General features: G+C 50.8%; 105 protein-coding genes, 1 pseudogene and 1 other annotated feature (2 of these 107 cut by a window edge). Of the genes and pseudogenes, 39 read left to right on the plus strand and 67 right to left on the minus strand.

Going from position 1 to position 115,343, the window contains the following annotated elements; translation table 11 throughout:
* Positions 1 to 1,002: the 5' end (the start) of an intestinal colonization autotransporter adhesin MisL gene (gene misL, locus OGX99_RS05710; protein ID WP_286542933.1), read on the minus strand. It extends 1,812 nt beyond the left edge of the window; 1,002 of the gene's 2,814 nt are visible here — the first part of the coding sequence; its start codon is at positions 1,000 to 1,002; its stop codon lies off the left edge, out of view.
* A 74-nt stretch (positions 1,003 to 1,076) separates the two neighbouring features.
* The gene (locus tag OGX99_RS05715; protein ID WP_151217063.1) at positions 1,077 to 1,694 is read right to left on the minus strand and encodes a helix-turn-helix transcriptional regulator; all 618 of its coding nucleotides are present in this window, start codon (positions 1,692 to 1,694) and stop codon (positions 1,077 to 1,079) included.
* 574 nt (positions 1,695 to 2,268) lie between these two features.
* On the opposite strand from OGX99_RS05715, the gene OGX99_RS05720 reads away from it, so the two are divergent.
* The 3 genes from OGX99_RS05720 to OGX99_RS05730 all read left to right on the plus strand — a co-directional run bounded on the left by OGX99_RS05720 (position 2,269) and on the right by OGX99_RS05730 (position 5,342).
* Positions 2,269 to 3,042 carry a winged helix-turn-helix domain-containing protein gene (locus OGX99_RS05720; protein WP_151224017.1) on the plus strand — a complete coding sequence of 258 codons (774 nt, stop codon included), beginning with the start codon at positions 2,269 to 2,271 and terminating at the stop codon, positions 3,040 to 3,042.
* The gene (locus tag OGX99_RS05725) at positions 3,039 to 3,503 is read left to right on the plus strand and encodes a YqeJ family protein (protein ID WP_151217068.1); all 465 of its coding nucleotides are present in this window, start codon (positions 3,039 to 3,041) and stop codon (positions 3,501 to 3,503) included. The genes OGX99_RS05720 and OGX99_RS05725 overlap by 4 nt, the downstream gene beginning before the upstream one ends.
* Positions 3,504 to 3,845: 342 nt before the next feature.
* Positions 3,846 to 5,342: a C69 family dipeptidase gene (locus OGX99_RS05730; RefSeq protein WP_187253895.1), complete on the plus strand. Its 1,497-nt coding sequence runs from the start codon at positions 3,846 to 3,848 to the stop codon at positions 5,340 to 5,342.
* Between the two features lie 61 nt (positions 5,343 to 5,403).
* Here the strand turns inward: OGX99_RS05730 and OGX99_RS05735 are convergent, their stop codons facing one another.
* The gene (locus tag OGX99_RS05735) at positions 5,404 to 6,066 is read right to left on the minus strand and encodes a LuxR C-terminal-related transcriptional regulator (protein ID WP_286542936.1); all 663 of its coding nucleotides are present in this window, start codon (positions 6,064 to 6,066) and stop codon (positions 5,404 to 5,406) included.
* Between the two features lie 482 nt (positions 6,067 to 6,548).
* Here OGX99_RS05735 and OGX99_RS05740 point away from each other — a divergent pair, with 482 nt between their 5' ends.
* Genes OGX99_RS05740 through OGX99_RS05755 form a run of 4 tightly spaced genes read left to right on the plus strand, consistent with a single transcriptional unit; the run spans position 6,549 to position 11,311 of the window.
* Entirely contained in the window at positions 6,549 to 7,127 is a 579-nt protein-coding gene (locus OGX99_RS05740) for a fimbrial protein (protein WP_286542938.1), read from the plus strand.
* A gap of 53 nt (positions 7,128 to 7,180) precedes the next feature.
* A complete protein-coding gene (locus tag OGX99_RS05745) occupies positions 7,181 to 7,885 on the plus strand; it encodes a fimbrial biogenesis chaperone (RefSeq protein ID WP_187253898.1) in 705 nt (234 codons plus the stop codon).
* Between the two features lie 25 nt (positions 7,886 to 7,910).
* Positions 7,911 to 10,373 carry a fimbria/pilus outer membrane usher protein gene (locus OGX99_RS05750; protein WP_210904088.1) on the plus strand — a complete coding sequence of 821 codons (2,463 nt, stop codon included), beginning with the start codon at positions 7,911 to 7,913 and terminating at the stop codon, positions 10,371 to 10,373.
* The gene (locus OGX99_RS05755; protein WP_151224019.1) at positions 10,364 to 11,311 is read left to right on the plus strand and encodes a fimbrial protein; all 948 of its coding nucleotides are present in this window, start codon (positions 10,364 to 10,366) and stop codon (positions 11,309 to 11,311) included. The genes OGX99_RS05750 and OGX99_RS05755 overlap by 10 nt, the downstream gene beginning before the upstream one ends.
* Positions 11,312 to 11,371: 60 nt before the next feature.
* Here the strand turns inward: OGX99_RS05755 and OGX99_RS05760 are convergent, their stop codons facing one another.
* Together OGX99_RS05760 and OGX99_RS05765 are read right to left on the minus strand one after the other, a co-directional pair.
* Positions 11,372 to 12,208, minus strand: a complete 837-nt coding sequence (locus OGX99_RS05760; RefSeq protein WP_151224020.1) for a helix-turn-helix domain-containing protein — start codon at positions 12,206 to 12,208, stop codon at positions 11,372 to 11,374.
* A gap of 351 nt (positions 12,209 to 12,559) precedes the next feature.
* Positions 12,560 to 13,474, minus strand: a complete 915-nt coding sequence (locus OGX99_RS05765) for a LysR family transcriptional regulator (RefSeq protein WP_151217076.1) — start codon at positions 13,472 to 13,474, stop codon at positions 12,560 to 12,562.
* 110 nt (positions 13,475 to 13,584) lie between these two features.
* Between OGX99_RS05765 and OGX99_RS05770 the strand changes: the two genes are divergently transcribed.
* The 3 genes from OGX99_RS05770 (at position 13,585) to OGX99_RS05780 (ending at position 15,923) form a co-directional block, all read left to right on the plus strand.
* Positions 13,585 to 14,592 (plus strand): zinc-binding alcohol dehydrogenase family protein, encoded by a 1,008-nt coding sequence (locus OGX99_RS05770; protein ID WP_151224022.1) that lies wholly within the window; start codon positions 13,585 to 13,587, stop codon positions 14,590 to 14,592.
* Between the two features lies 1 nt (position 14,593).
* On the plus strand, positions 14,594 to 14,899 hold the full coding sequence (locus OGX99_RS05775) for a putative quinol monooxygenase (protein ID WP_151217080.1): 306 nt from the start codon (positions 14,594 to 14,596) through the stop codon (positions 14,897 to 14,899).
* Between the two features lie 121 nt (positions 14,900 to 15,020).
* A complete protein-coding gene (locus OGX99_RS05780; protein WP_187253902.1) occupies positions 15,021 to 15,923 on the plus strand; it encodes a carboxylate/amino acid/amine transporter in 903 nt (300 codons plus the stop codon).
* Positions 15,924 to 15,951: 28 nt separating this feature from the next.
* Here the strand turns inward: OGX99_RS05780 and nlpA are convergent, their stop codons facing one another.
* The 9 genes from nlpA to OGX99_RS05825 all read right to left on the minus strand — a co-directional run bounded on the left by nlpA (position 15,952) and on the right by OGX99_RS05825 (position 24,783).
* Positions 15,952 to 16,770 carry a lipoprotein NlpA gene (gene nlpA, locus OGX99_RS05785; protein ID WP_278238215.1) on the minus strand — a complete coding sequence of 273 codons (819 nt, stop codon included), beginning with the start codon at positions 16,768 to 16,770 and terminating at the stop codon, positions 15,952 to 15,954.
* 188 nt (positions 16,771 to 16,958) lie between these two features.
* A complete protein-coding gene (dagF, locus tag OGX99_RS05790) occupies positions 16,959 to 17,702 on the minus strand; it encodes a 2-dehydro-3-deoxy-phosphogluconate aldolase (RefSeq protein ID WP_278238216.1) in 744 nt (247 codons plus the stop codon).
* On the minus strand, positions 17,689 to 18,798 hold the full coding sequence (dgaE, locus tag OGX99_RS05795; RefSeq protein ID WP_151217085.1) for a D-glucosaminate-6-phosphate ammonia lyase: 1,110 nt from the start codon (positions 18,796 to 18,798) through the stop codon (positions 17,689 to 17,691). The genes dagF and dgaE overlap by 14 nt, the downstream gene beginning before the upstream one ends.
* 3 nt (positions 18,799 to 18,801) lie before the next feature.
* Positions 18,802 to 19,662: a PTS system mannose/fructose/sorbose family transporter subunit IID gene (locus OGX99_RS05800; protein ID WP_005121522.1), complete on the minus strand. Its 861-nt coding sequence runs from the start codon at positions 19,660 to 19,662 to the stop codon at positions 18,802 to 18,804.
* The gene (locus tag OGX99_RS05805) at positions 19,659 to 20,408 is read right to left on the minus strand and encodes a PTS mannose/fructose/sorbose/N-acetylgalactosamine transporter subunit IIC (RefSeq protein WP_003023960.1); all 750 of its coding nucleotides are present in this window, start codon (positions 20,406 to 20,408) and stop codon (positions 19,659 to 19,661) included. The genes OGX99_RS05800 and OGX99_RS05805 overlap by 4 nt, the downstream gene beginning before the upstream one ends.
* A gap of 25 nt (positions 20,409 to 20,433) precedes the next feature.
* A complete protein-coding gene (locus tag OGX99_RS05810) occupies positions 20,434 to 20,919 on the minus strand; it encodes a PTS sugar transporter subunit IIB (protein ID WP_003023959.1) in 486 nt (161 codons plus the stop codon).
* Between the two features lie 12 nt (positions 20,920 to 20,931).
* Positions 20,932 to 21,357, minus strand: a complete 426-nt coding sequence (locus OGX99_RS05815) for a PTS sugar transporter subunit IIA (protein ID WP_151217087.1) — start codon at positions 21,355 to 21,357, stop codon at positions 20,932 to 20,934.
* Positions 21,358 to 21,477: 120 nt separating this feature from the next.
* A complete protein-coding gene (dagR, locus tag OGX99_RS05820; protein ID WP_286542945.1) occupies positions 21,478 to 24,276 on the minus strand; it encodes a transcriptional regulator DagR in 2,799 nt (932 codons plus the stop codon).
* A gap of 90 nt (positions 24,277 to 24,366) precedes the next feature.
* Positions 24,367 to 24,783: a GNAT family N-acetyltransferase gene (locus OGX99_RS05825; protein ID WP_003840667.1), complete on the minus strand. Its 417-nt coding sequence runs from the start codon at positions 24,781 to 24,783 to the stop codon at positions 24,367 to 24,369.
* A 130-nt stretch (positions 24,784 to 24,913) separates the two neighbouring features.
* On the opposite strand from OGX99_RS05825, the gene OGX99_RS05830 reads away from it, so the two are divergent.
* Positions 24,914 to 25,207 (plus strand): YicS family protein, encoded by a 294-nt coding sequence (locus OGX99_RS05830; protein WP_210904077.1) that lies wholly within the window; start codon positions 24,914 to 24,916, stop codon positions 25,205 to 25,207.
* A 92-nt stretch (positions 25,208 to 25,299) separates the two neighbouring features.
* Positions 25,300 to 26,682, plus strand: a complete 1,383-nt coding sequence (gmuD, locus tag OGX99_RS05835; RefSeq protein ID WP_252838591.1) for a 6-phospho-beta-glucosidase GmuD — start codon at positions 25,300 to 25,302, stop codon at positions 26,680 to 26,682.
* Positions 26,683 to 26,727: 45 nt separating this feature from the next.
* Here gmuD and nepI read toward each other — a convergent pair whose 3' ends face one another.
* The 6 genes from nepI to uhpA form a co-directional block, all read right to left on the minus strand.
* Positions 26,728 to 27,921 (minus strand): purine ribonucleoside efflux pump NepI, encoded by a 1,194-nt coding sequence (gene nepI / locus OGX99_RS05840; RefSeq protein ID WP_252838592.1) that lies wholly within the window; start codon positions 27,919 to 27,921, stop codon positions 26,728 to 26,730.
* A 173-nt stretch (positions 27,922 to 28,094) separates the two neighbouring features.
* Positions 28,095 to 28,547 (minus strand): DUF1198 family protein, encoded by a 453-nt coding sequence (locus OGX99_RS05845; RefSeq protein WP_252838593.1) that lies wholly within the window; start codon positions 28,545 to 28,547, stop codon positions 28,095 to 28,097.
* Positions 28,548 to 28,672: 125 nt separating this feature from the next.
* Positions 28,673 to 30,064 (minus strand): hexose-6-phosphate:phosphate antiporter UhpT, encoded by a 1,392-nt coding sequence (uhpT, locus tag OGX99_RS05850; protein ID WP_286542951.1) that lies wholly within the window; start codon positions 30,062 to 30,064, stop codon positions 28,673 to 28,675.
* A 142-nt stretch (positions 30,065 to 30,206) separates the two neighbouring features.
* A complete protein-coding gene (locus OGX99_RS05855) occupies positions 30,207 to 31,535 on the minus strand; it encodes an MFS transporter (protein ID WP_151217093.1) in 1,329 nt (442 codons plus the stop codon).
* Positions 31,536 to 31,544: 9 nt separating this feature from the next.
* On the minus strand, positions 31,545 to 33,047 hold the full coding sequence (gene uhpB / locus OGX99_RS05860) for a signal transduction histidine-protein kinase/phosphatase UhpB (RefSeq protein ID WP_252838594.1): 1,503 nt from the start codon (positions 33,045 to 33,047) through the stop codon (positions 31,545 to 31,547).
* A complete protein-coding gene (gene uhpA / locus OGX99_RS05865) occupies positions 33,047 to 33,637 on the minus strand; it encodes a response regulator transcription factor UhpA (RefSeq protein WP_151217095.1) in 591 nt (196 codons plus the stop codon). The genes uhpB and uhpA overlap by 1 nt, the downstream gene beginning before the upstream one ends.
* A 22-nt stretch (positions 33,638 to 33,659) precedes the next feature.
* Here uhpA and OGX99_RS23860 point away from each other — a divergent pair.
* A pseudogene (locus OGX99_RS23860) lies at positions 33,660 to 33,845 on the plus strand (hypothetical protein); the annotation flags it as partial.
* On the opposite strand, the gene OGX99_RS05870 reads toward OGX99_RS23860, so the two are convergent.
* From OGX99_RS05870 to rbsK, 3 genes are read right to left on the minus strand one after another with little or no spacing between them, the layout of a single operon-like run.
* Complete coding sequence (locus tag OGX99_RS05870; RefSeq protein ID WP_187253911.1) at positions 33,791 to 34,804, minus strand: aldose 1-epimerase family protein; 1,014 nt, start codon at positions 34,802 to 34,804, stop codon at positions 33,791 to 33,793. The pseudogene OGX99_RS23860 and the gene OGX99_RS05870 overlap by 55 nt on opposite strands.
* 11 nt (positions 34,805 to 34,815) lie before the next feature.
* Positions 34,816 to 36,132: an L-fucose:H+ symporter permease gene (fucP, locus tag OGX99_RS05875; protein WP_151217098.1), complete on the minus strand. Its 1,317-nt coding sequence runs from the start codon at positions 36,130 to 36,132 to the stop codon at positions 34,816 to 34,818.
* 27 nt (positions 36,133 to 36,159) lie between these two features.
* Positions 36,160 to 37,080, minus strand: coding sequence for a ribokinase (gene rbsK, locus OGX99_RS05880; RefSeq protein ID WP_003844463.1), 921 nt, complete (start codon positions 37,078 to 37,080; stop codon positions 36,160 to 36,162).
* Between the two features lie 325 nt (positions 37,081 to 37,405).
* Between rbsK and OGX99_RS05885 the strand changes: the two genes are divergently transcribed.
* Positions 37,406 to 38,191: a DeoR family transcriptional regulator gene (locus tag OGX99_RS05885; RefSeq protein WP_151224030.1), complete on the plus strand. Its 786-nt coding sequence runs from the start codon at positions 37,406 to 37,408 to the stop codon at positions 38,189 to 38,191.
* Between the two features lies 1 nt (position 38,192).
* Here OGX99_RS05885 and ilvN read toward each other — a convergent pair whose 3' ends face one another.
* The 3 genes from ilvN to ivbL form a co-directional block, all read right to left on the minus strand.
* Positions 38,193 to 38,483, minus strand: coding sequence for an acetolactate synthase small subunit (ilvN, locus tag OGX99_RS05890; RefSeq protein ID WP_151224031.1), 291 nt, complete (start codon positions 38,481 to 38,483; stop codon positions 38,193 to 38,195).
* A 3-nt stretch (positions 38,484 to 38,486) separates the two neighbouring features.
* Positions 38,487 to 40,175: an acetolactate synthase large subunit gene (gene ilvB / locus OGX99_RS05895; protein ID WP_187253912.1), complete on the minus strand. Its 1,689-nt coding sequence runs from the start codon at positions 40,173 to 40,175 to the stop codon at positions 38,487 to 38,489.
* 107 nt (positions 40,176 to 40,282) lie between these two features.
* Positions 40,283 to 40,381 carry an ilvB operon leader peptide IvbL gene (gene ivbL, locus OGX99_RS05900; RefSeq protein WP_003827118.1) on the minus strand — a complete coding sequence of 33 codons (99 nt, stop codon included), beginning with the start codon at positions 40,379 to 40,381 and terminating at the stop codon, positions 40,283 to 40,285.
* A gap of 521 nt (positions 40,382 to 40,902) precedes the next feature.
* Here ivbL and tisB point away from each other — a divergent pair.
* From tisB to emrD, 3 genes are all read left to right on the plus strand, one after another.
* The gene (tisB, locus tag OGX99_RS05905) at positions 40,903 to 40,992 is read left to right on the plus strand and encodes a type I toxin-antitoxin system toxin TisB (RefSeq protein ID WP_003023909.1); all 90 of its coding nucleotides are present in this window, start codon (positions 40,903 to 40,905) and stop codon (positions 40,990 to 40,992) included.
* A 123-nt stretch (positions 40,993 to 41,115) separates the two neighbouring features.
* The gene (locus OGX99_RS05910; RefSeq protein WP_151217106.1) at positions 41,116 to 41,949 is read left to right on the plus strand and encodes an EamA family transporter; all 834 of its coding nucleotides are present in this window, start codon (positions 41,116 to 41,118) and stop codon (positions 41,947 to 41,949) included.
* Between the two features lie 193 nt (positions 41,950 to 42,142).
* Positions 42,143 to 43,327, plus strand: coding sequence for a multidrug efflux MFS transporter EmrD (gene emrD, locus OGX99_RS05915; protein ID WP_151217108.1), 1,185 nt, complete (start codon positions 42,143 to 42,145; stop codon positions 43,325 to 43,327).
* Here the strand turns inward: emrD and OGX99_RS05920 are convergent.
* Both OGX99_RS05920 and dsdC read right to left on the minus strand, forming a co-directional pair.
* Positions 43,254 to 44,336: a cellulase family glycosylhydrolase gene (locus OGX99_RS05920; protein WP_252838595.1), complete on the minus strand. Its 1,083-nt coding sequence runs from the start codon at positions 44,334 to 44,336 to the stop codon at positions 43,254 to 43,256. The two genes, emrD and OGX99_RS05920, sit on opposite strands and share 74 nt — an antisense overlap.
* 77 nt (positions 44,337 to 44,413) lie before the next feature.
* Positions 44,414 to 45,340 carry a DNA-binding transcriptional regulator DsdC gene (gene dsdC / locus OGX99_RS05925; RefSeq protein WP_151217220.1) on the minus strand — a complete coding sequence of 309 codons (927 nt, stop codon included), beginning with the start codon at positions 45,338 to 45,340 and terminating at the stop codon, positions 44,414 to 44,416.
* 229 nt (positions 45,341 to 45,569) lie between these two features.
* Between dsdC and dsdX the strand changes: the two genes are divergently transcribed.
* Positions 45,570 to 46,907 (plus strand): D-serine transporter DsdX, encoded by a 1,338-nt coding sequence (dsdX, locus tag OGX99_RS05930; RefSeq protein WP_286542956.1) that lies wholly within the window; start codon positions 45,570 to 45,572, stop codon positions 46,905 to 46,907.
* Between the two features lie 17 nt (positions 46,908 to 46,924).
* Positions 46,925 to 48,247: a D-serine ammonia-lyase gene (gene dsdA, locus OGX99_RS05935; RefSeq protein WP_187253915.1), complete on the plus strand. Its 1,323-nt coding sequence runs from the start codon at positions 46,925 to 46,927 to the stop codon at positions 48,245 to 48,247.
* A 2-nt stretch (positions 48,248 to 48,249) separates the two neighbouring features.
* On the opposite strand, the gene OGX99_RS05940 is transcribed toward dsdA, so the two are convergent.
* From OGX99_RS05940 to OGX99_RS05960, 5 genes are all read right to left on the minus strand, one after another.
* Positions 48,250 to 49,362, minus strand: a complete 1,113-nt coding sequence (locus OGX99_RS05940) for an anaerobic sulfatase maturase (protein WP_252838597.1) — start codon at positions 49,360 to 49,362, stop codon at positions 48,250 to 48,252.
* Complete coding sequence (locus OGX99_RS05945; protein WP_121540571.1) at positions 49,359 to 49,721, minus strand: DUF202 domain-containing protein; 363 nt, start codon at positions 49,719 to 49,721, stop codon at positions 49,359 to 49,361. Before OGX99_RS05945 ends, OGX99_RS05940 begins: the two co-directional genes overlap by 4 nt.
* Positions 49,711 to 50,058, minus strand: coding sequence for a YidH family protein (locus tag OGX99_RS05950; protein ID WP_057101861.1), 348 nt, complete (start codon positions 50,056 to 50,058; stop codon positions 49,711 to 49,713). The genes OGX99_RS05945 and OGX99_RS05950 overlap by 11 nt, the downstream gene beginning before the upstream one ends.
* A 99-nt stretch (positions 50,059 to 50,157) precedes the next feature.
* Positions 50,158 to 51,651 (minus strand): sulfatase-like hydrolase/transferase, encoded by a 1,494-nt coding sequence (locus OGX99_RS05955; RefSeq protein WP_187259911.1) that lies wholly within the window; start codon positions 51,649 to 51,651, stop codon positions 50,158 to 50,160.
* Entirely contained in the window at positions 51,648 to 53,363 is a 1,716-nt protein-coding gene (locus OGX99_RS05960) for a solute:sodium symporter family transporter (RefSeq protein WP_003840621.1), read from the minus strand. Before OGX99_RS05960 ends, OGX99_RS05955 begins: the two co-directional genes overlap by 4 nt.
* 167 nt (positions 53,364 to 53,530) lie before the next feature.
* Between OGX99_RS05960 and OGX99_RS05965 the strand changes: the two genes are divergently transcribed.
* Positions 53,531 to 54,424 (plus strand): AraC family transcriptional regulator, encoded by an 894-nt coding sequence (locus tag OGX99_RS05965; protein WP_187259912.1) that lies wholly within the window; start codon positions 53,531 to 53,533, stop codon positions 54,422 to 54,424.
* On the opposite strand, the gene OGX99_RS05970 is transcribed toward OGX99_RS05965, so the two are convergent.
* Positions 54,421 to 55,743 (minus strand): 6-phospho-alpha-glucosidase, encoded by a 1,323-nt coding sequence (locus OGX99_RS05970; protein ID WP_151217121.1) that lies wholly within the window; start codon positions 55,741 to 55,743, stop codon positions 54,421 to 54,423. The two genes, OGX99_RS05965 and OGX99_RS05970, sit on opposite strands and share 4 nt — an antisense overlap.
* Positions 55,740 to 57,359: an alpha-glucoside-specific PTS transporter subunit IIBC gene (locus OGX99_RS05975; RefSeq protein ID WP_286542961.1), complete on the minus strand. Its 1,620-nt coding sequence runs from the start codon at positions 57,357 to 57,359 to the stop codon at positions 55,740 to 55,742. Before OGX99_RS05975 ends, OGX99_RS05970 begins: the two co-directional genes overlap by 4 nt.
* Before the next feature lie 224 nt (positions 57,360 to 57,583).
* On the opposite strand from OGX99_RS05975, the gene OGX99_RS05980 reads away from it, so the two are divergent.
* Entirely contained in the window at positions 57,584 to 58,300 is a 717-nt protein-coding gene (locus OGX99_RS05980; protein WP_049000657.1) for a GntR family transcriptional regulator, read from the plus strand.
* Positions 58,301 to 58,302: 2 nt separating this feature from the next.
* Here the strand turns inward: OGX99_RS05980 and OGX99_RS05985 are convergent, their stop codons facing one another.
* From OGX99_RS05985 to ibpA, 3 genes are all read right to left on the minus strand, one after another.
* On the minus strand, positions 58,303 to 59,964 hold the full coding sequence (locus OGX99_RS05985) for a putative transporter (RefSeq protein ID WP_151217125.1): 1,662 nt from the start codon (positions 59,962 to 59,964) through the stop codon (positions 58,303 to 58,305).
* A gap of 124 nt (positions 59,965 to 60,088) precedes the next feature.
* Entirely contained in the window at positions 60,089 to 60,517 is a 429-nt protein-coding gene (ibpB, locus tag OGX99_RS05990) for a small heat shock chaperone IbpB (RefSeq protein ID WP_151217127.1), read from the minus strand.
* A gap of 92 nt (positions 60,518 to 60,609) precedes the next feature.
* On the minus strand, positions 60,610 to 61,023 hold the full coding sequence (ibpA, locus tag OGX99_RS05995) for a small heat shock chaperone IbpA (RefSeq protein ID WP_003023882.1): 414 nt from the start codon (positions 61,021 to 61,023) through the stop codon (positions 60,610 to 60,612).
* Positions 61,017 to 61,089, minus strand: a sequence feature (ROSE (Repression Of Heat Shock gene Expression) occurs in the 5'-region of heat shock genes and acts as an RNA thermometer to modulate expression.). Its footprint overlaps the gene before it by 7 nt.
* Positions 61,090 to 61,324: 235 nt before the next feature.
* Between ibpA and OGX99_RS06000 the strand changes: the two genes are divergently transcribed.
* Positions 61,325 to 61,660, plus strand: coding sequence for a YceK/YidQ family lipoprotein (locus OGX99_RS06000; RefSeq protein WP_370607881.1), 336 nt, complete (start codon positions 61,325 to 61,327; stop codon positions 61,658 to 61,660).
* A gap of 1 nt (position 61,661) precedes the next feature.
* Here OGX99_RS06000 and OGX99_RS06005 read toward each other — a convergent pair whose 3' ends face one another.
* Positions 61,662 to 62,888 carry a YidR family protein gene (locus tag OGX99_RS06005; protein WP_210904064.1) on the minus strand — a complete coding sequence of 409 codons (1,227 nt, stop codon included), beginning with the start codon at positions 62,886 to 62,888 and terminating at the stop codon, positions 61,662 to 61,664.
* Between the two features lie 99 nt (positions 62,889 to 62,987).
* On the opposite strand from OGX99_RS06005, the gene cbrA reads away from it, so the two are divergent.
* The gene (gene cbrA, locus OGX99_RS06010; RefSeq protein WP_286542963.1) at positions 62,988 to 64,094 is read left to right on the plus strand and encodes a colicin M resistance lipid reductase CbrA; all 1,107 of its coding nucleotides are present in this window, start codon (positions 62,988 to 62,990) and stop codon (positions 64,092 to 64,094) included.
* On the opposite strand, the gene OGX99_RS06015 is transcribed toward cbrA, so the two are convergent.
* From OGX99_RS06015 to yidA, 6 genes are all read right to left on the minus strand, one after another.
* Positions 64,091 to 65,428 carry an MFS transporter gene (locus tag OGX99_RS06015; protein ID WP_151217132.1) on the minus strand — a complete coding sequence of 446 codons (1,338 nt, stop codon included), beginning with the start codon at positions 65,426 to 65,428 and terminating at the stop codon, positions 64,091 to 64,093. The genes cbrA and OGX99_RS06015 overlap by 4 nt on opposite strands.
* Positions 65,429 to 65,597: 169 nt before the next feature.
* Positions 65,598 to 66,746 carry a galactonate dehydratase gene (dgoD, locus tag OGX99_RS06020; RefSeq protein ID WP_151217134.1) on the minus strand — a complete coding sequence of 383 codons (1,149 nt, stop codon included), beginning with the start codon at positions 66,744 to 66,746 and terminating at the stop codon, positions 65,598 to 65,600.
* Positions 66,743 to 67,360 (minus strand): 2-dehydro-3-deoxy-6-phosphogalactonate aldolase, encoded by a 618-nt coding sequence (locus OGX99_RS06025; RefSeq protein WP_151217135.1) that lies wholly within the window; start codon positions 67,358 to 67,360, stop codon positions 66,743 to 66,745. The genes dgoD and OGX99_RS06025 overlap by 4 nt, the downstream gene beginning before the upstream one ends.
* Positions 67,344 to 68,222, minus strand: a complete 879-nt coding sequence (locus OGX99_RS06030; protein ID WP_286539164.1) for a 2-dehydro-3-deoxygalactonokinase — start codon at positions 68,220 to 68,222, stop codon at positions 67,344 to 67,346. Before OGX99_RS06030 ends, OGX99_RS06025 begins: the two co-directional genes overlap by 17 nt.
* Complete coding sequence (gene dgoR, locus OGX99_RS06035; protein ID WP_151224037.1) at positions 68,219 to 68,908, minus strand: D-galactonate utilization transcriptional regulator DgoR; 690 nt, start codon at positions 68,906 to 68,908, stop codon at positions 68,219 to 68,221. Before dgoR ends, OGX99_RS06030 begins: the two co-directional genes overlap by 4 nt.
* Before the next feature lie 246 nt (positions 68,909 to 69,154).
* Positions 69,155 to 69,967, minus strand: a complete 813-nt coding sequence (gene yidA / locus OGX99_RS06040) for a sugar-phosphatase (RefSeq protein WP_003023871.1) — start codon at positions 69,965 to 69,967, stop codon at positions 69,155 to 69,157.
* A gap of 579 nt (positions 69,968 to 70,546) precedes the next feature.
* On the opposite strand from yidA, the gene OGX99_RS06045 reads away from it, so the two are divergent.
* From OGX99_RS06045 to OGX99_RS06060, 4 genes are read left to right on the plus strand one after another with little or no spacing between them, the layout of a single operon-like run.
* Entirely contained in the window at positions 70,547 to 71,803 is a 1,257-nt protein-coding gene (locus OGX99_RS06045; RefSeq protein WP_187253925.1) for an MFS transporter, read from the plus strand.
* Positions 71,804 to 71,826: 23 nt separating this feature from the next.
* A complete protein-coding gene (locus OGX99_RS06050) occupies positions 71,827 to 72,525 on the plus strand; it encodes an oligogalacturonate-specific porin KdgM family protein (RefSeq protein ID WP_210904062.1) in 699 nt (232 codons plus the stop codon).
* A 14-nt stretch (positions 72,526 to 72,539) separates the two neighbouring features.
* Complete coding sequence (locus OGX99_RS06055) at positions 72,540 to 73,763, plus strand: alginate lyase family protein (RefSeq protein WP_286542965.1); 1,224 nt, start codon at positions 72,540 to 72,542, stop codon at positions 73,761 to 73,763.
* A gap of 10 nt (positions 73,764 to 73,773) precedes the next feature.
* Positions 73,774 to 75,717, plus strand: a complete 1,944-nt coding sequence (locus OGX99_RS06060) for a heparinase II/III domain-containing protein (RefSeq protein WP_210904060.1) — start codon at positions 73,774 to 73,776, stop codon at positions 75,715 to 75,717.
* A 77-nt stretch (positions 75,718 to 75,794) separates the two neighbouring features.
* On the opposite strand, the gene gyrB is transcribed toward OGX99_RS06060, so the two are convergent.
* From gyrB to dnaA, 4 genes are all read right to left on the minus strand, one after another.
* Complete coding sequence (gyrB, locus tag OGX99_RS06065; RefSeq protein ID WP_187253929.1) at positions 75,795 to 78,209, minus strand: DNA topoisomerase (ATP-hydrolyzing) subunit B; 2,415 nt, start codon at positions 78,207 to 78,209, stop codon at positions 75,795 to 75,797.
* A 28-nt stretch (positions 78,210 to 78,237) separates the two neighbouring features.
* Positions 78,238 to 79,311 (minus strand): DNA replication/repair protein RecF, encoded by a 1,074-nt coding sequence (gene recF / locus OGX99_RS06070; protein WP_286542967.1) that lies wholly within the window; start codon positions 79,309 to 79,311, stop codon positions 78,238 to 78,240.
* 138 nt (positions 79,312 to 79,449) lie between these two features.
* Positions 79,450 to 80,550, minus strand: coding sequence for a DNA polymerase III subunit beta (dnaN, locus tag OGX99_RS06075; RefSeq protein WP_005121477.1), 1,101 nt, complete (start codon positions 80,548 to 80,550; stop codon positions 79,450 to 79,452).
* A 4-nt stretch (positions 80,551 to 80,554) separates the two neighbouring features.
* Complete coding sequence (dnaA, locus tag OGX99_RS06080; RefSeq protein ID WP_286542969.1) at positions 80,555 to 81,958, minus strand: chromosomal replication initiator protein DnaA; 1,404 nt, start codon at positions 81,956 to 81,958, stop codon at positions 80,555 to 80,557.
* A gap of 297 nt (positions 81,959 to 82,255) precedes the next feature.
* Between dnaA and OGX99_RS23865 the strand changes: the two genes are divergently transcribed.
* The 6 genes from OGX99_RS23865 to mnmE all read left to right on the plus strand — a co-directional run bounded on the left by OGX99_RS23865 (position 82,256) and on the right by mnmE (position 86,510).
* On the plus strand, positions 82,256 to 82,327 hold the full coding sequence (locus tag OGX99_RS23865) for a hypothetical protein (protein ID WP_420869113.1): 72 nt from the start codon (positions 82,256 to 82,258) through the stop codon (positions 82,325 to 82,327).
* A 237-nt stretch (positions 82,328 to 82,564) separates the two neighbouring features.
* On the plus strand, positions 82,565 to 82,705 hold the full coding sequence (rpmH, locus tag OGX99_RS06085) for a 50S ribosomal protein L34 (RefSeq protein ID WP_003023858.1): 141 nt from the start codon (positions 82,565 to 82,567) through the stop codon (positions 82,703 to 82,705).
* A 17-nt stretch (positions 82,706 to 82,722) separates the two neighbouring features.
* The gene (rnpA, locus tag OGX99_RS06090; RefSeq protein ID WP_003844432.1) at positions 82,723 to 83,082 is read left to right on the plus strand and encodes a ribonuclease P protein component; all 360 of its coding nucleotides are present in this window, start codon (positions 82,723 to 82,725) and stop codon (positions 83,080 to 83,082) included.
* Positions 83,046 to 83,303, plus strand: coding sequence for a membrane protein insertion efficiency factor YidD (yidD, locus tag OGX99_RS06095; protein ID WP_003023846.1), 258 nt, complete (start codon positions 83,046 to 83,048; stop codon positions 83,301 to 83,303). The genes rnpA and yidD overlap by 37 nt, the downstream gene beginning before the upstream one ends.
* A gap of 2 nt (positions 83,304 to 83,305) precedes the next feature.
* Positions 83,306 to 84,952 carry a membrane protein insertase YidC gene (gene yidC / locus OGX99_RS06100; RefSeq protein WP_187253930.1) on the plus strand — a complete coding sequence of 549 codons (1,647 nt, stop codon included), beginning with the start codon at positions 83,306 to 83,308 and terminating at the stop codon, positions 84,950 to 84,952.
* A 193-nt stretch (positions 84,953 to 85,145) separates the two neighbouring features.
* Positions 85,146 to 86,510, plus strand: coding sequence for a tRNA uridine-5-carboxymethylaminomethyl(34) synthesis GTPase MnmE (gene mnmE / locus OGX99_RS06105; RefSeq protein WP_286542970.1), 1,365 nt, complete (start codon positions 85,146 to 85,148; stop codon positions 86,508 to 86,510).
* Positions 86,511 to 86,578: 68 nt separating this feature from the next.
* Here mnmE and OGX99_RS06110 read toward each other — a convergent pair whose 3' ends face one another.
* Together OGX99_RS06110 and OGX99_RS06115 are read right to left on the minus strand one after the other, a co-directional pair.
* On the minus strand, positions 86,579 to 87,160 hold the full coding sequence (locus OGX99_RS06110; protein WP_247605087.1) for a hypothetical protein: 582 nt from the start codon (positions 87,158 to 87,160) through the stop codon (positions 86,579 to 86,581).
* Positions 87,161 to 87,329: 169 nt separating this feature from the next.
* Complete coding sequence (locus OGX99_RS06115; RefSeq protein ID WP_286542971.1) at positions 87,330 to 89,378, minus strand: lipase family protein; 2,049 nt, start codon at positions 89,376 to 89,378, stop codon at positions 87,330 to 87,332.
* A gap of 185 nt (positions 89,379 to 89,563) precedes the next feature.
* Between OGX99_RS06115 and OGX99_RS06120 the strand changes: the two genes are divergently transcribed.
* From OGX99_RS06120 to OGX99_RS06140, 5 genes are all read left to right on the plus strand, one after another.
* Entirely contained in the window at positions 89,564 to 90,745 is a 1,182-nt protein-coding gene (locus tag OGX99_RS06120) for an MFS transporter (protein WP_210905549.1), read from the plus strand.
* A complete protein-coding gene (gene yidZ / locus OGX99_RS06125; RefSeq protein ID WP_286542975.1) occupies positions 90,714 to 91,673 on the plus strand; it encodes an HTH-type transcriptional regulator YidZ in 960 nt (319 codons plus the stop codon). The genes OGX99_RS06120 and yidZ overlap by 32 nt, the downstream gene beginning before the upstream one ends.
* Before the next feature lie 165 nt (positions 91,674 to 91,838).
* On the plus strand, positions 91,839 to 92,585 hold the full coding sequence (locus OGX99_RS06130; RefSeq protein ID WP_151217156.1) for a 4'-phosphopantetheinyl transferase family protein: 747 nt from the start codon (positions 91,839 to 91,841) through the stop codon (positions 92,583 to 92,585).
* A gap of 30 nt (positions 92,586 to 92,615) precedes the next feature.
* On the plus strand, positions 92,616 to 93,182 hold the full coding sequence (locus tag OGX99_RS06135) for an NADPH-dependent FMN reductase (protein ID WP_286542978.1): 567 nt from the start codon (positions 92,616 to 92,618) through the stop codon (positions 93,180 to 93,182).
* Positions 93,183 to 93,466: 284 nt separating this feature from the next.
* A complete protein-coding gene (locus OGX99_RS06140; protein WP_210905548.1) occupies positions 93,467 to 94,867 on the plus strand; it encodes an AAA-type ATPase lid domain-containing protein in 1,401 nt (466 codons plus the stop codon).
* A gap of 42 nt (positions 94,868 to 94,909) precedes the next feature.
* Here the strand turns inward: OGX99_RS06140 and phsC are convergent, their stop codons facing one another.
* The 5 genes from phsC to adeP all read right to left on the minus strand — a co-directional run bounded on the left by phsC (position 94,910) and on the right by adeP (position 101,870).
* Positions 94,910 to 96,517: a thiosulfate reductase cytochrome B subunit gene (phsC, locus tag OGX99_RS06145; protein WP_286542980.1), complete on the minus strand. Its 1,608-nt coding sequence runs from the start codon at positions 96,515 to 96,517 to the stop codon at positions 94,910 to 94,912.
* Positions 96,518 to 96,525: 8 nt separating this feature from the next.
* Positions 96,526 to 96,942 (minus strand): cytochrome c3 family protein, encoded by a 417-nt coding sequence (locus OGX99_RS06150; RefSeq protein WP_151217164.1) that lies wholly within the window; start codon positions 96,940 to 96,942, stop codon positions 96,526 to 96,528.
* A 1-nt stretch (position 96,943) separates the two neighbouring features.
* Positions 96,944 to 98,524, minus strand: a complete 1,581-nt coding sequence (locus OGX99_RS06155) for a flavocytochrome c (RefSeq protein ID WP_261990574.1) — start codon at positions 98,522 to 98,524, stop codon at positions 96,944 to 96,946.
* On the minus strand, positions 98,521 to 100,227 hold the full coding sequence (locus OGX99_RS06160; RefSeq protein ID WP_278238229.1) for an HAL/PAL/TAL family ammonia-lyase: 1,707 nt from the start codon (positions 100,225 to 100,227) through the stop codon (positions 98,521 to 98,523). The genes OGX99_RS06155 and OGX99_RS06160 overlap by 4 nt, the downstream gene beginning before the upstream one ends.
* Positions 100,228 to 100,532: 305 nt before the next feature.
* A complete protein-coding gene (gene adeP / locus OGX99_RS06165) occupies positions 100,533 to 101,870 on the minus strand; it encodes an adenine permease AdeP (protein WP_003840586.1) in 1,338 nt (445 codons plus the stop codon).
* Positions 101,871 to 102,036: 166 nt separating this feature from the next.
* Here adeP and yieH point away from each other — a divergent pair, with 166 nt between their 5' ends.
* The gene (gene yieH / locus OGX99_RS06170) at positions 102,037 to 102,702 is read left to right on the plus strand and encodes a 6-phosphogluconate phosphatase (protein WP_286542983.1); all 666 of its coding nucleotides are present in this window, start codon (positions 102,037 to 102,039) and stop codon (positions 102,700 to 102,702) included.
* Positions 102,703 to 102,746: 44 nt separating this feature from the next.
* Here yieH and phoU read toward each other — a convergent pair whose 3' ends face one another.
* From phoU to glmU, 11 genes are all read right to left on the minus strand, one after another.
* On the minus strand, positions 102,747 to 103,472 hold the full coding sequence (phoU, locus tag OGX99_RS06175; RefSeq protein ID WP_003023824.1) for a phosphate signaling complex protein PhoU: 726 nt from the start codon (positions 103,470 to 103,472) through the stop codon (positions 102,747 to 102,749).
* Positions 103,473 to 103,496: 24 nt separating this feature from the next.
* Positions 103,497 to 104,270, minus strand: a complete 774-nt coding sequence (gene pstB / locus OGX99_RS06180; RefSeq protein ID WP_181695151.1) for a phosphate ABC transporter ATP-binding protein PstB — start codon at positions 104,268 to 104,270, stop codon at positions 103,497 to 103,499.
* Between the two features lie 47 nt (positions 104,271 to 104,317).
* Complete coding sequence (gene pstA / locus OGX99_RS06185; protein ID WP_003023819.1) at positions 104,318 to 105,208, minus strand: phosphate ABC transporter permease PstA; 891 nt, start codon at positions 105,206 to 105,208, stop codon at positions 104,318 to 104,320.
* A complete protein-coding gene (pstC, locus tag OGX99_RS06190) occupies positions 105,208 to 106,167 on the minus strand; it encodes a phosphate ABC transporter permease PstC (protein WP_151217169.1) in 960 nt (319 codons plus the stop codon). The genes pstA and pstC overlap by 1 nt, the downstream gene beginning before the upstream one ends.
* Positions 106,168 to 106,429: 262 nt before the next feature.
* Complete coding sequence (pstS, locus tag OGX99_RS06195) at positions 106,430 to 107,470, minus strand: phosphate ABC transporter substrate-binding protein PstS (RefSeq protein WP_003023814.1); 1,041 nt, start codon at positions 107,468 to 107,470, stop codon at positions 106,430 to 106,432.
* 249 nt (positions 107,471 to 107,719) lie between these two features.
* Positions 107,720 to 108,781 (minus strand): fimbrial protein, encoded by a 1,062-nt coding sequence (locus OGX99_RS06200; RefSeq protein ID WP_286539516.1) that lies wholly within the window; start codon positions 108,779 to 108,781, stop codon positions 107,720 to 107,722.
* Between the two features lie 12 nt (positions 108,782 to 108,793).
* Positions 108,794 to 111,331, minus strand: a complete 2,538-nt coding sequence (locus OGX99_RS06205; RefSeq protein ID WP_286542985.1) for a fimbria/pilus outer membrane usher protein — start codon at positions 111,329 to 111,331, stop codon at positions 108,794 to 108,796.
* A 20-nt stretch (positions 111,332 to 111,351) separates the two neighbouring features.
* Positions 111,352 to 112,032 carry a fimbrial chaperone gene (locus OGX99_RS06210; RefSeq protein ID WP_286542987.1) on the minus strand — a complete coding sequence of 227 codons (681 nt, stop codon included), beginning with the start codon at positions 112,030 to 112,032 and terminating at the stop codon, positions 111,352 to 111,354.
* 83 nt (positions 112,033 to 112,115) lie between these two features.
* Positions 112,116 to 112,700, minus strand: a complete 585-nt coding sequence (locus OGX99_RS06215) for a chaperone-usher fimbrial major subunit (protein ID WP_151224055.1) — start codon at positions 112,698 to 112,700, stop codon at positions 112,116 to 112,118.
* A 461-nt stretch (positions 112,701 to 113,161) separates the two neighbouring features.
* Positions 113,162 to 114,991 carry a glutamine--fructose-6-phosphate transaminase (isomerizing) gene (glmS, locus tag OGX99_RS06220; protein ID WP_003023813.1) on the minus strand — a complete coding sequence of 610 codons (1,830 nt, stop codon included), beginning with the start codon at positions 114,989 to 114,991 and terminating at the stop codon, positions 113,162 to 113,164.
* 192 nt (positions 114,992 to 115,183) lie between these two features.
* Positions 115,184 to 115,343, minus strand: the 3' portion of a protein-coding gene (glmU, locus tag OGX99_RS06225; protein WP_151224047.1) for a bifunctional UDP-N-acetylglucosamine diphosphorylase/glucosamine-1-phosphate N-acetyltransferase GlmU. It continues 1,211 nt past the right edge of the window; only the last 160 of its 1,371 coding nucleotides appear in the window; its start codon lies beyond the right edge, outside the window; the stop codon is at positions 115,184 to 115,186.

Genomic DNA, 115,343 nt, shown 5'->3' on the forward strand with positions numbered 1-115,343 from the left:
TATTGCCCCGCGTGAAGTCGCATACAGGCCGCGTGGCGCTTTGCTGTTGTATGACGCTGCTTTCGCCGAATTGTTTACGTTGATCGTCGCGTTTTCACCGAGATTCACCGTCGCATTGGTGGAATAGACCGCATGGGCGCTGGCGCCGCTCACCGAAATGGTAGCGTTATTGCCCAGTTCGGTTTTGGACGATGTAGCGGCGTAGACCCCTATTGAGGAAGTGCCCGATGTCTCAATAGTGGCATCATTACCAAGGCGGATCGAGGACCCACTCTGCCCGGTGCGAAGACCTTCTGAACTGTCACCTATCGTCACAATGTGTGCCCGGTCACCGACGACAATCGTATTTTTGGCCTGCGTTTCGTCTCTCATCGCGTTTGCAGTGATACCGCGCCCCTGATAACCGGTGGTTTGAATATACAGATCGTCGCCAACGTAAATGTTGGCTGAACCTTTCCAACCCTGCCCCTGATTATAGGCACTGTAACCGGCGTTTATACCGTCGCCATCCTGACCGTCCACATAAATGCTGGTGCGATCTCCGGTGATGATAAAGACCGGGTTATCCGGTGAATTGACCCCGTGTGTGCGGATACCATCAACATCCTTACCATTATTAGCGGCATTCTTCGACTGCGTGCGGATCGTCAGGTCGTCACCAAAAATAACGCCCGGGCTACCCGTCGCGCTATTCTGAATAACGGTAATGGTGTGTTCGAAGGCTTCTGCTCCTGGCCCATTCAGCGTTAATCCATGGCCAAAAACAGGAATGGTGCCGGCACTCCATTGATAAACATAATTCGGCGTAGCGCTGGTTTTAGCGAAATTGGCATTCGCCTGTGCAGGAAATAAAGCCTGCAACTCCGGAGAAAGGCTGCTCACCAGTCCACTGGAAGGCAGACTGTCAATATCAATCCAGGCCGCGTGGGTTGAAAATACCATTGACGTTAACGCGGTCGATACCGCGATAGCAATGCGTGAATAATGCTTAGGTTTTTTCATAATAGCCTCCTGCTTTCGGGCGTAGGGCGTCCACCACATCGCGATGATGTGGAAATAATAAAAATGAGAATCAGCTATAAAATGTTAGAGAGTATTTTATGAATACTCAGACCTAACTTATCTTCAAGTCGAAGTTTGTAGACATATATTCTCTTAACATCAATATTATCTATTCTGGTGATTTGCTGAATACTTATCCCTGAAATAAATCGCTTGAGTAATATCATTTCCGTATAATTTAATGAACGCCCACGTTTGCTGTTGGCGAGATGCCCCCGGAATAAGCGACGTATTTTCTGATGTTGAACTTCATCACTATCATTGGAATAAATAATCCCTTGAATTTTATTGCTTTTCGATAACCAGTAATTGGCTAACGGTGCCAGGATCCGGTCCGCTATCAATACGATATGCATACCACTCTGCGTCAGGCGATCCACCCATTGCGGGTCGGTGAACAAGCGCAAGTTCGGGAATGAAAAATCGATAAAAATAAATCCATGGGATAAATGGTTATGATTATTAAGTAAAAGTTTTTCAATAATACCTTTTTTCAAATAATCATTACCCTCTGGCCAGACAGCAAAAGCGGCTCGGTGGCAATACTGTGCACGTACGGCAGCATCCGGAAATAATTCACAGGATAATTCACAGCTTATGCAACGAACACTCTGTAGCGGCTTTCTCTTCATCAACTATGCCCCTGTTATTTTCCATAAATATTTCATCGGTAAATAAATGTGTCAATCCGACACGTGGTGAAATCCGTTTCTGCTAATAACAGTCGAGTGGTGAACTTGTTATAAAATCCTATAGAAAAACAATCTCCACCTGTAAATGTCGTTATGTTGATAAGTATTACGAAGCTTTCTCTCAGACTAACAGCCAATATATTAGGAGTTTTATACACAAATCCAGACATCACGATAGACGTAAATACAGCACTATTTGCTAAAACAAAACCTTACAAAATGATTTTAGTAAATCTCAAGATTCCTAAAAACCAGAAACCTTTGTGATGTTATGTGATAAATATAATAACTAATCAGATAAACCTGTAATTAATTCTCATTATTTAACCTTAGTTAATTACCACCTAAGATATCATCAACATAACTCATTGTATTAAAAGGATTTAATAGTTGAACACAAAATTCTTATCTTTGATCAAGTACAAAGGTAGAGGCGTCTTATCCATTTCGATGTAATATTAAATGGGTATGTTAATGCAACATATGAGACATTTTCGTTACTAAGGGGCGGGCATTGTACCTTATCAACCAGTTGGTCGAATTTAATCCTGATAACAAAAGCCTGGTCAATCGACAGACAGGACGAACAATTCAACTGCAACTCCCTGCCTCGCTCTGTTTTCTCTATTTAATTACTCACGCAAGTGACATTGTTTCTCAGAACACGCTGCTCAAAGTAGGTTGGGGAGAAAGAAACAATGTGACCACAACCAATACTTTTTACCAGGCAATTTTGACGTTGCGCAATGCACTGGCGGATGTCGGATTGCCCCGTGATACCGTCAAAACTATTTCCCGGCGTGGACTCAGATTAAATGAGAATACGCATGTGGAGACGATCACACATTCCCAAATCGAGCCCCCCTTAGCACCATTTATTAAGGAAAACAAGGTTCCAGAGGTAATACCCTCTCCACCGCAAGTAGCAACGTCGACTCCCTGGTGGAACATTTTCTTAACCACCGGAGTGATTATTACTACTCTGATTATCTGGCTGGTGTGGTATCAGACTCGCCCTGTCATGCCGTTTAGTAAATTCGTGTCGGTTTCTATGCAAATTCCCTCACAGGAAAACTGTAAAATTTATTACTCACCGAATGAACACAATCTGGAAAGCTATTTCAGCCTGATGCAATCGCATCCCGATCTTTGTGAAGATAATAAACATGTATTTCTTTCAGGTTACCGTAAGGCACAAAGGATGGTGGCCTTTGTATGCGATAAGGATGCGCGGATAGATGTTCACGCGTTTTGTTCTACTCATTATTACTGGATGCGCGGGAAATGAACAAAATACACAATCTTATCTTGCTGGCGATCGGGGTGGTATTGATGCTGGGTTCAGGAGCCTGGTTATGGTATTCACGCTACGCCGACAGACCGTTGAACTGCGTCGGTAACGTGGAGTGGAACATTGGCAGCAACCGCTTTACCGGTACGGTGTCGTACCGACTGTACGACCATCAGGGACTGGCAACCTTAACCGGAAAACTGTACGGACGTCACGTCACAGGTATTAGCAGAAACATCTATTTTACCTATACCCAGCACCACGACGCGCGCGTGCTGCAGTCGACGCAACTGGTAAAAACCTTCTCGGACTCTGCCGATAAAGACGATATCAACGAGACTTTGCCCAGTTTTTATCGCGAAACCGGACAGCGTCTGAGTCTGGTCATGGAGGAGTATAAAGGGGCGTGGATAGTAGCGACTTCCACTGTTCCTTCGCTGTACTGCCGCAAAAGGTAATGTCATATCCAGATACAAAAAGCGCCCCCTCTCGTTGGAATTCATATATTCCATCATCAACTTACGCGACATGGGTCACTGAATCCTCTAATAACCCATTGCTATTCTTCATCCCGAATCAGGAAACATCCTGAATATCACGATATCTATTGCGTAATAATTAAGCGAAATGGGCGTTTTATTTTGCCCAGAAGACTTCAATCTACGGATGGATATTTAGAGAAGGCGTGGGCAGGGGCGTTTATCTCTCTCGCGAGCAATGTCTGAGGGTTCAGACGTTATCGCATTTCAGGAAACGGTATGTTTCCGGTGTATTTTTGGCGTACATATGAGGGATACGTAATGTTTACTTTTAAAAAGTGCCTGATTGCACTTTCTATAAATTTAGCCGTTGTTTCATCAGGTTTTGCTTGTACGACCCTGCTGGTCGGTAATGAAGCATCAGCGGACGGCTCCATGCTGGTAGCACGTAGCGCTGACAGCGATGCCCTGAAAGCGCAGCATTTTGTCATTCACCCGGCAAAACAGAATCAGACCGGGGTATACAGCACCAAAGCACATAACGGCGCGAATGACTTTACCTGGCCGCTACCCAAAAACTCGCTGCGTTATACCACTGTTCCAAACTGGAAAACCCAGTTGCACGGCGCGACCGGATTTAACGAACTGGGCGTCGGTGTGAGCGGTACAGAATCTATTTTTGCCTCACCAAAAGCGCTGGCCGCCGACCCGTATGTTGAGGATAAGGGGATTACCGAAGACGATATCCCGGATATTCTGCTGTCGCAAAGTAAAACCGCGCGTGAAGCCGTGGCGCTGCTGGGCCATATCGTTGAGACCGTCGGTGCGGGTGAAGGCTTTGGCGTTGCCGTCGTCGATGATAACGAGATCTGGTACCTCGAAACCGGCAGCGGCCACCAGTGGATGGCACAACGCCTGCCGAATAACCAGTATTTTGCCACCGGCAATCAGGGCCGTTTACAGGATTACGATCCGAAAAACCCTGACATGATGGCGTCAAAAAACCTGATTCAATTTGCGACCGAAAAAGGTCTGTACGAACCTGCAAAAGACGGTAAATTCAACTTCTCCAAAGCCTATACCCGTGATGACGAACGTGACCGTACGTATAACGACCCTCGCGTATGGACCATCCAGAAAGAGTTCAATCCTTCCGTAAACCAGGATATGGCCAAAGGACGTGAATTCCCGGTCTTCATGACGCCAGAGAAGAAAATGACGCTGGACGATGTGAAGGCCGTACTGCGTAACCATTACGAAGGCACCAGCCATGATCCCTACACCAACGGTCTGAACGGTAAAGAGCCATGGCGTCCGATCAGCGTCTTCCGCACCTATGAGGCGCACGTTATGCAGGTTCGCCCGTGGTTGCCAAAAGAAATTGGTGAAACGACCTATATTGGTCTGGGTATGGCCGACCTCACCGCCTTTGTTCCGTACTACAGCGGCCTGAAAGCGTATCCGGCTAATTACACGATGGGTAGCGATAAAGCGGACGATCAATCCATTTACTGGAAATACCGTAAATTACAGACGCTGACCATGACCGATTATCCGAAGCTCGCGCCAATCGTCAAAAAGGCCTACAAAGCGTGGGAAGACAAAGTAGCGAAGGAGCAAAAAGAGGTCGAAGCAGAGTATCTGAAGATGGCGAAAACCGATAAACCTGCCGCCGATAAGATGCTGAATGACTTCAACCTTCGCATCATGGCTGACGCCGAGAAGCTGACGGAAGATCTGACTAATCAGCTGTTTACCATCCGCACTAAAGACATTCAGTCTGATATTTTCTTTGCCAACGCAGCGAAAAAAGACTGAGTAACAACACGATAATATCCTGGCACAAAGTCAACATCAGAACTTTGTGCCAGCAGTATACTTACATTTCTTTCCAGGGTAGTTGATCAAGAACCGGGCTTCTAAGATGCGAGTTGGCCCAGCAGGCGGCCTGTGTTCGGTTATTCACAGAGATTTTTTTAAAAATATTATAAATATGCGTTCTCACTGTATTTTCACTGATAAAAAATGCGTTAGCAATTTCAATATTTGATGCCCCTTTCGACAACTCAGTCAGAACTTCATATTCTCTTTCGGTTAAACCTCCGTTGTCACTATCGGATGGTGTGAGGTTTATATTTTTTTGCGGCGGTGACAGTGAGCGTGGTGGACGAGAGGTTTTACGCCCCTCTTTAAGAAGCGTTAATAAATGTTCAATAGAGCAATTATTTGGTACGATTGACTCAAAATTTGGCCATAGCATGTTCTCATAGAGCGGGAGCGAACGCAGGCAATTAATAATATAAACACGCAAACCACATGCGCTTTCATTAAGTAATTTTGACCAGATATTTTTTAATTTACGACTAGATGCCTGAATATCATAGAGGATGATACTTTCCTCAGCGATAAAAGACATATCCGGTCTGCTAATGTTAACAAAATCAACCAGTATATCGCTTTGCTTATTGAGATAATCCAGCAACAGCTGCGTCTGTATTGATTGGTTACTAATCAGTATTATCTTACTGTCCATGTTAAGCATATGTGGCCTTCATTCAAATGAGGATTGACAATATTCCCTATTGTTATTGCATGGAAAACCAATAACAAGTCATTACTTAAGATTAAAGATAATCTGATTGAATTATGGAAATTTAGCTAATTGTGCAATACGATCATTCGCTTTTTCCGAATACAAAGTTCGATTTTTGTTTGCGACTTTTTGAAAATTTCAAAAGTGACAACTTAACATATTGTATTTTATATGTTTTAACATCACCCGTTGAGTTAAGAAGTATCTTAACCTCAATCATCTTACAGATGATAACAATTCATTAAGGCTCATATTTAACGATCATTGTTAATATCATAGGATGAGTGAAATACGTCCAATCTACGATGTACAACAATAATTTATCTAACATAATTGATAGCGGGCGACAGCCTTATAGGGCGCAAGACAAAATGTGCCCGGACAATGTTACTGATAATAGGGACGATCTATCTCTCAATGAGGAACGCATTATGAGTAAACTATCAATTATTACTTTAATTAGCTGTGCCATCGTAATTCCTTCCGCCATGGCAGATTTCGGACATGGCCCTAACCCGGATCCAAAAGGGAAAGTTAACTTCACCGGTCACGTTTATGCCAATTCGTGCATAATTGAAACCGGAGATCAAGATAAACAGGTAAAATTAAACCCGGTTCTCAATACATTAGTTAACAAATCTCATGCAACACAACTCCAATCATTTAGTATTAGAGTGAAAAATTGTTATATTAATGAAAACGCAACTCCAAAGTTATCCTGGAATGGTAATTCCCATTTAACTAAAGAGGGATATCTCAAAAATATGACAAGTAGTGGAGACAAAAATGTAGCGCTAGTTATCACGGATAATAAACAAAACAGTATTGATCTGAATAAAAACAGCAACCGATTTGGTCCTGAGGAAGGTTATCTCCGACATGAAAATGGTAGCCCAATTTTAACTTATAAATTCAATGTAGGTTACATTATATCGAAAGATAATAATTCATCATACGTTAAGCCGGGTCCTGTAAGCGCCCAGGCAAACTATAGCATTACTTATCTCTAAATACACAATGCTATAGCCTTCTGCGCTATAGCATTTATTTTAATAGAGGTCTCATGAAAATCTTTATTTATTTATTAGCTCTATTTTCGCTCTCGACTGCGCACGCAAACAATATCATTGTTAATGGTACCCGATTTATTTACGCTGAGGATTCTGCGGAAATAACGATACAAATGACCAATACAGGAAAATCCCCTTCGCTGGCCCAGATATGGTTAGATGAAGGAGACCCAGAAAAATTACCAGAAGAAATTACCACTCCATTTATTATTTCCCCGCCCATTGCTCGCATTGACGCAGGTAATGGGCAATCACTCAGAATAAAAAAAGTCGCTGATAAACATATTGTCGCTACTGACAGAGAGTCTATGTGGTGGCTAAACATACTGGACATTCCTGCCGTGGATAAGAATAACATCACGGAAAATTCAGCCATGCTCAATTTGGCTATTCGCTCGCGCTTCAAATTTTTCTGGCGACCCAGTGGGTTAGGTGACCGTCAGAATGCGGAAAGCAAGGTACAAATTCTGGCAAACCAACGAGACATAACACTGGTAAACCCTACCCCGTTCTTCATCACTGTTGCAGATGTTGTGACGTCATCAGGCCATGGACTCATAAACGAGGGTGTCATGATCGCCCCGAAAAGCAAAACCACTCTCAGTGCAAAACAACAAATTAGCCGGGGCGAGTCTGTTGTTTTACAAGCAATTACTGATTACGGCGGAATTGTGGAACACAAAACAACCGTTAATTAATAAAAAGGGATAAAAGGAATTAACAATGGGTTTATGTAAAAGGATCCTCACCATACCCTGTTTCGTTATTTTTCATGGTTCATTATTTTCAGTTGGACTTCACGCAGAAGACAGGTCTCGCTACGAGTTTGATAATGCCATCTTGATGGGCAATGCTTCGCTTAACGATTTACAATCATTCAATGCCGCTGGTTTATTACCAGGAACATATATTGTAGATATTTATATTAATGATAGTTGGCGCGGACGTCGTGAGCTCTCATTCAAAAAAGATAATCACGGAGAGTTAGTCAGTTGTTACTCTGAAGCCTTCCTCACAGGTATGGGTATTAACCCAGGGAAAATGAATCAAACGCTGGCACACCAACCAAAGGAGTGCCAACGTCTGGCTGATTGGGATACCAGCGGTAAAACAACTGAGAAGCTCAATACCAGCCAACTTGAACTGCACATCACCGTCCCCCAGGCCTATCTCGACAATATAGAAACTAATTATATCCAACCTGAATTATGGCAACCGGGAGTTCCGGCGATTAATTTCGGCTACAACGCAGATTATTACAGTACTCAGCAACGCGGTAGCAATCGCTCAAGTACGGACAGCGCCTGGCTGGGAATGGATATCCGCAGCTCCGCTGGCGGGTGGCTAATTGAACATTTTGGTAGCCAAAATTGGGACAGCAAAATGGGCAGCCATTACACGAATAATCGTACAACGCTAAAGCGGCCAATCACTAGTTGGAAATCCATGTTCAGCGCTGGCAAGTTCTATACTGACAGCCAGATGTTCGACAGTATTGCTATTCTTGGGATGGGGTTGGCTTCTGAGGATTTAATGCGCCCGGACAGCACGCTAAATTGGGCGCCAATCATTCGTGGCGTAGCAGAGACCAACGCCCGCATCACCGTTACCCAGGATGGCCAAACTATTCATCAGTCTTCGGTTCCAGCTGGGCCATTCTCGATTGAATCAGTGTTGCCCGCGAATACTGGCGGCGAATTGCTGGTCACGATTCAGGAATCAGACGGACGTATCCGCCGTTTTACCGTTCCATACTCTTCAGTACCACAACTACTAAAACCCGGCGTTTCGCGCTATGGCATCACCCTTGGGACCGTCAATGAAGATAATTATGATAAAGATCCGTTTGCCGCACAGGCCTACTGGCAGTATGGCCTGAACAACTATTTAACGTTGTATACGGGGGCATCCGGATTCGAGCGCTATCAGTCAGCCCTCATCGGTAGCGGGCTCAATTCCCAGCTTGGCGCATTCGCCCTTGATGTCACCCAATCTCGCCTGAATCTTGAGGACGATCGCCAGCAAGGACAACAATATCGTCTGACATGGAATCGAACTCTCCCTTGGTCAGAAACCTCGCTCTGGCTGGAAGCTAAATACAGTTCACATCACTTTTACGGTCAACGCGATGCGCTGGATGCCCTGGATACACAAGCATCCGTCAACCAATACCTCTCATTACGCGAAAAGCAGTCGTTTAGCGCCAGTATTAATCAGCCGTTATCCGACACCTGGGGCTCATTCTATTTATCTGGCTCTCTTAAGAAATTCTGGGATCAACAGGATAACTATCGCCAGTATGCCGTGGGTTATACCAATGCCTGGGGCAACTTGACCTGGAGCATATCCGCCCAGCGTTTCTGGAATGAGGATCAACAGGGCTCCGTCACCAAAGACGACCAAATCATGCTCTCATTCAGCTATTTCCTGCCCCGGGATAACGCCGGTTTTACACAAATCTCCTCTGATAGCTACAGCAATAACGGCAAAGCGAGCAATACACGCCTCGGCTTCACGACGTCGTCTGATGAAGAAAATAATATCGTTTGGGGCGTAAATACTGGCTATGCCCGTGGTGGTGATGTGGAATGGGGGACAAACGGCATGATACGTACGCCTTATACCTCTCTGAGCGGAACGTGGAGCCAGAGCAACTCATGGCACCAGGTCAGCGGGGGAATGAGTGGAATGCTGGTTGGCCACTCGGGGGGAATAACGTTCTCTCCAGAGCGCTCAGATACCGTCGCATTAGTCCATGCGCCTGATGCGCATGGCGCGCATCTTGATGGTGTGCCTGGAACCCGCTTCGATAAAAATGGCTACGCTATTCTGCCCTGGCTTCGTCCATGGCGCGTAAACGACGTCACTATCGATCCAAAAGGTTCAACTGAAGGCCTGAATTTTACCAAAACCCAGGCCAAGATTGCGCCGTATGAAGGTAATGTCATTCCAGTCACTTTTGAAACGATACTAAGAAAACAGAATATTATTTATCCTCGTCTGCAGGGTCAGCAGAAAATGCCATTCGGCGCCATCATCCGCGACAAAGCTAATAATCATGTCGGCTACGTTGGGCAAGGTGGTGCGCTTTATATTGATGAAACTACCTCACCAGAAGTGTTCGTTTCACTGGAAACGGGGAAATGCACGATCGTGTTAAAAAATCAGGAGGCCACATGTCAATAATACGTGTCGTTCTAATTCTGGGGTGTGTAATGGGCATTCATCAGACAGCCAGTGCTGCATGTACCCTGAACACACAAAAGATTATCTTGTCACCGGAAATCGTTAACGATAAACAGTCAATCCAGTCCGGAGGGGTTATTCAGACGCGCACACTTTCCCTACAGAATATTCAGTCGTCAGGTTGTAATGACAGCCATCCTTTTTCTGCCCAGATTATTGGGGATCTGTCCGCAATGAAACAGCCCGGTATTATGCGTAGCAATGTGAGCGGTATTGGCATTAAAGTCACCCTGGAAACCTCAACCGGACGAAAGATCCAGTGGCCATCAGATTTTAAAGCGACGGCAGATGAGTTCAGAAACAGCAAAATTAATATTGAGCTAATCAAGCTGGATAATCAGCTTGCGGCCGGGCCTGCTGCGGGTGCGATCAACCTGCAAATCAGAAGTGCCACTCAATCGTTGCCCGTGATGGATATTATTGTGCCGGCAAAATATATTACTATGCTCAACCGGTCATGCACGATCAAAGGTAACCGTACAATCAACGTAAAACTCCCCAGTGTAGCACTTGAGCAGTTTAGCGGCCCTGGCAGCACTGCAGGAAGAAAACCATTTACTATCGACCTTTTTTGTAAAAGTGATTTTACAACACCTTCTCAGATTATTCTAAGCTGGAGCGGCATAGAGAATAATCACAGCAGTAATAGTGGTGTTCTACAGAATATCCACCCCAAAGGTGCGGTTGGCATAGGTATTCAGGTTTTGGATCAACAACAAAGAGTTATCAACTTAAAAAATACCACGTATATCCATTTAGCGCATCAGAATAATGGAAACCACTCTATCCCGTTTTATGCACAATATTATCAAACAACTAACAAAGTTAGTCCTGGAATTGTGCGCTCAGTCTTGTATTTCAATGCTGAATACCAATAATCGTTCCTAATTTAGGCGTACTGCGAAGTCTTTGCTCCACGTAAGTGGAGCTTTTTTACATTACATATCAATGGGAATGTAATGTTCACAGGTAATTGTTTTATTGTTAATATCTTCTTGATTATATTTAAATATTTCAATATCATAACCTGTTTTTCTTTTTAATTTACTCTCTGGCAGTATTTTCAAATAAATATATCTTGAATAGAATGGATAGTCCTTTTTCTTAAACCGGAATGAAAAACAGGCATAAACCCCCGAAGGACAGTCATAACGATTATAGATATTTGGCGAATGATGCGTTTTATTGCCAATGATACTCTTTACTTTCAATCGCATCATTGAGTTTGGATTGGAAGAGAAATCGGTTAATGCCCACACATTTTGTTTTGAACTGGTAAGTTGCTCAAATATCAAATTTAATCGATGCAGATGCGAATCACTGGCGGGTGGGATTGGTGTATCATAGTTATACTGAAATCCGTAAACGGTATCAGCAGGCAAGGTACGAAGTTGTAATTCGCTGACAACAACATCACAGCGCTGTACAAATGATAGTAATGGTGCGAGATCCCAACTGGAATTTTTCCGATATTCTGTGGGAGTATAACCTGTTAGTTTTTTAAATTCACGACAGAAAGATTGCTGGGAATCGAATCCTACCCGCACTGAAATATCAATAATATCCATATGGGTAAGACGTAACAAGTTTGCCGCTTTGGTTACGCGTCGCTTACGAATATACAGCCCCACGGGCATATTAATTCGTTGTTTTAAAACACTCTGAATATGCCTTCGACTATATCCAGAAAACCGTGAAATATCATCAATATCGATGCCCGAAACAAAATTATCTTCTATATAATACAACACATCATTTATAGTCTTTGACTTCAATGTCCCCTCTCCTACCCAATAACAATAAAAACCGTAATAACAAAAAGCGTCAGTCCATTTAACAATTAGGTAAAGAAATAATTATATAGCAGAGTGCTTATTTCTTATATCGTAGCAACAGCATGTCGTCAAATCTATTTTGATAAATATACAATTCATTTAACCAATGACCGGGAATTTATTAACCAGCATATTATAAATGCCTCATTAATTAAAAGAATAATATTTATCTAGGTTACTATAATCAACAGTAATTAGCATTAAACTGATCGGAGTTCCGATCAGTTTAATGCTAAAAATAGAGAGTAGCTATTATTTATGCGTATAGATAAAAAAATAATACGCCTTCAGTTAGACACTTCCAGGGGAAATGCTCAGCACCTCACACCGTGATTTCACTGCGTCGTGCAGCAAACGGACCGCCGTTGAAAGCTGCTGCCGATGCGGGCAAATCATATTCAGCGGGACTGTCTCTCCCTGATAATCCGGCATCAGCAGTTGTAATCGACCGTCACGAACATCCTCGCTGACATCCAGCCACGACTTGTACGCCACGCCCTCGCCGGCAATCGCCAGGCGCCGGATCACTTCCGCATCATCGCTCATAATGGTGCCGTTAACCTGCACGATGCTGACCTCACCGTTTCGCGTAAACGTCCAACGATCGTGCAGGCGTCCACGTAATACGAAGGTCATGGCGTTAAGCTGCGCCAAGTCCCCCGGACTTTGCGGAGCACCGTTTTGCGTCACCCATTCCGGTGAGGCCACCAGCACGCGTCGGTTTCCAGGTGCAACAGGCAGTGCAACGTAAGACGCGTCCTCGTTGTTGCCATAGCGAAACGCAACATCGACGGGATCTTTAAAGACATCCGTCACCTGGTCGGAGAAAAATATCCGTAGTCGCAGCGCCGGATAGCGGCGTCGAAACGACTGAAACACTGGCAGCAGCAGGTTACGCCCGAGATCGGAAGGTACGGCAATTTGCAGCGTGCCCGAAACTTCATCTTCCGGGGTCTGTATTTTTTGCAGTCCGGCATGCATCACGTCCAGCATCTGGCGGGCATAGGGTAGCCAGACCTCGCCTTCCGGCGTGAGGCGCAGGCTGCGCGTGGAGCGGGCGAACAAACGGATAGCCAACGTCGACTCCAGGCGCTTGATGGCAGAGCTAACCTGAGCAGGCTGAACGCCGACTTCGCGCGCGGCATCGCTAAAACTATTCAGCGCCGCGGCGCGGACAAACAACGTGAGATCTTCAAGCCGGAACATTTTCACTCCCCGAGTATAAGTCCTGTCGCCGTGGAGCTATTTTTCCCGTTCTGCTGCCGCTTTACCATCGAATTATTCAACAGAGATAAGGTTTCTGAACCGGAGAGATTATGAAAGCCATCGCTATTACCCGCGCCGCGACCGACGGCAATAACATTGAATTTTTACAAGAGATTGACCTGCCCGTGCCGGTTGCCGCCGGGCACGATCTGCTGGTTGAAGTGAAGGCCATTTCCGTCAACCCCGTTGATACCAAGGTTCGCGAAGGTTTTAACGCTGATATCCCGCGCGTTCTGGGCTGGGATGCCGTGGGCGTGGTGAAATCCGTCGGTGAAGCAGTCACCCTGTTCTCACCGGGCGATGAAGTCTGGTACGCCGGTGCGCTGGGGCGTGCTGGCAGTAACAGTGAATTTCAGTTGGTTGATGAACGTATTACCGCGCTGAAACCGCAATCACTGGATAACGCTTCTGCGGCGGCGCTGCCGCTGACCGCGATCACCGCCTGGGAAATGCTGTTTGACCGTCTGGGGGTTGAGGAAAACGGCAATGAAAATGATGTGTTACTGATCGTTGGCGCAGCTGGCGGCGTCGGTTCTATCCTGACGCAACTGGCCAGTAAGCTGACCAGAATGACCGTCATCGGCACTGCATCACGTCCGCAAAGCCAGAAATGGGTACGTGATGCAGGCGCTCATCATGTCATTGACCACAGCAAGCCGCTGACGGATGAGCTGTCACGGATAGGGGTTAAGGAAGTGACGCACGTTGCCAGCCTGAACAATACCGAGCAGCATTATCAACAAATTATTGCCGCACTGGCACCACAGGGCAAACTGGCGCTGATTGACGACCCTGAATTCCTCGATGCCCGTCCGCTGAAGGCTAAAAGTATTTCGCTGCACTGGGAATTTATGTTTACCCGTTCGATGTTTACCACTCACGATATCATCGCGCAGCACCAGCTATTAACCCGTGTGGCGCAATTGATCGACGACAACACCCTCCGCACTACGCTGGGCGAGCATTTTGGCGCTATCAACGCGGCGAACCTGCAAAAAGCCCATGCGCAAATTGAAACTGGTCGTTCGGTCGGCAAGATTGTGCTGGAGGGGTTTTAACATGTCTGATTCAGAAGTGATTTCAATTATTGCGGTCTTGAAAGCCAAACCAGGGAAGATCGACGCACTGAAACAAGCGCTGCAGAACCTGCTGTTACCCACTCGCCGGGAGCCGGGCAATATTGAATATGCTCTGTTCCAGTTACGCGACACACCGGATGTATTCTACGTACGCGAATCCTGGCGCGGTCAGGCCAGTCTGGATGAACATATCACTCTGCCACATTTCCAGGCATTTATTCTGCAAATGAACGATCTACTCGCCGAACCGCTACGGCTGGATTATCTGACGCCGATTGCGCCATAAAATAACTGCCGAAGCCTCCCTACTGCGCGAGGGGGGCTGCACCAGTCATGTCTTACTGACTTCGATATCTCTGCTATGATGCCTGCACACAAATAAGACAAAACAACATGCAGAGGCAAAGATGAGTTCCACCAGAAGAGGGATGATGAACGTCCTGATTGCCGCCGTATTGTGGGGAAGTTCGGGCGTGTGTGCGCAGTACATCATGGAGCAAAGTCAGATGTCGTCACAATTTCTGACCATGACGCGCCTGATATTCGCCGGGCTGATTCTGCTGATGCTCTCTTTCGTTCACGGCGATAAAGTCTTCTCCATTATCAAAAACCGCAAAGATGCCATCAGTCTGCTGATTTTTTCCGTAGCCGGAGCGCTCACCGTACAACTCACCTTCCTGCTGACTATTGAAAAATCTAACGCCGCCACGGCAACGGTACTGCAATTTTTGTCACCGACCATTATCGTGGCGTGGTTTTCCGTGGTTCGCAAAGCACGACCGGGAATATTAGTGTTGACCGCGATTTTCACCTCGCTCATTGGCACCTTCTTACTGGTCACCCACGGTAACCCAACGTCGCTGTCTATTTCACCTGCCGCGCTGTTCTGGGGAATTGCTTCGGCGTTTGCCGCCGCGTTCTACACCACTTACCCCTCTACGCTTATCGCGCGCTACGGTACGCTGCCGATCGTCGGCTGGAGCATGTTGATAGGTGGCCTGATCCTGCTCCCGTTCTATGCCGGAGAGGGAACAAACTTCGTGGTTAATGGCAGTTTAATTCTGGCGTTTTTCTATCTGGTGGTCATCGGCACGTCACTCACGTTTAGCCTGTACCTGAAAGGCGCGCAGATGATTGGTGGGCCGAAGGCGAGCATTTTAAGCTGCGCGGAACCCTTGAGCAGCGCATTGCTGTCCCTGCTGCTGTTAGGCATTACATTTACCCTGCCTGACTGGCTGGGCACACTTTTGATCCTCTCATCGGTAGTACTGATCTCAATGGACTCACGTCGCCGCGCCAGAGCGGTTTAATCCCAATCGGCGCGGCAACAGGTCACGATTACCAGCCCGGAACCGCGCCGCCGTTAAAGATAGTTTCTGCCGCCTTTGCCACTTCCGGTGACTGATAAGATTGCAGGAATTCCTTCACATTCTCGGCATCTTTATTGTCTTCTCGCGCCACCAGGATGTTCACGTACGGTGAGTTTTTGTCTTCGATAAATACACTGTCATGTACCGGAGAAAGTCCGGTTTGCTGGATGTAGGTGGTACTGATAATCGCTACATCCACTTTCTGATCGTCCAACACGCGCGGCAACTGCGCGCCTTCCAGTTCCATAATTTTCAGATGTCGCGGATTATCAGTAATATCCAGCGCTGTGGGTAGCAAGCCTGTATTTGCTTTCAGCGTAATTAACTTCTCTTTTTGCAGCAGCAACAGCGCCCGCCCGAGGTTAGTAGGATCGTTAGGTATCGCAATCGTCGCACCATCTTTAAGCTCCGCAATGGTTTTGATTTTCTTCGAATAACCGGCCATCGGGAACACAAAGGTATTGCCCACCGCAACCAGCTTATAGTCGTGTGCTTTATTATCTTGTTCGAGGAACGGACGATGCTGGAAGACGTTGGCATCCAGCTCACCCTGATTGGTGGCATCGTTGGGCAGCAAAGAACCGCTAAACCCAATTAACTCCACCTCCAGGCCATATTTTTCTTTAGCAACTCTCTTCGCGACCTCCGCCACATCCTGCTCTGCGCCGTTAATCACCCCCACTTTGATATGCTTTGCATCACTGCTCTGCTGATCGCATCCTGCCAGCAATAATCCTGCCAGTAATACCGCCGTCCCAGCCCTGAAATAAGGTATCTTCAACTTCACGTTTTATCCTTTAGTAATAACCGCCTGATGAGTAATGAAATGACTATAGCGGCAAGGCCGCTGCGGTTTAAAAAACGAAAAAGCATCAGCAAGAGGAAAAAAGAATAAAGCAGACATATGTACAAAAATGCCCGGTGGCACCTAACGCTTACCGGGCATTTATTGTGTGCCATCCGGCGATAGCAACATCACACCAGGGTTTTGACTATCTCCATCAATCTGGCGACATCTTCAGGCCGGGTATTGCCGATTTGCGAGTCGATAATCGAGCTGTACACATGCGGCATGACCCGCGGTACGCCCGCCTCAAGACAAGTTCGCAGGATAATGCCGAAGTTATCCAGATCGATACCGCCGGTCGGCTCAATCAACGTCATGCCGTTGCGCGCCGCGGTCGTCGCCAGCGCGTAAAGCTCAGGCAACGATTTCTCACCGCCCATCGGGAAGAACTTCGCCGCATGCGCGCCAGAGTCCAGCATCATGCGCACTGCCGCATCACAAGAAACGCGGGCCGGCGTACCCCGACTGCTGCTGACGCCGGTGGAGATCAGCACCTCGCCAGGCGTTCCGGTCGGGCTGACCAGGGCGTTGATGTGGGTCTGCTCGCCACCCGTTGCAGCCAGCGCGCCTGCCGCAAAACCACAACCGGTAAAGGTCTGGTTGACGTGTGCCGGATGGACCTGTGAGGCAATCATTGCCGCTTTGTAATACTGCGCCGGATCGCCCGCCCCCAGCCCTACGGAAATTGACGGCACTTCAGCCATCCAGCGCTTCACTTCCACAACGCCTTCCTCAACCGAGGCAAACTGCGCGGAAAGGATGCCGATCGCCGCATGGCCTTCGGCGGCGTCATAGATTTCCCGGGCGTTGGCGATATCTTTTGCCAGCACGTTAATGGCCACTTTATTACGATAAAAATTAATGTGCTGCATGTTCTGCAATCTCCTTTAATCGCGCCACGATCAGCGCCATTTCCCCTTCTGCGACCGTACGCGGGTCGAGACTAAAGACACCCTGGTGAAGGTTATAACGACGCGCGTAAATCGCGATATCGCCCCCGCGCAGCTGTGCTTCTACGGCGTAGGCATCCAGCCCCAACTCCTGTGCATTAACCTGAATACGAACCCGCCAGATGGCGCGCCCGGCTTCGTCCTGCTCAATATCCGCCTTCAATCCGTGAATCGCTGAAATCGCCTGCGCCACAGGTTGCAGTTCTTCCGCGGTGACCACGGTTTGCCCCTGATGATAGTTTTCCAGGGCATACACCAGCCCGACCATATTCTCTTTGCCGATCTTCATCGCCCGGGCAATACCGTGGTGCTGCGCTTTACACGCGGCTATCCACTGTTTCTTTCCGGTGATAAACCCGGAGGTCGGCGCGTTAAAGGCTTTTGCCCCGCTGTAGATCACCATATCCGCCCCGCTCGCCACCCAGGCGTGTAAGTCTTCCTCGGCGGCGGCATCAACAATCAGCGGCAGGTTGTGAACCTGCGCAACCTGCACGAAGTCCGCAATGTCTAACATACCTTTCTGCACGCAGTGATGAGATTTCACATACAGTAGCGCGGCGGTGTTGTCGGTAATCGCACTCTCCAGCTGCCAGCGGGCCGCCAGATTACTTGAGCCAACCTCCACCACGCGTCCGCCGCCCAGGCGAATCGCACTGGTGATGGGCGCCCCGTAATCCACGTTATGTCCACGCAGCATAACCACTTCATTGGCCATACCTGCGCTATCTGGCATCAACGTGACTCGCGCCTGATCACCGCGGGTAATGGCAGCGGCAACGGCAATCGCAATACCCGCCGAGGCGCACGAAGTAACATAGCTGTCCTCCGCGCCGGTGTAGCGGGAAACCAATTGACCGGTACGGTCCACCAGCCGGTCAATTTCAACAAAGGCCGCAGCTGCCCGCGCGGTGGCTTGCATCACCTCCGGCGCGACGCTGGAAACGCCAAGAATCGTCATCTTGCCGCAGGCGTTAATCACCTGTTTTAGCCCCAGTTGTTGATAGATATTCTGTGTCATGGCTTACAACACTCCCAGCAGCGAACAGACCACGCTGAGCGCGACAATTGACAGCAAAATCGTGGTGTAACGCGGCCCTTTCTTCACCAGATAGAAGTAAATAGCGAACACCGCCGCCAGCGGCAACAGGCCGGGGGCAATAGAGTCGAGGATTTGCTGGACCACCACTTCAGAGCCTTTCAGGGCACTGAGTTTTAACGGTGTGGTGATCTTGACGTAGCTTGCCGACAGCGCGCCCATCATGATCAGGCCCAACACGTTCGCGCCGTAGATCAGTTCCTTAATTCGCCCTCCCTGCAGCAGACCGATAATCGAGTCACGCCCCAGCGTGTACCCTTTGTGCACCATACCGTAGCTGATTGCTAACGTAATGGCCGGGTAGAGGATTAACGGTACAATTCCGCCCATCGCACTGCCATTGGCGGCAAATGGGATGAAAATGGCAATTAACAGCGGCATCACGGCGGCCCAGATGATCGAATCTCCCATCCCGGCCAGCGGCCCCATCAAACCCGTTTTTATCCCGGTGATGGATGCGTCGCTGATCGGCTCACCGCGCGTTTTTTGCTCCTCCATCGCAATGGAGATCCCCTGAATTACCGCCCCGAACGTCTGCTCTGAGTTGAAGAAGTTCAGATGGCGTTTCAGCGCTTCTACCTGTTCCTCTTTTTGCGGGTAAAGCTTTTTGATGATCGGCGTCATCGAGGCGCAGAAAATCAGGCTTTGCAAACGCTCATAGGAGCTGGAAACTTCCGCGCCCAGCCAGTAGATAAACCAGGCTTTGGTGATATCGGCTTTGGTCAGCGTGCCGCTTTCACGCGCACGCTCCACCAGTTCGTGTTGCATTACGTCGCTGCTCATCATGCTGCTCCTTCATTTTTTGCCAGACCTTTAATCAGGAAGGCCACGCAGGTTCCAAAGATTGCCATCGCCATGATGTCCACCTTCAGGTACAGCACCGCGAAGAATCCGCCGATAAACCACGGCAGCAAGCTCTTTTTACCGATCACCATAATGGTGATGGCGAAGCCCAGCGCTGGCAGAATGCCGCCCATAATTTCAAAAGAGTGCGTCAGCCAGTGCGGCATCAGCTTAAGGAAGCTTTCCACCACGTCCTGACCAAAATAGTTGGCGGCAAAAACCACCGGGAAACGTAGTACCAGGCCAAGCAACGCCGGGTAGAGGAACGCACAGCGCATAATGCCCGCCATGTTGGCCGTTTCCGCATGCTTGTCGGCCATATGCACCCAGGCCGCGTTTAACGTGCGGCGTAGCTGGTCGAGGAACACGCCGATGACGCCAAACGGGATCGCCAGCGCGATAGCCAGGTTCGGGTCCATTCCGGCCTTCACGGCGATAGGAATTGAAATACAGGCGGCCAGCGCCGGATCCGACGGGACGTTACCGCCCGGCGTGGAGGTCACGCCGAGGTAAACCAGCTGCATACCTGCGCCAATGATCATCGCCGTTTCCATATTGCCTAACAGCAGGCCAACGAATACGGCAATGACCACCGGTTGCAGCAGCATAGCGGAGAAGGTGTAGCCAAGGCGTAAGCGGGCAAACCAGTAATACAACCCCATCAGGCTTGCAAAGACTAAAGTATCCATAATTAGTTACCCTGTTATCAAAGAGTTAGAATTTTTTCAGGATATCGTCCAGCGACTGCGGCTTATCCTCCGGGATGGTCTGGAAGAACACCTGAATACCGCGATTTTTCAGGTCGCTCAGAATGCCGACGTCTTTTTCATCCAGCGTAATGTTCTGGAATACTGCTTTGCGGTTTGGCCCTCCGCCCAGACCACCAACCTGAATGGTGGTGACATCAAAGCCTAACTGGACCGCTTCCTGAACCGCCGCCAGAGAGGGGAACAGCACCAGCACTTTGCCGTCACCAAGCTGGTTTTCTTTCCAGGCGGCAGCAAAACTTTGGTTACCGAAGCAATCCACTTTGATGTTCGGCGGCGCGGCCATCAGGTAGATGTTTTTCATAAACGGATCGGCATCCAGCTCATCGCTGACCACCGCAATCCGGTTGGCCTGAGATTGTCCAACCCACTTGGTCACCACTTGTCCATGAATCAGACGGCTATCGATACGACATAAGACGATGTTTGCCATGATGTTTATTCCTTATTGTGATTGTTGTAATTGACGCACGTGGGCAACAACGTCCAGGCAACTGCTACGCCCGGCTTCGACCAGTTCAGCCACGCAGCGGGTCAACTGGCCATGCTCGCGTTTGTCGAGCGCCTCCAGTAGCAAAGAGGCATTGAGCCCGGAAATCACTGCTACCGGGTAATCGGCACTCAGCCGCGCCGCCACGTTAGAAGTGGTGCCGCCAATAAAATCAGTCAGGATCAGTGAACCTTCCGGCATCGTTTTCACCACGACTTCAACACGCTGGTAAAACTCGCCGAGCGTATCAACGGGCATCAGCGCAATTTCCATCACGCCTTTGATTTCACCCATCACCATGCGCAGGCTGTTGCAAAGCTGTTGCCCCCAGCCGCCATGGGTCAGCAGCAGGATCTGGGGCAAGGATTCAGTGGTAGTCAAAATGGCCTCCTGGCTCGATTACATAGACATAGGTAAACAGAGCAAAGGTTGTGCCAGAATTTGTGTCACGCAGGGAAGAGAGGGGAACTGGCGAGGCAGAGAGCCGCGCCAGTAAACGGATTAGCTATACAGCAGTTCGTAGATATAAAAATATTCCGCGTCCGATAACCGAATGGCATAGGCCTCTTCGATCGGCAGGAAAGCAGATTTAATGACACTAAACGCGCGATTATCCAGATCCGGCTTGTTCTCCAGCGCCATCTGTAACGGTTTACGGTTAATCACGATACGCTCGACCATACAGCAGCAGTGGATCAGGAAGCGCAGTGTCACCTGACGACTCGGTTTCAGCGCAAGGGCGGTGGTCAGATGGTTAAGCACACCCTCCATCTCTTTCAGAATACGCTGCGGGTTGAGCACCGAAATATGATTAATGATGCTTTCCATGGTCAACGCGCTGATAAAGCGCATTGCACTGCGCTCCATCTCCACACGGCGTTCGCTGCTGGAGAGATCCGGCGTCAGCAAACTGAGCACCAGCTCGGGGCCTTGCTCAGAGAATAGCTCCTCAAGCGAGATAAACGGAATATCCGGCAGTCCTGGCTGGAAAGTACCAACAATACCCGCCAGACGTTCACTGGCATGCAGCGACTGCTGGACGCGTTCCAGACTACGGACTTCGTTGTAATCGAGGATCACCATCCGCGTGTCCTGCGACATCAGCTCGCCAAAGCTCTCCTCCAGCACCTTTTTGATTTTTTCCGCCGTTCCCATCCCGGTAATACAGGAGATCACCAGCACCTTACCGCCGTTTTCTTGCTGCGGAGTACACAGCTGACAGGGAATACCTTTGTTTTGCATTAACGCCGCCAGTTGCGTTAAATCACTGGTTTCGTAGCTTAAATCCAGCCCGATTTCCAGCAGGCTGGTGAGCGTGATATTGGGCATCAGCAGCACGTCTATCTGGAATAACTTACTGACTGTGCTGCCAAAATGCACCAGTGAGCCAATATCTACCATCAGGATCAATCGGCGATATTGTCGGGTCTGGATCATCTGCGTCAGGGCTTCCAACGTGTCATGCACCGACTGCTCAAAAGGCATATCGATAGCGCAGAACACCTCGCGCTCCAGCACGCGATTCACGTACTGCGCCTGGCTTGTCGCCGTCGTCGCGCCGTGGGCAATCAAAATCACCCCGCAGTCCGGACTGGCATCAATCCGTTGGCGGTAATGGCGACACTCTTTGAGGAACAGGCACAACCAGACCACTTCCGTCGCCGGACACTGAATATGCAACAGTTCATTGATTTTCCGGCATAACAGCGTGGCGTTGTCATATTCATCTTTACAGCGATCGAGGATCAGGCTGGAAGAATAAAGCTGGGGAATAAGCCCGCGCTGCACATAGCCAATCAGCGCCAGGAAGTGTTTACGCAGCGGGTTAATCAGATTCTCCGGCAGCGTGAAACCGAGCACCTGCTCAACGCAGCCGATCAGCAGCGTGACGCGCTCTTCTATCTGATCGCCATAGCGTGGCGGATGCCCCACGCTGTCACGGCTGTAGAGACCATATTCAAAAATGGAACTGAGTTTGTTTTTGAGGATCGCCAGCGTTTCGGCTGGCGGTACGTTGCTGTTACGCAGATTAATATATTCCCGGGTCAGGAAGCTGTAGAAGAGATCGCTCTCTTCTATTTCGGCTCCGGTCGCCAGTGAATTTTTCAGCGCGGGCAGCGTGCGGGCATCGATGCTTAAATGCTCTTTGCCTTCGAACAGCGCACCAACCAGCAAACGCTGTTCCGGCGTGGCATTAAATGAAATCTCCGCCAGGCGTTTATCCAGCTGTAGCGTGTCGCTGTGCTCGGTCATCCCTGAGGCCCAGGCCTGGGCGCAGAGAAACTGAATGTCGCTCTTAAGTTGACCAATGTTACCTTCCAGCGGCTTGTTCAGTAGCCAGAGCAGTAAGGTGCGGTCGATACTTACCGTACGCTCGATTTTGCGGCTCTCGCGCTGTAAAAAACCAACAATCAGCTCTACCTGCTCTTCCACCGAACGCTGGCGGATGCCGGGCAAATCGATACACACCTGGATACGTCGCTGGAAGGTACGCAACAATGCCGAACTCACCGGCTCGGTGGTGGCGCAAATCAGGCGCACCGAAATAGACCGCGCCACGGTGCTTGAACCCAGCGGCCGGTATTCGCCTTTGTCGAGAATAGAGAACAGCTTTTCCTGACCTTCATACGGCAGACGATGCACTTCGTCGAGCAGCAGATAACCGCCGTCGGCCTGCTCGATCAGACCGGGTTTATTTTCGTTTGCGCCGGTAAACGCCCCCTGTCGATGACCAAACAGGTGCGAAGAAAGCAGCTCCGGGTTGTGGGCGTATTCCGCACAGTTAAAGTAAACCAGCGGCGGTGGCGTTCCCACTGCGCGTTCGCAGGCAAAACGGTGCATCAGTTCGGCAAAAAAAGTTTTGCCGACGCCGGAGGGACCGGTCAGCAGAACGTGCAGCCCGTGGGGATACAGCACCGCCGCGCGGCCTTTTTCCACCGCGTCGCGCAGGCTGCGATCGTAACCAATCAGGCCAGAAAAGGGATCCTCTGTCGCCTGGTTTTCCTGAACAGGTAACAGGTCGGCAACTGTTTGCACTTCGCGCTCGGACTCATCGAGTTTGCGTCCCAGCAGCGTTTCAATCGCCTGACGATGCAGAAAGAATACCGGGCGTCCGCGGCTTTTAATCGCCAGGCCGTCGTTCCAGAGCTGATTGAGATCTTTACTGACCGAGTTGCGCGCCAGTCCGAGGTTAAAGCCGATAGCCTCTGCTGTGAACGCTGTTTCCTGCGCCAGATGGGCAAGATTCAGTCCTCGCGTCAGCCGTTCCAGCTCCCCCAGTATTATCTCAATCCGTCTCATCTCTTTACCGCTTAAGAAATAAATGATTGTTCAGAACATACACTATTCTGCTGCGCAAGAAAGTGAGGCGGCGTCCAGACCTTCCGGTCATCAAAACGTTTTCGACAAATAATGCCGCGCAGAGCCGGTTTCCGGAAAGTTATCGAGGGTCATTTGCAGCTGATAACCGTTTTTCTGATAAAACGGCAGCGCCTGGAAACTCATCGTGTCCACCAGCGCATGCAGGCATCCTCTCTCACGCGCTGTCTGTTCGGCAGACTGCATCAATTTTGTGCCGTAACCACCTTTACGCAGCGAATCATGCATCCACAGGAAATCTATACACAGCCATTCCCCTTTAATTTTGCCAATCAACCCGCCCAGAATTTCATTGCTTTCATCGCGCCAGTACACCGCCAGGTCGCCAAAGTTGGTGGTTCGCAGGAACTGGCGGTTGTAGGCGCGCAATCCGGCAAGCAGGGCATTTTGATCGTCTTCGGTAATGGTATCTGTAATCTGTATTTGCATCCTATCCTCCTGAAAAAATACAACTTCTGGCTGATTTTTTGTTTGAAAATTAACACAGGCTGATGAGTGAGACGCATGCCGTCTACACTTACTCTTGAGATGATGCGCATCGACAACAAGGATTATTATCATGAAACGAGCCGCTTTACCGCTTATTGCCATTCTTTTCACGCTGCCGGGTTTTGCGCAGGCCGATTCGGCTTATGGCTCTCTACAGTCCGTTCATGAAAAAAACACCGTATTAAAGGACTTACGCAAGATTTGCACCCCACAGGGATCACCCTCCGATGATGTGTGGGAAAAAACGATTATGTCTGATACACGCAATCAGCAGCATATCCGCGAGGCTATTCTGGCAATACAAAGAAATAACCAGAACAACTACTGGGAAGCGTTGGGCAAAGTTGAATGCCCGGATTTGTAACTATCGTATTGAAAAACGAGCGCTGTAACCGGTTTCTGCGTAGCAAAATCGCCTATTGTGTAGGGAAGTGAAATACATCAAGGAGCAAGATAATGCGATACCGTTTTCCTGATAACTTTTGGTGGGGGAGTGCCTGCTCGGCGCTGCAAACCGAAGGGGATAGCCTGAATGGCGGCAAAAGCCAGACAACATGGGACGTGTGGTTCGACCATCAGCCTGGGCGTTTCCACCAAGGGGTTGGCCCGGCGAACACCTCAACGTTTTATCAGCACTGGAAACAGGACATCGCACTGCTCAAACAGCTGAAACATAACAGCTTCCGCACCTCAATCAGTTGGTCACGCCTGATTCCGGACGGTACTGGCGAGATTAATCCTGAGGCCGTCGATTTCTATAACAACGTCATCGACGAGCTGTTGGCGCAAGGTATTACACCGTTTATCACCCTGTTTCACTTCGACATGCCGATGGTGATGCAGGAGAAAGGCGGCTGGGAAAACCGTGACGTGGTTGAGGCGTTTGGACGCTACGCGCAGACCTGTTTTAAATTATTCGGCAACCGGGTTAAACACTGGTTCACCTTTAATGAACCGATTGTCCCGGTGGAAGGCGGCTATTTGTATGACTTCCATTACCCTAACGTAGTGGATTTCAAACGCGCGGCTACCGTGGCGTATCACACTGTGCTGGCGCATTCCAAGGCGGTGCGAACGTATCGCGCCGGAAACTACGGCGGTGAAATCGGTGTGATCCTAAATCTGACGCCCTCTTATCCACGCTCGCAGCACCCGGCGGATGTAAAAGCCGCGCACCATGCGGATCTGCTGTTTAACCGCAGCTTTCTTGACCCGGTACTAAAAGGGGAATATCCGGCGGATCTGGTCGAACTGCTGACAGAGTACGATCAGCTACCAGCCTGTCAGCCAGGCGACTGTCAGCTCATCGCCGAGGGGAAAATCGACCTGCTTGGTATCAATTATTATCAGCCGCGCCGCGTGAAATGTCGTGATACTGCCGTTAATCCAAACGCGCCGTTTATGCCAGAGTGGCTGTTTGATTATTACGAAATGCCGGGGCGTAAAATGAACCCTTACCGTGGCTGGGAAATTTATGAGCCAGGTATTTACGATATTATTACTAATCTGCGTGATAATTACGGCAACCCGCGCTGCTTTATTTCTGAAAACGGTATGGGTGTGGAAAATGAGCAACGTTTCGTTGAGCATGACCAGATCAACGATAGCTACCGCATTGAATTTGTTTCCGGGCATCTTAAATGGCTACATAAAGGCATTAGCGAAGGTTGCAATTGTCTTGGCTACCATATGTGGACTTTTATTGATAACTGGTCCTGGCTCAACGGATATAAAAACCGCTACGGTTTTGTCCAGTTAGATTTAGACACGCAAAAACGTACGGTGAAGAAAAGCGGCGAATGGTTTGCCCATACCGCCGAAAACAAGGGTTTTGATTAAAAATAACCAGGATGCCGGATAGCGATCCGGCATACCGAGCTTAGTTTATTGCATACCCTTTATGCGAACTTTTGCTGCCACCAGAAGCGCCGTCAGCAGCATCAGGCTGCCGGAAAGCATCAGGGGCGAAAGCAATCCGAGGTTATCGAGCGCATAGCCTCCTACTGCGGCCCCACAGGTATTGGCAAGCTGGATCACGGCGACCTGGATGGATCCGGCTTTTTCTGCCTGATCGGCAAGTGAGCGCGTGATCCACGTCGACCAGCCTACCGGTACCAGCGCAAACGCCAGTCCCCAGATAATCGCAATGCCAGCCGCAACAACTTTGTCGCTGCCCCACAGGATCAGGACCAACGCACTGAACGCCAACACCAGTGGCGCGCCGGCTAACGCAAGTTTGACCGAGCGCTTCAGAATCACCGACGAAAGCGACGTACCAACAAAGCTGGCAATACCGAAACTGAGCAGCACCAGCGTCAGACCATCAACGTCAAAGCCCGCCAGATTCATATAGATCGGGCGAATATAGGTAAAGAAGGCGAACTGCCCGGCAAAGGACATAAAGATGGCAATCATCCCGGCCATCACCCCCGGGCGCTGCAGCAGACTGAACATATTTTGTTTTTGGTGCGAAGGCTCACCGGGCAGCGATGGCAGCGCTCTCACCACCCAAATCGTACACAGCACGCCCATGACCGCCGCCGCATTAAACACATTACGCCAACCGATAATGCCGCCCAAAAAACTTCCCAGCGGGGCGGCAATCACCAGCGCGATGGAGACTGCGCCAAAAATAACCGACAGCGCTTTCGGCACCGTACGAGCGGGAACCAAACGCATGGTCAGCGACGCCGACATCGCCCAGAAGCCACCAAGCGCCAGACCGAGGCAGGCGCGGCCAACGAGCAACAGCGAAAAAGAGTTGGCAAAGGAAACCAGCAGGCAGGAGAGCGTCAGCAGCACCGAAAACAGGATCACCACGTAGCGACGATCGGTCGCCTGGATGATTTGCGTCACAAACAGGCTGGCAAACATAGCGACAAATGCCGTCACTGTCACCGATTGTCCGGCAACACCTTCCGAAATACCCAGATCCTGTGCCATCGGCGTTAGCAGGCTAACGGGCAGAAACTCAACGGTTATCAGGCAGGCAACGCAGAACGCCACGGCGAATACCGCCGACCAGTTAGGTCGGATATTCACTTCAGCGCGGGATTTTTGTTCAACAGCTTCACTCATTTTGTTACCTGCGTGGGATTATTGTAGAAAAGTTACGCAGTGTAACATTAAATTTGTGACCTATTTAACGTTTCAACAACTTTCACGGCTGAATGGCGATGTGGCTTATTCCATCTACGGCAGGGCCCTTTTATCGGCCTGATAAGCGTAATGCCATCAGGCATTAATTACTGTCAGTGCAGCCAGTGCACGCCATCTTCGGGCTGGAAAAAGGCGTTATAGCGCATTTGAAACGCATTAAGCTCCTGCATATCCGGCTCCATTTCGCGCAGAAAGCCGAGCGCCAGACGCACTTGCACGTCGGTAATCGGCGCAGCCAGCCGAGCTTTTTGCAGCCAACGGTGCCACTGCAGCAGATTCGGCTCACTGCTGTCGACAATCACGATTTGCCAGATCAACAGCACCTGGGCAGCATTTTGCAGATGCGATTCGTCAGGCCGGTGCAGGTACTGTAAAAACGCCTCGCCCTGCACTTTTCCCATCTGATCGATCATCGATTCTACCGGCACGACATCAATATTCAGTCGCTCGCTCAGACGGCGAATTGCGCGTCGTGAACCGGACGTCAGCACCCGAAATCCCACCACAAAAACAACCACCAGGGTGGTCAGCATTATCCAAATCATGCGCACATCCATTACCAGACAGGATGCCCATCATAACGGCAAATTTATCGCTGTCGATGGATGAACGCCACGGCATAAAAAAGCCCGCCATTAAGGCGGGCAAAAGTTACCAATGCACACTTAACTTAAGCGACTTTCAGTTGTTGAATCTTTTTCTCGCGACGAATTTTACGTTCTTCGAACACAGCCACGATGGCCATCAGGCAGATACAGCCGATGGCGGCGGTGTCCAGCGCGGCGAAGGTTCCTGCCCAGTCGGTGAGGCCGAAAATCGGCGTACCGTCGGCAATCATCCCCAGGCCCAGCTTGGCGAAGCTGTCACCAATCAGATAGGCGAAAGTACCTTTAATCCCGTCGGCTGCGCCGATCGCTTTTTTCGGCACAAATCCGACTGCCGCCACGCCGATTAACAGCTGTGGACCAAACACCAGGAAGCCCAGCGCAAACAGCGACGCCAGATAGACATACTGATTGCTGGCATGCTGATAAACGCCTAACGTGGCGATGATTAATGCCAGCGCTACACAGGCCACCAGGGCACGACGACCGTTCGCCAGATCAGAGAGCCAGCCCCACAGCAGCGTGCCGACCAGCGCGCCGACTTCAAACAGAGTAAAGCCCTGAATCGCCACTTCTTTGGAGAGCTTCAGCTCCTGGAAAGCGTAGACGGTGGACCACTGGTCAATACCGATACGCACCACGTACAGGAAGATGTTCGAGAAACATAACAACCAAATCACTTTGTTTTTCAGCACGTACTCAACAAAGATCTGCCATTTGGTCATTTCGTTTTCTTCGGTCTCTTTGTCCTCTTCGCTGATCTCTTCACCGAACAGCTCTTCCGCTTTGCCGAGGCCGTAAGATTCCGGGGAGTCGCTGCCGTAGCGCAGGCCGATAAAACCGACAATCAGGGCGATAATCGACGGGAAGATAAACATCCCAATGACATGGCCGTCGAACAGATAGTTGGCGCCAAACAGTGCCACGCCCGCCGCGCCCGCACCGCCGAGGTTGTGGGAGATGTTCCACATACCGAGATACGATCCACGCTTACGACGCGGCGTCCATTTGGTGATGGTGGAATAGCTACACGAGCCGCCGGTACTCTGGAAGAAGCCGCTCAGCGCGTAAAAGGCGATCATCAGAAACAGGCTGGTCGAACCCGCGCCCATGCTGGCGCTGAAGCCGAGCATACAGATGGCGGAGAGGATCAGCATAAACGGCAGGAACTGCTTGGTGTTTTTACCGTCCGCGTAGTAGGAAACCAGCGTTTTACCCACGCCGTAGGTGATGGAGAAGCCCAGGCCAATCATCCCCAGTTGCGTCATGCTCAGCCCGTAGGTGGAGATCATGTCGTTCTGCGCGATGTTGAAGTTTTTGCGGATCAGGTACATGGTCAGGTAGCCGATGAAAACCACCAGATAAGACTGCATGAACGGTTTGAACCACATTTTGCGCCGCACATCGAGCGGCAGATCCAGGGTCGGCTTGCGTACCTGGTTTAGAAAGGCCAGCATTTGACACTCCCGAGCTAATTTTTATACCTGCGAATGGCAGGCATTGTAAAAATCAGTCGGGAGACACGCCTGAGACAGCGTCCAGGTGAAACCGGGAAAATTTCTTAGTTTTGCCCTACTCGGGGAAAAAAGGTGAGGTGCATCACGCTTCGCTGACGTCGCGCGGCGCCTGGGCGTTTAAAAAAGGCAGCAACAGCAGCGCGGAAATCCCCGCCGCAATGGCAATCACCACGAAAAATCCGGTCCAGTGCCAGACTTCCATTACCTTAGCCAGCGGCCATCCGGAAAGCGACGCGCCCAGATAAGCAAACAGTCCGACAAACCCGGTCGCCGCGCCTGCGGCCTCTTTGTGCGAGCACTCCGCCGCCGCCATGCCGATCAGCATTTGCGGGCCGAAAACGAAGAATCCGGTGGTGAAGAAGCACGCCGCCTGCATCACGTAACTGGCAAACGGCATCAGCCACAGCGAGCCCACCGAGAGCAAAATCCCGGCGGCGAAGATCAAGTTCATTGGGCCACGGTTGCCGTTGAACAGTTTATCCGATCCCCAGCCCGCCACCAGCGCGCCGATAAATCCACCCAGTTCGAACATCGTCACGGCAGTATTGGCGGTCACCAGATCAACGCCCAGCGTCTCCGACATGTACAGATTGCCCCAGTCATTGATCGCCGCACGCACCACGTACACCAGCACGTAACACAGCGAAAGCAGCCAGATATACGGGTTCAGCAGCACGTATTTAGTGAGGATCTCTTTGCGGCTCAGGCCTGCGCCTTCCTGCTGCTGGGCGATTTCCAGCTCATCATGCCGCCAGTCGCCAATCGGCGGCAGACCAATCGCCTGTGGTCTGTCGCGCAGCCGCCAGCAGAGGAAAATACCGACCACAATCGCCACCATCCCGGCAATCATCATCCCGGCACGCCAGCCATAATGCAGTGCGGCTGCCGCCATCACCATTGGGATTAATGCTCCACCAACATTATGTGCGGTATTCCACAGCGCCCACCAGCCGCCGCGTTCGGTACGCGAATACCACGCGGTCAATAAACGCGCGCAAACCGGCGACCCCCAGCCCTGGAAGAACGCATTGAGCGCCCACAGCACCGCAAAGGCCCATAGCGAGGTGGAGAAGCCAAACAGAATGTTCACCACCCCGGTAGCAATCAGCCCTATCCCCATAAAATAGCGGGCGTTGGAGCGGTCGCTGACGATACCAGACACAAACTTCGACAGCCCGTAAGTGATGTAAAACAGCGTGGCCAGCAGGCCAATGTCGCTGCGGGTCAGCACGCCGCTGGTGAGGATATCCGGCACGGCGGCGTTGAAACTCTTGCGTGTGAAATAGAACAGCGCGTAGCCGAGCCAGATGGTGATCAGAATATGCCGCCGCCAGTAGCGATAGCGGGTATCCACCTCGTGTTTATCGGTAATGAGCGGCGCGTTGGCCGGAGCTTTTAAAAACGCAAACATGGCCGCTCCTTACACATAACGTTGAGGCAGTGACACGCTGACCCGCGTGCCGTGGGTGCAGGAAATCGACAACGCCCCCCCGAGGGCGGTAATGCGTTCACGCATTCCGGTCAGGCCAAATCCCTGCTGATTCGACCCCGGTGGCAGGCCGCTGCCGTCGTCCTCAATCACAAACATCAGCCGCTCATCTTGTTGCCAGCCTTGTAACGTCACCGCGCTGGCGTTGGCGTGCTTCACAATATTGTTCAACCCTTCCTGGCAGACGCGGAACAGCGTCACGCGCTGGCTTTCGCTGAGAGCCGATTCATCAATATGCCAGTCAAGATGGCTGACGATGCCGCGGCTTTCCAGCTCCATTTCACGCATCAATGAGCGGATGGCCTGCTCCAGCGTGAGATCATCCAGTTGGCGAGGACGCAGACGACCCAGAAGGCGGCGCACCGAGTCGTAGACACCCAGCGAGAGCTGTTCAATATGCTTCCCGCTCTGCTTCACGCCCGCATTCTCCGGAGCCAGGCGCTGGACGATGCCCGCTTGCGTACGAATGGCGGTGATGGTTTGGCCGATATCATCGTGCAGCTCGCGCGCCACGTCGCGACGCACGCTCTCTTCGGTCTCCAGCAGGCGTTCAGCCAACCGATGGTTACGCGCTAACTCGTTTTGCAGCGACTGATTCAGCTCGCGCAGGCGTTGGATCCCTGCGCCGAGCAGCAGCCCGGTCAGGCTTTGCGCCAACAGCGAGAGCAGTAAATCAACGGGGTGATCGTGCCAGGTCTGGCTGGCAATCAGCGCAATGGCGTTCATCAACGTCGCAATCAGTGCCCCCTGCCAGCCGTAGTGCCAGGCCAATGCGATGATTGGTAAGGCAAGGCAGAACGGCGTAAAGCGCGAAAGCTCGGCGGGTAATCCCAGCTGGAGCCACAGGCTGATGCTAAACAGCAGTAGATACCAGACCAGATGCCGCCCGCGCCAGTTCACCGGCTGAGACACCACCGCCGGACCGAGTGGCAGCCAGGTGGTACTGGTCAGATAGTGCCAGAACACCAGGCAAATTGGGGCCAGCGTTAATCCACCGGTGAGGGTCAGCAGCAGTGCATTCCACGCAGCTTCCCCCTGCCCCAGCCACGGCAGCGACTGTAACAGCGCCGCCGCCGTCAGCGCCGCGCCCTGCAACAGCAAGGTACGCCAGTCGCGCTGATGGCGATAACGGGAGATCAGCGTCACCGGCAGCAGTGTGAGGAAGCTACCGATCATCAAAAGGGGCAAATGTTCTAGCGCCACTTCCTGCGTCAGCCAGAAAAGAAGCAGCCATTCCGCACCCAGCAACACCGGCCAGTAGCCGCGCGGACATTGCAGCATCAGCCCCAGACGCAGGCCAAATGGAAACAACAGAACCGCCAGCTCCGGGCGCTCAACCAGATGCAGGCTGATGCTCCACAGGCAGAACCACGCGGCAGAGAAGATAAAGAAGCAGGCAACAACGGTGATTAACCGGGAACAGAGCGTGTTCATTACCAGCCGTCAAACATCCGGCGGGCCAGTTCGACGTCGTTGCTGACACCCAGCTTTTCCATCAGGTTGGCGCGGTGGACGTGCACCGTTTTCGGCGACAGGCCCAGTTCGGCGGCAATTTCTTTGACCGCCATGCCTTGCGCCAGTTTTTCCGCCACCTGACGTTCGCGTTTAGTCAGCGGATCCTGACGACCGGCCGCCAGCTTGACGGCGATGTCCGGCGTCAAATAACAGCCGCCGGTCGCCACGGTATGCACCGCCGCGATCAGCTCATCCGGGCTACAGCGTTTGGAAAGGAAACCACGCGCGCCCGCGTTGAGCGCCTGCTCCACCAGCGCTGGACTGTCATGGACAGAGAGCATGATAATCGCCATTCCCTTTGGCAACTGGCTTAACAGTTCAAGGCCGGAGATGTCTGGCATCGAGATATCACAGATACAGACCTGCACGCCGCGCCCCGGTAATCCCGCCAGCGCCTCGCTGCCTGAGCCAAACTCAGCCACAACCTGCAAATCAGGCTCCAGACCGAGCAGTTGGGCAAAGCCGGAGCGGACGATAGTGTGGTCGTCGATAAGGGCAACGGTGATCATGGGTTCATCCTGGCGCTAAGACATGCCTGATGGCGCTGCGCTTATCAGGCCTACGGGCGGGTGCCGTTGTAGGCCGGATAAGGCATTAATACCGCCATCCGGCAAAAGCGCTTACCTTAACGATAAGTGCTTTGCTGTTCAAGCCTTGAGCGATCAGGCTATGCCCGTTGTGACGGTAAATGTGCGGGTGTGTTTCGGTTCTATCTGAATCAACGTCCCGTTTCGTTCCGCCGCCAGGAAGCCTTCAGGGCGACAGGTCGCGGGTAGTGCGAAGGCTGCCACCTGCTGATCGCCGTTATAGAGGATCCAACGGGTGACATAATTCAGCTCCGCGCTGGAGAAACGCGTCACGAACGTGGTGCCATCAGGTGCGATCATGCTAAATTCAGGCTTATCCGTGTATCTGTCCAGTTGGTCAGCGAAGAAAACGATTTCCGGATCGTAAAAATCGGGTTCATTAAGGCGCGCCAGCGAGGCCTCACCCTGAATAATTCGCTGATTAAACGCCAGCCACTGCTCGGTAGGCTTAACATGTGCGGGTACCGACTCACGCAGCGTTATGGCTTCATCCGGGATATTCTGGCTGAAGGTCGCTTCCGGGACGTAGGCATAGTTCATATGGCACATGTACTGCAACGGCATTGCCACTGAGGCGAGGTTAGTGACCGCCATCTGAATATCAAACAGCGCGCTCGCCTTGCGCATGACCACCGCAGGATGCGCCTGATAATGATGACCGAACCCCATCACATACTCGTAGCGTCCGCTCACGCGCAAATTCTCGCCTTCCAGTTCCAGCCAGGCCTCATCCATCGCGGCACAGGCCATTTCACCATGCAGCGGGTGAGAATCTTCCGGCGACGGGCAGCCATTAGCCAATAACCCCGAGTGGAAAGCAAAGCAGCCGTAGGTCGCGACCACTTCTGCAGCCGGTTTTGGCTGACTAAACATGTTGCGCATGGTCAGATCATGCCCGTCAAACTGAGCATCCCAGATCATCTGCCCCATCCAGGGCAGAATAACCAGATGTCCACGACTGTTTTCTACCTTCAGCCCTTCCACACCGCTGGCATAACGAAACGCGGTAACCGTGAAATCGCTATTTTTCAGTAAGATTCGCGGATGCTCGGCAAAGAGTTCCCGCCACAGCGTGATACGTGTTGTCATGATCGTTCTCCTCAGGAAACCGTCGCTTCAGCCAGATTATTGCGTACTTTGCTCTCACGCCAGAAGTAGATTCCGACGTACACGAAGCACAACATGGAGACCAGGAACGAGAGTTGCAGCGAGTGGAACATATCGGCCACATAGCCCTGAATTGCCGGAACTACCGCAGCACCGACAATTGCCATGACAATCACAGCACCCGCCATTTCAGTATGTTCGTTATCCACAGTATCCAGCGTACCGGCGTAGATTGTCGCCCAACAGGGTCCAAACAGGACGCTCACCAGCACGGCGACGTACACGGCACTGAAGCTGGGCGCCAGCGCAACATAGATGAGAAACAGTGCGCCAATGATGGAGTAGAGGATCAGCACTTTTTCCGGATTAAAGCGCGTCATCAATATGTTGGCGATAAACTTGCCGATAAAGAAGCAGGCAAAGCTATAGACCATGAAGGTTGAAGCGTCACGCTCGTTGATATCACCCAATTCCAGTGCCAGACGGATAGTGAATGACCACACCGCAACCTGCATCCCCACATACAGGAACTGCGCCACAATCCCACGGCGGAAACGGGCATTGCTGGCCAGATAACGCAGCGTGTCCATCGCTGACGGGCGCTTATGACTCGCCGTTTGCGCGACTTTGCAGGTCGGGAAGCGGGTCAGCAGGAACAACACCATCACCACAACCAGCACCATAATCATGTACTTGTAAGGTTCAAGGGTATTTTCCAGCATCAACACTTTAAAGTTGTGGATCTGTTCCGCGTTCATCCCAGCCATCTGTTTTTCCAGACTCTCACCTTCAGAGAAGACCAGATATTTGCCCAGCAGAATACCGGCAGCTGCGCCAATGGGGTAAAAGGTCTGGCTGATGTTCAGGCGCAAGGTGGCATACGCTTTTGGGCCTATCATGGAGCTGTAAGTATTAGCTGCCGTTTCCAGGAAGCTCAGGCCAATCGCAATCGCAAAAATTGCCGCGAGGAACATGGTGTAGGTGGCCATGTGCGATGCCGGGAAAAAGAGCGTACAGCCAACAATATAAAGCGTCAGTCCCATTAAGATGGCGATTTTATAGCTGGTCTTTTTAATCACCAATGATGCTGGAATCGCAATTAAAAAATACCCGCCATAAAAGGCACTCTGCACTAATGCCGAAGCAAAGTTGCTGAGTGAAAATACGCTTTTGAATTGCGTAATCAGAATATCATTTAATGCGGCTGCGCATCCCCATAATGGGAATAAACAGGATAACAAAATAAACTGGAACAGAGGTGTCTTATTCAGATAGCCGTCAGGCATCTGAATGATGTTTTTATCGTTCATAGTGCTACCTTTTACAATGCAGGAGTATTATTCGTTTAAGGTAAGAAACTCATTAAATTGTTCGATGCTTGGATAAGATGATTGAGTGCCTTTCCCGGTAACGCTAAATGCAGCGAAGAGAACGGCTTTTTTCATGGCGGCTTCGACATCACCGCTTTGAACGTAATAGTGGGCAAAACAACCGATAAAAGCGTCACCTGCGCCACTGGTATCGACAGCGTTCACTTTAAAGGCCGGCACATGGACTTCCTGGTCACGCGTCATCCACAGTGCACCTTTCTCACCCATGGTGACGATAATATTGTTCAGACCTTTATCAACCAGCGAACGTGCCGCAGCACGAATATGGTCATAGGTATCCACCGGCATACCGGTTAATATTTCAAGCTCGGTTTCATTCGGCACGAAGAAATCGCATTTACAGGCATAAGACATATCTAATTCCCGTAATGCTGGCGCGGGATTTAGTAACACTTCAATACCGTGTTTTTTACCAAATTCAATCGCGTGATAAACCGTTTCCAACTGAACTTCAAGCTGCAGGACAATAAGTTGACACTTTTTCAGATCTTCAGCGGCGCGATCGATATCCTCCGGAGAGAGAAATTTGTTGGCGCCTTTGATGATCAGAATGCTGTTGCTGGAATTTGCATTAACAAAGATCGGCGCAACGCCGCTACTGGTACAAGGTACCTTTTCGACATAGGTCGTATTAATCCCCCAGGATTCGAGATTACGAATGGTGTTATCCGCAAAAATATCATCACCAACTTTCGTCAGCATCAGTACTTTGGAATTGAGCTTAGCGGCCGCAACGGCCTGATTTGCCCCTTTACCGCCACAACCAATTTTGAACGCGGGCGCTTCCAGCGTTTCCCCTTCTTTGGGCATCTGGTTGATGTAGGTGATGAGATCCACCATGTTGGAGCCAATAACCGCGATATCCATTTTACTACCTCTCAGAAACAATCACACAACAATGATATTAAAATAACATTATCATGTTACTTTCGTATCATTTGTGACTAGGATCGCGATTGGGGGATCATTTTATTGTTTATTTATTCCGCTAAGTGTTGCACTTCTATCACATTCAAAATGATTAACTTGCTTACAATTGGCTAAAAATAAGCTGCATGTAATCAATAAAACGTGAAAAAACACGCTTTTATTTCACAATAGTCAGACGTATAGTAATGCAGCAATGTCATGTTCTCAGAAACACACAAATGTTACTGAAGGAACATGAGAACATGATTCGTGGAGAGTATGCATGGAAACCAAGCAAAAAGAACGTATTCGACGTCTGATGGAATTGTTGAAGAAGACCGACAGAATCCATCTGAAAGAGGCGGCGCGAATGCTGGAGGTTTCCGTGATGACCATTCGTCGGGATCTCAGCCAGGATGACGAGCCGTTACCGCTTACGCTGCTCGGTGGTTACATTGTGATGGTGAACAAGCCCGCCGCCAACGTTAATGCCCCAGTGCCTGCGCAAAAACAGTATCATCGCGACGACTTACCGGTTGCCATTCTGGCCGCGGGACTGGTAAGTGAAAACGATCTGGTCTTTTTTGATAATGGTGCGGAAATGCCATTAGTCGTCAGCATGATCCCGGATGATATTTCCTTTACCGGAATTTGCTACTCGCACCGGGTATTCGTGGCGCTGAATGAAAAACCCAATGCCACGGTGATTCTTTGCGGAGGCACCTATCGGGCGAAAAGTGACGCCTTTTACGATACCAGCAACCCCTCTCCGCTGGATGCGCTCAACCCACGAAAAGTATTCATCTCCGCCAGCGGCGTCCATGAGCATTTCGGCGTTAGCTGGTTCAACCCGGACGATCTGGCCACCAAACGCAAAGCGATGGAACGCGGATTACGCAAAATTCTACTGACGCGCCACGCCCTGTTTGATGAGGTCGCCCCCGCCAGCATTGGTCCGCTCTCCACTTTTGATGTACTGATAAGCGATCGTCCGTTACCGGCAGATTACGCAACCCACTGCCGGAACGGCTCTGTCAAAGTCATCACTCCGGACTCAGACGGCGACTAACTCACTCAAAGAAAACCGTGATTTTGTTAAACATCGACGGGTCGGACTGGTTGCGGGTCACCTTCACCACATCTTCCAGCTTGTCGATCTGGCTTATCATCTGCTCCAGACGTTGATCGTCGTTGACCAATAGCCAGATGCGGCTTTTATCGCTGCCCTGAATCGGTAGACAGAGAATGCCTTCCACGTTGAACGCGCGACGGGCGAACAGGCCGCAAACGTGAGTCATTACGCCGGGGTGGTTACGCACGGTGAGTTCCAGGATTACGTTGTCATGAGTCTGCTGTTGCATGGCTTATTCCCCCACCATCTCTGTGTTTGCCGCACCCGGCGGCACCATCGGGTATACTTTTTCATCGGCATCGATGCGTACGTGGATCAGCGCCGGGCCGGGACGATTGATAATGGCCTGCAATGCTGCCTGTGGGTCCGCTTCGTTATTCAAATCGCAGGTTTCGAGCCCAAACCCGGCGGCAATCTGCATAAAGTTAATCATTCCCGGATAGGTGGCGGCAAAAACGCCCTGCTTATAAAACAGGCTCTGCTGCTGATACACCAGACCCAACGCTTCGTTATTCATCAGAATGATTTTAATATCCAGCTGATTTTCGCTGGCTGTCGCCATTTCCTGAATGTTCATCATCAGGCTGCCGTCACCAGAGAAGCACAGCACTTTTTTATCCGGGTTCGCCAGCGCCGCGCCAATCGCCGCTGGCAGGCCAAAGCCCATGGTTCCCAGACCGCCGGAGGTCAGCCACTGACGTGGGCGGTTCAGCGGATAAGCCTGCGCCGCCCACATCTGATGCTGACCGACGTCGGTGGTAATGATCGCGCTGTCGTCCACGCAGGCGGCAACGGCGTTAATCAGCCCGTAATGGCTGAGCGGATTTTTTTCCTGCGGGATCGTGCATGGAAATTCTTGCTGCAGGTCAGACACCAGCTGATGCCACTCTTCACGCGGTTGCGCTTCAATCAATGGGATCAATTGCGCCAGAACCTCATCGACATCCGCCTGGATCGCCACGTGCGGCTGTTTGATTTTACCCAACTCTGCGCGGTCAATATCTACGTGGATGATTTTGGCATTCGGGCAGAACTGTTCGGTTTTACCAATCGCCCGGTCATCAAAACGTGCGCCAAGAACAATCAGTAAATCAGACTCTTGCAGAATAAAATTAGTGCTGCGCGCGCCGTGCATACCCAGCATGCCTAACGACAGCGGATGCGCTTTTGGCAACATGCCGAGCGCCATCAACGTCATGGTGGTAGGCAATTTTGCTTTTTCGGCCAGCTCACGAACGCGCCCCGGCGCGTTAATCACGCCGCCGCCGAGGTACAGCACCGGGCGTTTGGCGGCGTTAATCATAGCTGCAGCATCACGAATACTGTCCTGGCTGAATTCCGGCGCCGCCATTTTCTGCGCAGGCTCCGGCATTTCTTCAATGTCAAAAACAGCGGTTTGAATATCCTTAGGAATGTCTATCCACACCGGGCCTGGGCGTCCGGACTGCGCAATGCGGAACGCATCGCTCATGACCTGCGGTAATTCATTGATATGACGGACCAGATAGTTGTGCTTGGTGATGGGGATAGAGATGCCGTAGGTGTCAACTTCCTGGAAGGCGTCAGTGCCAATCATCGAGGCCGGAACCTGTCCGGTGATACACACCAGCGGGATGGAATCCAGACGCGCGTCGGCAATGGCAGTCACCAGGTTGGTTGCGCCCGGTCCGCTACAAGCCATACAGACGGCGGGCTTGCCATCGGTTCTCGCCATCCCCTGCGCGATAAACCCCGCACCCTGCTCGTGGCGCGCCAGGATATGACGGATTTGCGTACTTTGGCTTAAGGCGTCATAAACGGGAAGAATCGAGCCGCCTGGAATACCGGTGACGACCTGAATCCCCTGGCGCTCCAGGAAATGAACGATGAATTCTGCGCCCGTAAAACGCGTACGCTTGGATGTTATGCCCGAACTTGCCATGCTCCAGTCCTTTTATTCTGGGCCTTTGCTCCGGGCAGGTCTCTGAAACGAAAAACCCCGCCCGGTTTGCGCCGGCGGGGTTTTGGAATCGTGTGTTGTTCCGGACCCTACGGCGCATTGCCGACGACCACCACCACACGCACGACGACCGCTGCGCGAGATGGCGCAGTTTTTAGTAGGGTCGCAGTCAGCATAGAAGGGTTCATTAGGGACCTGTTTGTTTGTTGATTAACTGGATTCATACAAACACAGGTTTTTCAGTGTGACAATGGAAAAATTTTCATCTGCACAAAAATGCGTCAAGGATCACATTTCGCTGTGCCCAATTGAAAAACAAAAAACCCCGCCGGAGCGAGGTTTTTTTCAGCGCGGCGCGGTTGGTAGCCGCCGAACACACTGTGTTATGTCAACAAAAAAAGTATACGCGTTCTGCGAAGAACACGCAATTTCGGCACGAATTTTGATGGTTTTGAGTATGGAGCATGAATAGCATAACGTCCATAAAATACTGTTAATTTATACAGTATTTATCTATAATGTCTCGGTACGCAATGTGTTATGCGGGGGCCGCAGAGTAAACCGGCGCAACAAAGTCCTGGCTGAAACGGGTGGTGCCGTCAGCGCCTTAACCCCGTGTGAGCACACTGTGTTATGTCAATAAAGGTGCTGGCAACAGGCAGCGGCGAGGTACGCCAGCACCGTGCTCCTTGTACCAAAAGGAGAGCGTATGAGCCTCGTGGATATCGCTATTCTTATCCTCAAACTCATTGTTGCAGCACTGCAACTCCTTGATGCTGTTCTGAAATACGTTAAGTAACTCAGATTCAAGTCGCACCGAAGGGGGGCGGGTAACACTCCGCTCCCCTTTCACCTTCTCCCTGGTGCTTGTGTCGTACCAATGTGTTACGTTTTTATGACATTCTCAGGGAAGAATTCCACTATGACGCTTTCTGTTTTCTGCATTTTGCTGTTCGCCGCACTGCTGCATGCCAGCTGGAATGCCATTGTAAAAGCGGGAAACGACAAGCTGTACTCGGCTATCAGCGTCAGCGGAACCGCTGCGATTATGGCGCTGATTTGTTTACCCTTTGCGCCGCAACCCTCTGCCGCCAGCCTGCCGTTTTTAGCTGTCTCAACCGCATTACAGGTGGTCTATACCGTTCTGGTCGCTAAAACCTATCAGGTTTCAGATATGAGCCAGACCTATCCTCTGATGCGCGGCACAGCGCCGCTGCTGGTCGCAATTATCAGCGTCCTGTTCCTTGGCGATAGCCTCTCGTTACTCGCCTGGGTAGGGATTGCCACCATCTGTCTGGCTATTCTCGGGATGGCATTTAACGGACGTAGCGGTTCGCAACGGGGGATTATCCTGGCGCTCGTTAACGCCTGCTTTATCGCCGGTTATACGCTGGTTGATGGCACTGGCGTCAGGCTTTCAGAAACCGCGCTGGGCTACACGCTATGGACCTTCTTTCTGAACGGCTCTTGCCTGCTGAGCTGGGCGATGTTCGCCCGACGCCGGGAAGCGTCACGTTATCTGGTACAGCAGTGGAAAAAAGGTATTCTTGGCGGGATTGGTACGATGGGATCTTACGGCCTGGCGCTGTGGGCCATGACCCAGGCTCCGCTGGCGGTGGTCGCTGCGCTGCGTGAAACGTCGATCCTGTTTGGCGCGCTGCTCGCGTGGCTGCTGCTGAAAGAAAAGGTTGCCGGAATACGTCTTGTTGCAGCCGCAGGCATTGCTGTAGGCGCAGTTTTACTCCGCTTATCATGATCGCGTTGTAAACCCGATGCAATCCGGCAACATTTGTTGCCGCTTTTTGTTTACATTTCCTGCCGTCTATCACGTAAACTTTCCAGCCCACTATCTGACCTTCTTTTTCTGTTGTGGTAGATTCCACGCGCATTTACGGGAAAGTGCAGCACCTTATTCTTCTTTTTTCTCTTTTTTAAAAGTAATCAGCGAAATGAAAAGGCATAGAAGCGTCAATTTGTTGTTGATGTTGGTATTACTGGTGGCGGTAGGTCAGATGGCGCAAACCATTTATATCCCCGCGATTGCTGATATGGCGCGTGAACTGAACGTTCGCGAAGGGGCGGTACAAAGCGTGATGGCCGCCTATCTGCTGACCTACGGCGTGTCGCAACTGGTTTACGGTCCCCTTTCTGACCGCGTAGGGCGCCGCCCGGTGATCCTCGCCGGAATGTCTATTTTTATGCTGGCCACGCTTGTCGCGATTACCACCCATAGCCTGACGGTACTGATTATCGCCAGCGCCATCCAGGGGATGGGAACGGGCGTCGGCGGTGTGATGGCGCGAACGTTACCGCGCGATCTGTACGAAGGCACGCAACTGCGCCACGCCAATAGTCTGTTAAACATGGGGATCCTGGTCAGTCCGCTGTTAGCTCCGCTGATTGGTGGTGTGCTGGACACAGTGTGGAACTGGCGCGCCTGCTATATTTTCCTGTTGATTCTGTGTGCGGGCGTGACGTTTAGCATGGCACGCTGGATGCCGGAAACGCGCCCTGCGGGTGCGCCGCGTCCACGACTGATCGCCAGCTACAAAACCTTGTTTGGTAATAGCGCTTTCACCTGTTACGTGCTGATGTTGATCGGTGGTCTGGCGGGTGTTGCGGTCTTTGAGGCCTGCTCCGGGGTGTTGTTGGGCGCACGACTCGGTCTGAGCAGCATGGTGGTCAGTATCCTGTTTATTCTGCCCATCCCGGCGGCATTTTTCGGTGCATGGTTTGCCGGTCGTCAGAATAAGCGTTTCTCGACGCTAATGTGGCAGTCGGTGACCTGCTGTCTGGTAGCGGGTTTAATGATGTGGATCCCAGGGCTGTTTGACGTGATGAACGTCTGGACGCTGCTGGTTCCTGCCGCACTGTTTTTCTTCGGTGCCGGAATGTTGTTTCCTCTGGCAACCAGCGGCGCAATGGAGCCTTTCCCGTTCCTGGCAGGCACGGCTGGCGCGCTGGTTGGAGGATTACAGAACATTGGTTCCGGCGTGCTGGCATGGTTCTCTGCCATGCTGCCGCAAACCGGGCAAGCCAGTCTGGGTCTGCTGATGACCCTTATGGGGCTGTTGATTTTTGTTTGCTGGCTTCCGCTGGCGTCACGCGTATCGCATCAGGGACAGGCGGTTTAAGCGTATGATGGCCCGGCATATCGCCGGGCTTTTCGCATTCTGGCGCGATCATCGTCGTCAGCAACGGCTCCAGCGCCGGACGCCAGGCCCCCTCCTCACCATCATAGAACTGCGTATCCGCATTGATAGCATAGGGAATTTTCGCTTTTTTCAGCTCGCACGCCATAAAGCGTGCAAACGCCATTTGCGAAGCAGAAGGCGGGTTTCTGATGGTCTCTCCTGGCGACCAGCCTCCAACCCAACTGAGATGACCTGTTTTCTGCTGCCAATGAATGGCGGTATTGATACGCGCGCGAATGGCGGCCTTTTCTGCCACAGTCCCTGATGTCCACGGATATTTGCCGTTATTTTTCATCGGTCCCCACGGAAAAATATGCCATTGGGCCAGCACGGTATTCTGACTTTGCGGCGGCAGCTTTAGATTGGCCAAATCTTCCGGAGCGGCATGCAGTTTCGGCGCGATAAAAATCATTCGCTGTGGATCGATGGCATGGATGGTTCGAATGGTTTTGTCATACACGCGATTGAGCGATGCCTGATTATGGTAGAGCTTATCAGAGGGGTCATATATCAGGTCAAAACCCAGCAACGGCGAGCGTTGACCAAAATAATGCGCCACCGCCACCCACCAGTTAACCACCTCTTTTTCGTTACCGGCACTGGGGTCTTTTTTATATTCATCAGCCTGATAGGCAATGATCGGGATCACGCCATACTGCTCGCAGGCTTCTACCAGCTTGCGCAGATGAATCAGCCGCGATTCTGTGGGCTCTCCCGCCACACGAATGCGTACGTGGGCCAACCCTTTCGCCTTGTAGTCCCGCACCACCAGCGGATCAAATTCTCGGATACCCCGATCGGTGCGTGCCCAGTCTACGTCCATCCCAACGCCAAGCTGCTGCGCATATTGCGCCGCCGTCAGCGCAGGTTGCGCGGCACACACGGTGGCGCTGGCTAACAGTAAAAGGGAAACTATCGGCTTTAACACGGTCGTCCTTACGCAAATCATCAGGAGTGATATCACGTATTTAGCATGCTTTTTGACTTTCCGTGTAGTGAGAACGCGTAAAAATATTCGCAGTCCGCTTATTTAACCTGCTCCTGAAGCCAGCTGATAAATGCCTCAATTTTCGGCCATTGCCTGCCTGGCAATGTGGTGATGTAGTAATGCTGATGGCATTTCAGCGCCATATCGCCAAAAGGCGCGACCAGTTCTCCGCTGTCGAGACGTTTTTGAACCAACCGCTTTCGGCCCATCGCCACGCCGATATGGTTCATGGCGGCAATTACCGCTAAATCAGAGCGATCGAAACCAATCCCCGACGATGTCGGCAGATTCGCCGCAAAATGTTGTGCCCAACTGTGCCACTCATCGGTTCCTGAGTCGTTACTCCATGCCTGTCTGTCGTGCAGCAAGGTGCAGTGCGGCAAATTCACCAGCGAACCCGTAAGGTCATGGCGGCGAGCGTAGTCCGGGCTGCATACCGGCAGGATCTCTTCATCCATCAGGAAGTGGTGTGTAAGCTGCGCAGAGGGTGCATCGTCAAAATAGATAGCCAGATCGACACCGGCGCGCTGCAGATTGACGTTGTCGTTTCCGGTTAGCACGGTCAGAGAAATCGACGGATAGCGACGCGTAAAGTCGCCGAGTGCCGGAACCAGCCAGCACTGAGCGATAGAGGGCCGTGAGTAGACAGTGAGCGTCCCGGACAGCTCCTGATTTTTAATATCAAGAATCTCCTGGTTGAGCGTATCCAGCGACGATTTCAGCGCCCAGAACACCCGCTTACCCTCGTGGGTGAGTTCCACTTTACGGTGCGAACGGACAAACAACTGAATGCCCAGTTCCTCTTCCAGCTGATTAATGCGATGGCTAACGGCGCTGGGGCTTAACGATAACTCATCTGCCGCCAACGCAAACGATTGATGCCGGGCCGCCACTTCAAAGGTATACAGTTTTGACAGCTGCCAACCGTTGAGCAGCCGGTTTCTGACCTCGCGTAGGGGATCCAAATTCACCTCCTGTCCTCCTGATTCATTCGCCGGAGTGTAAAAAAGTTCGCTGTAAAAATCAGCATAAAGATGAATCAAGGTGAACCATATCGCATAAATGCAGCGTAATTAGACGCAAATCACTCATTTGATGCAATCTGGCTCATGTGAAAGGAGATTTATATCGTTTGTCAGACCGTGCCTTATTTTTGTCCAATAACCCTATATTAATCACAGGGCAAGGTGAGCTATGCACTCTCAAATCTGGGTTGTGAGCACGCTGCTAATAAGCATCGTGTTAATCGTTTTGACCATCGTGAAGTTCAAATTCCACCCGTTTCTGGCGCTGCTGTTAGCCAGTTTCTTCGTGGGTACGATGATGGGGATGGGGCCGCTGGATATGGTCAATGCCATTGAGAGTGGTATTGGCGGTACGCTGGGCTTCCTCGCGGCGGTTATTGGTCTAGGGACCATTTTGGGCAAAATGATGGAAGTGTCCGGCGCGGCCGAACGCATCGGCCTGACGCTGCAGCGCTGCCGTTGGCTTTCCGCGGACGTCATTATGGTGCTGGTCGGGCTGATTTGCGGTATCACGCTGTTCGTTGAAGTCGGCGTGGTGCTGTTGATTCCACTGGCCTTTTCGATTGCTAAAAAAACCAATACCTCATTACTGAAGCTGGCGATTCCGCTGTGTACGGCGCTGATGGCGGTACACTGCGTCGTACCTCCGCATCCGGCCGCCCTGTTCGTGGCGAATAAGTTGGGCGCGGATATTGGCACCGTAATTATCTACGGCTTACTGGTGGGTTTAATGGCTTCGCTTGTCGGTGGGCCGCTGTACCTGAAATTCCTCGGTAACCGTCTGCCGTTTAAACCGGTACCGGCTGAGTTTTCCGACCTGAAAGTGCGCGACGAAAGTACGCTGCCGTCGCTGGGCGCTACGCTGTTTACCGTACTCCTGCCGATTGGCCTGATGCTGGTCAAAACCGTCGCTGAGCTGAACATGGCGAAAGGCAGTACGTTGTATACGCTGCTGGAGTTTATCGGTAACCCAATCACCGCGATGTTTATTGCCGTTTTCGTGGCCTATTACATTCTCGGTCTGCGTCAGCACATTGGCATGGGGACGCTGCTGACCCACACCGAAAACGGTTTTGGCTCGATTGCTAACATTCTGCTGATTATCGGTGCAGGCGGCGCATTCAACGCTATCCTCAAGAGCAGCGGGCTGGCGGATACTCTGGCTCTGATCCTCTCAAACATGCATATGCACCCGATTCTGCTGGCGTGGCTGGTCGCACTGATTCTGCATGCGGCGGTAGGCTCTGCCACCGTTGCGATGATGGGTGCGACGGCAATCGTGGCACCGATGCTGCCACTCTACCCTAACGTGAGCCCAGAGATCATCGCTATTGCCATCGGTTCCGGCGCTATTGGCTGCACGATCGTCACCGATTCCCTGTTCTGGCTGGTGAAGCAGTACTGCGGCGCCACCCTCAATGAAACGTTCAAATACTATACGACCGCGACATTTATCGCGTCCGTTATTGCACTGGCTTGCACATTCCTGCTTTCCTTTATTATCTAAGCGCGAAGAGACTGACTATGGAAAACATTCAAACACTTATCGCCCAGCATCCTTTAGTGGAAGATCTGGTGGCTCTGAAAGAGACAACCTGGTTTAACCCTGGCACCACCTCTCTTGCGGAAGGTTTACCCTATGTTGGCCTGACAGCACACGACGTTGAGGATGCCCACGCGCGTCTGACGCGCTTCGCACCGTATCTGGCGCAGGCCTTCCCGGAAACTGCCGCTACCGGAGGCATTATCGAATCTGAGCTGGCCGCAATCCCGGCCATGCAAAAACGGTTGGAAAAAGAGTTCGGGCAGCACATTAACGGCGAACTCCTGCTGAAAAAAGACAGCCATCTGCCGATTTCCGGTTCAATCAAAGCGCGCGGCGGCATTTATGAAGTACTGACCCATGCGGAAAAACTGGCGCTGGAAGCCGGTCTGCTGACCACCAAAGACGATTACCGCATTCTGCTTTCGCCGGAGTTTAAACAGTTCTTCAGCCAGTACAGCATCGCAGTCGGTTCCACCGGCAACCTCGGGATGTCGATTGGCATCATGAGCGCCCGGATCGGCTTTAACGTTACGGTTCATATGTCTGCCGATGCCCGCGCGTGGAAAAAAGCCAAGCTGCGCAGCCACGGCGTGACGGTAGTGGAGTACGAAGAAGATTACGGCGTGGCGGTTGAACAAGGTCGTAAGGCGGCACAGTCCGATCCAAACTGCTTCTTTATCGATGATGAAAATTCCCGCACGCTGTTCTTAGGCTACGCGGTCGCCGGTCAGCGTCTGAAAGCGCAGTTTGCCCAGCAGGGGCGCGTAGTGGATGCCGAGCATCCGTTATTTGTCTATCTGCCGTGCGGCGTCGGCGGCGGCCCTGGCGGCGTGGCGTTTGGCCTCAAGCTGGCGTTTGGCGATAACGTGCACTGTTTCTTCGCGGAACCAACCCACTCCCCGTGCATGCTGCTGGGGATTTATACCGGGCTACACGATACCATCTCCGTACAGGACATCGGTATCGACAACCTGACGGCAGCGGACGGGCTGGCGGTCGGTCGCGCCTCGGGCTTTGTTGGCCGGGCGATGGAACGTCTGCTCGACGGTCTGTATACCCTGGACGATCAGACCCTGTACGACATGCTGGGCTGGTTGGCGCAGGAAGAAGGCATTCGCCTTGAGCCGTCGGCGCTGGCGGGGATGACCGGTCCGCAGCACGTTTGCGCCTCCACTGACTATCAGCACATGCACGGATTTAGCGCAGCGCAGCTCAATAACGCCACACACCTCGTGTGGGCGACCGGCGGCGGTATGGTGCCGGAAGCCGAAATGGCGCAGTACCTGGCGAAAGGGCGCTAATCTCAGCGCAGCATCGCCATCAGCTCCGCGGGTGAGCGATGCTGCTTAATGAGATCGCGCATTACGCGCATATGCGGCGCGGTATGGTTGAAAAAAGCGCTGTATCCGCCGCAAATCGCACTCTTTCCATTTCTGCCACGGTGCTTAGGGCAGTCGCCGTGGCAAAAACGCAGCAGCGAACACGCCTGACATTCCGCGCTCAGCGTGGTTCTCTTGGCCTGACCAAACTCCGCAGCCCGAGAGCTGGCATTGAGCTCACTCAGCGAGGTGTGATGAATATTACCCAGGCGATAATCAGGGTAGACATAGTGATCGCACTGATACAAATCGCCATTCGCTTCCAGGGCAAAAGCATGCCCGCAGGTGGAGCTTAGCGAACACATCTGCGCCGGATGCCCGCACCATACCCCGAGGGTTGAATCAAATAGCTGGACGAATACGCGACCAATATCTTCTCTGACCCAGATATCAAAGACGGAATTCAGAAAGGTTCCCCACGCCTGCGGCGGGACGGAGTCGGCGGTAAGCTCGCCTTTTTCATCATATTCAACCAACGGAATAAACTGCAGAAAGGGCGTGCCGCACTGGCGAAGATAACGATACATTTGTTCGGGCTGCTGGCTGTTCAGGCGGTTAATCACCACCAACAGATTGAACTCCACCTGATACTCACGAAGTTTAGCAATAGCCTCTATCACCTTATGATGCGTCGGTTTTCCGCTGCGGTTAACGCGATAAGCATCGTGCAACTCGGCCGGGCCATCCAGAGAGATCCCAACCAGCCAGCCGTTATCGCGTAAAAACTGACACCATTCGTCATTGAGCAAAATTCCGTTGGTCTGGAAAGCGTTATGGATTTGCTTCCCTTCTCCGTACTGTTTTTGCAACGTCACAACGCGGCGAAAAAAGTCTACGCCACAAAGAGTTGGCTCGCCCCCCTGCCAGGCGAACATCACTTCGGGCCCCGGCTGCGCAGCGATATGTTGGCGAATAAACGTCTCTAAGGTAGCGTCATCCATTGCGGGTTGAGTGGGTTTCTCAATGTAAAAACAGTAGCGACAATCGAGATTACAACGAGAGCTGGCCGGCTTGGCCATGACCTGACATCCTGTCATGCTAAATTCCCGATAAATGCCATAAGTTGGCGGACATGCGTTACAGCAAACAGTATTGCGAGGGATAACACCGCGAGGGAGATCATAAATTTGTCACGCACCGCGCGAGATTCAGAAAAATCGCTATGACTGACATCCATCAGGTTGCGACTGCGGGTATAGCGCCAAAGAACAATCGCCACCAGCGCCAGCACTACAATTGAAACCCAAAACAGGAAACCCGCCTGATGCCAGTTGTGCTTCAGCGCCAGCGCCATTAACGCGCCATAGCCCAACAACGTGCGAAACCAGGCCAGCGAGGTACGTTCCGGTTGTAAACCAGGATCGGCGATCCGTCGCGATTTACGGCTATCCGGCATACAGCACCAGCGCCATCACAATCACCGCAACTACCGTTAAAATCAGGCTGATGATTAACAGGCTATGAGTGTACGGCAAGTCCTCTTTCAGGCGCATTGCCTTTTCATTGCGCAACCAGCGCAGGTAGCCATAAATCGCCAGACCGCCGGCAAACAGACACAACAACAGTGCCAGCAGTTCACGAATCACCGGCGTGGCAAAATCCGGAGCCAGTTGGTCAAGACCCACACCCGCCGCCAGAAACCCCAGCGAGGTGCGGATCCACGCCAGAAAAGTGCGTTCATTTGCCAACGAGAAGCGGTAATCCGGCGCTTCACCCAGGCGGGAAATCTTCATCCAAACTCCTCTGGTTGTCATTGCCGGATGGTGGCTAGCGCCTTATCCGGCCTACAAGTAAGTTGCAAATAAGGATATTTGCGCCAACTGGCATTGTAGTCAGAACTTCTGCTTTTTCTCTTCCACTTTTACGCCCTGGGTCGGTAAACCGGTGTCGTAATCACGTACCACCGGAGAATAGCCGTCTTCAGGGCGCGGGCGGAAAGCCCCCATCCAGCGCGGTATGGCATCAGCACGCCACGGACGCAAACTCCACTGATAGGTGCGAAACGGATCGCGGATTTTATCCATGTAGTCCAGCAGCGCGTCGTGCATCTGGCAGCGAACGTCGGCCAATTGCGGCGAATCTATCAGGTTGTGTAGTTCATCTGGATCGTTACGCCTGTCGTAAAGCTCATCGCTGGTAAACAGATTTAATACCAGTTTCCAGTCGTCCGTCACCCAGCAGCGTACCGGGATAAATCCGCCAAAACTGTCATGTTCAATTTCATAACGGTTGAACTCCACCATCACACCGCGCGGCTTTTCAACGGCAAGAATGTTTTCACCTGGCAGGATTTGCGGCTTCTCAATACCCGCCAGCGCCATCATCGTCGGCAGCAGATCAATATGGCTGACCGGTGTGTCTACCTGTATAGGCTCCCCTTGCGGCGGGCGCATAATCAGCGGAATTCGTGTGATGTCGTCATACATCGCGGCCCCTTTACTGATGAGTTTATGCGCGCCCATCATCTCACCGTGGTCGGAGGTATAAATGACCCAGGTATTCTCTCGCTGCTGCGGCGTTAAGGCATTGATCACCCGACCTATCTGATCATCAACAAAGTCGTTGCAGGCAAAATAGAGCGGATGGTGGTAGCGCCCGTCATCGCTAACCGGGGATGGCATGGCTTGCGACCACAGACGATGGTGCTCGGGCTTATCGAGCAAAGAGTCATGCGCTTTCGCACCGAGATCGTAATAAAAGTCCTGATATTTCTGCAGATACTCGACCGGACAGGTAAACGGATGATGCGGCTCATCATAGGAAACCACCATCAGAAACGGTTCCTCGGCACGCGCAGGCTGATGGAGAAAATCGACCGCCCGGTTACTGATACGATGCGCCCAGGTGAACGTCTCATCAATGTTATTGGCCTGCAAATCTTCCACGCTATTGAGTCCGTTACGCCACAAACCGATCTCTTTATCCGTCAGTTCTGCGAGATAATTTGCCCCGTCATACCAGTAATCAGCATCCCACTCTGGCGGACATTCGCCGGTCCCAAAGTAGTCATGTCCGTCGAGATGCCACTTGCCGATATAACAGGTGTGGTAGCCCGCATCTTTAAAGTAGCGCCCCATAGTGGAGATGTTTTTCCCCGGCGCGACGTTATTGGTCCACGGCCCGGACTGGTTGGCATAAATCCCGGTAAACAGCCCTGCGCGGGCCGGCGTACACACTGGTGAACAGGTATAGGCCGAGTTAAAGCGAATACCTTCCGCTGCCAGACTATCAATATTATTGGTGTTCAGCGGCTTACCGCTGTAGCAGCCGACCATATTGGTCGCCTGGGTATCGGTCATAATGAACAGAAAATTGGGCCGGGTCATGCTTCATCCTTAGCGTCAGGGACACATTGTGCAGTCGCGTTACGCCGCGTCTGCCAACTGCTGTACATCAAATACATCATCACTGCCGCCGTAGTTGAGTAGCAGAGAATGGTCAGCCATTGCGTGTTGTACCCGCCGAACTGTGCGAGCCCGGCATAGACGCCGATCATCGCAGTCAGGATACCGACAGAGGCAAGTTTGGCGTTTTTCCACGGTTTCATATCTACCGCGAAAGCATCATGGAATTTAAACGGCGTGGCACGCGGCTTGATAACACCGATAACCAGCATGACCACCACGTTGATGCAGAAGGTACAGGCCAGTACGTAAAGGAAGTGAAAGTCGAATTTCACCAGATAGTTGATGGTGATGTAGCTGACAATACCGAGTCCCATGGCGACTTTTGCTGCCAGCGCGGGAATGCGCGGGAAAAAGAATCCCATAATGATGATGGTCACCAGCGGCACGTTATAAATACCGTTGAGCTGTTTCATCCAGCTGTAGAGCCCTTCTGGCGCATTAGCGATCCAAGGCGCTACCAGCACGGAAATTACCGCGATAAAAAAACCAAATTTACGACCAACGCGAACCAGCTGTTCCGGTTGTGCATGTTGATTAATAATTCGCCGGTATATGCCCATACTAAATAAGGTACTGGCGCTGTTTAAAAATCCATTGAACGTACTGATTACCGCGCCGAATAAAACCGCGCCGAAAAACCCCACTAAAGGAACAGGCAGCACGTTATTCACCAGTGTCGGATAGGCCATATCCGCCTTTGGCAGATCCTGGTACAGATGAAAAGCAATTAAGCCCGGTAATACCAGTACCAGCGGATCGAGCATTTTCAATACCGCTGTGAGCAATGCCCCTTTCTGCCCTTCAGCGAGGCTTTTGGAGGCCAGCGTACGCTGCACGATGCCCTGATTGGTACACCAGTAGAAAGTATTCACCAGAATCAAACCGGTAAAGGCCGCACCAATCGGCAACGGATCGTTCGCTCCGCCGATTGAGTTTAATTTCTCCGCATGCACGGTGGTCAGTTGCTCGATACCTTGTAAAAAACTGCCTTTGCCCATCGCAATCAAGCCAAACACGGGTACCATCAGTCCGCCAATCACCAGGCCAATACCATTGATGGAGTCAGCCACCGCCATTGCGCGCAAGCCGCCGATCACCGCATAAATAATTCCGGCAATGCCCAGCAAAATAACCAGTAACCAGATTGCGGCACCCTGAGAAATATTGAGTGATTCACCGATGTGAAAAAGACTGTTCAGCGCCAGCGCCCCTGAATAAAGCACAATCGGCAGGAAGCAGACGCCAGTGGCAATAAGAAAGCAAAAGTCGATAATAATCCGTGTTGTTTTATCGTAGCGTTCTTCAAGAAAATCCGGGATCGTAGCGATACCACGTTGCAGATAGCGAGGCAGAAAGATCAGCGCCAGAAAGATAAGCGTCACCGCAGAGGTAACTTCCCAGCCCATGACCGACATTCCGCTTTTGTAAGCCTGACCAGACAGACCAACCAACTGCTCGGTCGAAAGGTTAGTTAACATCAGTGACGCCGCAATCACTGGTGCTTTCAAGGAACGCCCGGCAAGAAAATACCCTTGTTGCGATCCGGTATCCGTCTTGCGTACCTTCCACCAGGTGATTACCGCCACCAGCAGCGTAAAGCCCACAAAGCTTAAAATTTGTAGCGTATTCATCTCATAGCCCTTTTTTTCATTATGTCCCGGTAGCTGTAGGGTGTAACAGGAGGTATTGCGCACCGGGTCAGGCAGTCAGATTTCATAAAATAAAAACGTCATATCCCTGAACGGGTTTTTTCTGTTAAGTTCAGGTTGTGGGCATAATTCTCCGGCGGGAAATTAAAATGAATGGAAAGATGCAAAGTTCGCATGTAAAAAACGAAACTACATACAATATTCCCCTGTTGATTAACGAAAATGTGATCTCAAGCGGAATTTCATTGATCTCGCTGTGGCACACCTATGCCGACGAACATTACCGGGTTATTTGGCCGCGCGATAAGAAAAAGCCACTGATAGCTAATTCTTGGGTTGCCGTCTATACCGTCCAGGGCTGTGGAAAAATCCTGCTAAAAGGCGGCGAACAGATTACTCTCAACGGGAACTGTATAATCTTTTTAAAACCGACCGATATACAGTCTTATCATTGCGAAGGGTTAGTATGGGAACAATACTGGATGGAGTTCACACCAACCAGCGTAATGGATATTCCGCTAGGCCAACAAAATATTATTTATAATGGTGACATTTATAATCAGGAGCTGGCTGAAGTTTCACGATTAATTACTTCTTCAGACTCAATGAAAAATAATCTGGCCGTCGCTTTTCTTACAAAAATGATTTATCAATGGATTTGTCTTATTTACGCTGAAGGTAAAAAAGACCCGCAGCGGATGCAAATTGAAAAACTGATTGCCACTCTACATGCCAGCCTACAAAAACGCTGGAACGTAGCGGAGATGGCAGCAACTATTCCCTGTAGCGAAGCCTGGCTACGTCGTCTTTTTTTACGTTATACCGGCAAAACGCCGAAGGAATATTATCTGGATGCCCGGCTGGAACTGGCGCTGTCACTGCTAAAACAGGAGGGAAATACGGTCGGACAGGTGGCGGATATGCTTAACTTCTTTGACTCGTTTCATTTCAGCAAAGCGTTTAAACACAAGTTTGGCTATGCACCGTCGGCGGTATTGAAACATGCGGACCGGCACCCAAAGGATGCCGGTCAACAGGATTAGTGCAATTCCGGCCAGTACGCTTTGTTGGCCTCGATCAGATCATCAAGAATCGCTTTTGCCACAGATGCGCTCGGTACGGTTTTCGACAAGGTGATAGCCTGCCACAAACGCTGATAAGAACGGTGCTCCCAGGCATCAACCACCAACTTCTCAACCGCTACCTGCTGGCTCATCAGCCCTTTCTGGAACTGAGGTATATCACCCACCGTCAACGGTTCCGGGCCGTTATGCCCTACCAGGCATGGGATCTCGACCATCGCTTCATCGTCAAAGTTATGAATGGCCCCGTTGTTCGGCACAATCAGCAACATTCTTTCCTGAGTATTAAAGGCAATAGCCGCCGCCAGATCGACAATGTAAGAAGCATGTTCGTCAATCTCCAGCTCACCAGCGGCAGAATTGCCCGCCTCAATGATTGCGCGGCAGGAACCGAACACCTGTTTTTCACGGTGGTCCATCACCTCATTGGCGCGCGTGCGCTGCGGATCAGAGTGCTGCACCACGTAATCCGGGAATAGATAGTATTTCAGATATGTATTCGGCATGGTATCTGGATCCAGCGCCTGTACATCTTTTGCCTTCGCAAAGGTATCGTTCCAGCTTGCTTCTGTGTGCGGGTCGTTTGACGGAGGAACATAACCATACTGCGCCACATATTCGCGCAGCTTCGGCATCAGATCGTTCCCCTGCAGATCTTCAATCGATGTCCACCAGCCGAAGTGGTTCAGTCCATAGTAACGCACACGCATCTGTTTGCGGTCTTTAAGGCCAACGATCTGCGCCATCCGCCCTTCAATACCGATAGGCATATCGCAAATATTGAGGATTTTCGCATTTGGACGCAGCCGACGCGTGGCTTCAGCAACAATTGCCGCCGGATTGGAATAGTTAAGCATCCAGGCATTTGGTGAATATTTTTCCATATAATCCACCAGTTCCAGCACGCCGCCAATAGAACGCATTCCGTAGGCAATCCCACCCGGCCCGCAAGTTTCCTGACCTAACACCCCGTGACGTAATGGGATTTTTTCATCTTGTTCGCGCATTGGGTATTTACCCACTCGGATATGCGCCATCACGAAATCGACATCGGTAAATGCTGCTTTAGGATCGGTGGTGTAACTAAACTCAATTTCCGGTGCCTTTTCTTTGAGGATGATTTTACACGCCTCAGCAATCACTTCCTGGCGCGCGCCATCGTTGTCATAAAATTTCAGCGCACGAAGCGGGAAACGGTCCTGATTTGCCAGCAACATCAGCACGATGCCCGGCGTAAAGGTACTACCGCCACCTGCGATAACCACTGAGAATTTTTTCATGATACTGCCTCCGTCATGGGGATCTGTTCGTTTGATAAAGAAGATTTCATTAGCATTTCGAGCTGCTCGCGTACCTGAGGAACGTGCAAACCAACAATGACCTGAATACCGTTGCCGCGGCGCACAACACCGTGCGCACCCAACGCTTTGAAGACGTCATCGCTTTGCGTTTGTGCCATGTCGTGAAGCGCAATACGCAGGCGAGTAGCGCAGTTATTAATACTCTCGATATTGCCTGCGCCGCCTAACGCCTGTAGAAAACCCGCAGCCTGACCCAGTTTGGTCTCCGGCGATGCGGCGGTGGTTTGCCCACGAGCAGCTTTGTAATCAGCTTTGGTATAGAGTTTGATTTCGCTGTCTTCTCGCCCTGGCGTTTTCAGGTTGAAGCGCAGGATCAGGGTGCGGAAGATGGCGAAATAGAGCACGGTAAAGGCCAGACCAATCGCTATCTGGGTGAACATCATTCCGGCATGGTTGTGGAACATTGGGATCCAGTTTTGCGGTAAGAACTGATCAAGCAGACCGCCGCCCATGTTGCCTACCACGCCGCAGAGATACATTACCGTCGCCATGGAAGCCGCCAGCACGGCATGTACAGCAAACAATAAGGGAGAGATAAACAGGAAGGTAAACTCCAGCGGTTCGGTAATCCCAACCAGCACAGCCGTGAGCGTAGCGGGGATCAATAGTCCCGCCACCTTCACCCGGTTTTCCGGGGCGGCGGTGAAGTAGAGCGCCAGAGCAATGCCTAATGAACCAAAGATTTTCGAGTTGCCGTGCAGGGCAAACCCACCTTCAGGGAACAGCGTTTTCAACGACTCAGTACTTTGGCTGAATTCCTGCAAATGTTGCGCCCAATAGACCTGGATGCCGCCTTCCACCGCGGCAGGGCCGAAAATAAATGGCCCATAGACGAAATGATGCAGCCCGGTCGGAATTAAAATACGCTCCAGGAAGGTATACACCCATACCCCCAGCGCACCTGCAGAACGCAGAAAAGCTTGCAGAGATTCAATCCCCATTTGCACCTTTGGCCAACCCAGCAGCGTCAGCCAGGCGCAGGGAATCATCACCAGGAAGGCAATGATCACCACAAACGATGTCCCCTGAAAAATACCGAGAAATACTGGCAAGGGTTTATCGAAATAACGGTTATGTAGAGCAGTAACAATACCGGAAATGACAATTGCGCCGATGATGCTGGTATCAAGCGTTTTAATTCCAGCCATCATCGTTAAACCACTGCCAGCAGTCGGGTCTGCGCTAAAATCCACGCCGAAGAAATGTCCCCATGTCATACCCATGGCATTGATGAAGTAATTCCACGTCAGAAAACTGACCAATACCGCCAGACAAGCGCGGCCCTGAGCCTGTTTTGCCAGACCAATAGGCAGACCAACGGCGAAAATCAGCGGCATATTACGAAATACCGTCCAGCCACCTTCTTCGATGATATGAACGATTTGGGCGAACAAACTGTTGGGATCGGTAAGCGCTTCGCCCACAAAGAGCGGGTTGCGCAACATAATAGCGATACCCACAACGATACCAGCAAAGGGAAACAGCAGCACCGGGGTGAACATCGCGCCGCCAAAGCGTTGTATTTGACTGAGCATTTTCACATCCTCATAGAACAACCAGTAGGGGGAGAGGCCTTTTTTTTCGTCATTGCTGGCCTGATACGAGAATAGAAAGTTGCGATCCTCCGGACATGGTATGCCGCTACGATTCGTGATCGCTTTCATGGTTTTAATTTCGACAATGAGGTCTACTTTTCACGTAAAAGTTAGACATCAAAAGGTCTATGGTGCGGTGATTAAAAGAAAAAAGAGGTCTGGTAGTGATCTACAAATCAATTGCGGAACGACTACGAATTCGCCTGAATTCTTCTGATTACAACATCGGTAGCCCGCTACCTGGCGAAAAAAAACTTGCCGAAGAGTTTGCGGTGTCACGAATGACGATCCGTAAAGCAATTGATATGTTAATTGGCTGGGGATTGGTCGTACGCCGTCATGGAAGTGGAACTTATGTAGCACGCAAAGATGTCCATCATGAAACCACCAATCTAACTGGACTGGCGGAAGTGCTGAAGAGACAGGGAAAAGAAGTCACCAGTGAGGTACTGGTTTTTGAAGTGATGCCCGCACCACCGGCAATTGCCAGTCAGCTGCGTATCCAGATTAATGAACGTATCCACTTCTCACGCCGTGTTCGCTATGTGGATGGCAAACCGCTGATGCTTGAAGACAGCTACATGCCGGTAAAATTATTCCGTAATCTGTCACTGGCACATCTGGAAGGATCAAAATTCGATTACATTGAGAAAGAGTGCGGGATAACAATCAGCGGCAACTATGAAAGTCTGACCCCCGTTCTTGCCGATAAGCAGCTCTCCGCACAGATGAACGTACCTGAACAGACGCCGTTATTACGCATTACCTCGTTGTCATACAGTGATAGCGGGGAATTTCTAAATTATTCAGTCATGTTCAGAAACGCCAGCGAATACCAGGTGGACTACCACTTACGGCGCGTCCACCCGGACCCGTCCTGACGTTAACCCATTCCCCAGAAGATCACCGCCAACAGTTGCGGGGTGATAATCCTCAGGAACATGACCAGCGGATAAACGGTGGCGTAGGAGAGCGCTGCCGCCCCGCTGGTGGCATGCAGGTTGTTAGCAAACGCCAGCGCAGGAGGATCGGTCATTGAGCCGGCCAACATGCCACACAGCGTCAGGTAGTTCATTTTGGTGAGAAGGCGCGCCAGCAGTCCAACGGTAATCAGCGGAATCGCGGTGATAAAAATACCGTAACCCACCCAGCTCAGGCCATCGCCTTGCGTCAGGGTATGAACAAAATCACCGCCTGACTTCAGACCAACCACCGCGAGAAACAGCACGATACCCAACTCTCGCAGCGCGAGGTTAGCGCTGGGAGGCATAAACCAGTACAGCTTACCGATGCTGCCAATACGTCCAAGAATCAAAGCCATAATCAGCGGCCCACCGGCCAGCCCCAGCTTTAACGCCACCGGAAAACCCGGAATGAACAGCGGGATTGACCCCAGCAGAACACCCAGTCCGATACCGATAAATACCGGCAGCATCTGCACCTGCTGCAGTTTTTGCTGCGCGTTACCGACAACATTGGCAACAGCATCAATCGACGAAGGCCGCCCTACCAGATTGAGAATGTCCCCGAATTGCAGGCTGGCATCGCTGCTGGCTACCAGCTCAACCCCCGCACGGTTCAGGCGGGAGATCACCACGTCGTAACGTTCTTTAAAGTGCAGATCGCGGATACGTTTACCCAGCACTTGTTCGTTGGTGACCACCACGCGCTCAACGCGTAAATCAGTCCCGCGCGTCGACAACGATGTGTCCACCTCCTGACCAATCACCACCTGCGCGTTGTGCAGATCGGCTGGCTGCCCGACCAGGTGCAGCAGGTCCCCCATCTGGATAACCGTTCCCGGCGATGGCACCATCAATGTTTCTTCACGTTTCAGTCGCGAGCAGATGATTTTATCGCTGTTCAGGATCGGAACATCCTGAATGGCCATATTGTTGAGGTTCGGGTTTTCCACGCGGATATTCATCGTCTGAATTAGCGCGTGTCCGTTGGTCAGTGTGGACTCATGCTGCCTGGCTTCAGCATCGACGTTAACGCGAAAAATCATGCGCATCAGCCACATGGTGAGCAAAATACCGCAAATACCAAATGGATAAGCCATGGCATAGCTCATCCCCATTTGATCTACCACATCGCCAGACGTACCCAAATCGCGCAGAATTTGCTGCCCGGCCCCCAACGCCGGGGTATTGGTGACCGCTCCGGAGAATATACCCAGCACCACGGGAAGAGGAATGGCAAAAAGCTTATGCAGAATAGCGGTGACCAGGCCACCCATGATGACAATCAGCACGGCAAACAGATTCAGCCGCAGGCCCGAAACGCGCAATGACGCAAAAAAGCCCGGTCCGACCTGGATACCGATGGTGTAGACGAACAAGATCAGGCCAAATTCCTGAATAAAATGCAGCATATCGCCGCTAAGGGTCATCCCTGCCTGATCGACAAAATGCCCGACAATAATACCGCCGAACAGTACACCTCCGATGCCAAAACCCACACCACGTATTTTTACGTTGCCGATCCATAATCCGACAACCGCCACTAATGCCAGAACGCTGACCGTCAATGCTATATCACTCATTATCCTGTTCCCTGTGAATAACATCATTAAGTAAATGGATTCTCGCAGAGTACAGTCGCAATGTATGGGTGGTAAAGCACAAAAAAGCCCCGTCATTTCTGGCGGGGCAAAGGCATGGAGCTATTTAACTATTTAATGCGGGACGTTCGCTGATAGCGATACGTTGTGGAGCAATGGCTTCAGGTTCATTACGGGTCAAATCGATATGCAGCAAGCCGTTAGTGAAGCTTGCGCCGGAGACCTCCATATTTTCAGCCAGCGTAAAGCTCAGGCTGAACGGCTGAGTGACCAGCCCCTGGTGCAACCATTTAGTCTCTTTTTCTGGCTGCTGCGGCGTCCCTTTCACGGTCAGACGCGTGCCTTCCAGTTGAATATCCAAATCTTCCTGGCGGAAACCGGCTAACGCAAGCGTAATGCGATAGTGGTTATCATCGCTCTTTTCGATGTTATAAGGAGGAAAGCTCTGGCTTTCACCGGTGTTTTGTAAGGCGTTGGCCAGTTTGTCAAAACCGATCCATTGACGCAGCAGTGGGGATAAATCGTAGTTACGCATAATAATCTCCTTCTAAGAAGCGAGTAGGTACATGTCGGCTCCCTGACGGCAAGCCGATGATTTAACAAGGCCGCCCGAAGCGGCCCACAGAATTAGTTGATTTCGATGCGGCGCGGCTTATTCGCTTCGGGAATTACGCGCTCGAGATCGATATACAGCAGACCATTCACCAGGTTTGCGCCGCGAACATGAATGTTCTCCGCTAACTGGAACTTACGTTCAAAGTTGCGCTCGGCAATGCCCTGATACAGGTAAGTACGTTCTTTTTGATCGTCCGCATGGGCGCCTTTCACCACCAGCAGATTGTCCTGGGCAGTGATTTCCAGTTCGCTTTCAGCAAAACCGGCAACGGCTATCGCAATGCGGTAATGGTTTTCGTCTACCAGCTCAACGTTGTACGGAGGGTAGCCGCCATTGCTCTGGCCCTGGTTGTTTTCCAGCAGGTTAAACAGGCGATCAAAACCAATAGCAGAACGGTACAGTGGGGATAAATCAAAGTTACGCATAATCAATAGCTCCTGAAATCAGCGAGGATAATGGACCTTCCATCATGGACAGGTCAGGTAGCCAGGACACCCATCAGGCATGCCCTTCATTTGCCTACATCCTAAAAGTGGGTCTTAAACCAAACTTTTCAAGCGTATTCATCTGACTTTTTTTGCAGTTTGTTGTCTATTGCATACACTGGGGGGAGCAGTTGTTATCGTTAAATCGCGATAGCCGCCACAGTGCGACGAAATGGTGATGTTATTTTCGCAACGGATCGCTTTAACTCACCATGCAAACACGATAAATACAGATGAATAAATGATGATAAAAAAAATGTTGGTAACACTGACAATGTGCAGCGGGATGGCGTTTGTGAGCGGCTGTTCCAGCATTATGTCGCATACCGGCGGCAAGGAAGGGACGTATCCCGGCACGCGCGCCAGTGCCACAATGATTAGCGAAAGTGATACAAACTGGGGAACCAAGTCGCTGGCGATTCTGGATATGCCGTTTACCGTTGTCCTGGATACGGTATTGCTTCCGTGGGACCTCTTTCGCAAAGATAGCTCGGTGAGATCCCGTGTAGAAAAGAGCGAGGAGAGGACGCAGGCCACAAACGCCGTTATCCCTCCGGCAAAAATGCCAGCACCTTAAGTTAACGCCCGGTTTCTGTCACCCACAGTTGGCGGAAACCCTCGACGTCTTCCATCCACGCAACCTGTTGACCATCAGGAGAGAAGACGATCGCATCGCCCGACGGCGGGTTGCCGTGACGCTCCGTTAAAAAATCAATATCTCCCGTCTGAGCATCACAACAAGCGATTCTGTTCTGCAGTACAAATCCCAGCCATTTTCCCGACGGATGCCAGTTGAATGCCGACTGGATATCCGTGTCGCAGCGGGTAAGCTGACGTGGTTCTCCTCCCTGTGGGGAAATCAACCATAGCTGCACTATACCGCCGTCATCACGCATTAAAAACGCAATCTCAGACGCCTGTGGATTACTGCGCACCCAGTGGCGCGGCTGATTCACCAGCCCAGGGAAAGCACGGTTATGGGTAAACGTCAGACGACACTGAACAACGCCAGACGGAGGCGCAGGCATTGTCGCCTCAGAACCCTCCAGCGGTGCCTCGCCCGGCTTTTTCCAGCCGTTTTCATCCCGTGGCAAATCGACGATAAACAGCTCGGGAACCTTCTCGCCATTTGCCGACAAGGTATCACCGATAAATGCCAGCGCATGATCCCCCACCCAGCCTTCTTCATAAGCGCGGTTAATCTCATCACTACCTGGTTTTGGCGTTGGTGTCGTCTGGCTCACCAGCACGCACCAAGAGTTCCCGCTGTATTCACGGGGATGCTGCGCGGATACCTTCACCGGACCATACGGCGCAGCCACACCGACATTGCGTAAATCCAGCGCCGGTGAACGCTCATGCAGCACATGATCGTTATAGGTGAAACTGACAAACTCGCCGTTTGGGCTAAAAACATGCACATGACTACCACCGCGCAGCGCGCCCGGCGTGTAAGGCGCAGTAATATCCATCGCATCCAGATTCTTCACTTCTGCCTGCGTAGCAATCACTCCACGCCGATGATGGAAGTCGTAATGCCATGATTCATCTGGATTTTCAGGTCCATGAATAAATACATACTTTTCCGACTTTGGATGAACGGTCACTACGCCAACATGCGATCCCTGTGTCGCGCGATAAATCACCTCCAGCTCGCCGGTGTGAATATTGATGCGTTCAATCGTCTCTCCGGTAAACGATGCGCCGGAAGGACGTACATCAAAAACCAGCCACTGGCTGTCCGGTGTCCAGGTGTTGATATTGGTAAGCTGATGATTACGCGGCGTAAAGGTGATTTGCTTCATGGAATGCCCTGATACAAGACGATTTCAGCAATCATACTTCACAAGCACTTCACTTTCAGGCTTTAGCGTATCGTCATCTTCATTTTTGCGGACAGAAAGATGGAACATTTTGACGTAGCGATTATCGGATTAGGCCCGGCAGGCGCAGCGCTGGCGCGGCAGTTGAGCGGAAAAATGCGCGTGATCGCGTTGGATAAAAAACGTCAGTGCGGCAACGAAGGTTTCACTAAACCCTGTGGCGGCCTGCTGGCCCCGGATGCCCAGCGTTCGTTTATCCGCGATGGGATAACCTTACCCGTTGATGTCATCGCCAATCCACAGATATTTAGCGTTAAAACGGTTGATGTTGCAGCCTCTTTGACGCGTAACTACCAGCGAAGTTACATAAACATCAACCGCCATGCCTTTGATTTATGGCTTAAATCTCTCATTCCCGACGATGTACAGGTGTATCACGACAGCTTGTGTCGGAAAATCTGGCGCGAGGGCGATAAATGGCATGTTATCTTCCGCGCCGACGGTTGGGAGCAACAGATCACCGCACGTTATCTGGTCGGGGCCGACGGCGCGAATTCACTGGTGCGCCGTCATCTCTACCCCCAGCATCAAATTCGTAAATATGTCGCTATTCAACAATGGTTTGCAGAAAAACATCCTGTGCCGTTCTATTCCTGTATTTTTGATAACGACGCAACCGACTGTTATTCCTGGAGTATCAGCAAAGACGGCTATTTTATCTTTGGCGGCGCCTACCCGATGAAGGACGGCCAGTCACGCTTTGACGCGCTGAAAACGAAGATGGAAGCGTTCCAGTTTCAATTCGGCAACCCGGTGAAAAGCGAAAAATGTACGGTGCTATTCCCCTCACGCTGGAAAGACTTCGTCTGTGGTGAGGAAAACGCATTTTTGATTGGCGAAGCGGCCGGTTTTATCAGCGCCAGCTCGCTGGAGGGGATTAGCTATGCGCTGGACAGCGCGGAGATTCTCAAATCTGTACTACTGCGGGATGCGCCAGATATGAATCTCGCTTACCGCAAAGCTACCCGTAAAATACGTCTCAAACTGTATGGCAAAATCCTTAAAAGCCGGGCACTTACGTCAGCGTTTTCCCGTAAATGGATAATGCGCAGCGGCGTGGCACATATTCCCTTAGGTCTGGAAGAGCAGCCCGCCATAACGTCTGACGGGCTGGTTAAAGAACATTAACCGACGCGCTTCACATCCCCCACCAGCAGGATGTAAGACAACGCGCCAAGCAGCGCAACGGCAGAGATGTAGACCAGCGCAGGCGCAAACCCATAATCCTGCGCAAGGTAACCGACTACCAATGGTACGGTGATTCCGCCCAATCCTCCAACGAAGTTAAACACACCGCCAGTGAGACCAATCAGGCGCATGGGTGCCAGTGAAGAGACCAGCGACCAAGTGATAGAGGCAAAACCATTGCCGAAGAACGCGATGGCCATCAGTGTCATAATCCATACCGGATCGTTGGTGTAGTTCGCCCCCATAATGCAAGTGGAGATCAGTAATCCGCAGATAATCGGCGTTTTACGCGCCATTCCCAGCGAGAAGCCTTTTTTCACCAACTTGTCTGCCAGCCAACCAGAAAGCAGTACGCCAAAGAAAGCCGCCAGGAACGGGACGGTAGTCATAAATCCAGCTTTCAGCGCAGTGATGCCTTTTTCCTGGGTTAAATAGTTGGGGAACCATGTGAGGAAGAACCAGAGCGTGGAGGTCACCGCAAACTGGCCCAGATAGACGCCCACCAGCTTACGGTGGAACACCAGCTTCCAGTCGGCTTTGGTCAGTGGCTGACGCGCCTCTTTCTTCACGGGCGCATCACCATCCACCAGGCCACCACCGTCACGAATATAATCTAGTTCAGCCTGGGTGATACTTTTCGTCAGACGCGGCGGCTGGTAAACCTTAAACCAAATAAGTGACCAAATAATACCGAGCCCACCGGTAACAATGAATACCCAGTGCCAACTCAGCATTTCTTGGATCCAAATCAGCAGCGGTGTAAGAAATGCCAGTCCCACAAACTGTCCTGATGTATAAAAACCTACAGCAGATGCACGTTCATGTTCAGGAAACCAACTGGTCACCATACGGTTATTGGTGGGAAATGCGGGGGCTTCAAAAATGCCGGTTATCGCACGTAGGCCAATTAACGACATTAGTCCGGTTGCAAATCCCTGAAACAGGGTTGCCACCGACCAACCAAAGATGGCAATAAAGTAGGTCAGGCGAGAACCTACACGATCGAGAAACCAACCGCCCGGGATCTGGCATAATGTGTAAAGCCAGGCAAAAGCAGAAAAGACATATCCCATTTCCGCTTTAGTAATACCGAATTCTTCCTGAATATGTGCCGATGCCACGGCGAGATTAGCACGGTCAACATAACAAATAACCACAGTAATAAAGATCATAATTAGCGTCAGATACCGACGACGCCCGGGTTTTGCAGTAGTAACTGAAATATCCATCGCAATCTGTCTCCAGATTTTGGGCATAGCGATACCGCTCACCATGCCCTGTAATTTACAGAGGGTTTATTTAAATTTTTTATTAATAACTCAACTGCAATGCGCTAAATAATTCGTGCTGGGTGAAGGCAGCAAGTTTTCACATCCCCGGGAGCATACGACCAGGGTAAGAAAATACAGCCAACGAACCACCAGTGCGAAGTATAACGCGCATTTACCATTCGGCGACGCTGCCATCCTCATGCCGCCACAACGGATTACGCCAGTCCGGTGCATTTTTGCTGAGCTCAATCACCCGAGCTTCATCAATTTCTACGCCCAGACCCGCTTTCATTAGCGGTTTAAAGAATCCACCTTCCATATTGAAATCTTCTTTGTTTTTCACAAAGTCGAGTAACTCAGCGCCCTTATTGTAGTGAATACCCATGCTTTGCTCCTGGAATACCGCGTTTCGCGAGACGAAGTCAATGTGCAGACAGGCAGCTAACGCAATTGGCCCCAGCGGGCAGTGCGGAGCCAGCGCCACATCGTAAGCTTCCGCCATTCCGGCAATTTTATAGCACTCGGTAATACCACCAGCATGTGACAGGTCGGGTTGTAGAATTGCCAGGCCACCAGCTTCCAGCACGCGTTTAAATTCGAAACGTGAGAACATGCGTTCACCGGCAGCAATAGGAATATGTGTTTGTGCCGCCAGCTTCGGATAATATTCAGCCTGTTCAGCCAGTACCGGCTCTTCAATAAACAGAGGTCGGTATTGTTCCAACTCTTTAATTAATACTTTTGCCATCGGGGCGCTAACACGACCATGGAAATCAAGGCCAAACTCAATTTCATTGCCAAAGGCTTCGCGAATTTGCGCCACTGTATTTACCGCAGCGTCCACGGCTCGCGAATTGTCAATGACGCCCATCTCTTCACAGCCGTTCAGTTTGAAGGTATCAAAACCAATGCTGCGCAACTTCTTAATACCGTCAATCACTTCTGCTGGACGATCTCCACCAACCCAGCTATAGGCTTTGATTTTATCGCGAACCAGCCCCCCCATCAGTTGCCATACAGGTGCATTCAGCACTTTACCTTTGATATCCCACAGCGCCTGGTCAATACCAGCGATTGCACTCATCATGATAGGACCACCGCGATAAAAACCAGCCCGGTACATCACCTGCCAGAGATCGTTAATACGCGCGGGATCCTGGCCAATCAGATAATCACCAAGCTCGTGAACCGCCGCTTCCACAGTGCGTGCCCGCCCTTCAATGACCGGTTCACCCCAGCCAACAATCCCCTCATCTGTTTCAATCTTTAAAAACATCCAGCGCGGGGGTAAACGGTACGTGGTGATTTTAGTAATTTTCATTTCATTGCCTCTCGATACGCTTTTACAAATGCCACAGCCTGCTGCACGGTACGTTCAACAGACTGCCCGGCGCGATAGAGATCGCTGCCCAGTCCTGCACCTACACAACCTGCATTGATCCATTGATTCAGGTTTTCCGGCGTCACACCGCCAACGGCAAACACAGGAACATCTGGCGGAAGTACCGCTTTCAGCGCTTTGATATAGTCAGGGCCAAAAGCGGATGAAGGGAATATTTTTAGCGCCTGCGCGCCAGCATCCAGCGCAGTAAAGGCTTCACTAGCGGTCGCACAACCAGGACAAACTGTCATGCCATAGCCCACCGCTCGACGGATCACCTCGGGTTGAATATTGGGCGTGACGATAAGCTTACAGCCCATTTGTGCAAGCTGGTCAACTTGCTCCGGTTTGAGCACGGTTCCAGCGCCAATTAGAGCCTTGTCGCCATACGCATCCACAATTGCCGGAATGCTCTTTTCCCACTGTGGGGAATTAAGCGGGATCTCTACCGCATCGAAACCCGCGTCAATGACCGCACCGACGTGCGCCAGCGCTTCATCGGGCGTTACACCACGTAATATTGCAATTAGCGGAAGATTAGTTTGCCACTGCATGAGCGATACTCCTTATGCCTGCCTGAAATGCCGCGTCGCCGGATACTGCAGATACCTCACGTCCAATGGCGTGAAATGCCTGCTGATAACGTGAGGTCAGGGCTGAACCTGCGACGAGAGTAATAGCCTGCCCGGCAGCGAATTGTTCGCTCATACTGGCGACTTCTGCGCCAATCAGCAGGCCGGAGAGAAATTCGCTAACCTGCTCTCGCGGGAGTGTTCCCAGTACATGCGAGGCACGAACTTCAAAGAGTTGCGGCAAAACGGCTGGCGTGGCGAGACCGCGCATCAGTCCCGCAGAGAATGCACCGGCCGAGGCTTCCTGCTCCGGCAATCCCGCCCCCAACAGTGAATGGCGCAGCAGCAAATGATGTAACTCACCGGTCATCACGGTACGGAAATCATGAATTTGCTGTGCATCCGCCAGAACCCATTTGCAATGAGTACCCGGCATGACATAGACAGGAGAGGGTGAAAGTGTACGGGCGCCCAATAGCTGGGTCTCTTCGCCGCGTATCACATTGTGGTTATCCTCACGAGAAACGCAAAGTCCGGGAATAATCCAGATATTGTCGCCAACAGAGGTTAACTGCTCGCCAATGGCAGAGAATTGGGCGGGAACGGCCAGATAAGGAGCCTCTTTCCAGCCCACGTTACTGCCTACCATTCCCGCCATCACCACAGGGGTGGCGCTGTTGCGCCAGTTTTGTGTAACCTCAGCTAACACCGCTGCGGGAGATTTACCGTTCAGACGCGTAACGCCTGCTTCTGATTGCCTGCTCTTCAGGCATTTGTCGCCCTGGTAAAGCCAGGCGCGCAAATTGGTTGATCCCCAGTCAATTGCGATGTAGCGAGCTGTCATGTGATGTCCTTGAGCCTTCGTGTTGAGCTGGCGATCATAGTTAAAGCCGCCTGCTCTGCCGCATTGCTATCCTGGTGCCGTATCGCATCGAATAGCGCCTTATGTTCCTGGAGTGTCTTCGGCATGTTGGCCTCATCCCCCATCCAGGTTCGTTCAAAAACCGCGCGTTGTAGCGAACTAATCGCTATGCTAAGTTGTTGTAAAACAGGGTTATGTACCGACTGTAAAACCGCCTCGTGATAGCGAATATCAGCTTCATTAAAAGCATCCCTGTCCTGGTTGTTGGCAATCATGTCATTAAGCGCCGACTCGATTTCAGCCAGATCGCTCGAGTTCGCCCGCTCCGCTGCCCAGCGAGCAATCGCCGGTTCCACCAGATTACGAACTTCACTCATCGCGCTAATCAGACGCGGGTCATAGTCGTTTTCCAGCACCCATTGCAGTACATCTGTATCGAGGTAATTCCACTGGTTTCGTGGTGCAACAAATGCCCCGCGGTAGCGTTTCATTTCAATGAGCCTCTTCGCCATAAGCGAACGGAACACTTCACGAATGATGTTGCGCGAGGTTTCAAATTCCTCGCATAAATCCGCTTCCGCCGGTAGTGCCGACCCCGGTACGTATTTGCCACTGATAATCTGTTTGCCCAGCGTGATAACAATGCGATCGGTCTTGTTGAGAGTCATGGATAGTCCTTGTGCTCTGAATGTTCTGCTCTACTTTACCGTCACCGCTGAAATTCACCTCAATTTTGTAGTACGACCATGATATCTATCATCGTTGTCACACGACCAATGTAGTACAAACAATAAATGTTGTACTACAATTTAGATCACAAAAACCACAAATGGTAAAAGGGATGTTATTTGGACGGTAAAAAGAGACATAAAAAAACCCGCGCTTAGCGCGGGTTGTAACCTGACGAAGCGGACTTAATTCAGCGCAAACTTCTCAATGGCATACGCGACGCCATCTTCGAGGTTAGATTTGGTCACGAAGTTGGCGATTTCTTTGACTGATGGAATAGCGTTGTCCATGGCAACGCCCACACCTGCGTATTCAATCATCGCGATGTCGTTTTCCTGATCGCCAATAGCCATCACCTCTTCGGCTTTAATTCCTAACGCGTCGGCCAGCGATTTTACGCCAGTACCTTTATTGACGCGTTTATCGAGAATTTCGAGGAAATACGGCGCACTTTTCAGTACGGTGTACTTCTCTTTAACTTCTGCTGGGATGCGCGAGATGGCTTTATCGAGGATCTCCGGTTCGTCAATCATCATCACTTTCAGGAACTGGGTTGCGGGATCCATTTTCTCGGCTTCACAGAACACCAGCGGGATGGTCGCGACAAACGATTCATGCACCGTGTAGTAGCTGATATCGCGATTAGCGGTATACAGCGTGTTGCGATCGAGAGCGTGGAAATGCGAGCCGACTTCCCGGGAAAGTTGCTCCAGATAGCGATAATCGTCATAGCTTAGCGCAGTTTGCGCTACGGTACTGCCATCCCCGGCTTTCTGCACCAGCGCTCCATTGTAGGTAATGCAGTAGTCACCGGGCTGTTCCATATGTAGTTCTTTCAGATAGCTGTGGACGCCGGCATAGGGGCGCCCCGTGGTCAGCACCACATTTACGCCACGCGCTCGCGCTGCGGCAATCGCCGTTTTGACCGCAGGTGAAATGGTGTGATCGGGCAGCAGAAGTGTGCCATCCATGTCGATAGCAATAAGTTTGATAGCCATGAGTTCCCCGGATTAAATGAGTCCATCCTCATGCTAACGCGATTCCGCTCAAAAAACAGCTACGAAAAGGGGCTGAATAACGACAAAGCAATCCTCATTACCGTTTACGCACACGCGTTAACCGACAAAGTTAATCATTAACATTGTGTATGATTATTAAAATTAAATCGACAATAGATATTAAATCACAAACTCCGCCAACTTCCAGACAATAGACACGTTAACATTTTATTTTAAATAAAACGGTATCAGTAGATAAACCATCACAAACTTCAATATTAAAAATCTATTATTTAATGTTTTTTATTCACAATAATTATGCATATTCCATTGCTTTCACATAATAATTATTTTTCCTTTCAGGAGTCATGAATAACACGATGAAAAACAAGGAAAAAACAACATATCACATTCATTTTTTTATACACAAAATATTTTGTGTATTTCTTTGCTTCATGTAAGTGTGAATTTCCTCACGGAAATTAATATCATTTTTGAGTCTTATGCATACAAAACAGCGTTTCATTTTTATAGATTCACTGTTTCTTAAAATCATTAACTGTATACATGAGACCAACAATGAAAATTAAGAATTTGCGATGGTATATCATCGTCCTTGTGATGCTGGGCACCATTACCAACTATCTCGCAAGAAGCACCCTCGGGGTAGCTGCTCCTGAGATGATGAAAACATTAGGGCTGTCGAGCGAGCAGTATTCCTGGATTGTCTCTGTCTTCCCCTTCACTTATGCGATTGGCGGCATCGCATGCGGCTTTATTATCGATAAATTCGGTTTGCGATTAAGTTTTGCTCTACTGGCGGCCCTGTGGTCAATCTTTAATATGCTCACAGGCCTATGTAGCACCTGGTTGCCAATGGCATGGCTGCGCGGTGGTTTAGGGTTAACGGAGGCCGCCTTTAACCCGGCGGGTATGAAAGTTACCGCCGAGTGGTTTCCAGCAAAGGAAAGAGGATTAGCCTGTGGCGTTTATAGTCTGGGAACCTCCGTCGGTGCGATGCTGGCGCCGCCGTTAGTCGTGTGGGCGATCGTTAATTACAACTGGGAAATGTCATTTGTCGTTACTGGTGCAATAGGAATTGTATGGGCGGTAATCTGGTACATTTTCTATCGCTCACCAGAACAACATCCTGCACTGATCAAAGCGGAACATGATGCAGTCCTTGCCGACCAAATCGAAGTGGTAAAAGAAAAAGCGACGCTTCGTTCTATTATCACTAACCGCAATTTATGGGCTATCTCATTACCCCGCTTTATGGCCGATCCTGCATGGGGAACGCTGCATTACTGGATGCCGCTGTATCTTGTCACCGTTCGCCATATGGATATGGCACATATCGCAATGTTCGCCTGGCTCCCCTTTCTGACGGCTGATTTCGGCTGTATCTTTGCGGGTTATCTGTCTCGCATACTGGTTAATCGAGGTTTCTGTGTACTGAATGCAAAACGGATCACCTTCACGTTCGCCTCTATTTTGATGTTATCGATGGCAGCCGTTGGCTTTGTTACCGATGTTTATATTGCGATTGCCCTATTCTGTGTTGCGGGCTTCGCCCACCAGTGCCTGTCTATCACGGTCATCAGTATGTCTTCCGATCTGTTTCCTAAACAGGAAGTAGGGACTGCAACAGGCTTTGCCGCATTTACCGGTAGTATGGGTAATTTCTTATTTGGTTTGTTCCTCGGCGCCATGGTTACTGTTATCGGTTATAACGCCTTTTTCGTAGGATTGGGCGTTTTCGATTTAATCGGCGCACTTTTCCTGTGGACCCTAATAAAAACACCTAAAAAAACCACACAAGCCATCACGGCATAAATTATCGGCAAGGAAAACTTTTTATGAAAAAAACAGCTTTATTGCTGGCGGCTTGCTGCTGCCCTATCGTCGGCCACGCCATGACATTTGATATGCGTGGCGGCTATAAAGAGGCCAGCCATAGTTACGAGTCTCGCTTTAAAATGAGCCAAAGTTTTAAATCCGGTTACTGGCTGAGTATGGAAACCGATAATAAGCAAGGTAACGATAACCTCGATCAATCCACGATCAGTTACAATGAAATTGAAGGGAACTATAAATATAAACTAAGCCCAATGGTGGCAATACAGCCGGGGATAGTTTATCACTGGAGCACCGATGGCGCACAAGTTCGCCCTTACGTCAAAATAATCTGGAATATGACTGATACGGTCTACTCTGGAGTTCGTTTTCGTTATGACTGGAATCAGTATGACTCAAAAGATCTTTCGGGTACTCAGGATAAAGGAAGCGTTGAACGACTGGATTTATATCTCGGCTGGCAGAATGAATACTTTAGTATTCAGGATAACCCCGTGTTCTATCGCTATGTGAATGATTTCCATTATAACAATGGCAAGAAAAGTGCCTATGAAAATGATCTGGTCATTAAATATAAACTCAACAAAACATTTCAACCTTATGTTGAGTGGGATTATATGGAGCAACAAGGAAAATATAATAGCGAGTCAGGATTAACAGAAAACCGCTTCCGCATCGGATTAACCATCAACTTCGAATAAACAGGCTAAAAAAGATGAAATGTAAAATACATTTTCTGGCATTAATTGTCAGCGGGGTTTTCTGTTCACAAAATACTATCCTGGCCGCTCAACATGACCCTTGCCTGACTTATGATTGTGAACAAATGTTGAGCATCAAGCAAAGCATTAGTCAACACGATGTCCAATACACACCAGCCTGGCAAGCACTGTTGCAACAGGCTGACATGGCGCTCACTCATTCCGTGTATTCGGTCATGGACAAAACCTTAACGCCGGTTTCTGGAAATAAACATGACTACTACAGCTTTGGTCCCTACTGGTGGCCAAATCCTGATAGTAAAAATGGCATGCCCTATATCCGTAAAGATGGACAAATAAACCCGGATTCTAAAACGAACGGTACCGACAGTAAGCGCATGGTGCAATTCTCCGATGATGTTCGGGCGCTGGCGCTGGCGTGGTTTTACAGTGGCGAGGATAAATATGCGAAAAAAGCGCAGCAATTGTTACAGGCCTGGTTTCTCGACAGTAAAACCCGAATGAACCCTAACTTAAACTATGCACAGGCGATCCCCGGAAAAGTCGACGGACGTGGAATTGGGATTATCGATACCCGCGTTTTGATCGATGTGGCTGACAGCATTGTTTTGCTGGAAAACTCGGGTCATATCCCCTCGCAGGCGCTGAAAGGGTATAAAAAATGGTATGCAGACTATACACAATGGTTGTTAACGAGTCACAACGGCTTTGAAGAGTCGAACTGGTATAACAATCACGGCGCATGGTATGACGCGCAGGTTACAGCATTTTCTCTGTTTACCGATCAACAGCAGCAAGCATCACGGCAGGTGGAAATTTTCAAATTGCGCCACCTGATTTCTCAGGTAAACGCTGTCGGGGAAATCACATCTGAAACCGAGCGCACACGCTCGTTCCATTACACTAATTTTGCACTATCCGCTTATGCACACATGGGACGCTATGGCGAGAAAGCGCAAAATGATGTCTGGGGTTTCGAATTGGATAACCGCACGATGAAAAAAGCCTTTTTGCTAATAAGCGAACAAACCGGCAAGCCGCAGACAGCCTGGGGGCATGAAGATATCCGCTATACGCCTTCTGAAGCAACAGGACCATTACTCGCGGCTGCAAGAGCGTATCAGGATGTGAGCTTCATTAAAAATGCAGCCATTATGACAAAGGAAAACCCTAAGGATATCAATATCCTGATCCCAGGATCGGTGCTGGTGAAATAACGAGGACGATATGAAGCAGTTTACACAAAAGCAAGTACTGCAGGCCCGTGAACTCGCCAGGCCAGAGATGATAAACGCGCTGAGAGCAAGCAACAGCGATGTTATCAATAATCCGGTTCTGGTTCCTGAAACGGGATGCGCGACCTGGAACCACTACTTTTTTTGCCCGGAGCACAGCGTACGTTTAATGTGGGATCGCCATTCGCCAGAAGTGCATCGCTGCCCCGTGGATGGTACAACATTTTCCGGTGAGCCTTATGATGGCGCATGGTGGCGCTGGCTTAATGGCTTAAATGCAAAAGCGTGTTATGAACTGGCGGTACTGTGGTTGCTGACCGATGAGGCCCGTTATCTCAGCAAAGTGCGGGATATTCTGATGCTTTACGCCAGATATTATCCGGATTATCAGGAGCACGGCGGAATTCCCTACAATGGCCCCGGAAAAGCAAATGCACAGACATTATGCGAGGCCAACTGCCATTCCGATTTTGCCAGAGGCTTCGACATTATCCGCAATAAACTCACCGCAGAGGAAGACCTGTATATCGCTGAACGTCTCTTACGTGCGGGAGCAGATTTCCTTATGCAACATCGCTGTAATCAGATCCACAACCATGAAGTCAAAATCAGCGCTGCAATCGGCATTATTGGGGCTGTGCTAGATGATAAAACGTATCTCGAATTTGCGGTTAACAGCCAGTACGGGCTTCGATACCAGTTAGAACATGCCTTAATGCCTGACGGTTTGTGGTTTGAAGGTTCTCTGCATTACCATTTTTACGCGCTGCAGGGATTTTTCGCCTATGAAAAAGTCGCCCGTGGTTCGGACTACAGTTTGCTGGAAACCGCCTGGTATCCAAAAATGTTGAGCGTACCACTGACGCAGTTAATGCCAGATATGACGCTGCCGAAAATTAACGACTGTGTGAACGGCCAGGAAAAACTGACGCATAGCGATATTTATGAGTTTGCCTGGTGGTATTACGACACACCAGAATATGGACAGCTATTAAAACAGATTTACAGCCAGCACCCTCGAAACAGTATTGATGCAGTATTTTACGGGAAAACGCTCCCTTCACAGGCTCTTTTACCACCACAGGAGACGCTGCATACAGCAGAAAGCGGTCTGACGATTATCCGGAATAAACTTGGGCGTGCTATTTGTGTCAAACACACACCTTATGGCGGCGAGCACGATCACTATGATCGACTGGGGTTAACCGTGTTTAATAATGGCCGGGCAATTTTTCCGGACCTTGGTACCACAGGCTACGGCGCACCGCTGCATTACGGTTACTTTAAGAACTCTTTTTCACATAACACACTCTGTATTAATGGGAAAAACCAGGCACCGGCAAATCCCAGCGTGGTGCTATACCGTGAAGAAAATGGCACGGTACAACTGGTTACCGAAGTCGAGTGGCAAAGTATGCCAATGCTCCCTGACAGTAAAACCCGCGTCGAATGGGATGCAGAGGCCTACAAAGACGTGGTTTTTCGTCGAAACATCACCACAAGTAGCGACTTATTAATTGATATTATTACAGTTGATAACCCGCACAATCAGGAGATTAATACCAGTTACCTGATTAATGCTGAACCGCTCTGCACCAGGCACACCGTCACGCTCTTCCCGCACATTATGGCTGTTGATGCCGTTAATCTGGATACCCCCGTAAAATTGCGCTGGCAGTCGCCGGATAAGTTCACGGTTTATTGCTTATCGGCAGGTAATAGCGTGCTCTTCCACGGCAAAGGGCCAAACAATCCCTCAATATCAGAGCTGACGTATCTCACGATGCGTTCAACAGAAAAGCGGGTCATTCATATCACTGTCACCGACTTTTCAGGAGATGATGATATCCAAATAAATATTGAAAATGAGAACCTTATCGTTACGGTGAATAATATAGTCGCTCACTGCATTCCTTTTGGCCGGCAGATTATCTAATCACCTTCAGACAGACCATAAAAAAACGCCTGAACAAATTCAGGCGTTTTCGTCAGGATCGTAATGTTCAAAACGACTTAGATATCGATATTCGCCGCTTTCAGGGCATTCTCTTCGATAAACGCGCGACGCGGTTCAACGGCATCGCCCATCAGCGTGGTGAATAGCTGGTCAGCGGCAATCGCATCTTTCACGGTAACGCGCAGCATGCGACGGCTTTCCGGATCCATGGTAGTTTCCCACAGCTGTTCCGGATTCATCTCGCCCAGACCTTTATAACGCTGGATAGCGAGGCCGCGACGTGATTCTTTCTGCAACCATTCCAACGCCTGCTCGAAGCTGGCAACCGGCTGACGGCGCTCGCCACGTTCGATAAACGCATCGTCTTCGATAAGACCGCGCAGCTTCTCGCCGAGCGTACAAATACGACGATATTCGCCACCGGTCACAAATTCATGCTCCAGCGGATAATCGGTATCAACGCCGTGGGTACGCACGCGGATCACCGGCTCGAACAGGTTCAGTTCAGCGTCTTTACGCACAAAGCTGTTCCAGGTGCTGCCGTGAACTTCGTTTTCATTCAGCACGTTAACCAGCTGGGACACCCAGGTAGTGACTTTCGCTTCATCAGCGAGATCGGCTTCAGCCAGCGTCGGTTGATAAACCAGTTCTTTCAACAGCGCTTTCGGGAAACGACGTTCCATACGGCCAATCATTTTCTGGGTCGCGTTGTATTCAGAAACCAGTTTTTCCAGTGCATCACCCGCCAGCGCCGGAGCGTGGGCATTGGTGTGCAGCGTGGCACCATCAAGGGCGATAGAGATCTGGTACTGATCCATCGCTTCATCGTCTTTGATGTACTGTTCCTGCTTGCCTTTCTTCACTTTGTACAGCGGTGGCTGTGCAATGTAAACGTGGCCGCGCTCAACGATTTCCGGCATCTGACGATAGAAGAAGGTCAACAGCAGCGTACGGATGTGCGAACCATCGACGTCCGCATCGGTCATGATGATGATGCTGTGATAACGCAGTTTGTCCGGGTTGTACTCGTCGCGACCGATGCCGCAACCCAGCGCGGTGATCAGCGTCGCCACTTCCTGAGAAGAGAGCATCTTGTCGAAGCGCGCCTTCTCAACGTTAAGAATTTTACCCTTAAGCGGCAGAATCGCCTGGTTCTTACGGTTACGCCCCTGCTTCGCAGAGCCGCCCGCTGAGTCCCCTTCCACCAGGTACAGTTCAGAGTGAGCCGGGTCGCGTTCCTGACAGTCCGCCAGCTTGCCCGGCAGACCCGCTAAGTCCAGCGCACCTTTACGGCGGGTCATTTCACGCGCGCGACGAGCAGCTTCACGAGCACGCGCAGCATCAATGATTTTGCCGACGACGATTTTCGCGTCAGACGGGTTTTCCAGCAGGTATTCGCTCAGCAGTTCGTTCATCTGCTGTTCTACCGCCGATTTCACCTCAGAAGAGACCAGCTTGTCTTTGGTCTGAGAGGAGAATTTCGGATCCGGCACCTTCACGGAAACAACGGCAATCAGGCCTTCACGGGCATCGTCACCGGTGGCACTGACTTTGGCTTTTTTGCTGTAGCCTTCTTTGTCCATGTAGGCGTTCAGGGTACGGGTCATCGCCGCACGGAAACCTGCAAGGTGAGTACCGCCGTCACGCTGCGGAATGTTGTTGGTGAAGCAGTAGATGTTTTCCTGGAAACCATCGTTCCACTGCAGCGCAACTTCAACGCCGATACCGTCTTTTTCAGTGGAGAAGTAGAAGATATTCGGATGGATCGGCGTTTTGTTTTTGTTGAGGTATTCAACAAACGCCTTGATGCCGCCTTCGTAGTGGAAATGGTCTTCTTTGCCGTCGCGCTTGTCGCGCAGACGAATAGACACGCCGGAGTTCAGGAATGACAGCTCGCGCAGACGCTTAGCCAGAATGTCGTATTCGAACTCAACGACGTTGGTAAAGGTTTCGTGGCTTGGCCAGAAACGTACCTGAGTCCCCGTCACTTCGGTTTCGCCAGTGACCGCCAGCGGCGCCTGCGGCACACCGTGCATGTAAGTTTGCTGATGCACTTTGCCTTCACGACGAATCACCAGCTCCAGTTTCTGCGACAGGGCGTTAACGACGGAAACACCTACGCCGTGCAGACCACCGGAAACTTTATAGGAGTTATCATCAAATTTACCGCCTGCGTGCAGAACGGTCATGATAACCTCCGCCGCCGAAACGCCCTCTTCCGGGTGAATACCGGTTGGGATACCACGGCCATCATCGGTAACGGACACGGAGTTATCAGCGTGAATCGTTACCACGATATCTTTACAGTGACCCGCGAGCGCTTCGTCGATAGCGTTATCTACCACCTCGAATACCATGTGGTGCAGACCGGTGCCGTCATCCGTGTCGCCGATATACATACCCGGGCGCTTACGCACCGCATCCAGTCCTTTCAGGACTTTGATACTGGAGGAGTCATAAGAATTCGACATCAACGTTTCTCGCTCATTTTATCTTGGGTTAATCCGTTATTTTACCCTTTTCCACGGTAAACATCTTCGAATTTTCATCGGACATGTCTATAACGTGTTCAGCGCTGATTGCGCTGACAAAGACTTGAGATTGCGTAGCTTTTAAGCGGCTGGCCAGCAGCCCACGACGCGCATCATCCAGTTCAGAGGCAAAATCATCTATCAGGTACAGGCAGCGCCGTCCGCTTTCGCGGGTCAGGAACTCCCCTTGCGCCAGACGTAAGGCGCACATCAGCAGCTTGAGCTGCCCACGCGACAACGTGTCTTCCACCGGCGCGCCGTCGGCACGAATGCGAAAATCCGCCTTATGCGGACCGTGCGCGGTGTAGGTCAACATGCGATCGCGTTCAAAACTGCGTTCCAGCACTTCGGCGTAATCTGTCTCTTTCTCCCAGCCGCGCTGGAATGAGAAGGAGAGAGAGAACTCGGGAAGAAACTGCTGGCAGGTATCCGCCATATCTTGCGCGATACCGGCGCTGTACTCCGCGCGCCAGGCGCTGATTTGTTCCGCCAACGGGATCAGTTCTTTATCCCACGGGCGCAGTTGCTCATAACGACTTACCTGGCGCAGTGCCGCATTGCGCTGCTTGAGCAGCCGCTTCAGATTGCTCCAGGCAGTGAAAAAGCCGGCTTCATTGTGAAAGCATCCCCAGTCAAGGAATGCTCTTCTGTATTTGGGGCCGCCATTGAGTAAAGTAAACCCTTCAGGCGTTATCAGTTGCATCGGCATCAGGTGCGCCAGCTCGGCGACCTTGTGCCCGTCAGTGCCGTCAATGCGCACTTTGCTGTCGCCCAGTTTGTCTTTCGTCAGACCAATCGACGTCTCACGCTCATTACCCTGCAAACGCCCGTGTAAAACAAACGATTCTTGTTCGTGGCGAATCACGCGGCCAATTTGCAAACTACGAAACGCCCGGCCGTGGCCGAGCGTATAGATAGCTTCCAGCACGCTGGTTTTGCCGCTGCCGTTAGCGCCTACCAGGAAGTTAAAGCCGGGAGATAAAGCGAGATCCGCATTTTCAATATTGCGGAAATCTTTAATCAGGAGTCGGGATAGCGACATATCAACTCATAACCAGGGCGTTATCGTCGCAGTTAGTCTGGTTACGGCCAGCGCACAGCAACCGGAGCGTACTGAAGTACGTGAGGATTGCGAGCACTGCCCGGAGCCAGAATAACAAGTAAGATAGCCCGATATTCTTTACAAGCGCATAGGCATGACGACATAGGCTGCAGATTGTGACGCTGCATCTTCAATCTGTACGCTCGATACGGAATCGGTCAGCAGAATACGCACATTCTCGCACTTCAGCGCGTTCAGAACGTCCAGCACGTAGCTAACGTTAAACCCGATTTCCAGTTCAGTACCCGGATAGGAGACATCCAGAATTTCTTCGGCTTCTTCCTGCTCCGGGTTATTAGCGGTGATTTTCAGCTGGTTTTCGCTGACATACAGACGCACGCCGCGGAATTTCTCGTTAGAGAGGATCGCCGCACGAGCAAACGCCTGCTTGAGGATATCGCAACCGGCTTCCAGATGTTTGTCCGGATTCTTCGGCAGTACGCGGCGATAATCCGGGAAACGACCGTCAACCAGCTTGGAGGTAAAAATGAAATCCCCTACGTGCGCACGAATGTTGTTGCTGCCAATCTGGACGCGCAGCGGGTTGTCGCCGCCGTCAAGCATACGCATCAGCTCAATCACACCTTTACGCGGTACGATCACCGAATGGCTGGGCAACGGCTGACCGACAGGCATTGAACAAACCGCCAGACGGTGACCGTCGGTCGCCACAGTACGCAGCTCTTCCCCTTCGGTTTCAAACAGCATGCCGTTTAAGTAGTAACGCACATCCTGATGCGCCATCGAAAACTGCGTGGCTTCAATCAGGCGCTTCATCGTGGCCTGCGGCAGGGTGAATTCGACTTCGCTCTGCCAGTCATCCAGATTAGGGAAGTCGGCGGCAGGCAGCGTGGACAGCGAGAAACGGCTGCGACCAGAGCGTACCAGCATGCGGTCGCCTTCCAGTTGAACGGCTATTTCCGCGCCTTCCGGCAACCCGCGGCAAATGTCGAAGAATTTACGTGCCGGAACGGTGGTCGCACCAGGTTCATGGGGCTGGATCAACGCCACGCGCGCCACCATCTCCATTTCGAGATCGGTACCGGTCAGAGAAAGCGCACCGTCAGCGACCTGCAGCAGCAGGTTTCCGAGGATCGGCAGTGTAGGACGTCCACCCAGCGGGCCGCTGACCTGCTGAAGCGGTTTTAATAAATGTTCACGTTCAACGGTAAATTTCATAGCGTCACGAAGATAATGTTCTGATTAAATTGGAGAAATCTTCTTTAATATCATGGCTTTCTTCACGCAACTGCTCAATCTTGCGGCAGGCATGAAGCACGGTAGTATGGTCACGCCCACCAAACGCGTCGCCAATTTCCGGCAGACTGTGGTTGGTGAGCTCTTTTGCCAGCGCCATCGCCATCTGGCGCGGACGAGCTACCGAGCGAGATCGACGCTTTGACAGCAGATCCGCAATTTTGATTTTGTAATACTCCGCCACCGTCTTCTGAATATTGTCGATGGTGACCAGCTTTTCCTGCAAAGCCAACAGATCGCGCAGCGCTTCGCGCACGAAATCGATGGTAATCGCCCGGCCGGTAAAATTGGCGTTGGCGATCACACGGTTCAGTGCGCCTTCCAGTTCACGCACGTTAGAGCGTAGACGCTTGGCAATAAAGAACGCCACTTCCCCCGGCAGACGAATGTCGTTTTCGTCGGCTTTTTTCATCAGGATCGCCACGCGTGTTTCCAGCTCTGGCGGTTCGATCGCGACAGTCAGCCCCCAGCCGAAGCGGGATTTCAGTCGATCTTCAACACCATTGATCTCCTTCGGATAACGATCCGACGTCAGGATGATCTGCTGATTACCTTCCAGCAGGGCGTTGAAGGTGTGGAAAAACTCTTCCTGCGATCGTTCTTTATTGGCAAAGAATTGGATATCGTCAATCAGCAGCGCGTCAACGGAACGGTAGTAGCGTTTAAACTCTTCGATCGCATTGTTTTGCAGGGCTTTAACCATGTCCTGCACAAAACGCTCGGAGTGCATATACACCACTTTGGCGTTTGGCTTACGCGCCATAATGCCGTTACCGACAGCGTGCAACAGGTGAGTTTTACCCAGACCCGTACCGCCATAAAGGAATAACGGATTGTAGGCGCCCCCTGGATTGTCCGCCACCTGACGTGCCGCCGCGCGCGCCAGTTGGTTAGATTTACCTTCAACGAAGCTATCAAACGTGTGTTTGACGTTGACGTTAGAACGATAGGTAGGTTCAGCCGGAGCCGGGACGTTATCCCAGCCAGAACGCGCTGCCGGAGCGGCACGTTGCGGTTGCACTTGCTGGGTCACGTGGGCGGGCGCCACAACGTTGTTGACCGGCGTTTTCAGCGTTTGCGTGACGGGTTTAGTACCGACTTCAAAGCGCAGCTGTGGGGCATCCGCTCCGCAGAAATTATTGAGTAATCCATTAATATTATTGAGGTATTTATCCCTTACCCAATCGAGCACGAAACGGTTTGGCGCATACAAAGCCAGCGTGTTATCGCTCAATTCCGCCTGCAACGGGCGTATCCACATACTGAATTCTGTGGCTGGTAACTCATCCTGCAATCGGGCAAGACACTGCTGCCAAAGCGAAAGTGACACGGCGGACTCCACTCGAACAAAAGTCGATAAATGACAAAGGCTGAAACATTCATGATTGTTGACGCACACCGACAAGACCCTATGCAAAGGGTGACGTGCGAATTGCTATCTGCAATTTTTACCCGATCAGGATCCATGGAAACGATCGGGACCGCGGATCATAGCGTAAACTGAGAAAGAGATCTTCTGTTTCTCACAGATTCTTCCCGATTTATCCACAGGATGATCCAGAATCGGCTAAGTGTAAACGATCCTGGAGAAGTGCTGCAGGTTTTAGCGCGCATATTGAAAAAATTAATGAGTAAAGATGCTTTACTGCTTAAACGATCTAATAAAGATCCCGGGCGATCCTTGCGCTTTATCCACTAGCCCGTATAATTCTTACCCCCAGCGAGTAACGGTCGCCTAACGGCGTCAACGCTGCCTGTTTTTTACGCGAAACCGTGCGGAAAAAAGCGGGAAATAAGGAAAGAGAATTGACTCCGGAGTGTACAATTATTACAATCCGGCCTCTTTAATCACCCACACTGTGGCGTAAGTCGTTCGAAACTCGTTCGGGTATACGCAAAAGTCAGTGAATTTATTCAAGTTTAGGTAGAAATCGCCATGAAACGCACTTTTCAACCGTCTGTACTGAAGCGCAACCGTTCTCACGGCTTCCGTGCTCGTATGGCTAATAAAAATGGTCGTCAGGTTCTGGCACGTCGTCGTGCTAAAGGCCGTTCTCGTCTGACCGTTTCTAAGTAATAAAAGCTAGCCCCTGAGTGGTTAAGCTCGCATTTCCCAGGGAGTTACGTTTGTTAACTCCCACTCATTTCACATTCGTCTTCCAGCAGCCACAACGGGCTGGCACGCCGCAAATCACCATCCTCGGCCGCCTGAATTCGCTGGGGCATCCCCGTATCGGTCTTACTGTCGCCAAGAAAAATGTTAAACGTGCGCATGAACGCAATCGGATTAAACGTCTGACGCGTGAAAGCTTCCGTTTACGTCAGCACGAACTTCCAGCAATGGATTTCGTGGTGGTGGCGAAAAAAGGGGTTGCTGACCTCGATAACCGTGCTCTCTCGGAAGCGTTGGAAAAATTATGGCGTCGCCATTGTCGCCTGGCTCGCGGGTCCTGATAGCCCTCATTCGGGTCTATCAACGCCTGATCAGTCCGCTGCTTGGGCCGCATTGCCGTTTCACTCCAACCTGTTCGAGCTACGGAATTGAGGCATTGCGCAGGTTTGGAGTGATAAAAGGCAGTTGGTTGACGGTGAAACGCGTATTAAAATGCCACCCTTTACACCCTGGTGGTGACGATCCCGTCCCGCCCGGACCATTTGATACCAGAGAACACTAACGATGGATTCGCAACGCAATCTTTTAGTCATCGCTTTGCTGTTCGTGTCTTTCATGATCTGGCAAGCCTGGGAGCAGGATAAAAACCCGCAACCTCAGGCCCAACAGACCACGCAGACAACGACCACCGCAGCGGGTAGCGCCGCAGACCAGGGCGTACCGGCCAGTGGCCAGGGGAAACTGATTACGGTTAAAACTGACGTGCTTGATCTGACCATCAACACCCGTGGTGGTGATGTGGAACAGGCTTCGCTGCCAGCTTACCCGAAAGAACTTGGTTCTACCGAACCGTTCCAGTTACTGGAAACCACGCCACAGTTCATCTACCAGGCACAGAGTGGCCTGACAGGTCGTGACGGCCCGGATAACCCGGCAAACGGCCCGCGTCCGCTGTACAACGTCGAAAAAGACGCGTTTGTACTGGCTGACGGTCAGAACGAACTGCAGATCCCGATGACCTATACTGACGCAGCGGGTAACACGTTCACCAAGACGTTTGTACTCAAGCGTGGTGAGTATGCTGTCAACGTTAACTACAGTGTGCAGAACGCCGGCGAAAAACCGCTGGAAGTCTCCACCTTTGGTCAGTTGAAGCAATCCATCAATCTGCCATCTCATCGCGACACCGGTAGCAGCAACTTTGCGCTGCACACCTTCCGTGGTGCGGCGTACTCCACGCCGGATGAGAAGTATGAGAAATACAAATTCGACACCATTGCTGACAACGAAAACCTGAACGTCAATGCTAAAGACGGCTGGGTTGCAATGCTGCAACAGTATTTTGCCACGGCATGGATTCCGCGTAACGACGGCACCAACAACTTCTACACCGCTAATCTGGGTAACGGCATTGCTGCTATCGGCTATAAAGCACAGCCGGTTCTGGTACAGCCTGGTCAGACTGGCGCGATGACCAGCACCCTGTGGGTCGGCCCGGAAATTCAGGATAAAATGGCGGCCGTTGCACCGCACCTGGATCTGACCGTGGATTACGGCTGGTTGTGGTTCATCTCTCAGCCGCTGTTTAAGCTGCTGAAATGGATCCATAGCTTCCTGGGTAACTGGGGCTTCTCCATCATCGTTATCACCTTTATCGTTCGTGGCATCATGTACCCGCTGACCAAAGCGCAGTACACCTCCATGGCGAAGATGCGTATGCTACAGCCGAAGATTCAGGCTATGCGTGAGCGTCTGGGCGATGACAAACAGCGTCAGAGCCAGGAAATGATGGCCCTGTATAAAGCTGAGAAGGTTAACCCGCTGGGCGGCTGCTTCCCGCTGATCATCCAGATGCCAATCTTCCTGGCGTTGTACTACATGCTGATGGGCTCCGTTGAACTGCGTCATGCGCCGTTCATCCTGTGGATCCATGACCTGTCCGCACAGGACCCGTACTACATCCTGCCGATCCTGATGGGTATCACGATGTTCTTCATCCAGAAGATGTCGCCTACCACTGTGACCGACCCGATGCAGCAGAAGATCATGACCTTCATGCCGGTTATCTTCACTGTGTTCTTCCTGTGGTTCCCGTCAGGTCTGGTGCTGTACTATATCGTCAGCAACCTGGTAACCATTATTCAGCAGCAGCTGATTTACCGTGGTCTGGAGAAGCGTGGTTTGCATAGCCGCGAGAAGAAAAACTCCTGATACTCTTCATTCTTCAAGCCGCAGGTGCGTTGGCTGCATTTGCTTGTCCCAGGAGCTTACGGAAGTCAAGCTCCTGGGGCTCACAAACTTGCCGCCTTCCTGCAACTTGAATTATTTCGAGTATTCACGGTAAAGTTAATGCCAGAGAAGGCGGTCAATAGACCGCCTTTTTTACATTTATAAGAGAACTATCATGAGCCATAACGACACCATCGTCGCTCAGGCCACCCCTCCGGGACGTGGTGGCGTGGGTATCCTGCGTATCTCCGGCCTAAAGGCGCGTGAGGTCGCAGAAACCGTACTGGGGAAACTACCAAAACCGCGTTATGCCGACTATCTGCCGTTTAAAGACGTGGATGGCAGCGCGCTGGATCAGGGGATTGCCCTGTGGTTCCCCGGCCCGAACTCCTTTACCGGTGAAGACGTTTTAGAGCTTCAGGGTCACGGCGGTCCGGTAATTCTTGATCTGCTGCTCAAACGTATTCTGACGATTCCCGGGCTGCGTATCGCCAGACCGGGCGAATTCTCCGAGCGCGCGTTTCTCAATGATAAGCTCGATCTGGCCCAGGCAGAGGCCATTGCTGACCTGATCGATGCCAGCTCAGAGCAAGCCGCCCGCTCGGCGCTGAACTCATTGCAGGGCGCATTTTCCGCACGGGTAAATCATCTTGTGGAAGCGCTCACTCACCTGCGTATCTATGTGGAAGCGGCAATCGACTTCCCGGATGAAGAAATCGACTTCTTATCTGACGGCAAGATTGAAGCGCAGCTCAACAGTGTTATCAGCGATCTCGATGCTGTTCGTGCCGAAGCGCGTCAGGGCAGCCTACTGCGCGAAGGGATGAAGGTGGTGATTGCCGGACGTCCTAACGCCGGGAAATCGAGCCTGCTGAACGCGCTGGCAGGTCGTGAGGCGGCTATTGTGACCGACATTGCGGGGACGACTCGCGACGTATTGCGTGAGCATATTCATATCGACGGTATGCCGCTGCACATCATCGACACTGCGGGCCTGCGCGATGCCAGCGATGAAGTTGAACGCATCGGTATCGAACGTGCGTGGCAGGAAATCGAACAAGCCGACCGTGTGCTGTTTATGGTTGATGGAACCACCACCGACGCCGTAGATCCGGCTGATATCTGGCCAGACTTTATTGCCCGTCTGCCAGCCAAACTGCCAATTACCGTGGTGCGTAACAAAGCGGATATTACCGGTGAGACGCTGGGCCTTAGCGAAGTAAATGGCCACTCACTGGTTCGCCTCTCTGCACGTACTGGTGAAGGCGTTGACGTGTTGCGTAACCATCTCAAACAGAGCATGGGCTTTGAAACTAATATGGAAGGCGGCTTCCTTGCGCGTCGTCGTCACCTGCAAGCGCTGGCTGAAGCGGCGGAGCATCTCGAGCAGGGCAAAGCCCAACTGCTCGGAACATGGGCCGGAGAACTGCTGGCGGAGGAGCTACGTCTGGCGCAGCAAAACCTCAGTGAAATCACCGGGGAATTTACCTCCGACGATCTGCTGGGACGAATTTTCTCCAGCTTCTGTATTGGTAAGTAATTCTTCAGAAATTGGCCGTTAATGAAAAATCCCGCCAGCACGTTCTCTGGCGGGAACTACATAAATTATCATTTCATCGACAGCAATTTTTCATAGCTGGGATAAATATGCGGGATCTTTTCACTACTGCCATCGGGATAAGTTGCCGTAAGTTTGCCTGGAGCATCTGGAGGTGTCAAAGTAACAACTTTATCGAAATGAATGACTGGCTCAATAAGGATGGTTTGAGTATCCCTAAGCCGAAAACGTCTTCGCCATTTTTCGGGGCCGGTATTTCCACCAAATAATTTCAAACTCGTTGTGTTATCAATATGGTTTGCCACCATAGGGAAAAAATCCGTTTTTAAATCAAGATCTCCACTGACCTCTTTTGCCCTCCCTGTCCCATACCCATCACTGAGGCCATAATCTCCAAAATCAAAGATATAACTGGTCTCAATGACTTCTTTTCCTTTCACCAACGGAATATTATCCGCAATCCTGAAACTTACTCTCAGTGAATTTAGCTGCCACTGGCACGGCCCACCACCATCAATGGCAATACTGGTCTGCCACAGCCCCCCCATTCCCTGCCGGACGAAAGGCTGCGTAAAACCGTTGTATCCCCGCACAGGGTAAGATTCAAAGCTGGAGTTATAGCTTTTATCCATACACTTTTCAGAGCGGTAAAGTACCTGCATCGGCATTAGAGTGATGCCCTCAGGCATCCGGAATGACACGCTGACACGTCGGGCATTATCAGGAGGGGAAAGCGTCTGATCCGTGTTATCTCCGCACCCACAAAGTAGTGCGATAGTTAACACAATGACGTTAATTCTATTAAAATAATTCAACGCTTTCCTCCGTCACCGCCGCGAAACGGGTCAGGGCATTGCGGCCAACTTCATCAGACTCCATGAGTTGCAGGGCTATCGGCAGTAAATCCTGAAGCATCAGAAATTCACGGTTACGCTGGATCTCATCCGGCTGCCCGTTACTGGATGCACTTTTCTCAACCTCATCGCGAAATCGCATCCGCATCTCTTTTCTTCTCATCTTTAGCTCCGGATTTGCCAGTTCAAGCAGTTGATTATGGATGTAGGGCAAATAGCGGTGCGCCATCGAATGACTTTGCGGATCCGTACCTAAACCGTTCAGAGTCGGATTGGTATTTTTTGGAAAGGTCTTTGTCAGACTGAGCGGAGTGAGGCACTGGATGAACGTTTCCTGATGCTCACCGCTAGATTTCAGACATTCATCATTCAGAGAAGGAACCAGATATAGTTTTACGCCCACAAAATGGCGTGTGTAGATCTGTCCGTCGAGAAGGCTTTTGTGGTTCTGGCTGGCAACCCGCATTGAACACTGCTCTGCCCGGAAAAAAATCACCGTTTTACCGTGATGCCAGTATGGATCTTTTTTCTCTACAAGCCCCACAGATTGATACGCTAGATCCCGCACAGCGCCCCCAAGACCGGCAGTCGTCGTCAGTGACCAGTCAAACCCCAGCTTATCCCCTAATGGTCCCCATTTCTCATAAAACGCATTATCCAGATCGGCATCCGGAGGGATTTGCGTGATTGAGTCATTGTCGTTGACGTGCCGGTAATGGGTAATGCTACCCAAAAAAGATATTGCCGCACGGGTAAATGTACGCGGCATTCCGTAGGTATACAGTATAGGCTGATTGGTTTTCATCTCTGCGGCATATAGCAATGCTAACGCACCGCCTAAGCTATGCCCGCAGATAAAAAGTTTTTTCTCTTTATCTAAAATTGCCTTAACAGAATCTAGCTGTTCCTTAAATTTCCGTTTAGCCAGCTCATAAGCCTCCAGAAATCCCCCATGAACATTTCCCGCCCCAGCCAGTTCCGGCAAACAACGCTTTGGTGCAAATGATAAATCAGTTAGCACATTCAACAGACTATCAGTCCCACACCATGCAACCAGCACATGCGTGCCACATTCCACCGTAAAGAGCCGGGTGTCCCCCTCCGGTTGCTCACTATCTTTCGTGCTCAGATACACTGGTGGGAGATAGCGGTCATGAAAAGGGACATCGACCGCCAGCGTGTGGTACCAGGAAGGAAATTCAGCGAACAGAGGAATGCATGATAGATCCTGACACTTATTCCGGAAGAAATAGTTGATAGTTTTATTATCTTTTTCTGCCGCATAAACCAAGTCAGCCATAATGCCGAGATTCAGTGCGTTGGCGAGGTCATAGTTTTTTGTATCGTGCAGTGCCAATACCCATGCCCGAAATGGACAGATTTCAATAACGTGTCTTTTTTCCAGCAGTTCACAGGGGATCTCCGTCCCCCTCAGGGAGCGATTCGGTGGGAAATGAAATTCCGGAGGCTCCGGTTCATCCCAACCTTCAATCAACGGTAGGCGGTCGCATAACTCCCCGATAGTGACATAGTGATACACATGATTAGCCGCTTCTGTTTTTTCCTGTGCATTTGAGCGCCAGATATTGTCACGGATGCCCGACCAGAACATATTTTTACTCTCTGGCTGGCTGTTAGGATTACGTCTGACACCCAGTGGCCGCAGTGTCATCACATCAGCCAGTTGCTGCCCATCCGTCTTAACATCTACAGTTATCCAGTAAAGATCATCAAACCGGACCAATCCTTGATTGTCGGTAACGCCCGCTGGAGGGTTGGGAGGAGGTGTTGAGTTGTAGCTATTTTCACGCTGATGCCATACTGATGATGTCAGCGGACGATATTCCAGCCTGACATTAAGCCCGCATACAGGAATGTTATTCTCATCGACAAACTGCAGTTCAAGCCAGTATTTATGCGGCTCACCACGGCAATAAACGATTTTTCCTTTCGGTTTTATACTCGTAACGCAGGTATTATCACCAATAATTTCCATGTCAATCCCTTGCATTTTGTATTGCTATTTTTAACCCATCTTATCTCGTACATTTATTAACCAATATAAATACATTCCGAATCAACAATGGATTTCCTCTTAGGAAATCACGGTTGTCCAAATGGCAACTCGCACAGACAACCCTCTCCCCGTATTCTTAGCGCCACTTTCCTCATGAGGTCGCTATGACACGCTTTCTAATCTGCAGTTTTGCCCTGGTTCTGCTTTATCCCGCTGGAATTGATATGTATCTGGTGGGGCTGCCCCGTATTGCGGCCGATTTACAGGCCAGCGAGGCGCAACTGCATATCGCGTTTTCGGTATATCTGGCGGGAATGGCAACGGCGATGCTATTCGCCGGTAAAATTGCCGACCAGTCAGGACGCAAACCCGTCGCCATTGCGGGTGCTCTCATTTTTATTGTCGCCTCCTCGCTATGTTCGTTCGCCGAGAGCGGTACGCCGTTTCTTGTTGGCCGCTTTATTCAGGGTGTAGGCGCAGGCTGCTGCTATGTGGTGGCTTTCGCCATTCTGCGCGATACGCTCGACGATCGCCGCCGGGCGAAGGTGCTGTCGCTGTTAAACGGTATCACCTGCATCGTGCCGGTGCTGGCGCCGGTGATGGGGCATTTGATTATGCTGAAATACCCGTGGCAGAGCCTGTTCTACACGATGATCGGCATGGGAGTAGTCGTTTGTCTGCTGTCGGTGTTTGTCCTGCGAGAATCGCGCCCAGCGACGCTCCCGGCATCTGCAGAAAAGAACCACTGCGCTGAATCGCTGGTGAACCGTTTTTTCCTGAGCCGTCTGGCCATTACCACTCTCAGCGTGTCGGTGATCCTGACCTTTGTGAATACGTCTCCTGTTCTGCTGATGGAAGTGATGGGCTTCGACCGCGGTGAGTACGCCACTACGATGGCCATGACTGCAGGCGTCAGTATGGCGGTCTCTTTCTCTACACCATTCGCCCTGAGCGTGTTTAAGCCTCGCGTTCTGATGCTGACCTCGCAGGTGCTGTTTCTGTGTGCAGGCGTGGTGTTAATCCTTGCTACTTCACACGCGGTAACGTTGTTCGGGTTAACCTTAATCTGCGCCGGGTTCTCGGTCGGCTTCGGCGTCGCCATGAGCCAGGCGCTGGGGCCGTTCTCGCTGCGTGCGGGGGTGGCAAGCTCGGCGTTAGGCATAGCTCAGGTTTGCGGTTCCTCGCTGTGGATTTGGCTGGCAGCGGTGCTCGGCCTTGATGCGCTGAATATGCTGATCGGGATTCTGATTGGCTGTAGCATAGTGAGTATCATGCTGATTATCACTGTTGCCCCAAACCGGTCCGCGCTCACTCATGAAGAAATCCCTCAGCAGTCTCGATCTTAATTTATTGCTCTGCCTGCAGCTCCTGATGCAGGAGCGCAGCGTCACCAAAACCGCCAAACGAATGAACGTCACGCCGTCGGCGGTCAGCAAGTCGTTGTCGAAGCTGCGAACCTGGTTTGACGATCCGCTGTTTGTGAACACCCCCCTTGGGTTAACGCCAACGCCGCTGATGGTCAGCATGGAGCAGAACCTGGCGGAATGGATGCAAATGGGCAACCAACTGTTGGATAAGCCACACCATGAATCGCCTCGTGGGCTGAAGTTTGATTTGGTAGCCGAAACGCCACTGGTGATGATCATGTTCAATGCGCTCTCCCGGCAGATTTATCAGCGTTATCCTCAGGCGACGATTAAAATACGCAACTGGGACTATGATTCGCTGGATGCAATCATTCGTGGCGAGGTGGATATTGGCTTTACCGGGCGCGAAAGCCATCCGCGTTCGCGTGAGCTGTTAAGTTTGCTGCCGTTGTCGATCGACCATGAAGTCCTGTTTTCCGATCTCCCCTGCGTCTGGCTGCGTGAAGATCATCCGGCATTGCAAGAAGAGTGGAATCTGGACACATTTCTGCGCTATCCGCACATCAGCATTAGCTGGGAGCAAAGCGATACCTGGGCGCTGGATGAAGTCCTGCAAGAAATGGGGCGTGAGCGTAATATCGCGTTATGTCTGCCCGGTTTTGAGCAGTCGCTGTTTATGGCCGCGCAGCCAGATCACGCGCTGATAGCTACAGCCCCGGTCTATTGCCGACGTTATAACCAACTCTACCAGCTCCCGCTCGTGGCGCGACCGATGCCATTTGATGCCGCACAACTGGAAAAAATGCGCGTACCGTTCACTCTTCTTTGGCATAAACGTAACAGTCATAATCCTAAGATCGTCTGGTTGAAAGACACGATCAAGGCGCTTTATCGCGATATGTCCTGACGATCCGCCGCTACGATGTTGCTGTATCGACCACTTTTGCAACAGAAATGTAAATATCGCGTAATGAATCCCATTTTCGACTACTTTTTAGGCAGTAAAGCCTGCCCGAAAGCCGCGTAAATGTTACTCTGGTGATAATCACGGACCATTAATCACGGAGCGAAAATGGCGACACATTTTGCCAGAGGGATTCTTACGGAGGGACACCTAGTATCAGCTCGCCTCCCTTCTCCATGTCATATCGAAGCAAGAGATCTACCTGCTCATCGCCGGACACGTTTCCTGGCTTCCCGAAGTCTTCTCGCTGAACTGATGTTTATGCTTTACGGCACCAGTACGCTGCCCGAGATTGCTACTCACTCCAAAGGAAAGCCCGTTTTTCGCGATAAGAACCTGCCGGGATTTTCGATTTCTTATGCCGGCAATATCGTCGGCGTTGCGCTAACCACGGAAGGAATATGCGGCCTGGATATGGAGCTTCAGCGGGCGACTCGCGGCTTTCACAATCCGAATTCAGCGGAAACCTGGCGCTTTTCCAACAACGAGAATCTGTGGATAAACAATCAAAACGATCCTAACGAAGCGCGCGCGCAGCTCATTACATTGCGCCAGAGCGTACTCAAACTCACTGGCGATGTATGCAATGACGATCCGCGCGAACTCCAGCTTTTACCCGGCGCTGGACGCCTGAAATGTGCCCATGTTGCGCAGATTGAAGCCATTTGCGACGCGGAAGATGTGCTGGTGTGGTCGGTTGCGGTTTCGCCAGCCATTGAAAAACTCAAGGTTTGGGAGTTTGATGGTAAGCAGGACTGGAAAAGTTTGCCTGATATCCAGACTCGCGCCAATGAGCCAACGGGTCGTCTGATCCGGTTCTCGCAATTATGCGCAGCGAAGAGCCATACGCTTTGATTTAACCTTTATGATGAAACAGGAGTCACCATGTCTGAAACAATGAATGTTGTTACGTTACTGGGAAGTCTGCGCAAAGGTTCGTTTAATGGAATGGTTGCCCGTACGCTGCCCAAGATTGCTCCAGCGGGAATGGAAGTGAACGCACTGCCGTCGATTGGTGATATCCCACTGTATGATGCCGATCTCCAGCAAGATGAAGGTTTTCCGGCCAGTGTAGAAGCGCTGGCAGAGCAAATCAGGAAAGCTGACGGTGTCGTCATCGTCACACCAGAATATAACTATTCTGTCCCTGGAGGGCTGAAGAATGCCATCGACTGGCTGTCCCGCCTGCCCGATCAGCCATTAGCCGGCAAGCCGGTGCTGATCCTGACCAGCTCCATGGGCGCTATTGGCGGCGCGCGCTGCCAGTATCATCTGCGTCAAATCCTGGTGTTCCTCGACGCGATGGTAATGAACAAGCCGGAATTTATGGGTGGCGTGATTCAGAATAAAGTGGACCCGCAAACAGGTGAAGTGATCGATCAAAGCACGCTGGACCACCTGACCGGCCAGTTGACCGCATTTGGCGACTACATTCAGCGTGTAAAAGCCTGATAACAAAACTTGCCAACTACTCTTAAATAATCCAGTAAGCGCTTATGCATCTGGATTATTTTCTTATTTTATTTGCGTAAATCTGTCTATAAATCACTGTTGTCTGTTTTTTCCCCTTCATTATTGTGCCATAGTGTTACCATCATGGCTGTTGCAATAAAATCAATAAATATATCTAATATTTTTCCGACATTTTGTCTACCGTGAACAATGGATATACCATGGACAGGACATTTTCACATCTAAGGACCGCATTATGTAGCAGTACACAACTGGAGAAATCCATGTATGCCTGCCTACAGTCGATACCTGATTCAATTGTTTGTGATGGTATTTTCTTTAACTATTATCGAAGTGATATTCGCTGTATCCAGTTTTTAGCATTAGCGACGCACAAAACAGCGCGACTGAAACGGGATATCATCCCGATTCCTGAAAATATAGCCAAGCGATTCAATCACTCAGATAACTTCTCTACCCAAGTGATCGATACTCTGAGCCAATGTCCGCTGACTGAATATGTCGTTAATACCTGCTTTCGTAATATCAAATCTCTAATCCTGATGCGTATGCACCTGGATGGTCTACGGCTTGGCGCGATGGGTATATTTAGTCACCGAGCTAATGCTTTTACACCTCAACATGCTGAATTATTCGAATCAGTACGGGGAGAGCTCTCTTTACTGGCCTTTATTGCCCTTTCCCGACATAATCTTTTATTAAATAATACGCCTCCTGCTATTCCCGAGCTATATGCCACAGAAGAGAGTGAAAAATTTGTCGTCAGTCAAACTAATCTTCCTCTGTTTCAGTTGTATCATTCATTGAATAAGCTGGCAAACAGTGAACTGCCTGTTTTATTACTGGGAGAGAAAGGGGTTGGAAAAAACTCACTCGCTTCCGAGCTTCAGCAACAACGTTCAAAGCGCAGTGGTTATTATGGATTGATTAATCCTCAGGGGCAGTTGATCGTCATGAAAAATGGTGTACTGAACCGCACAATAACTATTGATTTCAACAAACCACCTAACATAGCTTCATTTTTGATCTTGCATCAGGGATCTTTACTGATAAAAGAAATAAATTCTTTTCCGGATCGTTGGCAAACGTTTTTACTGGCGCTGCACTCAAATTACAGTGAGTATTGCCAGCTACAGATTATTGCCATACAAACACTTCCATTTTCAATGGTAAAAAACACACTTCATCACGATATATCCACTCACTGTCTGACAAACCAACATTATGCAAACACCCTTTGTCAGGTCGTTACATTGCCACCTTTGCGGCATCGCTATGATGATATTCCTCTGCTGCTGACCTATTACCTGAGGAAGCTATCAAGCCAGTATAAACGCACTTCTTTACCTGTTCTGGGTGATGATTCACTACGCTTATTATTGAAGTATCACTGGCCGGGCAACATTACGGAATTGATAGGATTATTAGAAAATGCGTTTTTCCGTTGCACGGGCAATGAGTTACACATTGTCCTACCAAAGGAGAGAAATGCGATAGCCATCCCTCCGCTTGATGACGCAATGCGCCAACATATCCAAATGGCGTTACAACAAAGTCAGGGGAAAATATCAGGTAAAGGCGGTGCAGCAGAGTTACTTGGGGTTAACAGCAACACGCTATACAGCAAAATAAAAAAACTGGGCATTGTGGTGAAAGAAAAATAATCTGACGTCCCCTTTCCCTCTTCAGGAAAAGGGGAGCAGCCTTTATTTTTGTTTTCTGGCGCGATGGAAACCGTCGAGCATACCTTTAATCAGTGCCCCCGGCGTATCCCCCGTACTACATAAATAGAGATGCACGATGATAAATGCCACCATCACGACAGCCAAAGCGTAATGGAGCCAGGCCACAACCTGCTTACCCGGTAACGCAAACAGGGTTTCTGGCGTATAACCGGGGTACATCATCAGTAATCCGGTCACAATGAGCAGCGGCAATAACAGGAACATCACGCCAATATAGCCCAGTTGCTGGAGAATATTGAATTTAGCCGCTGGCGACGCATGTTCCGGGTGAGGTTCACCCCGGAAAATGCCATACAGGTAGTAACGAGTCTGACGGATAAGTCGCCCCGTAATACCCTGCCAGCGCACCTGATAATGATGCCCGTTGCCGCACATCGCCACCAGGATAAAACCCAGCCATATAACACACAGCGATACCCCTGCAATATTGTGTACATCAACCCACAGCGAGAATCGCGCACTCACCCAGTGCAAGGCACAGCCGCTGATAATTAGCACGGCAAAACAGAGTGCGTTCAGCCAGTGCCAGCAGCGAACAGGCAGCGTGTAGAGGTAACTTTTCTCCAGCGGCATATCTGCCTTGCGACGCGACATGATTAGCCGCCCCAAACCATGACAGAGTAGCAACACTACGAAGCCGCCCAGCGCCCAGGCAATGAAGCGATCGGCCTGACCGCTGCCGTTATTACCAATCATGTAGGTATCGGTAAATAACACACCATCTATCTGACGAACAGCGGGAACAGGAGGCGCCACCGCCGTCAGTTTTTCTCTAAGAGAGACATCATCAAATAATCCTTTCCCTAACAAGCTACCTGCCATGGCATTTTCATCAGGCGCGAACGTTTTTCGCCGAGCGGTTAGCAGCGTTCCATCGCCATGACACTGTACACAGCTGATGGCTTTTGAAGCAGGCAGAATACGATGCAAAGTGGTATCCGCAGCATCGGCATGGCAGTCGATGCAACGTAAACTGTTGAGATGTTCAGAAGCATAAGGCAACGCAGAGTGCGCCATATCCTGAGATGTAGATCTTTTCCCACCAGACAGCTGTGTAAAGACTCCCGCCCGCGAATGACAATTCGTGCACATCAAATTGTCGTCGGCAACCCGTTGTTTACCCGGATGGTTTAGTTCTCCCGCCGTCATGGTGTGCGCGTTATGGCATGAGGTACAAGAGAAGAGTCCTTTGGCTATCTTTTCACTGTGGACACTCTGCTGTACGGCATGCACCGTATCGCGCATGGCCACACCATGACAACTTTCGCAGTTTTGGTCGTCGCCCGGCTTCAGAACATGCGGGGTGACAGAAAATCCCTCGCTTCCGGGTTGACTCTGATGGCAGGCGATACACGGCACTTCACCATGCACGCTGTCGTGATATTTATCGGCAGAGACAACTAAATTCGCCTGCACTTTGTCCGTCGAGATCCCCTGAATATCGCCATCAGCGTGGCATGCCAGACAAGGTTGATTGAGCTGCGCTGCCGGCACTGGCGCACAATATCCCGACAGGGGTATCCATCCCACCAGCAGAAAGAATAGCCCTCTTGTTAATAATCCGCGCATGATGTCCCTCATGGCTTCATATCCGGGTATTTAAAGAGATGGCAATTATTACAATAAATTACCGAGGGTTTATGTTCGTTATGACAAGCGGTACAAGGAACATCTTTGCCGTAGTGCATTGAATCATGCGGGTTGGGCTCAGCATTCTTGTCATGCGGATTGGGTTGCGTTAACTCAGCAATCTGGTCGCGCGAACCGTGGCAACTCAGGCAGGACTTATCATTCGGCGCCGCGACGGGCGTGCTGGAACCGTGACATAACTGACATGACGTATTGCGTCCGGTGGACTCCAGTGAATGGTGATAAGGCTTGACGTTCATTGTATTCAGTTGCTGATGAAAAGCAGCTTCGTCGTCAGTCGCAGCGATGACCTGGGAAAAACCACCAATACACAGCAACAGCAGGGCTATCCATAATTTTGCCATATTAAATTCCCTCAACGTCAAAGGCTTCATCCGCAGCAGTTGCTGAGGCAACGCTAAGCCCCGCAATTCGGCCAAAAACCAGGCAATCCGCAACGGCGCAGCTCCCCAGACGACTTCCACCATGCGAACCTGCTGTCGCTTCTCCGGCAGCGTACAGACCGGGGATGGGTTTGCTATCAGCCGCGTTGAGTACCTCTGTGCGCATACTGATCTGCACACCACCCATGACATAGTGCACTTTAGGCCATACGCGTACGGCAACAAATGGCCCTTTGTCTAACGGAACCGCACGACTCACATCTTTTTTCATGCGATCGCCACCTTTGCGCGCAACGGCCGCATTGTAGGCCTCCACCTCTTCTTGCAGGACGTCGAAAGGTATGCCGAAATGCGCCGCCAACTGATCCAGTGAGTCAAACTGCCAGGCGACACCATAATGCAAGGCATGCTTCAGACTTTGAGCCAGTTTCGCACCTTCAAGCGTGGTGAAGCAGATGGGATAAAGTGGATCCCCTTTCTCATCCACCTGCGCCAGAATCCCCTCTTCACGCTCTTTACGATCAGCAAGCTCATTTGTGAAGCGATGACCAGAACGAGGGTTAACCATAATTCCGTTAGGAAAACCTGAGATGGTATTGAACTGCGAAACGTAGCCAAATCCGCGTTCGTCTGGCGAAGACCAGGGGCCTAGCTGGATAAGATCAAGCTGCACCGGCGTTGCGCCAATACGTAGCATTTGCACCAGACATTCCGACGTAGCACCAGGGTGGTTGGTGGAATCGACACGCTCATCCAGCATGGGGTTTTGCATTTTACGAAAACGCAGATCATTGGAAAAACCGCCAGAACACATCACCACGCCGTAACGCGCGCCGTAATGCCTTATCTTGCCGCTCTGTTCATCCGGAAAACGATAGCCGTCACGTACCGTCAGACCGATAACACGTCCTTGCGAATTTTGCAGAAAAGATTCCAGCTTGCATTGGGCGCGAAAAATAACGCCCATTTTCATGGCGGACTCTTTTAGCGGCCGAGTGATCCCCGCCCCGGAACTCTCTACCGTTTGCAACGTACGAGGGACAGAGTGACCGCCAAAATGCTGTACGAACGGTTTATATTTTACACCGTGTTGTAGGGTAAACTCATATGCAGCGGTCGTGTTGTTAACGAGAATCTTCAACTGGTCTTTATCATTTAGCCCACGCCCAGCTTTCAGCATGTCCTTAAACATCAACTCTGGTGAATCGACGATCCCTTCTTTTTTCTGCGCAGGCGATCCGGCTACGGCAACCGCACCGCCGTTAATCGCTGAGTTGCCACCAAAAACGGGCATCTTTTCAATCACCAGCACGCTGCGGCCAGCCTGAGCGGCTTCAAGTGCAGCAGCCAGTCCGGCAAAGCCGCTTCCGACAACGATCACATCATAGACTTTATGGTAACGAACCGACGAAGCCGGGGCACAGTTATCCTGCGCCAGCGCCTTTCCAGTCAGCGCCGTAAGTGCGCCGCCGGTCGCCAGGAGGGTACTTTTCGTCAAAAAGGCTCGCCGCGACGCATTAACGGTTTTTTTCATTGTCGTCATTTGCTCCCTGCTTGCGTACTGACCAGGGAACCGGAAGGAAACGATGCAACTAACGCGGATGAATCAGCAATGTTGTCAGTAAAAATCCTATCCTGCACAACAAACGGTACTTTTTCACGATAGGCGGCAAAGAGTTTGCCGGTCATCTCACCCAACTTCAGGTCAGGATTTTTCTGTTTCCGTAGATCGACAGCCTGACTGGCGTGCAACAGTTCCAGACCATAAATACTGCGCATATCATCCGCGATTTGACTCAATCGCTTGGACGCCCGGAGATTGTTGGTGTAGGTATCTTCAATCGTTCCCGCCATCGGTTGCCCATCCAGTGATACCGGGTTAACCAGGTCGCGAATATCCGCCAGTAACGCAACCTGTGGCTTCTGAATAGCGCCGAAGGCATGTCCCTGCTGATTGGTGTCGGAAGCGAGGAAACGACTCAGTCCGGTAAAATGATCGTCAGATAAATGCAAAGTGCGCTGCACGCTGTTATGCGCCAGATGTCCCATCGCCAAAGACAGATTCTGAATCGCCAGCGCCAGAGGCAGCGGTTCAAAATTAGAGGTCGGGAAAATCGCGCCGCTGAGGGTTTCGCCATTGGCCTCTTTTGCGCTCACGAAATACTGCTCAACCTGGCTATTTTCCGCCAAAGAACGATCGGCATTCACGATTACTGCGGGATTGTCGTCCGAGCTGTTCATCTGGATTTCCAGCATTTGCCAGGCTTCATTCCATTCGCGACGCGCTTCATTAAGCACAAATACCGTCGTACGGAAAGAGAGCGGGTCCTGCAAAGGACGTCCATCCTGATGTTGCCAGAGATAAGAACCCGTAAGCGCAGTTCGAATCGCTTCGGCAGTATCCTGAATGCCAGGGAAAGGTCTAACGCTTAAACTCTGGTACAGGAATGGCGCAACGTTACCATTCAGCGCTTCCAGTGATAAACCGAACACCGCCGGGGTGACGTTAATAATCTGTCTGGACTCCAGCAGAGCCTGCGCAGAATAAGCCGTTGATACTGCATTGGAAGAAAGAATCGACAGCGCATCTTTGCCGAGTGGTTCCAGCTTATCAATACCCGCCTGTTTCAGCGCTTTTGCCGAATCCATCTCGACACCTTTCACGCGAACGCGCCATTCACCAATCATCACATCGCCGATATGAGAGGCAAGCGTGATATCAGCTTCACCCACAGAGCCCCGTGAGGGCACGACGGGGGTAATGTGCTTATTGAGAAACTGCTGATACATTTTGGCAACCTGCGGTTGGGCGCCGGTATTTCCCGTTAACATCGTATTCAGGCGAATCACCATAGCCAGACGCACCAGTTCATCCGGCATGTCTGGACCAACGCCCGCCGCATGCGCATGCAGCGCGTTGATATTAAACTCACGAGAGGCCTGAATAACCTCCGGAGTCAGTTTTCCATGCGCATCAAACAAAGATTTGTCTTTATTGAGTCCCACTCCTACTGTCAGTCCGTAAACGGGAACGCCTTTTCCGGCAGCAATCATTAAAAGTTTATTGGCTTTATCGACGCGATCCATCGCAGTGGCAGCGATCTCAACCTGTTTTTCCCCCTGAGCAATGGCCCAGGCATCATCCAGTGTTAATGAATGACCATCCAGCGTCACGCTGGTGGTAGCGCTTGCGAATAGCGGAAAAAACAGAGAGATACAGAACGTCGCAATGACAGTCTTCTTCATTTCTAAACTCCTTTTAATAGAGATAAGAAACAGTAACGAAAAATGCCTGTGCGAAAGTTGAAATAGCCCCTGCATTTACTAAGGCTATTTTTGATATTTCAAAAAAACCAAAGTAAAAACATTTCAATCTGTTAACAGATAATTCACCAGAAGAAACCACAACTCGCTAAAACACGGGCATAAATTACAAAGATGATTTGTCCGCAGAGAGATAATTTTCAGGCTTGATATTTTGGGGCAGGAATAAAAGACAATCAGACAGGAAATGCTTCAGCCTTGATAACAAAGCCGAAGCATGTTCTACATTAATGCGCGTCGATAAACACAATCTTCAGTACAAACAGCAGCGCAACAACAATGACGCACGGGCTGAGATCGCGGAAACGTCCAGTACCGATTTTCATCACACAGTAGGAAATAAAGCCCAGTGCGATACCTTCGGTGATCGAGAAGCTAAACGGCATCATCACGGCGGTAATAAACGCCGGAACCGCTTCGGTCAGGTCTTCCCACTTCACGCGCGACAGGCTTGATGTCATCAGGACACCAACGTAAATCAGCGCACCGGCGGCGGCATATCCCGGCACCATTCCCGCCAGCGGCGACAGGAAGATAACCAGCAGGAACAGCAGGCCAACGACGACTGCAGTCAGGCCGGTACGGCCACCAACCGACACCCCGGAAGAGGATTCAATATAGGCAGTAACGGAAGAGGTACCAATAAACGCGCCGGTAACAGAGGACACGCTATCCACATACAGCGCCTGCTTCATGCGTGGGAACTTGCCCTTCGCGTCTGCCAGGCCGGCTTTATCCGTCACGCCAATCAGCGTACCGGAGGAGTCAAACAAGTTAACCAGCATGAACGAGAAAATCACGCCTGCAAGGCCAATGTTAAACGAACCGGCCAGGTCAACATGCCCGATAACCGACATCACGCTCGGCGGCGCGGAGACGATCCCGTTGTAATGGACATCACCCAGCATCCAGCCCAGCAGCGTGGTCACAATGATAGAAATCAGTACTGCTGCGTGAATGTTACGTGACGCCAGAATCGCAATGATAAAAAAGCCCAAAATACCGAGCAGCACGCTGTGGGACGTCAGGTTGCCAATCGACACCAGCGTGTCTTTGTTGGCGACGATAACGCCGGCGTTTTTTAGCCCCATCATACCGATGAACAGACCGATACCGCTGGTGATCCCCACGCGCAGGCTAACCGGGATGTTGGCAATCATCCAGTAACGTACGCGGAAAATTGTCAGTAGCAGCAAACCTACCGCACCCCAGAAGATTGCACCCATACCGATCTGCCATGACAGGCCCATCGCGCCAACGACCACGAAGGCAAAGAATGCGTTCAGGCCCATAGCAGGCGCAAGTGCGACCGGCAGGTTGGCAAAAAGCCCCATCAGGATGCTACCAAATGCAGCAATAAGGCAGGTGGTAACAAAGACGGCGCTGGTATCCATGCCAGCCACGCCAAGAATTTGCGGGTTAACAAAAACGATATACACCATCGTCAGGAAAGTGGTTAAACCGGCGATCACTTCGGTCCGTGCCGTTGTGCCATGTTCGCGCAGTTTGAACACGCGTTCCAGCATCCCCTGGCCAGAAGCCTGGGTTGTGTGTTGTTGACTCATTATCAATTTCCGAACAAGGAGGGAAAATTCGTCGCTATCCTATACCAAAATGCGACAATAGGGTTGGGTTATGAGCAACTTTTTTCATTGATTTTGCTTATACGGCAACGATTGCGTGGCGTAAATAAGCATGACGTAAACGTTAAACTAGCGATAAGAGGAAGGCATGTCCCAGATAGAAGCGGTATTTTTTGACTGCGACGGTACGCTGGTCGACAGTGAAGTGATCTGTTCCCGCGCGTATGTCGCCATGTTCCAGGAGTTCGGTATCAAACTCGATCTCGAAGAGGTGTTCAAACGCTTTAAAGGCGTAAAACTCTACGAAATCATCGATATCATCAACGAAGAGCACGGCGTTACGCTGGAGAAAGCCAATTTAGAGCCCGTTTATCGCGCTGAGGTCGCGCGCCTGTTCGACTCGGAACTGGAGGTTATCGCTGGGGCAAATGCTCTGCTGGACTGCATGACAGTACCGATGTGCGTAGTATCAAACGGTCCGGTCAGCAAAATGCAGCATTCGCTGGGTAAGCTGGGCATGTTGCACCATTTTCCTGATTTACTGTTCAGCGGCTACGATATCCAACGCTGGAAGCCCGATCCGGCCCTGATGTTCCATGCGGCAAAAGCAATGGATGTTAACGTTGAGAACTGCATTCTGATTGATGATTCCAGCGCAGGCGCGCAGGCGGGAATTGCCGCGGGGATGGAAGTGTTCTACTTCTGTGCCGATCCGCATAACAAACCGATCGAAAACCCAAAAGTCACGACCTTTACCGATCTGGCGCAGTTGCCGGAATTGTGGAAAGCGCGGGGTTGGAATATTACGCGTTAAGTTGAGATAGGGCGGGTAAGCGTTAACGCCACCCGCCACAAACATCACTCTTTCGGGTCTTTGCCCGCCAGCAGTTTATCAAGCTCATCTCCGCCCACGTGACGGAAGTCTTGTCCCTTCACGAAATAGAAGATGTATTCGCAGATATTCTGGCAGCGGTCACCGATACGCTCGATTGAACGTGCGCAGAACAGTGCGGTCAGTACGCTTGGAATGGTACGCGGGTCTTCCATCATGTAGGTCATCAGCTGACGCACGATGCCTTCATACTCCTGGTCGACTTTCTTATCTTCGCGATAAATACGTACCGCTTCGTCGAGATCCATACGCGCAAACGCATCCAGCACGTCATGCAGCATTTGTACGGTGTGACGGCCCAGCGACTCCAGGCTTACCAGCAACGGCTGATGCTGTTGCGAAAACTTCTCCAGCGCGGTGCGGCAAATTTTGTCGGCAACGTCGCCAATACGTTCCAGCTCGGCAATGGTTTTGATAATCGCCATCACCAGACGCAGGTCGCTGGCGGTAGGTTGACGCTTGGCGATGATGCGCACGCAGGCTTCGTCGATCGCCACTTCCATCATATTGACGTTCTTATCGCCTTCAATGACGCGCTTCGCCAGCTCGCTATCCTGATTGTGCATGGCGGTAATCGCATCAGAAAGCTGCTGCTCTACCATGCCCCCCATGGTCATCACCTGGGTACGGATGCTTTCCAGCTCTGCATTGAACTGGCCGGAAATATGTTTATTAAGGTTTAAATTGTCCATCATTTCTCCAGATGCCCGGGCATATCAACCGTAGCGGCCAGTAATGTAATCTTCAGTTTGTTTCTTCGCGGGCTTGGTGAACAGATCGTCCGTATTACTGAACTCAATCAACTCGCCCAGGTACATAAATGCCGTGTGATCGGAACAACGCGCAGCCTGCTGCATGTTGTGGGTAACGATAACAACGGTGTAATCTTCTTTCAGCTCAGTGATCAGCTCTTCAATACGCCCGGTAGAAATCGGGTCGAGCGCTGAACACGGCTCATCAAGCAGTAGCACTTCCGGGCGAATGGCAATACCGCGCGCAATACACAGACGCTGCTGCTGACCACCGGAGAGAGAGTACCCGCTCTGGTGTAATTTATCTTTGGTTTCATTCCACAATGCGGCCTTGGTCAATGCCCACTGCACACGCTCGTCCATATCCGCACGAGAGAGTTTCTCAAACAAACGTACGCCAAACGCGATGTTGTCGTAAATAGACATTGGGAACGGCGTCGGCTTCTGGAACACCATGCCGACTTTGGCACGCAGCAGCGCGATATCCTGGGTGTTGGTGAGAATATTGTCACCATCCAGCAGGATTTCACCTTCCGCACGCTGCTCTGGGTACAGCTCAAACATTTTGTTGAAAGTACGCAGCAGCGTCGACTTACCACAACCTGACGGCCCGATAAACGCTGTGACCTGGTTTTTCGCGATATCCAGGTTGATGTTCTTCAGGGCATGGAATTTGCCATAGTAGAAGTTCAAATCACGAACCTGAATCTTACTTGGGGCAGTATCAACCATACTCATTTCAATCTCTTCCTCATCCGGCGCCGCATCCGCCACGCCGTAAAAAATTAACCGTGTTTCTTCTTCGCGAAAATGACGCGCGCCAGAATGTTCAGCAGCAGTACGCACAGGGTAATAATCAGTACCCCAGCCCAGGCCAGTTGTTGCCACTCAGCAAACGGGCTCATTGCAAACTTAAAGATAGTGACCGGCAGGTTGGCAATTGGCTGCATCATGTCGGTGCTCCAGAACTGATTGGAGAGCGACGTAAACAGCAGCGGAGCCGTTTCACCGGCGATACGTGCAATAGCCAGCAGAACCCCTGTAATGATGCCCGAGACAGACGCCTTCAGGGTGATTGCAGAAATCATCTTCCACTTCGGCGTACCCAGCGCATAGGCGGCTTCACGCAGGCTATCCGGCACCAGCTTGAGCATGTTCTCTGTGGTACGAATAACAATAGGCACCTGCAGCAGCGCCAGCGCGATTACGCCCGCCCAGCCGGAGAAATGCTCCATTTTTGCTACTACGATGGTATAAACGAACAGACCGACCACGATGGATGGCGCAGAAAGCAGAATGTCGTTGATAAAGCGGATGACCTCAGCCAGCCAGGACTTACGCCCATACTCCGCCAGGTAGATACCCGCCATAATACCAAGCGGGGTACCAAACACGGTCGCCCACAGAATCAACAGACCGCTACCGGCCAGGGCGTTCGCCAGACCACCACCCGCCGTATTCGGCGGCGGCGTCATTTCGGTGAACAGCGCCAGCGACATACCGTCAATACCACGGGTGATCGTGGACATCAGGATCCAGATCAACCAGAACAAACCGAACGCCATGGTCGCCATTGAGAGCGTCAGCGCGATGCGGTTCTTCAGGCGACGACGCGCCTGCATTTTACGACGGGATTCCGCAAGCTGAGCGGTGTTTTGCATTTCAAGCGTAGCCATTAGCGTGCCCCCTCGTTCTTCGCAAGGCGCATGATCATGAACTTAGATGCCGCCAGCACGATGAAGGTGATCACAAACAGAATCAGACCCAGCTCCATCAACGCGGCAACGTGCAGCCCAGATTCCGCTTCGGCAAATTCATTCGCCAGCGCAGAGGTAATACTGTTGCCCGGCATGTACAGCGAGGCGCTATCGAGCTGGTAGGTGTTGCCGATGATAAAGGTGACCGCCATGGTTTCACCGAGCGCACGGCCCAGACCGAGCATCACGCCGCCGATCACGCCATTTTTGGTGAACGGCAGGACGATGCGCCAGATAACTTCCCAGGTGGTGCAACCGATGCCATAGGCTGACTCTTTCATCAGCACCGGCGTTTGTTCGAATACATCGCGCATTACCGCCGCAATGTACGGGATGATCATGATGGCGAGTATCACGCCAGCCGCCAGAATACCGATCCCAAATGCCGGGCCGGAGAACAGCGCGCCAACAAACGGAATGTTGGAAAGGATGTTTCCGACCGGTTCCTGGAAATAAGTCGCAAACAGAGGGGCAAAAATAAACAACCCCCACATGCCGTACACGATACTTGGAATTGCCGCCAGCAGTTCAATAGCGATGCCCAGCGGGCGACGCAGCCAGCCAGGAGCAAGTTCAGTCAGGAACAGCGCAATGCCGAAACTCACCGGAACGGCAATCAGCAACGCAATAAGTGAGGTAACCAGCGTACCGTAAATCGGTACTAAAGCACCGTAGATATCGTTCGGCGCATCCCATTCTTTAGTCCACAAGAATGCGAAGCCAAATTTTTGGATACTTGGCCAGGAGGAGATGACCAGGGAGACAATAATGCCACCCAACATCAATAGTACAATCAGCGCAGCCAGTCTTACCAGCGCGCTGAAGATCATGTCACCTTTTTTACCCGGTGGGTTAAAAGCAGGCTTGGTTGCAGCCATAAATCACTCTTTAAGTTTGGGCCAGGAAGCACGCATTTTATCGTGCTTCCCGGCTAACGTAATGCCATACCCTAAATAATTCGAGTTGCAGCAAGGCGGCAAGCTTGTGACAAATTCGTCAGGAACGAATTTGAACAGCCGGAGGCTGCCTTCGGTGAGGGACAAGGATGTCCCTCATTAATCCCCAGGAGCATAGATTCAATATGTGACTGGGGTGAACAAACACAGCCAACACCGCTGCGACTCGAAGTATGACGGGTATTTAGTACAGCGCTTTACCGCTGCTGTCTTTCACGTTGGTCTTCCATGCAGCACGAACCTGCTCAACCACGCTGTCCGGCAGGCTGGCGTAATCCAGGTCGTTAGCCTGTTTGCCGCCGTTTTTGTACGCCCAGTCGAAGAACTTCAGCACTTCTGCGCTCTGCTCTGGTTTCTTCGACTCTTTATGTACCAGAATGAAGGTGGTGGAAGTGATTGGCCACGCGTCGTCACCTTTCTGGTTAGTCAGATCCTGAGCGAAGGTTTTGCTCCAGTCAGCGCCTTTTGCGGCGTTAGCGAAGCTCTCTTCGGTCGGGCTTACCGGTTTACCGTCAGCAGAAACAAGCTTGGTGTACGCCAGGTTATTCTGCTTAGCGTAAGCGTACTCAACGTAGCCGATAGAGCCCGGCAGACGCTGTACGAACGCGGCGATACCGTCGTTACCTTTACCACCCAGACCGGTCGGCCAGTTAACAGTAGAGCCGGAACCAATTTTAGATTTCCACTCTTCGTTTACTTTTGCCAGGTAGCTGGTGAAGACGAAGGAAGTACCGGAGCCGTCAGCACGACGCACAACGGCGATATTCTGTGAAGGCAGTTTCAGACCCGGATTCAGTTTGGTGATGGCTTCATCATCCCACTTTTTAATTTTACCGAGGTAGATGTCGCCCAGCGTTTTACCGTCCAGCACCAGCTCGCCGGATTTCAGCCCAGGGATGTTCACCGCCAGCACCACGCCACCGATCACGGTCGGGAACTGGAACAGGCCTTCTTGCGCCAATTTTTCGTCAGATAACGGGGCATCAGAGGCGCCGAAATCAACGGTATTGGCCGTAATTTGTTTTACACCACCGGAGGAGCCGATACCCTGGTAGTTTACTTTGCTACCGGTCTCTTTCTGATAGGTATCTGCCCATTTGGCATACACTGGCGCAGGAAAGGTTGCACCTGCACCTGTCAGGCTCGCTGCAGCAAACGCAGAGAACGCGCTCATGGATAAGGTCGCGGCGACAACAGTTGCGACAGTGGTACGCATAACTTTCATAATGTCTCCTGCACGGTTTTCGTAAATTGTTGTTTGAGTTGCTACTGTGAGCAAAATAGGACAAACAGGTGACAGTTAAATGTACGAAATATGACAGTTTTATGACAACGAAAAACGTTCTTTTAACTACATGAAAAAATTGAAATTAATTCATATGATATTCGTGGAAATGCCATTTTTTTTGCGACGAATGAGGTCCGGGCGGGGAAATATGACAGCGACTGTCATAAACAGCCGCCCCATGAAAGATCAGTTTTTTATTTCCACAATGATGGTAGCCTCAGCGGTAAAGATACCCGGCTGTGGTCGTGTGCTGGTGGTGCTGGCTGGCGCGGCTGAAAAATTAAACTCCCCCGTCTCACGTCCTGAGACGATTCGCCCCATGTCAATGTCCATGAGTCCGCCGTTAACATCGGTGGCATTGCCATACTCATCATACATAATGATCCCAACATTGGGATTGTCTGTGCTAATCACCTTAGATAACGATCCGGACTGCATGGCATGCAGCGACATATCAATATTTTGTCCGGTAGACATGCCCGTACATTTAACCGCCACCTTCACCGGGATTTTTCGGCTCGTTATCGCCGTGCCCGGCACACTGCTGAACTCTGAAGCGGGGATTTTGTTAAAATCGACGACAATAGTCTGTCCGCCGTTGATTTCACACTCCTGAGGTGCGGTGATATCGCCGGAAATATACACATCAGCCAGCGGGCGAGCATAATCAATGGGTGTATCATTACTGATCGTCGCATATAACCGACTCATTAGCGTTGGCGGAATAGTAACAGTTCCAATAAAGGGTTCCCGGATATAAAAATAAATGGTTGCGGAGTCACCGCTCGTAAAATCAAGGGGCTGAACACGGCCACAGTCATAATAGGTTCCTTGATGAATATTCTGTTCCATTTCGAAAGGCGCATTAATTTTCCCTCGCCCCAACACTTCTATCGCAATACCCACGTCAAGGTAGTCATTCAGTTGATAATAATGAACACCGCTGCGTACAGCCGTAGGTGTCAGAGCCTCATTCATGATGGCAGTATAATAAATGTAATAAAACCGAGCGGATTTACCCAGAGAGCATTCACAATGCCCGGGATAACTATCTGATGTCGATGTCGGAAAGTTAAACGTCTGGCCTTTTTTGTTCTGCACTGTGCTTATTTTTTTACCATAAAAGGGTAATACACTATGAAACGGCGTACCTGACGAGGTAACACACATACCTTTATTTGCTTCAGCCATTACGGGATCTGACATCAATATCAGAGGAAACAGCAACGCTAAATAGTTTTTTTTCATTGTAAAATCCCTTTAATGACACGCGGTATTAAGCTGAACTAAACTCGTATCCTGCGGTTTAGCTGTAAATGAGTAATGTGCCATACATTTGTCCGTGGCATTATTTCCCCAGCTTAATGCGAAATCACCCTCTTCCGGCATCCCGGCAAGATACACTTCGCCGTTATCGCCCACAATGCCCGTCACCGTACCGGCTTCCAGTTCAGCCGAAACCATCGAACCAAATGGCGCGGGCTTGCCATTGGCTAACGTTACCGTAAACAGCACGCGATATCCCACATGGGTAACAAATGTTGCTTTCACCACCGCACCGCGCGTCGGCACCAGATTCACCACCGTGTTATCCAGCTCAACATTGGCGCGCGAGAAGTAGCGGCTGTCGATGGCGACCCGGTTTTCACCGTAGGCATTCATCTGGGTTTTCACCGTATAACCCCGCCAGTCGGTCGACACGCCGCCTTCATTTTCCACTGATAGCCCTGCCGCGCCAGGCGCTTCCACCAGTGCAACCGTTTCTCCCAGTTCCTGTGAGAACGTCACACCGCTGCCATGTACCAGAATGCCGCCACGAGCGCCATAGTTAAAGGTTTGAGTGTCGCGGCTCCAGGCATAGCTGCCGTTAATGGAACCATAAGTGCCATCATAGTCGAGGCTAGCATTGCTGCTGTAGGCGGCGTTATCCGCGTTATTCCAGGCGCCCTGAACGTTATAAGAGAGGTTGCGATCTTCCAGCAGCGTACCGCCGATCCCCGCCTGTATGGAACTGTCATGGTGATTATTCTGCATCATGGAGTAGTCGACGTAGCTGTTCGTCATACTTCCTGACAGCGGGAAGGAGAGTGTAAGCATAACCGTCTGTTCGTGGTCGTTATTATTCTCGTTTGCGTAACCATTATTGTTAGCGTAGTAGGTGCCAACCGAGTCGATATAATTCCATGAAAGGTTCCATGACACTGTTCGCCAGCGATTGCTATAGCCAAACTGCACCATGCGATCGACGGCGTTGGTCTTCCAGTACTCCTGGCGGCTTAACGTTAAATAAAGACTGCCATACCCGTTGGGAAATGCTTGCGTCCAGGTACCTTCAAGCCGGCTGCGCCGGTTCCCGGTGTTCCAGAAATTTTCGCTGTCGTTCTGACGAGAGGCCCACTCATTGAGTGAGTAGTATCCCTGCGTTGAATAGCGGTAGCCCACCAGGCGGAAAGTGGTATCGGTATTATCGAAGCGTTTAGAGTAGAGAAAACGATAAGATTGCCCTTTTTCATCATCGCTATCGTCAAAATGAGAATGCGCCTGAGTCACGTCAAATGAGAGCGCGCCGAGTGAGCCCATATCTTTACCAATGCCTAGCGCAACGGCAGAGTAATCCTGCGCGATTTGCGTGCCGCCATAGGCAGTGATACCCCACGGTAGGCCGCGCAGAATCTGTGCCTGGGCAACCTTGGGTCTGAAATGGTTTTCATCGCGCATTTCCCCCACGCTTATATCAACGTCGGTTTGCCCTTCTCGCTTCATAATCGCTAGCGTGGAGTAGGGTTGGGTAAAATGCTGTTCGCTACCGTTTTCTTCTTTGATGGTCACGTCCAGATCGCCACCGGTGCTGGTGGTGTTAAGATCGGTGATCTCAAATGCTCCCTGAGGCACAGCCGATTGATAAATCACATAGTTATTCTGACGAATAGTGACCGTGGCGTTACTTTTAGCAATACCGCGCACCACCGGTGCAAAGTTGTTCAGATTCGACGGCAGCATGTCGTCGTCAGTGTAAAGTCTGACACCGCGGATCTGGGTGCCGTCAAATACATCGCTCGCCGTCCAGGTGTCGCCAGCCATTATCTGGCTACGCAGGGTGGCGATATCGCGTTGCACGTAGTTGTTGGCAGAGCGAACATCAATGCTGCTGTTGGTGGCATTCACCGTGCTGTAGTTACGAAAACGCCACGCGCCGATATTCAGCCCGTTTCGCAGATTCAGGTAGTAGGTATCGTCATCTTCCGAACCGTAATTTGATTTAAGGGTATGCGAGCCGGAAAAATCATAGTTGACCATTAGGGCGTTAATACCTTCATCCCAGCGGGAGGGAGGAATATAACCCTGAGCGGTTGAATCAAGGTAAATTTGCGGCACGGAGATATTTAATGCCAGCGCATTGGCATCAAATACCCATTTAGATCCCTCAACCAGCGGCATCGGGTTGACGCAGGCGCTGTTATCGACATCGTTGAGCGTTTTTAACGCCTCGACTTTCACGCCAAGAGCAGACAACGCCTCTTTCACGGCCACAAAACACGGATGAAGTTCCGACTCGGGAGGGTCCTGTACAAAGCGAATAGTTTGTGGCTCAAAGGCTTTGCCGTTCACCACCACATCAACTTTATATTCCCCAGGCGGCTGCATATTCGCGCGATTAAACTGGCGAATATCAATATCCACCGGGTGGTCAATTTCCAGCAGTCGTGGGTTAAATGAATACCCCTGTGCGTCAACCTGAGTTGCCGCACATAAACACGCACCGGAAATAAGTACGGGAAAAAGACGTGAGCCTGGCATAAAACTCCTTCTCAAGACCATCACAACGCTTGTTTCTGAGCCTTGCTCACTGCGCCAGTATCATAGATAAAGCGCCAGTCCAGTGAATGGCCGCCGCTGCCAGAAGGCAAAGGCAGGGTTAAGGTTTCAAAGGGGCGAATCATATTGAGCGGTACATCTTTTCCATCAATCAGCACATCCATGATATTGATATGAATAGGGTTGTTATTCTTAACAATCAGGTTATTTCCCTGCTTATGCCATTTCACGTTGGCAACGGCTTTTTCCGGCGTGAGCGTAATGCCCGCCGGGCGCCAGAAAAGTTTGATTTTGGTTTTCACCGCAATTTCCAGCTTACTGCTGTCTTTGTCGGTGCTGGTAGGGGGAATATTTTTCACACTCAGCCAGAAAAAAGATTCGCAATCTTTCGGTAAATCACCGGCAGTTTTAATTATTCGCAGGATCTTTTCCTGGCTGGCTTCCAGGCGAGACACCGGAGGAACAACAGTAAAAGGAGGTTTACTTTTATCTTTACTGTCAAACGGCTCAACCCATGCCTGAATAAGATAGGGAAGCTCAGTCTCTTTGTTATAAATAGAGATCGTTGTATCCATCTCACTGCCGGGGAAAATAACTCGCGTACCACCAATCACGATCCCCGCAAAACAGGATGAAATATTAACCAATAACAGTGCAGCAATGATTCCTTTCAGTAACCGCATAATCACAACAATTTCTCCTTAAAAAGACGCCCACTGTTCATAATTTTTATCAACATGAGCGTCATTCATTTCATGATTGTCTATTACTTGGTGTAAATAACGGTGAACTGCGTATCGGCGTTCGCGGTACCCGGCGTTACAGTCGCAGAAGTTGCAATATAACGCGCGATAAATGGCATAGAGGCCTTCCCTGAAGAAATAGTCACAGGGGTAGAATCGTCGCCAATTTTGAGATGGGAGTTATCGCTGCTGTTATAAAGACGAATCGCCACGCCGGTTGCCGCCGCTGCGGTACCTGTTCCCGTAAAATCGCCCGGCGCTGTCGATTCCACGGGGAACCCTACCGTTACGTCGCCATCGGCATTGCCTTTAAATGTACCGTTTGTATCAACGGCATCAAAGCGAACGGCAGCCTTGGTATAAGTTGCCGGACATTTATCCAGATCAATATGGAAATTAGCTGGCGCAGCCGTGCTGCCGACGCCGGTAAATGCGGTTTTATTAACTTTCCCGAGTTTGACAGTTTGATTTGCTGTCTCCGTCGTCACTTCGCAGGTGCTGTCGATAACTTCGCCAGTGAAGTGAACATTCCCATCATTTGCAATAGCATAACCAGCAGACAGGCTAAAGGATAAAATTAATACGCGAGAAATTGAATTAAGTTTCATTATGACACTACCAATAATATTATATATTTGCGTTCCATTTAAAATAATGAAACACGCTATCCCTACGGCAGCAATAATACTCAACCTGTCACAATAAGCAATTAAATCAATATTAATTAAACAAGTTTAAATATAAGCAAAATAAAATAAACACAAAAAAACAATACTTACTTTTATAATATTAGCACGAGATATACAATCAATTCAAAACAGACACTTGTTTTCATGTGATTTTCAGATTTAATTTACATAAAACACAATGATAATTCATAAAGTAAATTAATAAAAAATTAACAACAATTTTTTATATCAATTAAAAACACAAATAAACAAACAGGTATAAAAAAAACAAATAAAATACAAAAAAGTAGTTATTTATAATAACAACCAAAACATAGTGTTTTGTATGCAGACATAAAAAAAGCCACCGGAATCCCGGTGGCTTATGTTGGCTCAAAGCATTACTCTACAGTAACTGATTTCGCCAGGTTACGCGGCTGATCCACGTCGGTGCCTTTAATCAGCGCCACGTGATACGCCAGCAGTTGCAGCGGAACTGTGTAGAAGATGGGTGCAATCACCTCTTCCACATGCGGCATCTCAATGATGTGCATGTTTTCGCTGCTGGTAAAGCCTGCATCCTGATCGGCAAAGACGTACAGCTGACCGCCACGCGCGCGAACTTCTTCAATGTTAGATTTCAGTTTTTCCAACAGTTCGTTGTTCGGTGCGACCACGATAACCGGCATATCAGCATCAATCAGCGCCAGCGGACCGTGCTTCAGTTCGCCTGCGGCATATGCTTCAGCGTGAATATACGAGATCTCTTTCAGCTTCAGCGCGCCTTCCAGCGCGATGGGGTACTGATCGCCACGGCCAAGGAACAGCGCATGGTGTTTGTCAGAGAAACCTTCCGCCAGAGCAGCAATGCGCTTGTCCTGAGACAGCATCTGCTCAATACGACTCGGCAGCGCCTGCAGACCGTGAACGATCTCCTGCTCAATAGACGCATCCAGGCCTTTCAGACGAGACAGTTTCGCCACCAGCATCAGCAGAACAGTCAGCTGGGTGGTAAATGCCTTCGTGGAGGCCACACCGATTTCGGTACCGGCATTGGTCATCATCGCCAGGTCAGATTCACGCACCAGAGAGGAGCCCGGAACGTTACAGATAGCCAGCGATCCCAGATAGCCCAGCTCTTTAGATAAGCGCAGGCCCGCCAGGGTATCCGCCGTTTCACCGGACTGAGAAAGGGTAATCATCAGGCTGTTACGACGCACAGCAGATTTACGATAGCGGAATTCGGAAGCGATTTCGACATCACAAGGAATACCCGCCAGCGATTCAAACCAGTAGCGGGACACCATACCGGAGTTGTACGACGTACCGCAGGCGATAATCTGGATATGTTCAACCTGAGACAGCAGCTCGTTGGCACGCGAACCCAGCTCGCTTAAATCCACTTCACCGTGGCTAATGCGCCCGGTCAGCGTATTTTTAATCGCGTTCGGCTGTTCGTAGATCTCTTTCTGCATGTAGTGGCGATAAATACCTTTTTCGCCCGCGTCATACTGCAGATTCGATTCGATATCCTGACGTTTCACTTCTGCGCCAGACTTGTCGAAAATAGAGACAGAACGACGGGTCACTTCCGCGATGTCGCCCTCTTCCAGGAAGATAAAGCGACGGGTTACCGGCAGCAGCGCCAGCTGGTCGGAAGCGATAAAGTTCTCACCCATGCCCAGACCAATGACCAGCGGGCTACCAGAACGGGCCGCCAGCAGAGTTTCTGGGTTACGGGTATCCATGATCACTGTGCCGTAGGCACCGCGCAGCTGCGGAATAGTACGCAGCACGGCTTCACGCAGCGTTCCACCCTGTTCCAACTCCCAGTGCACCAGGTGAGCAATCACTTCGGTGTCGGTTTCAGAAACAAAGGTATAGCCACGGGTTTTCAGCAGTTCACGCAGTGGTTCATGGTTTTCAATGATGCCGTTATGCACCACAACAATGTGTTCAGAAACATGGGGATGCGCGTTCGCTTCTGAAGGTTCACCGTGTGTTGCCCAACGGGTATGAGCGATACCTGTACCACCATGCAGCGGATGTTCTTCCGCAGCAGCAGTCAGCATCTGAACTTTACCCAGACGACGCAGACGAGTCATGTTACCTTCAGCATCGACGACGGCCAGACCAGCAGAGTCATAACCACGATATTCCAGACGACGTAAACCTTCGAGAAGGATTTCAGCTACATCACGCTGCGCGATAGCGCCAACAATTCCACACATATTTTTTGATTCCGAATTTAGGCATTATGCCTGTCGTTGTCGCTGACCTGTATTTGCCCTTTCCGGGCGCCCCGAGCCTTGTAGAGAGTGGGGTTATTTTTATAGGTATTACTAGTGGGCGGGAGATATATGTTTATCTCCTCGTCCCTTATCTGCCGAATAAACACGTATGCCATTCGGCAAAAAACTAAATTACTTCTTCTTCACCGGACGCTGCCAGCCCTGTTTATGGACCTGCGGTACACGGCTTAATACCAGTTCGTTATCGGCGACATTACGCGTAACAGTGGTCCCGGCGGCAATGGTCGCACCTTTACCCACAGTGACAGGCGCTACCAACTGAGTATCCGAA

It is taken from the genome of Citrobacter sp. Cu096 (genome assembly GCF_030332285.1).
GTDB classification, from domain to species: domain Bacteria; phylum Pseudomonadota; class Gammaproteobacteria; order Enterobacterales; family Enterobacteriaceae; genus Citrobacter; species Citrobacter meridianamericanus.

What these genes read in the sequence shown, in the direction of transcription:
- OGX99_RS05885 (WP_151224030.1), top strand. Translation starts at nt 37,406, where the DNA reads ATGGAAACCAAGCAAAAAGAACGTATTCGACGTCTGATGGAATTGTTG.
- OGX99_RS05735 (WP_286542936.1), bottom strand. Translation starts at nt 6,066, where the DNA reads ATGCTTAACATGGACAGTAAGATAATACTGATTAGTAACCAATCAATA.
- mnmE (WP_286542970.1), top strand. Translation starts at nt 85,146, where the DNA reads ATGAGCCATAACGACACCATCGTCGCTCAGGCCACCCCTCCGGGACGT.
- OGX99_RS05945 (WP_121540571.1), bottom strand. Translation starts at nt 49,721, where the DNA reads ATGCCGGATAGCCGTAAATCGCGACGGATCGCCGATCCTGGTTTACAA.
- OGX99_RS06205 (WP_286542985.1), bottom strand. Translation starts at nt 111,331, where the DNA reads ATGCCAGGCTCACGTCTTTTTCCCGTACTTATTTCCGGTGCGTGTTTA.
- OGX99_RS06135 (WP_286542978.1), top strand. Translation starts at nt 92,616, where the DNA reads ATGTCTGAAACAATGAATGTTGTTACGTTACTGGGAAGTCTGCGCAAA.
- yieH (WP_286542983.1), top strand. Translation starts at nt 102,037, where the DNA reads ATGTCCCAGATAGAAGCGGTATTTTTTGACTGCGACGGTACGCTGGTC.
- OGX99_RS05965 (WP_187259912.1), top strand. Translation starts at nt 53,531, where the DNA reads ATGAATGGAAAGATGCAAAGTTCGCATGTAAAAAACGAAACTACATAC.
- rpmH (WP_003023858.1), top strand. Translation starts at nt 82,565, where the DNA reads ATGAAACGCACTTTTCAACCGTCTGTACTGAAGCGCAACCGTTCTCAC.
- OGX99_RS05770 (WP_151224022.1), top strand. Translation starts at nt 13,585, where the DNA reads ATGAAAGCCATCGCTATTACCCGCGCCGCGACCGACGGCAATAACATT.
- OGX99_RS05715 (WP_151217063.1), bottom strand. Translation starts at nt 1,694, where the DNA reads ATGAAGAGAAAGCCGCTACAGAGTGTTCGTTGCATAAGCTGTGAATTA.
- OGX99_RS06005 (WP_210904064.1), bottom strand. Translation starts at nt 62,888, where the DNA reads ATGAAGCAAATCACCTTTACGCCGCGTAATCATCAGCTTACCAATATC.
- ibpA (WP_003023882.1), bottom strand. Translation starts at nt 61,023, where the DNA reads ATGCGTAACTTTGATTTATCCCCACTGTACCGTTCTGCTATTGGTTTT.
- ilvB (WP_187253912.1), bottom strand. Translation starts at nt 40,175, where the DNA reads ATGGCAAGTTCGGGCATAACATCCAAGCGTACGCGTTTTACGGGCGCA.
- OGX99_RS05775 (WP_151217080.1), top strand. Translation starts at nt 14,594, where the DNA reads ATGTCTGATTCAGAAGTGATTTCAATTATTGCGGTCTTGAAAGCCAAA.
- OGX99_RS06115 (WP_286542971.1), bottom strand. Translation starts at nt 89,378, where the DNA reads ATGGAAATTATTGGTGATAATACCTGCGTTACGAGTATAAAACCGAAA.
- glmS (WP_003023813.1), bottom strand. Translation starts at nt 114,991, where the DNA reads ATGTGTGGAATTGTTGGCGCTATCGCGCAGCGTGATGTAGCTGAAATC.
- phsC (WP_286542980.1), bottom strand. Translation starts at nt 96,517, where the DNA reads ATGCGCGGATTATTAACAAGAGGGCTATTCTTTCTGCTGGTGGGATGG.
- pstB (WP_181695151.1), bottom strand. Translation starts at nt 104,270, where the DNA reads ATGAGTATGGTTGATACTGCCCCAAGTAAGATTCAGGTTCGTGATTTG.
- ibpB (WP_151217127.1), bottom strand. Translation starts at nt 60,517, where the DNA reads ATGCGTAACTACGATTTATCCCCACTGCTGCGTCAATGGATCGGTTTT.
- recF (WP_286542967.1), bottom strand. Translation starts at nt 79,311, where the DNA reads ATGTCGCTATCCCGACTCCTGATTAAAGATTTCCGCAATATTGAAAAT.
- dagF (WP_278238216.1), bottom strand. Translation starts at nt 17,702, where the DNA reads ATGCAGCACATTAATTTTTATCGTAATAAAGTGGCCATTAACGTGCTG.
- uhpA (WP_151217095.1), bottom strand. Translation starts at nt 33,637, where the DNA reads ATGATCACCGTTGCCCTTATCGACGACCACACTATCGTCCGCTCCGGC.
- uhpB (WP_252838594.1), bottom strand. Translation starts at nt 33,047, where the DNA reads ATGAACACGCTCTGTTCCCGGTTAATCACCGTTGTTGCCTGCTTCTTT.
- OGX99_RS05970 (WP_151217121.1), bottom strand. Translation starts at nt 55,743, where the DNA reads ATGAAAAAATTCTCAGTGGTTATCGCAGGTGGCGGTAGTACCTTTACG.
- OGX99_RS05870 (WP_187253911.1), bottom strand. Translation starts at nt 34,804, where the DNA reads ATGACAACACGTATCACGCTGTGGCGGGAACTCTTTGCCGAGCATCCG.
- OGX99_RS06050 (WP_210904062.1), top strand. Translation starts at nt 71,827, where the DNA reads ATGAAAAAAACAGCTTTATTGCTGGCGGCTTGCTGCTGCCCTATCGTC.
- OGX99_RS06015 (WP_151217132.1), bottom strand. Translation starts at nt 65,428, where the DNA reads ATGGTGAGCGGTATCGCTATGCCCAAAATCTGGAGACAGATTGCGATG.
- OGX99_RS05830 (WP_210904077.1), top strand. Translation starts at nt 24,914, where the DNA reads ATGAAACGAGCCGCTTTACCGCTTATTGCCATTCTTTTCACGCTGCCG.
- dagR (WP_286542945.1), bottom strand. Translation starts at nt 24,276, where the DNA reads ATGAGACGGATTGAGATAATACTGGGGGAGCTGGAACGGCTGACGCGA.
- OGX99_RS06130 (WP_151217156.1), top strand. Translation starts at nt 91,839, where the DNA reads ATGGCGACACATTTTGCCAGAGGGATTCTTACGGAGGGACACCTAGTA.
- OGX99_RS06060 (WP_210904060.1), top strand. Translation starts at nt 73,774, where the DNA reads ATGAAGCAGTTTACACAAAAGCAAGTACTGCAGGCCCGTGAACTCGCC.
- cbrA (WP_286542963.1), top strand. Translation starts at nt 62,988, where the DNA reads ATGGAACATTTTGACGTAGCGATTATCGGATTAGGCCCGGCAGGCGCA.
- dnaN (WP_005121477.1), bottom strand. Translation starts at nt 80,550, where the DNA reads ATGAAATTTACCGTTGAACGTGAACATTTATTAAAACCGCTTCAGCAG.
- OGX99_RS05765 (WP_151217076.1), bottom strand. Translation starts at nt 13,474, where the DNA reads ATGTTCCGGCTTGAAGATCTCACGTTGTTTGTCCGCGCCGCGGCGCTG.
- ilvN (WP_151224031.1), bottom strand. Translation starts at nt 38,483, where the DNA reads ATGCAACAGCAGACTCATGACAACGTAATCCTGGAACTCACCGTGCGT.
- OGX99_RS06155 (WP_261990574.1), bottom strand. Translation starts at nt 98,524, where the DNA reads ATGACGACAATGAAAAAAACCGTTAATGCGTCGCGGCGAGCCTTTTTG.
- OGX99_RS05745 (WP_187253898.1), top strand. Translation starts at nt 7,181, where the DNA reads ATGAAAATCTTTATTTATTTATTAGCTCTATTTTCGCTCTCGACTGCG.
- dgoR (WP_151224037.1), bottom strand. Translation starts at nt 68,908, where the DNA reads ATGACTCTCAACAAGACCGATCGCATTGTTATCACGCTGGGCAAACAG.
- fucP (WP_151217098.1), bottom strand. Translation starts at nt 36,132, where the DNA reads ATGAACGATAAAAACATCATTCAGATGCCTGACGGCTATCTGAATAAG.
- OGX99_RS06200 (WP_286539516.1), bottom strand. Translation starts at nt 108,781, where the DNA reads ATGAAAAAAAACTATTTAGCGTTGCTGTTTCCTCTGATATTGATGTCA.
- emrD (WP_151217108.1), top strand. Translation starts at nt 42,143, where the DNA reads ATGAAAAGGCATAGAAGCGTCAATTTGTTGTTGATGTTGGTATTACTG.
- adeP (WP_003840586.1), bottom strand. Translation starts at nt 101,870, where the DNA reads ATGAGTCAACAACACACAACCCAGGCTTCTGGCCAGGGGATGCTGGAA.
- OGX99_RS06150 (WP_151217164.1), bottom strand. Translation starts at nt 96,942, where the DNA reads ATGGCAAAATTATGGATAGCCCTGCTGTTGCTGTGTATTGGTGGTTTT.
- OGX99_RS05750 (WP_210904088.1), top strand. Translation starts at nt 7,911, where the DNA reads ATGGGTTTATGTAAAAGGATCCTCACCATACCCTGTTTCGTTATTTTT.
- yidZ (WP_286542975.1), top strand. Translation starts at nt 90,714, where the DNA reads ATGAAGAAATCCCTCAGCAGTCTCGATCTTAATTTATTGCTCTGCCTG.
- OGX99_RS05975 (WP_286542961.1), bottom strand. Translation starts at nt 57,359, where the DNA reads ATGCTCAGTCAAATACAACGCTTTGGCGGCGCGATGTTCACCCCGGTG.
- OGX99_RS05755 (WP_151224019.1), top strand. Translation starts at nt 10,364, where the DNA reads ATGTCAATAATACGTGTCGTTCTAATTCTGGGGTGTGTAATGGGCATT.
- OGX99_RS05950 (WP_057101861.1), bottom strand. Translation starts at nt 50,058, where the DNA reads ATGAAGATTTCCCGCCTGGGTGAAGCGCCGGATTACCGCTTCTCGTTG.
- OGX99_RS05725 (WP_151217068.1), top strand. Translation starts at nt 3,039, where the DNA reads ATGAACAAAATACACAATCTTATCTTGCTGGCGATCGGGGTGGTATTG.
- uhpT (WP_286542951.1), bottom strand. Translation starts at nt 30,064, where the DNA reads ATGCTGGCCTTTCTAAACCAGGTACGCAAGCCGACCCTGGATCTGCCG.
- OGX99_RS05855 (WP_151217093.1), bottom strand. Translation starts at nt 31,535, where the DNA reads ATGTTTGCGTTTTTAAAAGCTCCGGCCAACGCGCCGCTCATTACCGAT.
- yidA (WP_003023871.1), bottom strand. Translation starts at nt 69,967, where the DNA reads ATGGCTATCAAACTTATTGCTATCGACATGGATGGCACACTTCTGCTG.
- gmuD (WP_252838591.1), top strand. Translation starts at nt 25,300, where the DNA reads ATGCGATACCGTTTTCCTGATAACTTTTGGTGGGGGAGTGCCTGCTCG.
- OGX99_RS05960 (WP_003840621.1), bottom strand. Translation starts at nt 53,363, where the DNA reads ATGAATACGCTACAAATTTTAAGCTTTGTGGGCTTTACGCTGCTGGTG.
- dgaE (WP_151217085.1), bottom strand. Translation starts at nt 18,798, where the DNA reads ATGACACAGAATATCTATCAACAACTGGGGCTAAAACAGGTGATTAAC.
- pstA (WP_003023819.1), bottom strand. Translation starts at nt 105,208, where the DNA reads ATGGCTACGCTTGAAATGCAAAACACCGCTCAGCTTGCGGAATCCCGT.
- OGX99_RS06025 (WP_151217135.1), bottom strand. Translation starts at nt 67,360, where the DNA reads ATGCAGTGGCAAACTAATCTTCCGCTAATTGCAATATTACGTGGTGTA.
- OGX99_RS05845 (WP_252838593.1), bottom strand. Translation starts at nt 28,547, where the DNA reads ATGATTTGGATAATGCTGACCACCCTGGTGGTTGTTTTTGTGGTGGGA.
- OGX99_RS05810 (WP_003023959.1), bottom strand. Translation starts at nt 20,919, where the DNA reads ATGGCAAACATCGTCTTATGTCGTATCGATAGCCGTCTGATTCATGGA.
- OGX99_RS05740 (WP_286542938.1), top strand. Translation starts at nt 6,549, where the DNA reads ATGAGTAAACTATCAATTATTACTTTAATTAGCTGTGCCATCGTAATT.
- OGX99_RS06045 (WP_187253925.1), top strand. Translation starts at nt 70,547, where the DNA reads ATGAAAATTAAGAATTTGCGATGGTATATCATCGTCCTTGTGATGCTG.
- OGX99_RS06030 (WP_286539164.1), bottom strand. Translation starts at nt 68,222, where the DNA reads ATGACAGCTCGCTACATCGCAATTGACTGGGGATCAACCAATTTGCGC.
- OGX99_RS06215 (WP_151224055.1), bottom strand. Translation starts at nt 112,700, where the DNA reads ATGAAACTTAATTCAATTTCTCGCGTATTAATTTTATCCTTTAGCCTG.
- OGX99_RS06210 (WP_286542987.1), bottom strand. Translation starts at nt 112,032, where the DNA reads ATGCGGTTACTGAAAGGAATCATTGCTGCACTGTTATTGGTTAATATT.
- OGX99_RS05940 (WP_252838597.1), bottom strand. Translation starts at nt 49,362, where the DNA reads ATGACAGGATGTCAGGTCATGGCCAAGCCGGCCAGCTCTCGTTGTAAT.
- dsdX (WP_286542956.1), top strand. Translation starts at nt 45,570, where the DNA reads ATGCACTCTCAAATCTGGGTTGTGAGCACGCTGCTAATAAGCATCGTG.
- OGX99_RS06140 (WP_210905548.1), top strand. Translation starts at nt 93,467, where the DNA reads ATGTATGCCTGCCTACAGTCGATACCTGATTCAATTGTTTGTGATGGT.
- phoU (WP_003023824.1), bottom strand. Translation starts at nt 103,472, where the DNA reads ATGGACAATTTAAACCTTAATAAACATATTTCCGGCCAGTTCAATGCA.
- pstS (WP_003023814.1), bottom strand. Translation starts at nt 107,470, where the DNA reads ATGAAAGTTATGCGTACCACTGTCGCAACTGTTGTCGCCGCGACCTTA.
- tisB (WP_003023909.1), top strand. Translation starts at nt 40,903, where the DNA reads ATGAGCCTCGTGGATATCGCTATTCTTATCCTCAAACTCATTGTTGCA.
- OGX99_RS05910 (WP_151217106.1), top strand. Translation starts at nt 41,116, where the DNA reads ATGACGCTTTCTGTTTTCTGCATTTTGCTGTTCGCCGCACTGCTGCAT.
- OGX99_RS05825 (WP_003840667.1), bottom strand. Translation starts at nt 24,783, where the DNA reads ATGCAAATACAGATTACAGATACCATTACCGAAGACGATCAAAATGCC.
- OGX99_RS06110 (WP_247605087.1), bottom strand. Translation starts at nt 87,160, where the DNA reads ATGGATAAAAGCTATAACTCCAGCTTTGAATCTTACCCTGTGCGGGGA.
- ivbL (WP_003827118.1), bottom strand. Translation starts at nt 40,381, where the DNA reads ATGAACCCTTCTATGCTGACTGCGACCCTACTAAAAACTGCGCCATCT.
- OGX99_RS05780 (WP_187253902.1), top strand. Translation starts at nt 15,021, where the DNA reads ATGAGTTCCACCAGAAGAGGGATGATGAACGTCCTGATTGCCGCCGTA.
- nepI (WP_252838592.1), bottom strand. Translation starts at nt 27,921, where the DNA reads ATGAGTGAAGCTGTTGAACAAAAATCCCGCGCTGAAGTGAATATCCGA.
- OGX99_RS05730 (WP_187253895.1), top strand. Translation starts at nt 3,846, where the DNA reads ATGTTTACTTTTAAAAAGTGCCTGATTGCACTTTCTATAAATTTAGCC.
- OGX99_RS06000 (WP_370607881.1), top strand. Translation starts at nt 61,325, where the DNA reads ATGATGATAAAAAAAATGTTGGTAACACTGACAATGTGCAGCGGGATG.
- OGX99_RS05985 (WP_151217125.1), bottom strand. Translation starts at nt 59,964, where the DNA reads ATGAGTGATATAGCATTGACGGTCAGCGTTCTGGCATTAGTGGCGGTT.
- pstC (WP_151217169.1), bottom strand. Translation starts at nt 106,167, where the DNA reads ATGGCTGCAACCAAGCCTGCTTTTAACCCACCGGGTAAAAAAGGTGAC.
- OGX99_RS05920 (WP_252838595.1), bottom strand. Translation starts at nt 44,336, where the DNA reads ATGATTTGCGTAAGGACGACCGTGTTAAAGCCGATAGTTTCCCTTTTA.
- OGX99_RS06120 (WP_210905549.1), top strand. Translation starts at nt 89,564, where the DNA reads ATGACACGCTTTCTAATCTGCAGTTTTGCCCTGGTTCTGCTTTATCCC.
- rbsK (WP_003844463.1), bottom strand. Translation starts at nt 37,080, where the DNA reads ATGGATATCGCGGTTATTGGCTCCAACATGGTGGATCTCATCACCTAC.
- yidD (WP_003023846.1), top strand. Translation starts at nt 83,046, where the DNA reads ATGGCGTCGCCATTGTCGCCTGGCTCGCGGGTCCTGATAGCCCTCATT.
- yidC (WP_187253930.1), top strand. Translation starts at nt 83,306, where the DNA reads ATGGATTCGCAACGCAATCTTTTAGTCATCGCTTTGCTGTTCGTGTCT.
- gyrB (WP_187253929.1), bottom strand. Translation starts at nt 78,209, where the DNA reads ATGTCGAATTCTTATGACTCCTCCAGTATCAAAGTCCTGAAAGGACTG.
- OGX99_RS05955 (WP_187259911.1), bottom strand. Translation starts at nt 51,651, where the DNA reads ATGACCCGGCCCAATTTTCTGTTCATTATGACCGATACCCAGGCGACC.
- OGX99_RS05800 (WP_005121522.1), bottom strand. Translation starts at nt 19,662, where the DNA reads ATGATGAGCAGCGACGTAATGCAACACGAACTGGTGGAGCGTGCGCGT.
- OGX99_RS05805 (WP_003023960.1), bottom strand. Translation starts at nt 20,408, where the DNA reads ATGGATACTTTAGTCTTTGCAAGCCTGATGGGGTTGTATTACTGGTTT.
- OGX99_RS06160 (WP_278238229.1), bottom strand. Translation starts at nt 100,227, where the DNA reads ATGAAGAAGACTGTCATTGCGACGTTCTGTATCTCTCTGTTTTTTCCG.
- dsdA (WP_187253915.1), top strand. Translation starts at nt 46,925, where the DNA reads ATGGAAAACATTCAAACACTTATCGCCCAGCATCCTTTAGTGGAAGAT.
- OGX99_RS06055 (WP_286542965.1), top strand. Translation starts at nt 72,540, where the DNA reads ATGAAATGTAAAATACATTTTCTGGCATTAATTGTCAGCGGGGTTTTC.
- dgoD (WP_151217134.1), bottom strand. Translation starts at nt 66,746, where the DNA reads ATGAAAATTACTAAAATCACCACGTACCGTTTACCCCCGCGCTGGATG.